A 115,343-nucleotide genomic window follows, 5' to 3' on the forward strand; every position below is an offset into this window, starting at 1 on the left:
TACGAGCCGCTCGGCGCGGCCTTCAGCTATGCGTCGAGGATCAGCGACCCCGCGACGATCCTGGTTGCGGACTTCGGCGGCGGCACCAGCGACTTCTCGGTCGTGCGGATCGAGGCACCGGGCGCGGCGCAGCGTTGCGTGCCGCTCGGCCACGCCGGTGTCGGTATCGCCGGCGACCGCTTCGATGCCCGGATCGTCGATCAGCTGGTCATGCCGCTGCTCGGCAAGGGCGGCAGCTACCGCTCGTTCGACAAGGTGCTGGAGATCCCGAACGGCCACTTCGCCGACTTCGCCGACTGGTCGCGGCTGGCGCTGATGCACAACCGCCGGACGATGGCCGAGCTCGAGGCGCTGCGCCGGTCGGCGCTCGACCCCGACGCCATCGGCCGCCTGATCGCGGTGATCGAGCAGGAACTCGGTTTCCGGCTGTACCAGGCAGTCGACCGCGTGAAGCGCGACCTGTCCGCCGCCGACCGGGCGAGCTTCCGCTTCAGCGGCGCCGGCCTTGCCGTCGAGGCGGAGGTGACGCGCGAGGCCTTCGAAGCGTGGATTGCCCCCGATATCCAGCAGATCGAACTCGCCGTCGACCGCGCGCTGGCGATGGCCGCAACCGACCCCACGGCCATCGACCGGATTTTCCTGACCGGCGGCGCCTCGCTGACCCCGCGCATCGTCCGGTTGTTCACGGAGCGCTTCGGGAGCGAGCGCATCGCGACCGGTGGCGAACTGACCTCGATCGCACACGGCCTCGCCCTGATCGGCGAGCAGGACGACCTGACCGTCTGGTCGGCACTCTAGACGTCGCCGAGCGCCTCGAAATCATCGTCGCCCGCACCGATGTCGACGAACTGCTGGAGCAGCCACGACGCCGCCGGCCCCGGCGGCACGTCGCGCCGCCAGATGCCGGCGAAGCGGTAGATGCCGCCGGGATGATCGGGCATCGCCAGCCGCACCAGCGTCCCGGCGAGCAGGTCGCCCGCGATCATCGGCAACGGCATGTTGCCCCAGCCGACCCCCTCGCGGAGCAGCGCATGCTTGGCCCCGAGATCGGCGAGCCGCCACGTTCGCGGGCTCATCACCGAGAAGTCCCGGCCCTCCGTCAGCGGTGAGCGATCGGTCAGCACGAGCTGGATGTACTCGCGGCCCGCACCCGGCGCGATCCGTTCGAGCCGCGCCAGCGGATGGTCGGGCGCAGCGACCGGTACCAGCGGCAGCGACCCGGCCGACAGGCTCTCGAGTTCCCCGATGCCGGCGATCAACGGCCCGGAGATGCCGAGCACCGCTTTCTGTTCGAGGACAAGCGACGCGACCGCGCCGAGCGCCTCCACGTACAGCCGCAGGCTCACCGTCGGGAACTCGACGTTGAAGCTGCGCAGCACGCTGCCGAGTCGCTCGGCCGGCAGCATCACGTCGACCGCGAGGTTGACCTCCGCCTCGAGCCCTTCGAGCATGCCCTTCACCTTGGCGCGCAGGCCGTCGAAGCCCTCGCCGATCGCCCGCGCCTCGGCCAGCACCGCCTGCCCTGCGACCGTCAGCTTCGGCCGGCGCGTGCTTTCGCGGTCGAACAGCAGCACGCCGAGCTGCGCCTCGAGGTTGGCGATGCCGTAGCTGATCACCGACACGGCCCGGTTGAGCTGGCGGCCCGCGCCCGCGAAACTGCCGCTGTCGACGACCGCAAGGAACGTCCGCAGCTGCTCGTAGGTCGGTGTGCCCGGATTTGCCATTTCAACTTTCTCGAACGGTCAGCCAGACTTTATCGCTCTAATCGCGCAAGTCGAGAGCGCCTATCTCGGTGCCACGGCGCGGTTCGAACCGCCCACAGCAGGAGACAAGACATGATCGAAGTTCGTCCCTTCACCGGCCTCGGCGGCGCGGACCATGGCTGGCTCAACGCCAAGCACCACTTCAGCTTTGCCAGCTTCCACGACCCCAAGCGCATGAACTGGGGCTCGCTGCGCGTCTGGAACGACGACACCATCGCCCCGAAGACCGGCTTCCCGCCCCACCCGCACCGCGACATGGAGATCATCACCTACGTCCGCGAGGGTGCCATCACCCACAAGGACAACCTCGGTAACGAGGGCCGCACCGAAGCGGGCGACGTCCAGGTCATGTCGGCGGGCACCGGGATCACCCACTCCGAGTACAACCAGGAGGACGTGACCACGAAGATCTTCCAGATCTGGATCCAGCCAAGCCGCACCGGCGAGAAGCCGGCGTGGGGTGCCAAGCCCTTCCCCAAGGGCGAGCGCTCGGGCCAGTTCGTGGTGCTGGCCAGCGGCTTCGACAACGACAACGACGCGCTGCCGATCCGCACCGACGCCCGCGTCGTCGGTGCCAGCCTGAAGGCGGGCGAGAGCGCCGAGTATCCGCTCGGTGCGACCCGCCGCGGCTATCTGGTGCCCGCCACCGGCGCGGTGACGATCGACGGCCAGCGCATCGGTGCCCGTGACGGTGCGGCGATTACTGGCGTCGAGACGCTCCGTGTCACCGCACTCGAGGACAGCGAAATCGTCCTCGTCGACGCCGCCTGAACCCGACTCTAGACTGCACTTGAAAAGGACACGCTCATGAAGACTATCGCTATCTCGATCCTCGCCCTCACCGTCGCCAGCCCGCTGCTGGCGCAGGCGACCAAGGACACTGCCACCGTCCAGGCCGGCAGCTACAAGACCGATCCGAACCACGCCCTGGTGCAATTCGAGGTCAACCACCTCGGCTTCACGCAGTTCTTCGGCACCTTCCCCGCCGCGACCGGCACGCTGAGCCTCGATCCGAAGAACATCGGCGCGTCGAAGCTCGACGTCTCGGTGCCGGTCGAGCGGGTCTCGACGACCAACGCCAAGCTCGACGACGAGCTACGCAGTGCCGACTGGTTCGACGCAGCGAAGTATCCGACGATCCGCTTCGTCTCGACCAAGGTCACCCGCACCGGCCCGACGACCGCGAAGATCGCCGGCACGCTGACCCTGCACGGTGTCAGCAAGCCGTTCGTGCTCGACGCCAGCTTCATCGGCGCCGGCCCCAACCCGCTGTCGAAGGCCTATACCGTCGGCTTCAAGGCGACCGGGCAGATCAAGCGCACGGAGTTCGGCGTCAGCAAGTACGCGCCGCTGGTCAGCGACGAGGTCACGATCACCATCGCGGCCCCGTTCGAAAAGGCCAATTAGGGAGAACCGGCCGCCTGCACGTTGCAGGCGGCCGTCCCACTGCGGCAACGGCCTGCCTCTGCGCCAGCCGGCCGACTTGCCACATGCCGGCAACTGGATGCATCCGGCACCACATGAACCCCCTCACCCGCTTCCTGCCGTCCTGGCGCGCGGTTGCCGCCGCGCTCGCGCTGTTCGGCTCCGCCCCCGCCCTCGCGGTGCCCGCGATGTGGCGTGTCCACAGTGGCGCAACCGAGATCATCCTGTTCGGCACCCTCCACGAGCTGCCGCCGGGCGTCCCGTGGTTCAACCGCCGCGTCACCGACCGCGTCGACGCCGCCGATGCGCTGGTGCTCGAGGCCGTGGTTCCCGACGACCCGAGCGTCGTCAGCGGGCTGATCTCCAGGCTCGGCTACTCGCCCAAGGAGCCGAAGCTCGACACACGGGTCGCGCCGTCGAAGCGCGGCAAGCTCGACGCCGCGGTCGCCGCGACGACGCTTTCGATGGACTCGCTCGACCTCATGGAGACGTGGCTGGCGGCGATCGTCGTCGGCGACGCGACATTGGCCAACCTCGGTCTAACAGCGGCCAACGGCGTCGAGGCGACACTGACCGCGAAATTCCGCGCCGCCGGCAAGCCGATCACGCCGCTCGAGACGCTGCAGCAGCAGTTCGGCTATTTCGACACCCTGCCCGAGGCCGACCAGCGCGCCCTGCTCGATGCGACCGTCGACGACATCGCCACCGCCAAGGCCGACACCGACAAGCTGGTGGCCGCGTGGCTGGCGGGCGACACCGAGACCATCGCCGCCGCCTTCAAGGGCGATGCACTTGGCGCGACTCCCGTCGTCGCAAAGGCCCTGATGACCGACCGCAACGCCCGCTGGGCCGACTGGATCAAGGCGCGGCTGCGGGTGCCCGGCAAGCTGTTCGTCGCGGTCGGCGCGGCGCACCTCGCGGGTCCGAATTCGGTGCTGGCGATGCTCAAGGCGCGCGGCATAACCGCCGAGCGGCTGCCCTGAGTTGCGCGCCGTCGCCCGGTCGCCCACTAAGCGAGGCTGAGCAACGGGGGGCGTGATGACGGCACCGACGATCAAGGCGGTCGACGCAGACACGCTCCACGGCCGCCAGCTGCGCTACTACGACTTCCTGATGGCGGCGTTCGTCGCGATCCTGCTGTGCTCCAACCTGATCGGCGCGGCAAAGCAGGCGACATTCCACCTCCCCGTCCTCGGCGACGTGATCTTCGGCGCCGGCATCCTGTTCTTTCCGCTCGGCTATGTGCTCGGCGACGTGATGACCGAGGTCTACGGCTATGCCCGCGCGCGCCGCGTCGTCTGGGTCGGTTTCGCGGCGTCGATCTTCGCGGCCGCGATGGCGTGGGTCGTGGTCGCGATGCCGCCCGCCCCGGGCTGGCCCGACCAGGCCGCCTACCAGACCGCGTTCGGCAACACGCCGCGCATCTTCGCCGCCTCGATCGCGGCGTTCTGGGCGGGGGAGTTCGCCAACTCGTTCGTACTGGCGCGCATGAAAGTGCTGACCAGCGGCCGCTGGCTATGGACCCGGACGATCGGCTCCACGGTCGTCGGCGAGGGCGTTGACAGTATGATCTTCTACCCGCTCGCGTTCCTTGGCGTGTGGAAGACCGCCCTCGTCGTTCAGGTGATGATCACCAACTATCTGCTCAAGGTGCTGTGGGAGGTCGTGCTGACGCCGGTCACCTACCGCATCGTCGCCGCCTTCAAGCGTGCCGAGGGCATCGACGTATTCGACCGCGGCACCGATTTCAGTCCGTTCAGAACGAGGGTTTGAGATGGAGACCGACCTGCCGATCGAAGCCGAGGACAAGCGCCTCAATCGCGGCGTCGCAGCGACCGTGGTGCTGTTCTCGGTGTTCCTCGGCCTGTGCAACATCAAGGACGGCAACATCAACCAGAACATGCAGCAGGCGAAGGCCGATGCGGTCGACACCTGGGGCGAGTATCAGGCCTCGCGCACCAAGCTCCACCTCAGCGAGGGCGAGGCCGACCAATTGGCGGTGCTCGGCCCGCTGGCCAAGGACGGCGCGGCAGTGGCGCGGCAGGAGGCCGTGCTGGCGGCGCGCATCGCCAAGTACAAGACCGAAGGCCCGGCACTGCAGGCCAAGGCCAAGGGCTTCGAAGCTCGGTACGACGAACTGAACTATCACGACGATCAGTTCGACGCGACCGATGCGCTGGTGTCGATCGCGGTGTCGGTGGCGGCGGTGTCGGCGCTGGTCGAAAGCTGGTTGGTGCTGGGCGTGGCGTGGGCGTTCGGCGTCGGCGGGCTGGTGTTCGGGATTGCGGGATTTGCAGGATGGGCGATCCACCCGGATATCCTGTCGCGGTTCCTGGGTTAGCCCGGCCCCGTCGCTGTCATCCCGAACGACTGGCTGTCATCCCCACGCAGGAGGGGACCCATGATCACCGGCTGTCGAGCGTGAGCGGAAACGGCTGAGCTTCACTCGGTGATGCGGTGTTCATGGGTCCCCGCCTGCGCGGGGATGACAGGGATTACGCCGCCCCTACCCCAACGCCGCGACCAGCCCGTCGAACAATCGCCGCCCGTCCGTCCCGCCATGCGCGCCTTCGATCATGCGCTCGGGGTGGGGCATCAGGCCGAGAACGTTGCCCTGGTCGTTGACGATGCCGGCGATGCGCCGGGCGCTGCCGTTGACCTCCTCGGCATAGCGGAACACCACCCGGCCCTCGCCCTCGAGGCGGTCGAGGACGTCGGCATCGGCGGTGTAATTGCCGTCGTGGTGGGCGACGGGGATGCGCAACTGCTCGCCCGCATCGTATTTCGAGGTGAAGCTGGTCTGGCTGTTGGCGACCTCGAGCACGACGTCGCGGCAGACGAAATCGAGGCCGGCGTTGCGCATCAGCGCGCCCGGCAGCAGCCCCGCCTCGGTCAGCACCTGGAAGCCGTTGCAGACGCCGAGCACCGCGACGCCGCGCGACGCCGCCGCGATGACCGCGCGCATCACCGGCGAGCGCGCCGACATCGCGCCTGAGCGCAAATAGTCGCCGTAGGAAAAACCGCCCGGCAGCGCAATCAGGTCGAGGCCATCGGGAAGTTCGGTGTCGCGGTGCCAGACCATCGTCGGCGCGGTGCCGGTGGTTTCGTGCAGCGCGACGGCGAGGTCACGGTCGCAGTTCGATCCGGGGAAGACAACGACGGCGGTCTTCATCCGCCGATCTTCAAAGCTGCCGCGGTCTTCATGCGCCGATCCTCACAAAGTCTCGACGCGGAAGCTTTCGATCACGGTGTTGGCGAGCAATTTGCGCGCCATGTCCTCGATCGTCGCGACGCTGGTGCCGTCGGCGAGGTCGAGCTCGATAACCTTGCCCTGGCGGACTCCGGTAACGCCGTCGAACCCCAGTCCCTCCAGCGCGTGGTGGATGGCGCGGCCCTGCGGGTCGAGGACGCCGGGCTTCAGGGTGACGGTGACTCGGGCCTTCATCCGCGCCCTATGCCCGCCGCGGACCCCAACCTCAAGAGGCGCGCTCTCAATAGGCGTGCTGAGCGATCAGCGCAGCTTCGGTCGCGCACCCCGCTGCATCGGGGGCCTGACCGGCAGCGCGCAGGGCGGCAAGCTCGGCGCGGGCGGCGGCGAAATCGGACTGGTAGTCGAGCGAGGCGCGCACGACGCTGAGGGTGCCGGTCGCGGTCGCGCGCCCGGCCTCGACCGCGCTGGCGTTGTGGACGCCGCAGATCACCCGGCTCTCACCATAGGCCCGCGCACGGGCCTCGATGGCACTGGCACGTTCGGGCATCAGCTCCGCCAGGATCGTCCCCCAGGTCCAGCCCCAGGTCGAGTGGCCCGACGGATAGTCGAAGCTGCCGACCAGTTCCTCAGGCGCCTGGCAGGTCTGGCCGCGGTCGATCTGGTAGGGTCGCAGACGCTTGAAGAAGTCCTTGCCGGTCCCGGAGACGCGCGCCGTATCGCGACCGGCGCGGACGATCAGCAGGGTCAGGCGCGGCGCGGTCTCGCGGGTCAGGACGACGCCCGCGGCGCAGCTGAAGTCGCGCGCCATCGCCGGCACGGTATAGTCGACGTCGCTGGTCGCCAGAGCATAGCGCGCCGTGCCGATCGCCTTGCGGGTCTGCTTGAAGATCTTGCGGTCGGCATCGTAGCGCGGCTCGTGGACGACAGGCGCAGGCTGGATGATCTGCGTGACGTCGACCGCCCCTGCCTTCAGATAGGGTGCCGGCGGCAACGGCGGGGCGACGGTCTGCGAGGCGACCGGGCCGGCGACGATCAACGCGAGCAGGAGGCTTTTCATGGCGTCCGGTCTAGGCCGACCAGACGCCTCTGATCAAGCGGCCGACAAGCCTACTTCCCGCGCGACTTGCGATGCTCGTCGAGGTCGAGAACAGCCCCGACGACACCTTCGGGAAGCAGACCGAGACGACGCGCAACCTCCTGGTAAGCCTCGACTTCGCCGCCGAGGTCGTGGCGGAAGCGGTCCTTGTCCATCTTCTCGTTGGTCTTCATGTCCCACAGGCGGCAGCCGTCTGGGCTGATCTCGTCGGCCAGGATGATGCGGCTGTAGTCGCCCTCGAACAGGCGGCCGAACTCGAGCTTGAAGTCCACCAGCCGGATGCCGACGCCAGCGAACATGCCCGCCATGAAGTCGTTGATGCGGACCGCGAGGTCGGCGATGTCGTGCATCTCCTCCTGCGTCGCCCAGCCGAACGCCGAGATGTGCTCCTCGGTGATCATCGGGTCGCCGAGCGCGTCGTCCTTGTAGTAATATTCGAGGATGGTGCGGGGCAGCGGGGTGCCCTCCTCCATGCCGAGGCGCTTCGCCAGGCTGCCGGCGACAACGTTGCGAACAACGACCTCGACGGGCACGATCTCAACCTGGCGAACGAGTTGCTCGCGCATGTTGAGACGGCGCACGAAGTGGGTCGGGATGCCAATGGTGCCGAGCATCGTGAAAATGTGCTCGGAGATGCGGTTGTTGAGGACGCCCTTGCCGCTGATCGTGCCCTTCTTCTGGGCATTGAACGCAGTGGCATCGTCCTTGAAATACTGGATCAAAGTGCCGGGCTCGGGACCCTCGTAGAGGATCTTGGCCTTGCCCTCGTAGATCTGGCGGCGGCGGGTCATGGGGCGGGAGCCTTCTTCAAATAACAACGCCCCGGCGCGGGCGGGCAGTCGCGCGCGGGCCGGGGCGGGTGGTCCTCCATACATAGCGCGGGGGTGCCCACGTGACAATGTCACGCCACGCTTCGGGACAATGTCACGCCACGGATTGCGCAGGGGCGTTGAACGATGCCCCCCGCCGCTCTATCTGCAGGAGAAGACACGCCCCGAGGAGCCGCATGACTAGCTTCGACAACCGCGAAAAAGCCTTCGAGGACATGTACGCCCATGATGCGGACTTGCGCTTCAAGGTGCTGGCACGGCGCGATAAACTGGTCGGCCTGTGGGCTGCCGGGCAGCTTGGCAAAGGCGAGGCAGACGCGGCCGAGTATGCCAAGACGATCGTCGCCGCCGACCTGATCCACCCCGGCGACGAGGACGTCATCGCCAAGTTGCAGGCCGATCTCGGCAGCCTCGCCACCGACGCCGAGATTCGCGCCCAGCTCCAGACTGCTTTCATCGAGGCCGAGCGCCAGTATCGGGAAGCGGTCTGATGCCTGTTGCCGCAGGTCCGCGCTGATGGCGATGACCGCCGCCGACATTGAGAGCGCGATTCGCGCAGCTCTCCCCGACGCTGTGATCGAGATCACCGATCTGGCGGGCGACGGCGATCATTATGCCGCGCGGGTGGTGTCGACTTCGTTTGCCGGCGTGCCCCGCGTCCGGCAGCACCAGATGGTTTATAATGCGTTGGGTGGACGGATGGGCGGCGTGCTGCACGCACTGCAGCTGACCACCGCAACGCCGGTTTAGGAGTGATGACGATGGCTGGAGTAAGCACGATGGTAGACGACCAGGCCCAGGCGCGGATCGGCGCGCTTGTCGGATCGAACGACGTGGTGCTGTTCATGAAGGGTACGCCGATCTTCCCCCAGTGCGGCTTTTCGTCGACCGCGGTCCAGATCCTCGAGGAGCTGAACGTCGCTTTCGAAGGCGTCGATGTGCTGCGCGATCCGGCCGTCCGCGCCGGCGTGAAGGTTTTCTCGGACTGGCCGACCGTGCCCCAGCTTTACGTCAAGGGCGAGTTCGTCGGCGGCTCCGACATCATGATGGAAATGTACCGCTCGGGTGAGCTCGAGACCCTGATGACCGAGAAGGGCGTGGCCAAGGCCGCCTGAACGGGCGCCGGGGGCAGTCTATGGCAGGTTTGAGCGTCGTGGGCGTCTGGCGGGAGACGCGCGCCGTCGTCGCACGTCATCGCGGTGCGCTGATGACGCTGGGGGCCGCGACCGTGTTCCTGCCCAATGCGGCACTGCGCCTGCTCGCACCCGCGGTTGCCAGCCCGAGCTTCGACCCGGCGCGCCCGGTACAGGTCCCGCAGGGCTTCTGGCTGATGGTGATCATGGTGATCATGCTACAGTTCATCGGGGTCTTCGCGGTCGCCGCGATCACCGCCGACGCTCGCGAAGGCGGCGGCCGGACGCTCGGCCAGACGCTCGCTGCAGCGATACCGGCGCTGGGCAAGTTCCTGGTCGCGCTGCTGGTCTTCTTCGGGGTGTATTTCGTCGGTTCGATCGTCTTCGGCCTGCTCCTCGCGATCATCGTCGCGATTTGGAGCGTCGCCTCGCCGGGCCTGCTGGCGGGGGCCAAGGCCGGTCAACCGCCGCTCGCGCTGGCGGTCCTGATCCTCGCGTTCTTCGTGCCCCTGATGATCTGGCTGTGGGCCCGCCTGGCGCCGCTGGTCGGCGTCTACCTGCGTGAGCCGCTTGGCGTCGTCCCCGGCATCCGGCGCGCCTGGAGGCTGTCGCGGCCCGCCGTGCGGCCCCTCGTGGGGCTGGTTATCACCTACATCGTCGCCGCCTTCGCGATCGGCGCGGTGCAGGTCGGTGCCGCCAGCGACGTCGGCATCGTCAGTATCGTCGTCAACCTGCTGTTCGCCGCGCTCAGCGCCGTGATCTTCGTCTACGGAGCGGCGGGTACGGGCATCGTCTACCGCGAGCTTGCCGGGTAAGGTGCCTTCGGGTCGGGGCGTCGTCCTTGCGCCATCGTTGGGTTTCGGCGCCATCCTAGAGTCGCGCCGTCGGGGCGCACGCCATCGTGGCTCCATTGTCATCCCCGGCCACATTGTCATGCCGGGCCCGATTGTCATCCCGGGCTTGACCCGGGACCCAGCTAACCACTGAGTCCGAGCGCTGGGTGAGCTGGGTCCCAGTTCAAGCCCGGGATGACAATGGGGCCGGTCGCCCTATCCTACATCTCACCGATCTGGTACAATTACCCCGTGCCGAACCTGTCGTCACGCGGTCTTTCTCATCGTCGAAGAGCAGCACGTCGCGCGTCCACCCCTACGCCCGACACCCACGCGACCGAATTCGCAAGACGCGCCAGGGTGTAAACTCTGACAACTCTCGCTCTTGCTCAGTCCCTCGCCGCGCCGCGTAAACTCGCTCCTAATCCCACTTCGCCAGCGGCGGCAGGCTCATCAGGATCGCCTCGGTATTGCCGCCGGTCTTCAGCCCGAAGGTCGTGCCGCGGTCGTAGACGAGGTTGAATTCCGCATAGAGGCCCCGATAGCGCAGCTGGGCGTCGCGTTCGGCTTCGGTGAACGGCGCATGCATGTGCCGCCGGACGATCTCCGGGAACTTCGCCAACAATGTCCGACCCACGTCCTGGGTGAAAGCGAAGTCGGCCTCCCAGTCGTCGCCGAGATAGTCGTAGAAAATTCCGCCGACTCCGCGGTGCTTGTTCCGATGCGGGACCCAGAAATACTCGTCGCACCATTTCGAGAATCGCGCCCAATAGTCGCTGCCGTGGGCATCGCAGGTCGCCTCGAACGCCGCCTTGAAGTCGCGCGTATCGGCCTCGACCGGGAGCGCAGGGTTGAGGTCGGCGCCGCCCCCGAACCAGCGCTTGGTGGTCACCAGGAAGCGCGTGTTCATGTGGACCGCCGGGACGTGCGGATTGGCCATGTGCGCGACCAGGCTGATCCCCGTGGCAAAGAATCGCGGGTCCTCGGTCGCGCCGGGAATCGCCTTGGCGAACTCGGGCGAGAAAGTGCCGTGGACGGTCGAGGTGTTGACCCCGACCTTCTCGAACACGCGGCCCTTCATCACCGACATGACGCCGCCGCCGCCCGGAACACCGCTCGGATCGGGCCGCTCCCAGGCGCTCTGCGCGAATCGCCCGGCCGGTGCGAGGCCGTCGCCCTCGTCCTCGAGCGTCTCGAAGGCCGCGCAGATCTGGTCGCGCAGCGACTGGAACCATGCCTGGGCGCGTAACTGTTGTGCATCGAATTCGGTCATGTCCCGCTCATGCCGGGCGGCGATAAGCTCGGCAACCCGCACCCGCGCCAAAATGCCCGTTGCGCTGCAGCACCTCGGGAGGCTAACAGCCCTGCAACAATTGCGTGAGAGTTCGAACCCGCATGGCCACCCAGCCGCACGACGACAATCTGACGGATACCGGCGAGCGTCGCCGCGACTTCATCTATATCGCGACGGGAGCCTTCGCGGCTGCCGGCGCGGCCGCCGTGGCGTGGCCGCTGGTCAACCAGATGAACCCTTCCGCCGACGTTCTCGCACTGGCCCAGATCGACGTCGACATCTCGTCGATCGTCCCCGGCCAGGCGATCAAGGTTAGCTGGCGCGGCAAGCCGGTGTTCGTGCGCAACCTGACGCCGAAGGAAATCGCCGAGGCGAACGCGGTGAATATCAGCACCCTGCGCGACCCGCAGACGCTGGCGCAGCGCACCAAGGCGGGCCACAACAACTGGCTGATCACGCTGGGCGTCTGCACCCACCTCGGCTGCGTGCCGCTGGGCGCCGGCGAAGGCGAGAACCGCGGTGATTTCGGCGGGTATTTCTGCCCGTGCCACGGCTCGACCTACGACACTGCAGCGCGTATCCGCAAAGGCCCGGCACCGAAGAACCTCGAAGTGCCGGACTACGCCTTCAAGACCCCCACCCAAGTCACCATCGGTTGAGGCACGTAGCATGAGCTTCCCCTGGGCACGCCACTACGAGCCGACCACCGCCTTCGGCAAATACGTCGACAGCCGCCTGCCGCTGCCGCGCCTCGTCTATGACAGCGTCGGCGCGGGCTATCCGGTGCCGAAGAACCTGAATTATTTCTATAACTTCGGCGTTCTCGCCGGGGTCGCGCTGGTGCTGCAGATCATCACCGGCATCGTGCTGGCGATGCATTACGCCGCCAACACCCAGGTCGCTTTCGACAGCGTCGAGCACATCATGCGCGACGTCAACGGCGGCTGGATGATGCGCTACATGCACGCCACCGGCGCCAGTTTCTTCTTCGTCGCGGTCTACATCCACATCTTCCGTGGCCTGTTCTATGGCTCGTACAAGCCGCCGCGCGAGGTGCTGTGGCTGCTCGGCCTCGTCATCTTCCTGTTGATGATGGCGACCGCGTTCATGGGTTATGTGCTGGTCTGGGGGCAGATGAGCTTCTGGGGCGCGACCGTTATCACCAACCTGTTCTCGGCGATCCCGCTGGTCGGTGACGTCATCCACACCTGGCTGCTGGGTGGCTTTTCGCCGGATAACGCGACCCTGAACCGCTTCTTCTCGCTGCACTATCTGCTGCCGTTCGTCATCCTCGGGGTCGTCATCCTGCACGTCTGGGCTCTGCACATCCCGGGCTCGAACAACCCGACCGGCATCGACGTCAAGGGTCCGCAGGACACCGTGCCGTTTCACCCTTATTATACCGCCAAGGACTTCTTCGGCCTGTGCGTCTACCTGACGCTGTTCGCTGCGGTGGTGTTCTTCGCCCCGAACGCGCTCGGCGAGGCCGACAACTACATCCCGGCCAACCCGCTCTCGACCCCGGCGCACATCGTCCCGGAATGGTATTTCTGGCCATTCTACGCGATCCTCCGCGCCTTCACCGTCGACTTCGCTTTCGTGCCCGCCAAGCTGTGGGGCGTGCTGGCGATGTTCTCGGCCATCCTGCTGCTGTTCTTCCTGCCGTGGCTCGACACATCGCCGGTCAAGTCGAACAACTACCGGCCGATGGCCAAGATCGCCTTCTGGATCTTCGTCGTCGACGTCATCATCCTGGGCGTCTGCGGTGGCAAGCCTGCGGAGGAGCCGTGGGTGCGCCTCAGCCAGTTCGCGTCAGCCTATTACTTCGCGCACTTCCTCATCATCCTGCCGATCATCAGCCGGATCGAGACGCCGCTGCCGCTCCCGAATTCGATCTCGGAAGCCGTGCTCAAGCATCACACCAATCTCGGCGCGCCAGCGGCTCAGCAGCTGCCCGGTGCCGGGATCGCCGAGCTGCCGCCCACCGGCCACGCGCAGCCGGCCGAATAAGGGGCAACGACACATGGTCCGCCTGATCGCCGCTTTCGTCGGCATCGTCTTCTGCGCCGCGCTGTTCCTCGCCGCCTTCACCCCGCGTGACGCGGTGACGCCGGACCCGGTGAAGAAATATCATCTGGAACCGAAGGAGGTTTCGTTCAGCTTCGACAACCCGGTGGTCGGCACCTACAACCGGGCACAGCTGCAGCGCGGCTTCCAGGTGTACAAGGAAGTCTGCTCGGCCTGCCACAGCCTCAACCGTATCGCGTTCCGCAATCTCGCGGAGCTCGGCTTCACGGTTCCTGAGGTCAAGGCACTGGCGAAGGGCTATGACATCCCCTCGCTCGACGACAAGACCGGTGAAGCGAACACCCGCAAGGGCCTGCCCAGCGACCACTTCCCGCCGCCGTTCCCGAACGAGATCGCCGCGCGTGCCGCCAACAACAACGCGCTGCCGCCGGACTTCTCGCTGCTGGCCAAGGCGCGTGAGGGCGGTGCACACTACATCCATGCGCTGATTACCGGTTACCGGGACGCACCCGCTGACTGGAAGGTGCCCGACGGCCTGTACTACAACCCGTATTTCCGCAGTCTCAACATCGCGATGCCGCCGCCCCTGGCCGCCGACCAGATCACCTATGCCGACGGCACCAAGGCGACGCTCGACCAGGAAGCCACCGACGTCGCAGCATTCATGATGTGGGCTGCCGAGCCGAAGCTCGAGGCGCGCCACCGCACCGGGCTCGGAGTGATCATCTTCCTGATCGTGCTCACGGGCTTGGCCTACATGACCTACAGCCGGGTCTGGGCGGACGTGAAGGGCAAGAAGACTGCGACCCCCAGCGGAACCGAGCCTGTCCCGCATCATTGATGCAATGGTCGACGGTGCGCCGGTGGACACACGCTGGCGAAAGTGACAGCATCGTCGACGGTTCAACGCCGGAGGGACGCCATGACCCGCACGCTCGCTTTCGCCGCCGCATTCGCCGTCGCGCTCGGGGGCATGTCCGCCCCGGCGATTGCCGCGCCCTGCAAGGACGCCAAGGGCAAGTTCATGAAGTGCCCGCCCGCTCCAGCTGCGCGATGCCGCAAGGACGGCAAGTTCGCCAAGTGCGGCACGCCCGGCGCGGTCCCTGTGGCCGCCAAGAAGTGAGGCGATGAGCGAGGCGGCGGGCGGGACCGCGAACGCCGACCTCGCCGCGCTCATCCGGACGATCCCCGACTATCCCAAGCCCGGGATCCAGTTCCGCGACATCACCACTCTGCTGCTCGATGGCGCAGGCTTCAACGCATCCGTCGAGCGCCTGGCGGCGGCGACCAGCCATCTCCGGCCGACACTGGTCGCCGGTATTGAAGCTCGCGGGTTCGTCTTCGGGGCCGCGCTGGCGCAGCGCCTTGGCTGCGGGCTGCTGCTGATCCGCAAGCAGAACAAGCTGCCGGGCGCGGTGCTCGGGATCAACTACGCGCTCGAATACGGCCACGACCGCATCGAGATGCACGCCGATGCCTGCGCACAAGGTGCGCGCGTCCTTATCGTTGACGACCTGATCGCGACGGGCGGTACCGCGCTGGCGACGGTCGCGCTGCTCAGGCAGGCACAAGCCGAGGTTCTCGGAGCCGCCTTCGTGATCGATCTGCCGGAACTGGGCGGCGCCGAACGGCTGCGCCAGGCCGGGGTCGAGGTCAGTACGCTGGTCTCGTTCGAAGGCGACTGAACCTATTAGCGACGCCGTGCCGCGCGCACGATCTCGGCACTCGACAGCAGCATCGCCGACACCATGGCGCCGATCGCCAGTAGTCCGGCCGGCGTGATCTGGACCCGCACCGAGACCCTCATTGCCCGGCCCAGCCGCCAGTCGACGCGCCCCGTCTGCACGGTGTCCAGCACCCCAGCCCTCGGACTCCGCGGCTTGAGTTCGCGCCCCGTCATACGTTGAATCGGAAGTTCAGGATGTCGCCGTCCGCAACGACATACTCCTTGCCCTCGGAGCGAAAGCGCCCGTGGTCGCGGGCGCCAGCCTCGCCCTTGAACTCGATATAGTCCGCGTAAGCGATCGTCTCGGCGCGGATGAAGCCTTTCTCGAAGTCCGAATGGATCGCACCCGCGGCCTGCGGGGCGCGCGAGCCGGCGGGAACCGTCCAGGCGCGGGTCTCCTTCGGGCCGACGGTGAAGAACGTCAGCAGCCCGAGCAGATCGTATCCGGCGCGGACGACGCGGGCGAGGCCGGTCTCGGTCAGTCCCAGTTCGGCGAGGAAGTCGGGGCGGTCGGCGGGGTCCATCTGGGCGATCTCGCTCTCGATCGCGGCGGAGATAACGACTGCCGCTGCACCCTGAGCCTTGGCCATGGCAGCGACCTTGTCGGACAGCGCGTTGCCCTTGGCCGCCGACGCCTCCTCGACGTTGCAGACATAAAGCACCGGCTTGGCAGTCAGCAGCTGCGCCTGGTCGAGCGCGCGCTGCTCCTCCTCGTCGGTGGGAACCGTCAGGCGCGCCGGCTTGCCGTCGCGGAGCAGGTCGAGCGCGCGTCCAAGCACGGCGGCCGCGATCTTGGCTTCCTTGTCGCCCTGCATCCCCTTCTTGGCGAGCGCCGGCACGCGCTTCTCGAGGCTCTCAAGATCGCTGAGCATGAGCTCGGTGTCGACCGTCTCGGCGTCGGAGATCGGGTCGATCTTGCCTTCGACATGGGTGACGTCGTCGTCGATGAAGCAGCGCAGGACGTGGACGATGGCATCGGTCTCGCGGATATTGCCGAGGAACTGGTTGCCCAGCCCCTCCCCCTTGGACGCGCCGCGCACCAGGCCGGCGATGTCGGTGAAGCCGAGTTGGGTCTCGATGATCTTGGCCGAGCCGGCGATCTTCGCCAGCGGCGCCAGGCGTGGGTCAGGCACCGGCACGTTACCGACGTTGGGCTCGATCGTGCAGAACGGATAGTTAGCCGCCGCCGCCGAGGCTGTCTCGGTCAAAGCGTTGAACAGCGTGGACTTGCCGACGTTCGGCAGCCCGACGATCCCGCAGCGGAAGCCCATGCTCGTTCCTTCTGTCTGCCCCCTCCCCTTCAGGGGAGGGGCGAGAGACGCTGCCCTTGCAGCGGCCCGGGGGTGGGTCTCGCTTATCCGGCGCAGAAGGCCCACCCCCGGGCCGGCTGCGCCGTCTCTCGGACCCTCCCCTGAAGGGGAGGGTAAGTTAGTCGGCCGTCCGCCGCGCGACCTCGTTCATGAACCGCGCATCGTCGCCGGTCACCAGCCACGGCATCTCCGCCGCGACCGCGCCGAGCATGTCGGCCAGCCAGTCCTGCTCGACCTTGGCGAAGTTCGAAAGAACGTGGCCGAGCACCCGGTCCTTGTGCCCCGGGTGGCCGATGCCGAGGCGGACCCGGCGATACTCCGGCCCGACATGCGAGTCGATCGAGCGGATGCCGTTGTGGCCCGCTGCACCGCCGGCGGTCTTGGCCCGGACCTTGCCGGGCGCGAGGTCGAGCTCGTCGTAGAACACCGTGAGTGCGTCCGGCCCGAGCTTGTAGAAGCGTAGCGCTTCACCCACCGACCGACCGCTGTCGTTCATGAAAGTCGCGGGCTTGAGCAGCAGCAATTTCTCGCTGCCGATGCGCCCCTCCGCGACCAGGCCCTGGAAACGCACGCGCCACGGGTCGAAGCGGTACAGGTCGTGGGCCGTGTCGACCGCCATGAAGCCGACGTTGTGCCGGTGCAGCGCGTAGGACGCGCCCGGGTTGCCGAGGCCGGCGAAGATCTGCATCTGCGCCAGCCCCAGAGAACGCTCTACTCGGACTTCTCGGCTTCAGCCTCGGCGGTCGAGGCGGCCGAAGCAGCAGCGGCGATCTCCTCGTCGGCGGCGGCGTCTGCGCTCTGCAGGGCCGACGGCGCAACCACCGTCGCGATGGTGAAGTCGCGGTCGCTGATCACCGGCGTGACGCCGGCCGGCAGGGTGATCGCCGAGATGTGGATCGAATCGCCGATGTCGAGACCGGCCAGCGAGAACTCGAGCTGGTCGGGGATCGAGTCGGACGGGCAGTTGAGCTCGACCTCGTGGCGGACGATGTTGAGCGTGCCGCCGCGCTTCATGCCCGGCGACTTGTCTTCGTCGCTGAAGTGCACGGGCACCTCGACGGCGATCGTCGCACCGGCGGCAAGGCGCAGGAAATCGACGTGGATGGGGCGGTCGCTGACGACGTTGAACTGGACGTCGCGCGGCAGGGTGCGGTGCTTGGCACCGTCCAGCTCGAGCTCGACGACCGAGTTCATGAAGTGCCCAGTGTGGAGGAGCTTGGTCAGCTCCTTCAAGGGCACGTGGATGATGACCGGGGTCTGTTTGTCACCGTAGATGACGGCGGGTACACGACCGGATAGACGCACGGCACGAGAGGCTCCCTTGCCTGCCCGATCGCGCACCACGGCCGCGAGTTGCATCGCTTCGCTCATGTTGCTGCTCCTGAGATACCGTGCGCCTCCAGGGATGCGGGCACGGGAAGCGGGCCTATAGTGGCCGGGAACGCGAAAGGCAACCCGCCGCTCCGTGTTCTCCGAATGTTCTAGCCGTGCTACACAGTCAGTATGGACGAGTCGCCGCCCCTTCGCTGGCTGTATTTCGATCTCAACAGCTATTTCGCGAGTGTCGAGCAGCAGCTCCAGCCCGAACTCCGCGGGCGGCCGATCGCGGTTGCCGCGGTCCACACCGACTCAACTGCGGCGATTGCCGCGAGCTATGAAGCGAAAGCCTTCGGCATCAAGACCGGTACGCCGATCTGGCAGGCCAAGGCGATGTGCCGCGACCTCGTCGTCGTGCCAGCGCGCCACGAGGCGTATGTGCGCTTCCACCACGACATCATCGCCGAGATCCAGACCCATATTCCGGTCACCGCGGTCTGCTCGATCGACGAGGTCGCGTGCCGCCTGATGGACAACGAGAACCGCCGCGACCAGGTCGAAGCCCTCGCCTACCGGATCAAGGCCGGGGTCGCGGCCAACGTCGGGATCTGCCTGAAGTCCTCGATCGGCGTCGCGCCGAACCGCCTGCTCGCCAAGATCGCCAGCGACATGATGAAGCCCGACGGGCTGACCGTGCTCGATGCTGGCAACCGCCACGAGCGGCTGTGCTCGCTCAGCCCGGGCGACATTCCCGGCGTGGGACGCAACATGGAGAAGCGGCTCGCGGCGAAGGGCGTCGTTGACATGGCGCGCATCCTGTCGCTGTCCCCGCGCGAGGCGCACGAGGTCTGGGGCAACGTCTGGGGCGAGCGGCTGTACTGGCTGCTGCGCGGTGCCGACCTGCCCGAGCGCGCCGTCCAGCGCCGCACCATCGGCCACAGCCACGTCCTCGGCCCCGAGAAGCGCAGCCCCGACCGCGCCCGGCTGGTCGCGCGCCGCCTGCTGATGAAGGCCGCGACCCGCCTGCGCCGGATGGAGTGCCGGACCTCGCTGGTCGTGCTCACCGTCAAGGGCGAGGACAAGACCAAGTGGTCGCACGGGCAGCGGCTGGTCGCGGCCCAGGACAGTTTCACCCTGCTCGACGCGCTCGATGGCCTGTGGACCCGGATGCTCGGCGAAATGTCCGAAAACCGCTATCGGCAGGTCTCCGTCACTTTCCTCGAACTGAGCCCCGCCAGCGAGGCACAGCTGTCGCTGTTCGACGCCGGCACCAGCATCAGCGCCGCCACCGAGGCCAAGCGCCTGTCGCTGAGCCGCGCACTCGACAAGGCCAATTCGCGCTGGGGGCGGGATGCGGTGACGGTCGGCCACGATGCCTACGGTGCGACGCGCTCGTCGGGGCCGAAAATCGCTTTCACGCGGATCCCGGAACTGGCGGAGTTCAGCGAGTGAGGGTTCAGGCCATCGCGCGGACGGTGACCTCGAGCTCTCGCCCCGCCACTGTGAGCAAGTTGAACGACGGCCGCGTCGCGCGCGTGCGCTCCGACAGCGTGCCCGCGCCGATCAGGCGGACGGGACGAGCGCCGCCTTCCCACAGCCGGTCGAATGGGTCGTGGACATGGCCGGTGCAGACCGCATCGGCCCCGGCGGCGGCAAGCACCTCGAGCGCTGCCGCTCCACCCCGCGTCCGGCCCGAGCTGCGGGTGCCCTGGTCGATCAGGGGGTGGTGGCAGGTGACGAGCGCGAGCTTCGCCGGGTCGCGTTGCTTCAGCCCCGCCAACGCCGCCGCCAGCGTCGTGCTGCCGACACGCCCGAGCGACCAGTTGCGCCGCAGCTGCACCCGCGCCGTGGTCTTGAGCGACACCAGTGTCACGTCCGACAGTTCGAGGGGCTTGTGATAGCGCGCGATCACGGCCCGCATCCGGGCGTAGGGATCGAGCAGGCGCAGCAGCGGGCGATAGACCGGGAGGTCGTGGTTTCCGGGCTCGACCCGGATCGGCACCAACAGGCTGTCGAGCCAGTCGCAGCAGGCAGCGAACTCGCTGCGGCGGGCGGATGCGGTCAGGTCGCCGGTGAGCAGCACGAGGTCGGGGCGCTCGGCGGCGACGGTGGCAGCGAACCACAACAAGGCGTCGCGGTCCTCGGTGCCGAAATGGACGTCCGAGACGTGGAAGATGCGCGTCATTCGGCGGGGGCCGTGGCAAGAAAGGCGAGACGGGTCTGGCCGTGGCGGATGCAGGCGGGTGTCTCGAGCTTGGCCGGTTCGCCGTCGAAGAGCGCACGCACGAAGCGGTGACCGACGAGCGTCACCTCCGCCCCTTCCGCGACGCTGACGCCGGCGTCGCTCCGCCAGTCGCCGAGCAGCCAGTTCCAGCCGAGGCGGATCGCGTCGCTGACCCCGGCGGTGCTGATCGTCGCATAGTCGAGGCCCTCCGTGCGCGGCGTAACGATGACCGCGCGGTGGTGACCGGGCGCTCCGGCGACGCGGATTGTGCGCCCGAACGAGCGCGCCCAGGCAATGCGCGCGGCCCGGATGGCGCGGGCGAACCGCCCCTTGCGGACACCCTCGCGGGCATGAACCCAAGACGCCGCCGGGCCGAGGATGACGCCGACCAGCGCGGTGCGTCCTTCTGCGTTGGCGGTCGGCGGATGGACGAGTGTCGCGCCTGCGGCAGCCTGCACGATTGCCTCGCGTGCCGCGTCACCGTGGAGCGCTTTGGCGAGCCCGTTCATCGTCCCGCCGGGCAGCACGAGGCACTGACCACCCCAGTCGCCAGTGGCGACGACCGCCGCGTTTATGGTCCCATCACCGGCGCAGATCATCAGCGTGTCTGCCCTGGCGGCATCGAGCCGGGACGCATCTGGCAGCGGCTCGTCGGGAAAGTCGGTCTTGCCGACGACTTCTGCGCCTTGCCCGGCGAGCGCCGCCGCCATCCAGTCCAGTCCATCCGCCTCGGTCGAGCCGGAACCGGCATTGGCCACCAGCCAGGCGCGTCGGATGGGAGCAGCGGCGGTCATTGCGCGGGCAAGCGCTTGGTCACGGGCAGAGTTCCATGACAGATCCGCGACAGCCGTCGCCTCAGACGTTCTCCGCGCTGTCGCCGCCAGTGACCTCGAATGCCGCGCCAGTCGCCATCGCCGAGGCGTCGGACGCAAGAAACACCGCCATCGGGGAGATGTCCTCGGGACGCAACCACGCGACGCGGAGCGGCACCCGCGGCGCACGGTTGTTCCAGGTCTCCGCCTCGGTCGGTTTCTTGGGCGGATTCTCCTGCGTTTCGCCGATGACGTGGCTCCACCGCTCAGGGTAGCGGGTCAGCGCGGTGTCGACGAGGCCGGGCAGGATGCAGTTGACCGTAACGCCGTACTTGCCGAATTCCATCGCCGCCGACTTCATCAGGCCCATGATGCCCCACTTCGATGCCGAATAGCTGCTCGCGCCGGCGGTGCCGTGCTTGCCCTGCAGCGACGACACCAGGATCATCCGCCCCGACTTCTGTGCCACCAGCTTCGGCGCGAAGGCGCGTACCGTGTTGGCGGTGCCGTTCAAATTGTTGTCGATGACGTCGCGCCAGTCGCTGTCCTCCATCTCGAGCAGAGGCTTCCAGCGCTGAATCGCGGCGTTGGCGACGACGATGTCGACTTTCCCGAACTCGCTCTCGGTGCGGTCCGCTGCGCGGCGCAACGCCCCGATGTTGCGGATATCGGCCTCGATCGAAAGCGCCCGGCGGCCAAGCGCCTTCACTTGGCGCTCGGTCTCGGCGAGTTCGCCCGACGTCGCCGGCCGGGCGTTCGAGGCCGGGCTAACCGGCCCGGCAATATCGATCAGGACCACATCTGCGCCGTTCGCCGCAAAGCTCGACCGCGATGGCACGCCCGATGCCGCGCGCCGTTCCGGTGACGACCGCGACCTTGCCCGCCAGCACCGTGTTACGCGACGGCACGATCGGCCCGGCACTGCGCGGGTTCGCCGGGACCTGCGCGGCGGCGGCGCTACCCATCGCGGCCGCAGCAAGCGCGCCCGCGCCGAAGATAACTGCGCGACGATCCGAGCCGGGCAGGCTCACTTACTCTTGTCCAGCTGCGACTTGACGCGGTCGGCCCAGCGCTCGCCGGGATCGCCGCCCCACAACAGCCACGCGACGTAGCCCGGCGACGGGTCGTTGATGTCGCCCCACTTATGGGACTTGGCGTCCTTGTCGACGACGTGGCGCTTGAAATAGCTGCTGATCGCGGTGATGTCGGCGGCCGACACCGGCTTGCGCTCGCTAAGCTGGTGGGCCCGGTTGACCCCAACGTCGGTGCCGCCGCGGTTGAATTTCTCACGCAGCTTGAGGCCCTTGGCGGCCTCGCGCGCTACCCCGGCGGGCGGGGTGAGGTCGATCGGCTTGGGGCGAGCCATCACTTGGCCTTCTTGAGGCCGGAGGGCTTGTGCGCGGCGACGCCGCCGCCCTTGTCTGACTTGACGATGTATTCGGGATTATCCTTCGACGCAGCGACCTTGTGGCCCTTGATCTGCGTTGGGCTGGTGACCTTCTTGACCACCTTGCCGACCGAGTGCCCGCCGCTCGAGTCCCACTCGACCTTGTCGCCGGCTTTCAGGGTTTTCGTCGCCATTGCTCGTCTCCCGCTTATTGGAGCGACAACCGGCTGGCGAAGATAGCGGTTCCGCGTCGGAACGTCGCGCTATCCGACGACGCGGCTCATTGGACGACGCCCTCGGGCTTGTAGCGATTCTCGAGGAACTTGCCCTGGATCAGGAACGCGTCGCGGTCACCGGAGGCGAGGCTTTCCGACGCGCGCGCCAGTTCGCCGTCGACGGTCTTCAGCCCCTCGACCAGCCGCGCCTCGATGCTCGGGCCGCCGTCGGCATCGGGGGCGGTGCGCAGCGACGCCGGCACCTTGGTGTAGCGCTCGACCAGTTCCGGCAGGTGGGTGTTGAGCAGGCGGCTGACGTCCTGCGCCACCGGGTCCATCTCCGGCACCGCGGCGAGTTGCGGCGCGATCTGGTTGAGGTGCGCGGAAATCCGGTCGAGCGTCGGCGCGGCAAGGCGCGGCAGGTCGGCGCGGCGCTGGTCGAGCCACATTTCCGCGCGCTTCGGCAGCTGCGCCGGCGGGGTCTTCTTCAGCATCTCGGGCGCGACGTCGGCGTTCCGCAGCGGCAGCGACGCGGCGATCACGAACAGCAGCGGGATCAGCAGCATCGCCAGGAGGAACCCGACCACCCCGATCGGCCCGATGAACAACGAGTAGGCGAGCAAAGCCAGCAGCTCGACCGCGACCGCGATGACACCGCGCCGCATCCGCCGCCCGGCGTTGGTCACGGTGCGCTGGATGCGCCGCGTGGTGACGCCGCGCCCGATGCCGCCCGGTAGCCGGTCGAGGACCTCGTCGAAGCGGCGGATCGCGTTGTCGACCTCGCGTGACATGTCAGCCCTCGAGCGCCGCGAAGGCCGGCGACGCACCGGCCAGTGCCTTGTTCTGCGCACCCTCGGCACGCGCGATGTAGCCGCGCGACTTCTCGACCTCGGACGTCAGCACGTTCACCGTGGTCTTCATCGACTCCAGCGCCTGGCCCTTGAACGTGTCGATCGCGTCCATGGTCTGGTAGATGTTCTGGAACGCCCGCTGCAGCGTCGCGATCGGGATCGTCGAGGACGCCGCCTGCTGGTGGATAACCGCGGTCTGGGTCTTGAGCAGCTCGCCGGTCGAATCGATCATGCCGGCGGTGGTCGTGTTGAGCGCGGTGATCTGCTCCAGCACCAATTTCTGCGCGGTCAGCGCCTGCGCGACGGTGACGGCGGTGCGCAAAGCGGCGACGGTCGTCGTCGAGGCACGGTCGACGCCCTTGACCAACTCGACGTTGTTCTTCTTGACGAGGTCGAGCGCAAGGTAGCCCTGCACGCTGACCGCCATCTGGGTCAGCAGATCGGTGGTGCGCTGGCGGATGTAGAACAGCGCGCTCTCGCGGATCGCCTTGGCCTTAGCCGGTTCGCTGTAGTCAAGCTCGGCGGCCTTGGCCTCGAGCCGCGAGTCCAGCGTCTTGGAGACGTGGATCATCTGCTCGAGCTTGCCCATGGTCTTCCACAGGTTGGCGCGCTCCAGGTCGACGGCGGCGTTGTCGTGGAGAAGCTCGTCCTTGCCGCTGGCGAGGCGCGACAGGATCGCGCTGATGTTCGACTGCGCCGACTTGTAGCTGTCGAAATACCCGCGCAGCTTGTTGCCGCCGAACGGGATCAACCCGAACAGCTTCTTGCGCGACAGGAGATTGCCGCGCTTGCCGGGGTCGAGGTCCTCGATGGTGGCGCGCAGCTCGGTCAGGTTCGCGCCGATGCCGGTGTCACGGTCCATGGCACGGACCGGGCGGTCGAGGAAGCGGTTCGACTGGCCGGCGGCCTCGGCGATCTCGCGCGCGCCGAGGTTGGTCAACTGGTCGACCTTGGCGCCGAACGCGGGCGACGCGGCGTCCTCGGCGACCAGCTCGGCGATGAACTTGTCGACGTTGGCGTCCAGTTTGGTCCGCGTGCCGTCGTCGACCGGGACCAGCCCCGACGACGCCTCGGGCGCGATCGCCGCGATCGGCGACGGCGGGGTCAGCGTGATCGCCGGCTCCGCGCTCAGCGTCGGGGCGGCAGTCGGTGTCGGGGCCTGGGTGGCCATAAGGCGAAGCTCCGGTAGTTGCTTAGGCGAGGGTTAGCAGATCGGGACGCGGCGCTCTACTGTGTTGCGAGGGTATGTCGGTGGGGGTGGCGGGAGTTCAAGGGGCGCGGGCTTCGCCGCCCACCCGCCTTCTTGTCATCCCGGCGAACGCCGGGACCCAGCTTCTCCACGCTCACCGAGCCTGGGACAAAGCTGGGTCCCGGCGTTCGCCGGGATGACAATGTGGGGGCGGGCCCGCATAGTCCTACTATGGACACTCCCGCCGCCGACCCCCGCGACCTGCCCTTCGGGACGCTGCCCGACCTCGTCCGCGGCCACGCCGCCGCCGAGCCTGGGCGAATCGCCTTTATCGTCGGTGACGAGCGCATCGACTACGGCGCGTTCGATGCACTGATGGACCGCGTCGCGGCCCGGCTGCAGGCGTTCAACATCGCGCCGGGCGAGCGCATAGCGGTCTGTGCCGGGACGTCCATCCCCTATGCCGCGGTTTTTCTCGGAGCCCTTCGCGCCGGCGTCTGCGTCGCGCCGATCGCACCGTCATCGACCCCGCAGCAGATCGCCGCGATGGTCGCGGACAGCGGCGGTCAGGTGTTCTTCAGCGACGGCCCCGTCCTCGCGACGCTGGCGGACGAGACCATCGCGGTGCCCGTCGTCCGCCTCGACCGCCCCGACGAGTTCGAAGCTTGGCTCGGCGATGCGCGCTTCGCCCCCGTCGAGATCGCGCCGACGACGCCGTTCAACATTATCTATTCGAGCGGTACCACCGGCACGCCCAAGGGCATCGTCCACAGCCACGCGATGCGCTGGGGCCATATCGCGGCGGGGGCCAAGCTCGACTACGGCCCGCGCTCGGTGACGTTGCTGTCGACGCCCCTGTACTCGAACACCACGATGGCGAGCTTCCTGCCCGCGGTCGGCGGCGGCAGTACGATCGTGCTGATGCCCAAGTTCGACGCGCTCGAGTATCTCCGCCTCGCCGAGCGGGTCCGCATGACCCACACCATGCTGGTCCCGGTCCAGTACCGCCGCGTCATGGCGCTGCCCGAGTTCGACAGCTTCGACCTGTCGAGCACGGTCATGAAGTTCGCCACCTCGGCGCCCTTCCCGGCTGTGCTCAAGGCGGACGTGCTGGCACGCTGGCCGGGGGGGCTGGTCGAGTATTTCGGCATGACCGAGGGCGGCGGCACCTGCGTGCTGGTCGCGCACAACTTCCCCGACAAGCTGCATACCGTCGGGCGGCCAGCACCCGGCCACGACATGCGGGTGCTCGGCGACGACGGCACCGAGCTTCCGCCCGGCGAGGTCGGCGAGATCGTCGGGCACTCGGCGGCGACGATGCTCGGCTACCACGGCCAGCCCGGCAAGACCCGCGAGGCCCAGTGGGTCGCCCCCGACGGCCGCGTCTTCATGCGTACCGGCGACGTCGGTCGCTTCGACGAGGACGGCTTCCTGACTCTCATGGACCGCAAGAAGGACATGATCATCTCGGGCGGCTTCAACATCTACCCGAGCGACCTCGAGGCCGTGCTCGCCGAACACCCCGACGTTGTCGAGGCGGCGGTGGTCGGCGTGCCGTCGGACACGTGGGGCGAAACCCCGGTGGCATTCGTAGCGCTGCGCGGCGGCGACGGCGCGGCGGTGCGCGAGTGGGTCAACGCCCGGCTTGGAAAGACCCAGCGACTGAGCGCGATCGAGGTCGTCGACGCGCTGCCCCGCAGTGCGATTGGCAAGGTGCTGAAGCGCGAGTTGCGGGATGGCTGGCACGCGACGACCAACGGTTCGTAACGCTAACGTGATGAAGACGTTAACAATTGTCGATTTTGTCCAATCCGCGAGGCGTGATCGAGACTAGGCCAGTAATGAGACGGCTGATCCTGGGAACCGACATGTCGATCCGCGCAATCCTTGCTGCGAGCGTTCTTGTTTCCGGGTTCAGCAGCGCGGCTATGGCCGTGCCGCTGCCGTTCACCTCGCCGCCCTTCACCCAGACCGCGCTTCCCGGAACGACTCTTGACGCCCGCCCGGAGCTTGCCGGCATCGTCCTGGAGGACCGGCTGACCCCTTACCTCGTCACCTCGGGTGGCCAGCAGGCGAGTGGCAGCATACTGGCACGGGTCGTGCGTGAAACCGCCAGCGGCACGCTCGACTTCTATTGGCAGGTCAGGGGCGACGAAATGGGTGCATCGCCCGTCACCATCTTCAGGGTCGACGGTTTCACGACCTATGTCAGCGATGGAGACTGGCGGATCGACAGCAGCGGTAACGAGGGGCCGGAGACCGCCTATAATTTCGGCACTGGCGCCGTCAATTTCGGGTTCGACCGCGGTATCGCCAGTGACGATTATTCTTACCTGTTCTTCCTGCGCACCAGCGCGACCAGCTACGCTGAAACTGGCCGCTACGACATTATTACCGGCGCCGGTTTTAGCGGTCTGTTCTCGACCTTCGCACCATCGACCACGGTGCCCGAACCGGCCCAGTGGGCACTGATGCTGGGCGGGCTGGCGCTGGTTGGCGGTATCGCCCGGCGGCGGCGGGCGGGCAGCACCGCGCTCTACGCCTAGATCTCGACCACGCTGATCCGCATCGCGATCTGCTCGACCGGTCCGCTGGTCGTCAGGAACGCGATGTCGGCGGCGTCGCGACCATGGGCGATGCGGATCAGGCCCGCGACGGGGGCAAGGCCGGTCGGGTCGATCAGCCACCAGCCGTTGCCCAGCCAGACCTCCAGGACCGCGTGGAAGTCGGGTGGATCGAGCGCCAGCGCATAAGCGGCGACAGCGCGGGCCGGGATGCCGGCGGCGCGGCACATTGCGATCGCCAGGTGGCTGAAGTCACGGCACACCCCGGCGCGGTCGACGAAGGTGCGCTCGGCGGTGGTCTCGGCGTTGCTGACGCCGTGGACGTAGTCGACGTGCTCCTGGATCCACGCGATGATCGCCAACACCTTGGCCCCCCCGAAGACCTTGCCGAACTCACGGCCGGTGAATCGCAGGAACTGGTCAGCGGGCGAGAATCGGCTCGGCATCAAGTAGGGCAGGACGTCGGCGGGCAGGTCGCTCCAGGCGTGCTGGATCAAATTCGCGTGGACGTCGACCCGCGGCTCGACGTCGACGACAGCGTGGTAGGCGATCTCGACATCGCCCTGCACGACGCCGCGCAGCAGCCGCCCGTCGGGCAACTCGTCGCTCTTGAGCTTGTGGAACGGCGTCACCGTCAGCCCCTCGCTAACCAATGTCTGCCCCGGCGCGTGCGCGACCTGGACCTTGGCCATGATCTCGGTCGGCATCGCGAAGCGGTTCGCAAGGTGCGATTGGGCGAGCAGGCGCATCGGCATCCTTCGGGTCGAGGCAGAGCGCCCGCTACGGACTATCGGGCAGTAGCGCCAGCAGAGCGAAGCTCGCCAGCCAATGTTCCCCCATATAGTCGCCAGCGACGTGGGGCATCGCGGCGGCGAGGTGGCGCTCGGCGGCACCGTGGACGATATGCCCGAGCGGCAGCCCCCGCCCGAGCGCGCGCCAGCTCCACGCGCGGCTGAGATTGAGCCCGTCGAGGTGCGCGATCTTGCCGTCGCTGCGGTCGCTGACATGGGCGGGCTCGAACAGCACCGCCGGCTCGCCGTCGTTGAGGCGCGGCAGCAGTTCGGCGAACCACGGCTCGAATTCGCCGGGCGGGAGCAGTCGCTGCATGCAGTGCGCCTCGGTCAGCAGCGGCGACAGGAAGGCATCGCCGTCCGGTTCGTGCGGATCGGCGGCGCGGTCACGACCGTACCAGTCGCGCGCCTTCGCGGACAATGCGAGGGCAAGATCGGCGTGATACTCGGACGCCCAGGCATGGGCGTGGATCAGCGCGAACGCGGTGTTGCCGTGCGCACCGCTGCGGATCGGGTAAGTGGCGCGCGGTAGCCAGTCGGCGAACCGAACCGCAAACGCCGCTGCCAGCGGGTCGAGCGCGCGGGCCCACGGCTGGTGATGGCGCGCCGCCTCGGCATGGAGGGTCAGCAGCCAGGCCCAGCCATAGGGCCGCTCGAACCCCGCCGCGCCGGGTCGCGCCAGATACGTTAGCTCGCCCTCGATGTTCTCTCGGGTGAAGGTCGCGATGGCGAGGTCGCGGACGCGCGCCGCCTCCGGCAGGCCGGGGTACAACCGCGCCAGCGTCAGCAGGGTCCACCAGCCGTGGACGCAGCTGTGCCAGTCGAAGCTACCGAAAAACACCGGGTGGAGGTCGCGTGGCGTGCGCGCATCGCCATCCTCGGCGAGCACGTGGTCGAGCTTGTGCGGGTACTCGCGCGCGACGTGGCCGAGCGCGATGCGCATGAAGCGCGCCGCCATTACCGAAGTCAGCTTCACCGGAACGCCAGGAAGTACATCAGCGCGGTGTTGACCACGAGCAGCGGCAGCGCGGTCGGAGCCTGCGCCCGGATCACCCCCATGCGGTCGTCGAGGTCGAGCAAGGTCGCGGGCACGATGTTGTAGTTCGCCGCCATCGGCGTCAGCAGCGTGCCGCAAAATCCCGACAGCATGCCGATGGCACAGATCACCGCCGGGTCGCCGTGCTGCTGGTGGATCAGCAACGGCAGTGCGACCGCCGCGGTCATCACCGGGAATGCCGCGAAGGCGTTGCCCATGATCATCGTGAACAACGCCATGCCGCCGGTGTAGGCGAGGACAGCGGCCAGCCGACTGGCATCGGGGATGACCGCGCTCGCGCCCTGCCCGACCAGCGCGCCTACGCCCGCGACGGCGAATACCGCACCGAGGCTGGCAAGCAACTGCGGCAGCACGCACGCCCAGCCGACCGCGTCGATCAGCCGGCGGCCTTCCTGCAGCGGCGCGAGCAGCGGCGGCCGCAGCCACGCCCCGATTGCGACAAGGGCGATCATCACTCCCGCGGCGAGCGCGATCAGGGTCACCTGCTTGGGGTCGACGAGGCCTGAATCCTTGAGCAACAGCGTCCCGAGCAGGGCCGCGGCGGGGACGATCAGCGCGGGCAGGAACAACCGGTTACCGAGGCGCGCGGCGGTAGCGGTGCGTTCGGCAGGCGTGGTCGTCGCCGGGTCGCTGCGCCTGAGCCCGCCGCCCAGGCCGACCAGGCCAAGCACCAACACGCCATTGCCCGCATCGCCGAGGCGGTCGCCCGCGAGGAAGCTCAGCGCGATCAGCCCGTGGAAGCCGGCATTGAGGGGCCGCTTGTCGAACAGGCCGAGGACCGCGAACGCCGCGAACATCAGGCCCGCAAGAATGTAGGCGAAGGTCAGCGTGATCATGCGGCAGCAGCCCGACGCCGCAGCGTCCGATCCAGCCACAGCAGCCGCCCGCCGTGGATCAGCAGCGCCGCCACCGCCGTCGGGATCGCCCACACCGACAACGCCAGCGGGGCGAGCACGATGCCGTTCGCCTCGAGGAAGGCCTTGATCAGCAGGATCGAGGCGATGGCGAGGAAGATGTCCTCACCGAAGAAGACCCCGATGTTGTCGGTCGCCGCCGCCAGCGCCTTGATACGCTGCCGCCCGGGCTCGTCGCTGACGCCCTGTTGCGCCGCCGCCGCCTCCGCCATCGGAGCGACCAGCGGACGGACGGTCTGCGCATGGCCGGCGATCGCGATCAGGCCGAGTGCCGCGGTGATCTGCCGGAACACCATGTAGACCAGCAGCAGCCGACCCACCGTGGCGCCGCGGATGCCCTCGATCAGGGTTCGCGCCCGCTCCTGCAGCCCGGACCGCTCGAGCAGCCCGATCACTGGCAGCACGACCCACACGAGGGTGACGTAGCGGTTGTCGTTGAACGCCTTGCCGAAGGCGGCCAGCACCGCCAACGGCGACATCCCCGCCCCGAGCCCGCTCGCCGCCGCCGCCAGCGCAACCACCAGCAAAGGGTTCGCCCGTAGCGCGAAGCCCGCGACAATCACCGCAATGCCCGACAACGCCAGCAAACTCGAACCCCTGAACTGCCCTCCGCTCGACCATACAGCGCGCGTTCAGCGCGACAACTGCGGGATGTGGGCGTACCGACACGTACAGTGCGGATTGGAGTTACGGCGATGAGATTGACGACCCTGGCCTCTGCCGTCGCCCTGATCGTTTCGACCGGGATTACCGCGACCAGCGCCACCGCGGCCGCCGAAGCCCCCCGCCGAACGACGACCACGACGGTCTATGGCGACGACGCGTGCCCCACGGCGACCAACGGCGACATCATCGTCTGCGGCCGCCTGCCCGAAGACGAGCGCTACCGCATCCCCAAAAAAATTCGCGAAGCCCAGGCCAAGAAGAAGGAGCGCGTCGAGCAGAACTGGGCGAGCCGCAACGCCACCCTCGACGACCTCGCACGCGCCGAACGTCCGAACAGCTGCTCCGTCGTCGGCCTCGGTGGCCAGACCGGCTGCAGCGAGGCGATGCTCAGGCAGTGGGCGGATGAACGCCGCGCCGAGGGCAAGCAAGTGGGGATACCGTTCTAGGGCCTGCCGTAGCCGCCCCCGCCCGGCGTCTCGATCACGAACACATCCCTCGCCGCGAGTTCGACCGTCGCGGTCGCCCCAAGCTCTTCGACCACCCCGCCCACGCGCTCGACCCGGTTCCGGCCCGGCGCGCCGTCCGCGCCGCCCGCCAGCCCGAACGGCGGCACCAGCCGGCGGTTCGACAGGATACCCGCGGTCAGCGGCTCAAGCGCGCGGACGTGGCGGACGACGCCGTCGCCGCCCTGGCGCGCCCCTGCCCCGCCCGACCCGGCGCGCACGGCGAAGCTCTCGACGCGAACGGGGAACCGGGCCTCGAGCACTTCGGGATCGGTCAGGCGGCTGTTGGTCATATGGGTCTGCACCGCGCTCGCTCCGTCGAAGCCCGGGCCCGCCCCGGCACCGCCCGCGACGGTCTCGTAATACTGGCGCGTAGCATCGCCAAAGGTGAAGTTGTTCATCGTGCCCTGGCTCGCGGCGCAGGCCCCGAGCGCGCCGAACAGACCGTCGGTGACGACCTGGCTGGTTTCGACATTGCCCGCGACCACCGCTGCGTCGCGACCCGGGCTGAGCATCGAGCCTTCGGGGATGATCAATGTCACCGGCCTCAGGCAGCCGTCGTTCAAGGGGATGTCGTCGCCGACGAGGCAGCGGAAAGCATAGAGCACCGCCGCCCGTGTCACCGAGCGCGGCGCGTTGAAATTGTCGTCGCGCTGGCCGGACGTGCCGGTGAAGTCGACCGTCGCGGCACGCGTCTCGCGGTCGATGCGGACCGCGACCCGGACGACCGCCCCATTGTCCATCGGGTAGGCGAAGTCGCCGTCGTCGAGCCGGTCGATGACGCGGCGAACGGCGGCTTCGGCGTTGTCGAGGACATGCGCCATGTACGCATCGATCGTCGCGCGGCCATGCTCGGCGACGGCGGCGGCGAGCTCAGCGGCACCGCGCGCACACGCCGCCACCTGCGCCTTCAGGTCGCCGATGTTCTGGTCAGGATTGCGTGCCGGGTGGGAGCCTTCGCCAAGGCGGGCGCGAATATCCGCCTCGCGGAACACGCCACAGTCGACCAGCCGGACGGTGTCGAACAGCACGCCCTCGTCGGCGAGGCAGCGGCTGCCCGGCGGCATCGAGCCCGGCGTGATGCCGCCGACGTCGGCATGGTGGCCGCGTGCCGCGACGAACCACGCCGGACTAGTTTCATCGCCATCGAACACCGGCATGACAACAGTAATATCAGGTAGATGCGTGCCACCGTTGAAGGGGGCATTGAGCATCCATACGTCGCCGCGCCGAAGGGTGCCGGCACCGTCGACGACGGCGCGGATGCTGTCGCCCATCGAACCGAGATGGACCGGCATGTGCGGCGCGTTGGCGATCAACTGACCACGCGCATCGAATAGCGCGCACGAGAAATCGAGGCGTTCCTTGATGTTCACCGAGTAAGCCGTGGTCTGAAGCGCTACCCCCATCTCCTCTGCCAAGCCCATGAAACGGTTAGCGAACAGCTCGAGGCGAATAGGGTCGACGACCGCGTCTGCAGAAACGGCCGGCGCGACACCTTGGCCCAGGGACAGCACGAGGTTGCCGAGCGAATCGACCTCGACCCGCCAGCCCGGCTCGACGACGGTGGTGCCGCTCGCGTCAACGATGATTGCCGGTCCGCTGGCGACAAACCTAGCGGGCAGCGAGGCGCGGTCGAACACCGGGCCGAAACTCGCCTGCCCGAGGATGCGGGGCGGACCTTCGGGCACGTCGAGCGTGGCCGCCGACCCCAGTGTCTCGCCCACCGCCTCGACGGTCAGTGTTTCGATCACCAGGCCAGCCTCGGCGACGAAGCTGAAGCGCGCGCGGTGGGCGTCAGCGAAGGCCACTCGCATCGCCTCAGGAAGTCCGAGCGGCACCTCGATTGCGCTGTCCGTGCCAGCGTACTTGATCCCGGCGCGTGCCTCGATCCGGACGGCACGCAGGGGCACGCCTTGTGCATCAAGCTCGGCACGCGCGACTTCCTCCAGCCGTTCAACGACGGCGTCCAACCCATTGCAATCAAGCACTGCCTCGATGCTCGCGACCCGCACCGCGCGCACTGCGGCTGCGCCGATCCCGTACGCCGACAGGACGCCGGCGAGCGGGTGGATCAGGATGCGGGTCATGCCGAGCGCCGCCGCGACCCGGCAGGCGTGCTGTCCGCCCGCACCACCGAAGCAGGCGAGGACGTGGGTCGCGATGTCGTGCCCCCTGGCGACCGAGATGCGGCGGATCGCACGCGCCATGTGCTCGACGGCGATGGCGAGAAAGCCCTCCGCCAGTGCCTCGGGAGCGAGGCCGGTGCTCGCCGCGAGCATGTCGAACCCGGTGCGAACCGCAGCGACGTCGAGCGGCTGGCGACCGTCGGACCCGAACAGTGCCGGGAAATAATCAGGGCTGAGCCGCCCCAGCAGGACGTTGCAGTCAGTGACCGTCAGCGGCCCGCCGTTGCCATAGGCCGCCGGTCCCGGCACCGCGCCCGCCGACTCCGGGCCGACGCGCAGGCGCTCGCCATCCAAGCAGCAGATCGAGCCGCCGCCGGCTGCCACCGTGTGGATCGCCAGCATCGGGGCGCGCAGGCGGACGCCCGCCACCTCGGTCTCATGGGTGCGCTCGAAGTGCCCGGAGTAGTGCGAGACATCGGTCGAGGTGCCGCCCATGTCGAAGCCGATCAGCCGGTCGTAGCCCGCGGCGCGCCCGGTCTCGACCATGCCGATGATACCGCCAGCCGGTCCCGACAGGACGGCGTCCTTGCCGCGAAAGCCCGCGGCTCCGGTCAGCCCGCCGTTCGACTGCATGAACAGCAACGGCACATCGCCGAGTTCGCGCGCAACGCCCTCGACGTAGCGGCGCAGCACCGGCGACAAATAGGCGTCGGCGACGGCAGTGTCCCCACGCGGCACGAGCTTGACCAGCGGCGCGACCTCGTGGCTGACCGAGACTTGGGTGAACCCCGCCTCGCGCGCCAGTTCGGCCAATTGCGCCTCGTGTCCGGTGAAGCGCCACCCGTGCATCAGGACGATGGCGACGGCCTCGCAACCGGCGGCGCGGGCGGCGCGCAGCCCTGCCAATGCGGCGGCCTCGTCGAGGGAGCGGACGACCTCACCGCCCTCACCCATCCGCTCGTCGATCTCGACGACATGCTCGTACAGCGGCGTGGGCAACCGGATATCGAGGTCGAACAGCCGGGGCCGGGCCTGGTGTCCGATCCGCAGAGCGTCGCCGAAGCCGCGGGTGATCGCCAGCGCGGTCGGCGCGCCTTGCCGCTCGAGCAGCGCATTGGTCGCGACCGTCGTGCCCATCCGCACGCCCGCAACGAGGCCGGGCGGCAGCGGGGCACCTTCGGCGAGGCCGAGGACAGCACGGATGCCCGCCACCGCGGCGTCCCCCGCACCGCCCGGCGAATTCGACAGCAATTTGTGGGTGACCAGGCGTCCGTCAGGGCGGCGCGCGACGATGTCGGTAAAGGTGCCGCCGCGGTCGATCCAGAACTCCCAGCCGGTCGCAAGCGTGTCAGGCATGCGGCCGACCATGATTGCGGGGTTGCGGCTTGGCAAGCTTGGCCGGTAGGGCGGGCGGATATTATGTCTCCGGCAACCAAGCCGGGGTATCCAAGTTAGCTAGCACGTAGTCGCTCATTCAAAGCCTGGAGATTAGATGGCCGACGACCGCGTATACGCTCCGCCGCGCCGCCGTGCCGTGTCGATCATTGCCGTCCTGCTCGCCATCGCGGGCGGCGTCGCCTTTATCTGGTGGCTCACCCACCGTGCGCCCGCCGACGGCGCTGGCGGCCCGGGCAGCGGTGGTGGCCCTGGCGGTGGACGCCGGCAGCCCTCCACGGTCGGCATCTTCAAGGTCGTCACCGCCGACGTGCCGCTGACCGTCGACGCGCTCGGCACGGTTACCCCGCCGGTCACCGCGACGGTGCGGACCCGCATCTCGGGCACGCTCGACAAGGTGCTGTTCACCGAAGGGCAGGAGGTTCGCGTCGGGCAGTTGCTCGCGCAGGTCGACCCCCGACCCTACAAGCTCGCCCTCACGCAGGCGCAGGGTAACCTGGCGCGCGACCAGGCGCAGGCGAAGTCGGCGCAGGTCGACCTCGACCGCTACAAGACGCTGCTCCAGCAGGATTCGATCGCGCGCCAGCAGGTGGATACCCAGGCGGCGCTGGTCGGCCAGCTGGCGGGTACGATCGCCACCGACCGGGCCGCGGTCGGTACGGCGGAGCTCAACCTCGCCTACACCCGCGTCACCGCGCCGGTGTCGGGCCGGGTCGGGTTGCGGCAGGTCGATGTCGGCAACTATGTGACGCCGGGCGACACCAACGGCGTCGTCATCCTGACCCAGGTCCACCCGATCGACGTCGTCTTCACCCTGCCTGAAGCGCAGCTTGCCCGGGTCGCGGCGGGCGCACGCAAGGGCGGGCTTCCGGTCGCAGCGCTCGACCGCGGCGGGCAGAACGTGCTCGCGCAGGGCCGGTTCGCGACCTTCGACAACCGCGTCGACACGACCACCGGCACGGTCAAGGCCAAGGCCCGCTTCACCAACACCGACAACGCCTTGTTCCCCAACCAGTTCGTCAACGTCCGCGTCACCTACGACGTTCTTCAGGGCGCGACCGTGGTTCCGACCACCGCGATCCGCAACGGGCCGCAGGGCAGCTTCGTCTATGTCGTCAAGGACCGCACCGCCGAGCTTCGTACGGTCAACGTCGGCCCGGCGATCGGCGACCGGGTCGCGGTCATGTCCGGGCTGAAGGTCGGCGAAACCGTTGTCACCGAAGGCGCCGACCGCCTGACCGACGGCGGCAAGGTCGTGTTGCCCGGCGACAAGCCCGCGTTCGGTGCGGCTGGAGCCGGCAAGGGTGCCGCAGGTGCGGGTGGCCGACGGCACCGCCGCAGCGCCGAGTGACCGACGTCGACCAGACGCCGGCCGCCGACCCGGCGGGCGTGACCGGCGGCGTCAACCCGTCCGCGCCGTTCATCCACCGCCCGGTGGCGACGGCGCTGCTGATGGTCGCGATCCTGCTGGCCGGGCTGGTCGGCTTCAACTTCCTGCCGCTGTCGGCGCTGCCCGAGGTCGACTACCCGACGCTGGTCGTGCGCACGAGCTATCCGGGCGCCAGCCCCGAGGTGATGAGTGCCACCGTCACCGGGCCGCTGGAACGCCAGTTCGGCCAGATGGCGGGCCTCAAGCGGATGTCCTCGACCTCGTCGGGCGGCGCCTCGGCGATCACGCTGCAGTTCGGGCTGACCGGCACGCTCGACGTCGCGGAGCAGGAGGTCCAGGCGGCGATCAACGCGGCGCAGTCGTTGCTGCCCGCCGACCTGCCCGCGCCGCCGGTCTATGCCAAGGTCAATCCCGCCGACGCGCCGGTGCTGTCGCTGGGCGTGACCTCCGCGACGCGGCCGCTGACCGAGGTCCAGCGCCTCGTCGACGAGCGCGTCGCCCAGAAACTCAGCCAGGTCGCGGGCGTCGGCCTCGTCACGCTGTCGGGCGGCCAGCGCCCGGCGGTCCGCATCCAGGTCAACGTCGCGCAGCTCGCCTCCTACGGGCTGTCGATGGAGCAGCTTCGCACCACCATCGGCAACGCCAACGCCAACGCCGCCAAGGGCAGCTTCGATGGCCCGACCCGCAGCTATGCGATCAACGCCAACGACCAGTTGTCGACCGCGAAGGACTATGCCGACCTCGTCGTCGCCTACCGGAACGATGCCCCGCTGCGCCTCGCCGACGTCGCGACGATCATCGACGGGGCCGAGAACGTCCGGCTGTCGGCGCTGATGAACAAGACCCCGGCGATCATCGTCGACATCCAGCGCCAGCCGGGCGCCAACGTCATCTCGACCGTCGACCAGATCAAGCTGCGCCTCCCCGACCTCGAGGCGCAGCTGCCCGCCGACGTCAAGATCACGGTCCTCGCCGACCGTACCGAGGGCATCCGCGCCTCGGTCCATGATACCCAGCTCGAACTGCTGTTCGCGGTCGCGCTGGTCGTGCTGGTGATCTTCCTGTTCCTGGGGTCGTGGCAGGCCACGCTGATCGCCGGGCTGTCGGTGCCGCTGTCGATCATCGGCACCTGCGGCGTGATGTACATGCTCGGCTACAGCCTCAACAACCTGACCCTGATGGCGATGACGATCGCGACCGGTTTCGTCGTCGACGACGCCATCGTGGTCATCGAGAACATCAGCCGCTTCCGCGAGGAGGGCAAAAAGCCGTTCGAGGCGGCGCTCGAGGGGGCGAAGCAGATCGGCTTCACGATCATCTCGCTGACCGTGTCGCTGATCGCCGTGCTTATCCCCCTGCTCTTCATGGGCGATGTCGTCGGGCGACTGTTCCGCGAGTTCGCCGTGACCCTCGCGGTGACCATCGTGATCTCGGCGATCGTCGCACTGACCCTGGTGCCGATGATGTCGGCGCGACTGCTGCAGGACCATCACGCGCCGACCGGCAACGGCGTCGTGGCGCGCAGCCAGCGGATCTTCGAGGGGCTGCTCGACCGCTACGACGATGCCCTCGGCTGGGTCCTCGCGCGGCAGGGCCTGACGATGATCGTCGCGCTGGTAACACTGGCGCTGACCGTCGCGCTGTACGTCGTCATCCCCAAAGGGCTGTTCCCGGTGCAGGACACCGGCCAGCTGCAAGGCGTGCTGCGGACCGATCCGGGCGCGTCGTTCGCGCGTGTCGGCGGGGTCCAGGCCAAGGTCGCGAAGGCGCTCCTACGCGACCCCGACGTGGTCTCGCTGTCGGCGTTCATCGGCGTCGACGGCCAGAACGCGACGCTCAACTCGGGCCGCCTGCTGATCAACCTGCGCGACAAGGCCGAGCGCACCGGCGACCAGCCCGCGGTGATGCGCCGCCTGATCCGCCGGGCGCAGGATGTTGCCGGGGCGACGCTGTACCTCCAGCCGGTGCAGGACCTGACCATCGAGTCCGAGACCGGGCCGACCCAGTTCCGCTTCTCGCTGCAGGGCAGCGACCCGGCGCAAATCTCGCAGTGGTCGCAAACGCTCGCGGATCGGCTGGCCAAGCTGCCGCAACTCCAGCATGTCATCGCCGACGGCAATGCCACCGGCCCCGCTCTGACCATCGCCATCGACCGCGCCGCTGCCGCGCGGGTCGGCGTCACGGCGTCGGCGGTCGACGAGGCACTGTACAATGCGTTCGGCCAGCGCATCATCTCGACGATCTTCACCCAGACCAACCAGTACCGCGTCATCCTCGAGGCGACGCCAGGCCTGCTGACGTCCGCCGACACGCTGAGCCGCTTCTACGTGCCGTCGTCGTCGGGATCGCCGGTGCCGCTCGGCACCTTCGCCAGCGTGACGCAGGCGGAGGCACCGCTGCAGGTCGCGCGAGTGGCGCAGTTCCCTGCCGCAACCATCGGCTTCGACCTCGCGCCCGGCGTCTCGCTCGGGGCCGCGGTCGACGCGATCAAGGCCGAGGAAGCCCGCGCTGGCTTGCCTGCAGCGATCACCACCAGCTTCCTCGGTGCCGCCGACGCGTTCAGCGCCGCCGCGTCGAACCAGCTGTGGCTGATCCTGGCGGCGGTGGTCTGCGTCTACATCGTGCTCGGCGTTCTATACGAGAGCTGGGTCCACCCGATCACCATCCTGTCGACATTGCCGTCCGCCGGCCTCGGCGCGCTGCTCGGGCTGTGGCTGACCGGCAATGACCTCGGGGTGATCGGCATCATCGGGCTCGTCCTGCTGATCGGCATCGTCAAGAAGAACGCGATCATGATGATCGACTTCGCCCTCGACGCCGAGCGCAACCACGGCATGGAGCCGGTCAAGGCGATCCGGCAGGCCGCGGTGCTGCGCTTCCGCCCGATCCTGATGACGACGATGGCGGCGATCTTCGGGGCGCTGCCGCTGATGCTCGGCACCGGTGCGGGGTCGGAGCTGCGCCACCCGCTCGGCATCGCCATCGTCGGCGGGCTGATCGTCAGCCAGTTGCTGACCCTGTTCACGACGCCGGTGATCTACCTCGCCTTCGACCGTCTCGGGTCGCGCCTAAAGACCGAGCCGGCGCGCTCTGGATCGACGCTGGCGTGAACATCTCCGCGCCCTTCGTCCGGCGGCCGATCGGCACCATCCTGCTGACCATCGGCATCGTCATCGCGGGCGCGGCGGAGTTCTTCGCGCTGCCGATCTCGCCGCTGCCGCAGGTCGACTTCCCGACCGTCTCGGTCAGCGCCAGCCTGCCCGGCGCCAGCCCCGACACCATGGGCTCCAGCGTCGCGACGCCGCTCGAACGCCGCCTCGGCACCATCGCCGACGTTACCGAGATGACCTCGAACTCGGGCCTCGGCAGCGCCCGCATTACCCTGCAGTTCGCGCTCAACCGCGACATCGACGGCGCGGCGCGCGACGTGCAAGCGGCGATCAATGCGTCGCGGGTCGACCTGCCGGCGACGCTGCGCTCGAACCCGACGTACCGGAAAGTGAACCCCGCCGACGCGCCGATCATGATCCTCGCGCTGACCTCGAAGACGCGTTCGCCGGGGCAGATCTACGATTCCGTCGCGACGGTGCTGTCGCAGCAGCTCCTCCAGGTCGAGGGCGTCGGCGATGTCGAGCTCGGCGGCGGCTCGCTCCCGGCGGTCCGCGTCGACGTCAATCCAGCGCAGCTCGCGTCCTACGGCATCGCGCTCGAGGACGTCCGCGCCGCGATCCAGGCCTCGAACGCCAACCGTCCCAAGGGCGCGGTCGAGGGCAGCGGCGTCCGCCTGCAGATCTACACCAACGACCAGGGCATCACCGCCGCCGACTACCGCAGCCTGCCGATCGCCTACCGCAACGGCGCGCCGGTCCGCCTCGACGACGTCGCCAGCGTCAACGATTCGGTCGAGGACACCCGCACCACCGGATTGTTCAACGGCCATCCGTCGGTCGTCGCGATCATCAGCCGCCAGCCGGGCGCCAACATCATCGCCACCGTCGACGCGGTGAAGGCGCAGCTGCCGATCCTGCGCGGCGCCCTGCCCGGCGACGTCCAGCTTCAGGTCGCCTCGGACCGTACCGTCACCATCCGTGCGTCGCTGCGCGAGGTCGAGGTAACGCTCCTCATCGCGACCCTGCTGGTCGTCGGCGTGGTCAGCGTTTTCCTAGGCTCGTGGCGCGCCACCGTCGTCCCTGCCGTCGCCGTCGTGGTCTCGATCGCGGGCACGCTGGGCGTGATGTGGCTGCTCGGCTTCAGCCTCAACAACCTCTCGCTGATGGCGCTGACCGTCGCCACCGGGTTCGTCGTCGACGACGCCATCGTCGTGCTGGAGAACATCAGCCGCTACGTCGAGCGCGGCATGAAGCCCTTCGAGGCGGCACTGCGCGGGGCCAGGGAAGTCGGCTTCACCGTCATCTCGATCTCGATCAGCCTGGTCGCGGTGTTCATCCCGTTGCTGTTCATGGGCGGTATAGTCGGGCGCCTGTTCCGCGAGTTCGCGATCACGCTTTCGGCCGCGGTGATGATCAGCCTCGTCATCTCGCTGACCGCGACACCGATGCTCGCGGCGCTGCTGCTCAAGCCCGGCGACCCCGATATCGAGCACCGCCCCGGCTGGTTCGGGCGGACCTTCACCCGCATCGAGAACCGCTACGCCCACGCCCTCGACTGGTCGCTCGACCACGTCGCGCTGGTCGTCCTGATCCTCGGCGCGACCCTGGCGTTCAATGTCTGGCTCTACGTCGCCATCCCCAAGGGCTTCTTCCCGCAGCAGGATACCGGCCAGCTCCAGGGCGGCCTGCGCACCGACCAGAGCATCAGTTTCCAGGCGATCCGCGGCAAGCTCAAGCAGATCGTCGACATCGTCCATCATGACCGTGCCGTCGATACCGTGGTCGGCTTCACCGGTGGCAGTCGGGCGGGCGGCGGCTTCATGCTGGTCCAGCTCAAGCCCCGGGACGGGCGCAAGGACGACAGCGCCGCCGTGATCAAGCGGCTGCGGCCGAAGCTGGCGCAAGTGACCGGGGCGTCGACCTTCCTGACCCCCGTGCAGGACGTCCGCATCGGTGGACGCCAGTCGAACTCCGCGTACCAGTACACGCTCAAGAGCGACGACACGGTGCTGCTCGCATCGACCGCCAAGCGCCTGACCGAGGCGCTGAAGGCCGAGCCGACCCTGACCGACATCGATGCCGACCAGCAGCAAAGCGGCGTCGAGGTCTTCGTCGACATCGACCACGACAAGGCGGGGCGGCTCGGCATCACCTCGCGCGACGTCGACAACGCGCTCTACAACGCCTTCGGCCAGCGCCAGGTCTCGACGATCTACCGCGCGCTCAACCAGTATCACGTCGTCATGGGCGTCGCCCCGGCCTTCGCCACCTCGCCTGAGTCGCTCAAGACCGTCTACGTCCCGTCGAAGCCCCAGACAGTGGCCACGGTCGTCGCCACGACCGCCCAGACCCTCGCCTCGACCGATGCATCGGCCGCCAACCCGCTCTCCGCGACCACGTCCGGCCAACCTCAGGCGGTGCCCGGCGGCAACGCGGGCCAGGCCGGGTCCGCGTCGACCGGCAGCACGCTGAGCAACACCGCGACGACGATGGTGCCGTTGTCGGCGATCGCGAAATGGTCGCAGCGCCCGGCCGCGACGAGCGTCAATCACCAGGACGCCTCCCCCGCGACGACGATCAGCTTCAACCTCGCGCCCGGCGTCAGCCTCAGCGACGCCAAGGCCGCGATTCAGGCCGTCAGCAACCGGCTGCAGATCCCGGTCAGCGTCTCGGGCAGCTTCGCCGGCACCGCCAAGGTCTTCGAGGACTCGAACCGCACGACGCCGCTGCTCGTGCTCGCCGCGCTGGTCGTGATCTACATCGTGCTGGGCATGCTGTACGAAAGCCTGATCCACCCGCTGACCGTGCTATCCACCCTCCCCTCGGCGGGCGTCGGCGCGGTCATCGCGCTGATGCTTGCGGGCATGGAGTTCGACATCATCGCGCTGATCGGGATCATCCTGCTCATCGGCATCGTAAAGAAGAACGCCATCCTGATCATCGACTTCGCCATCGACGCCGAGCGCAACCACGGCATGACCCCGCGCGAGGCGATCCGCGAAGCCTCGCTGCGCCGCTTCCGCCCGATCATCATGACGACGCTGGCCGCGTTCTTCGGCGCGGTACCGCTGGCGATCGGCTTCGGCGAGGGCGCGGAACTCCGCCAGCCGCTCGGTGTCGCCATCGTCGGCGGGCTGCTGGTCAGCCAGGTGCTGACGCTGCTGACGACTCCGGCCGTCTATCTCGCGCTCGACCGCTTCCGCCGGCGTGGGCCGGGCGAAGTTCATGCCATGCCGGTGGCTGCCTGATGGAAATGTCCGCAATGCCCCTCTCCCCAGCCCTCTCCCCTCTCCGCTTCGCGGGGGGGCGAGGGAGCAGCAAGGATGGGCCACTTTCTAGCTCCCTCTCCCCCCGGCGCAGCCGAGAGGGGAGAGGGTTGGGGAGAGGGGCACTAGCCCTCCTCCTCACCACCGCCCTCGCCGCCTGCACGGTCGGCCCCAACTACCACCGCCCGCCGACGGTCGGCACGGCACCGCCCGCGAACTGGAAGGCCGCCCCCGGCTGGCAACCCGCCGCGCCTGCCGACGATCACCCCCGCACCGACTGGTGGGCGATGTTCGACGATCCCGTGCTGAGCGACCTCGAGGCCCGCGTGCCCCGCGCCAACCAGGACATCGCGGCCGCCATCGCCGCCTACGACCAGGCGCAGGCGCTGGTCCGCGAGAACCGCGCGGCGCTGTTCCCGACCATCGGGCTGTCGGGCGGCGCGACCCGCAGCGGCGGCGGTGGCGGCGGCGGCAACATCGTCTCGAGCGGCGGTACGACCTCGATCAGCACCGGCGGCGGCGCGCGCAACCGCTTCTCGCTCGGCGCCAACGCCAGCTGGGTGCCCGACCTGTTCGGCCAGGTCCGCCGCGGCATCGAGGGCGCGCGTGCCAGCGCCCAGGCCAGCGCCGCCGACCTGGCGAACGTCACCCTCGCCTCACAGGGCGACCTCGCCACCAACTACATCGCCCTGCGAGGCCTCGACGCCCAGCTCAAGCTCTATGATGCCACCACCGCCGCCTACCAGCGCGCCCTCGAGATCACCCGCAACCGCTACAACGCCGGCGTCTCGGCTCGCGCCGACCTCGTCCAGGCGGAGGCCCAGCTGAAGGGCGCTCAGGCCAACGCGGTCGACCTCGAACGCCAGCGCGCAGTCTACGAGAATGCCATCGCGGTGCTGGCCGGCGAGAATCCGTCGCGCTTCCAGATCGCCGCCGTCGCGTGGCACCCCGTTGTCCCGGCAATCCCGGCACTGCTGCCCTCGACGCTGGCCGAGCGTCGCCCCGACGTCGCCGCCGCCGAGCGCCGCACTGCCGCCGCCAATGCGCAGGTCGGCGTCCAGACAGCGGCCTTCTTCCCGACCGTATCGCTCACCGCCCAAGGCAGCACCTCCGGCAGCGCGGTCGGCCAGTTGTTCTCGGCCGCCTCCAACTTCTGGTCGTTCGGAGCCTCGGTGGCCTACACCTTGCTCGACTTCGGCGCCCGCCGCGCCCGCGTCGACGAAGCCAAGGCCGCCTATGCGCAGACCGTCGCCCAGTACCGCCAGACCGTGCTGACCGCATTCGGCGAGGTCGAGAACAACCTGTCCGCCGCCGACGTGCTGGCCCGCGAGGAGGTGCTGCGCCGCGACGCCTCGGTCGCCGCCGACCGGGCCGAGGCGATCGCTCTCAACCAGTATAAGGCCGGGCTGATCGCTTTCACCGACGTCATCACGCTGCAGGCCCAGGCCCTCAACGCGCGCCTGACTCTCGTCGCCAGCACCCGCGACCGCCAGGCGACGGCGGTGTCGCTGGTGCAGGCGATCGGCGGCGGCTGGGATGCAACGCAGCCCGGCGCGTTCAGCGTGCCCGCTACTGCGAAATCACCCTGATCTTGCCAACCCGGGCGCGGGGCACATCGACCGCAGGCTTCGCCGCACCGGCCCCTTCCGGAGTCCGCAGGACAAGCACAACGCGCATCTTGGCGGCATCGAAGCCGGGCGTCTGGGCCAGTTGCGCGACCTTGCGGGTGATATCGAAGACCCGGCGCGGTGCCATCTCGGCCATTCCGCCGTGCCCGCGCATACCCGTGCGGTCGGCTTTTGTCAGCCCGAACAGCACGAGGTTGCCGGCGTAGCTCGGGTCGGTGAAGTCGAGCGTCTTGCCCTGCGGCGGGTTGAGGTAAATCTCGTAGAACCCTTCCGGATTGACGACGTCGAGGTCGTCGAAGGCGAGGTAGGTGCTCTTGGCAACGGCACCGGCGCTGCGTGGCGGCAGGTTGACCGTGGCCTCGGCAGCGCGGCCGCCGAGCGCCAGCGACGGCGCAGTGTCGACGGCCCCGACCGGCTGGCGGATGCGGGTCGCGAGCTGGTCGCTGATCTGCGTGGCGAGAACCTGCGTGGCCAAGATGAACCTCCGACGCGGATATTGGTAACCGAAGCTGTTGCAGGTGGCGAGCGCCCGGCTCGCCTTGACGGTCCGCTGTGCTCCGGTCTCGTCGAAGAAGCTGAACTCGCGGTTGAGCCAGGCCGCATCGCTCGGGTTGGCACGGCCACCGCCCTGCCCCAGCCAGGTCTCCCACAACCGATCGATATTGCAGTGATGGAGCCAGAAGATCGGGTCCTGCCCGGCGGTGTTGAAGCTCGACATCCAGCCGCCGACCGAGACGTGGACCGAGCCGTGTGGTGAGCCCTCGAGGCTGCCGGTGAAGCCGTTGTAGTTGGTCACCGCCAGCGCCGCGGTCGGTGATACCGCGCTCGCCGGGATCAGCGCGCCGGCGTTGATGCCGTTTGCGCGCTGGCTGACGAACAGCGAATTGCCCGCGGTATTGGCGCGGAACGGGGCCGGCACGGCGCGGTCGGCGGTCCAGTTCCAGAACGGCAGCATAAGCGTCGGCGACCCGCTGGCGGCGCGCAGGATGCGCTCGAAATAATAGAGGTAGAAGCGGTGCCAGCTGAGGAAATGCAGCGAGCCGTGCTCGCAGGTGCCCCACAGCGGCCGCTGCGGGTTGAGGTTACTGCCGTGGATACCGGCCTGGTACAGCCAGCTCGTCGGGTCGTCGAGCTTGCGGGATTGCATGACGGTGATGCCGTGGCGAAGCGCATCGAGCTGCGCCGGCGTCAGGCTGTCGATGTTCGGACGCGTCCGGCACACGCGCTTCAGAATGGCCGGGTTCAGGGTGGCGGTCGGGCTGAGCCGTCCGGTCGCCAGCTGTTCCGATGGCGGCGCGCCCAGCACACGCGTGCCGGCGCCGGCCGCGAGCGCGGTCGCGCCGGCCTTGATGATGAAATCCCTGCGGTCCACGGCTTCGCTCCCCGACCGCGCCGGCCCGCCCGCTTTGGGGCTGCGACGACGCATCTGCATGGGGCACACGGTGTTCCGCACTGCCCGGGTTGCGACCGTATGGCGACACTACATGGACCGGCCGGGTAAGGAACTGGTTAAGTTTGCGGCCGGCGGCCCAGGGTGGAGCTTGACCGCGTGGCATCGCACGCGCCAAACCCTGGACATCTGCACCGCAACATCGATCGGGCGGCAGCGATGAAGGACATCTTCCCAGGGGGTGATCAGGCGGAGCAGCCCAAGCCGGGCCGCAACCTCACGCGGAGTATGCTCGACGTCATCGGACGGGCGATCGTTACCGGTCACTACGGCGAGCTGCCGTTCCCGACCGAGGCCGAGCTGTCGCTTCGACACGGCGTCAGCCGCTCGGTGACCCGCGAGGCCGTCAAGATGCTGACCGCCAAGGGTCTCGTCAGCGCGCGCCCGCGGGCCGGCACGAGGGTCCAGCCGGCGACCGCGTGGAACCTGTTCGATCCCGACGTTCTGCGCTGGTTGCTCGAGCGCCAGTTCTCGGTCGGGCTGCTGCGCTATTTCAACCAGTTGCGCATTGCCATCGAGCCCGAGGCCGCGGCACTGGCGGCACGCTTCGCCGAACCTGCCGACCTCAGGCGCATCGCCGCCGGCCTGTCGCGCATGGCGGCGGCGGAGCGTGGCGAGGACAATACCCTCGAGGCCGACATCGCCTTCCACGTCGCAGTCCTGTCGGCGTCGAAGAACCCCTTCTACGTCCAGTTCCGGGACCTCGTTGCGACCGCGCTCCGGACCTCGATCCTGTACACCGACCGCATCAAGGGCCGCTCGGCGAGCCTTGCCGACCACGCCGCTGTCGAACGCGCGATCGCTGCACACGACCCCGACGCCGCCCGCGCCGCGATGCGCACCCTGATCGGCGACGTCCTCGAGCTGATCGAGTCGAACGAAGCGGACGTCGGCTAGTCGAGAGTCGGAGGATGAGCGGAAGTTGGCTCCGCAGAGGCTGTAACCAGCGCTGTCCTACACATCACCTGCCTGGTACAATCTGCTTCGCGGAAGTCACGGTCGTCTGATCCCTCGTGCTGCTGGAGGCTGATTTACCGTGTTTATCCAGACACTTATGAAACACTACGCCACTTGGTAGCCCAAAAACGACAGAGGCGGCAGGGTGCTAACTCTGACAACTCTCGTTCATGTTCGTCACTCGGCTGCGCCATACTCAGCGCGCTCCGAACTTGTAGACGATGACGTTGCGGTAGGTCTGGCCGGGCTCGAGCCGCGCCGATCCGAACGCCGGCTGGTTGGGTGTATCGGGGAACAGTTGTGGTTCGAAAACCAGTGCGTCACCCTGCCGGTAAAGGTTGCCCGACTTGCCGATGACGGTGCCGTCGAGGAAGTTGCCCGAGTAGAACTGCAGCCCCGGCTGGTTCGACCACAGCGCGAAGCGACGTCCCGACACCGGCTCGCTGACCGTCGCCATCAGGTGGTTGGCGGGCGTCGGCGTCGGTCCGATCACCCAGTTGTGGTCGTAGCCGCGACCGAGGACGATCTGCTGGTCGTGGCCGTCGCGGACCCCATTACCGACAGCACGCGGTGTGCGGAAGTCGAACACGGTGCCGGCAACCGGCTTCAGCTCGCCGGTCGGGATAAGCGTCGCGTCGACGGGCGTGAAGCTGTCGGCGGGGATGGTCACGAGGTGCCCCATCGCGCCGCCGGCCGAGCCCTCGCCGCCGAGGTTCCAGTACGCGTGGCTGGTGATGTTGACGATCGTCGGCCGGTCGGTGGTGGCGCGGTACTCGATGGTCAGCACGCTCGCCTCGTCGAGCGAATAGACTGCGTCCACGGTCAAGGTGCCGGGAAAGCCCTGGTCGCCGTCGCGGCTGACGTGGCGCAAGGTGACCGAGGCGGTCGGGCCCGACGTCACGCCGACGACGTCCCACAACACCTTGTCGAACCCGACCGTGCCGCCGTGAAGCGAGTTCGGGCCGTCGTTGACGGGCGCTTGGTAGCTGGTGCCATCGAGAGTGAACCTGCCCTTGGCGATGCGATTGGCGAAGCGCCCGACGGTCGCGCCGAAGTACGACGGCTTGGCGAGATACCCCGCCATGTCCGCGCAGCCGAGCGCGACATCGGCCCGGCTGCCGTCCCGCCCCGGCAACACCACCGCCTGCAATGTCGCGCCCCAGGCGATCACTGTCACCGCGACGCCCGCCTGGTTGGTCAGCGTCACCGCCGCGACCGGACGTCCGTCGGCCAACGCTCCGAAGGTCGACGTCGACGCGTCCACGCTCCCCACCGCCGAGCCCGCCGACGCCGTACCGACCCGTCCGTCCATCGCTCGCGACACCCTTCCCAACACTCCGACCACTATCGCCCCGATACCGGGCGGAGCAACCGGCCGTAAGCGTGTCATTGCAGCCACCGCGAACCAGTCTTTTTCGCCGCATGTAACGACGGGGTATTCTTCTGCTATGCACCGCACTTGGACGTGGGGGCACGGATGTTTGGTTGGAACGGTGCACGTTCTTCGGCGGGCGCATTGGCGTCCGTGGGCACGTGGGCAACGGACTGGTTGATGCAGGCGGGTCCCGAGAATGGGCCGGCGATCCGGCAACGCATCACCAGCGAACTGCATCAGGCGGTGCCGATCTTCGGCGGCGGCGGCATCAGCACGGTGGCCGTAGCGGTCACGCTGGCGCAGCAACTCGGTCATCCGTTGCTCGTCGCGTGGGCCGCCAGCGAGGCCTTGCTAATGGCGGCGCGACTGGTGCTGACATGGCTAGGACGGCGTCCGGCGCGCACCGGCCTGCCGTGGACGCCGAAAGGCCTGCTGATCCTTGAGATTGCCGGCGCGGCGAGCGTCGGATTTGGCACCACGGCGGCAATCCTGACCGGCCAATGGATGGGTATCGTGATCGGCTGGATGTCGGCCACGGCATTCGCCGGCGAGACCTGTGTCCGCAACCTTGGCACCCTGCGGCTGGTCACGACCATGTTATGCCTCGGCGCGGCTCCGCCGATCGCCGCGTGCCTGTTCACCGGAGTGCCTCTCCTCCAGATCGCGGGGGTGCTGACGGCAGTCTACACCGCCCGGATGATCTTCTCCGCGACGCGGCTGAGCAGCGTGCTGGTGGATACGATGCGCGCCGAGCGCGAGAACGATCATCGCGCCCGCCATGACAAGCTCACCGGCCTGCTCAACCGTGCCGGCCTCGAGCGCGAGATCGAGCTTATGCGCAATGATCACCCGCGGACCAACCTGACCTTGTTCTTCATCGACCTCGACAGCTTCAAACTGGTCAACGACACCCACGGCCACGACACCGGCGACCAGTTACTGCGCGCCGTTGCCGAGCAGTTGCTGGAGCTGGTCGGGGCGCGGGACATCGTCGCACGCATCGGCGGCGACGAATTTGTAGTCGTGACTGCACTGAAACTCGTCGAGCCTACAGAATTCGGGCGCGCGATCCTGTCTGCGATCAACTCCGCTCAACACGAAGTCAGCCTCAGCCGCACGACCGTCACTGCAAGCATCGGAGTAGCTCAAACGACAGTCGATGGCAGCGAGCTCGCCGACTTGATGAAGGCAGCCGACCTGCAGCTGTATCACGCCAAACATGCCGGCGGGTCGCGCTGCATGGTTGCGGACATCGACGCCGCCTGAGGCGTGCACCGCTGTTGGCAACGCGGCTCGAATTACACTCCCGGGATCGCCTGATGCCCAGATCGTGCAGTGCGGCCTGGGCTAGCTAAGACCTCGCTTAGGGACCGCTCCCCGCAAACAACGTCCTCGACTTGCGAAGCCTACACCCGACAGGGGCATCGCGACAAAAAAGCGGCAAGCACACTGATTCGATCCGGCCAGGATCGAGTCTAAAGCACTGCCATCTGGAACCATGTCCAAATAAAAGAACGCACGCAGTTATTGCATGCGCACTACAATGTCCGCCAACACAGCTAGATTGCTCGCTGGCGTACCGATCAACACGGTACGCCAACCACCAGAACAGCTGGCAAGCACGCCAACCCGAATCGCTTACCCGTCGAAACGGCGGTTCGGACACAACGATCCCCCGGAAATCGGGCGAAAATTATGCAATCACAAATAAAGCCACGGTATGCCGCAGAAATAAATGCGCGACAAAACGCTAGAGTTAACTATTGTTAATCATTCGGCCACGGCTTCAGACGTTAGATCAGAACTGAAACGATCAGCTGACCGGACGGATATCGCCACCCGAGTGCGAGTCAGTGGTGAAGCCGAAGAAACGAGCGATAAGATCGAGCATGTAAGCCTCCGCGAGACAACCAAACGTCGTCAGCGGTCGGTTAGCATGCCGAACGCGACCGCGCAAGCGCCCGCACACAGATTTTTGGAATTTTTTTTCGATCCGCTCGTGTCAGAGGCGGATCGGGCACGACGAAATTCCATCACTGCCAGTGCTGGCCAATTGCTGGCTCTCGTTAAAAACAGTCAATCCCGAAGACTAGTTCATCACGGGTCGTCATTTCGCTCCTAAACTTATCAATCCATGATAACTTCACAGCCGCAATCAAACATAATACTTCGAAATATAAACCTAATCATCACGACTAGCTCACGTCGTTTAACTTGGGTTTAGGAAAATCATTTAGCATCGACGTCAGCCGAGACCTTCAAGTCGTTACTTTGTCGATATTGGTCTACAAGTTCAGAGCCACTGTCTAGATTTTCCGGAAACTATTGGTAAGGGAAAATGACTGCAAATATCCGCTTACTGGCAACCTTTGTGAACGCGCTAATTTTACTAGTACAGATGATTCTGGTAATGCCGTCCTTCGCAGAATGGCTGAGCAAATGATTACCTACGCGATCGTGATAACGCTTTGTGGCTTGGCATGGGCCCTGCTGTATCGTCTGGTTCCTGACCGGGGCACGGGGGAGCCGGTGATCAGCTCGCCGTCGGCCGATCAGCGGCGCTTGCTTCGCGACCTGCCGGTGGCCCTCACCAACGGCGAGATTTTCCTCGTCTATCAGCCCAAGTTGCGGCTTCGGAATGGTGAGGTCGATGGGGTCGAAGCGCTGGTGCGCTGGAACCATCCGACGCTGGGCGGCATCGCACGCAAATCGCTGATACCGCTTGCCGAGGAGCGCGGGCGCATTCGCGAACTGACGATCTGGGTGCTGCGCCAGGCACTCGCCGACCAGGCACGTCTAGCTGCGAGCGGCCGCACGATCGCGGTCCACATCAACGTCTCGGCCGGACTGCTGACGGATGCCGATTTCGTGCGCGACGTCTGCACGCTGGTCGGGCCGGCGACCGGCGTTATCGGCCTCGAGATAACCGAGACGGCCTTCATCGAAAATTCGCCGCTGGCGTTGATAAACCTGCAGCGCATGATCAACCAGGGCATCTCGGTATCGATCGACGATTATGGATCGGGAATGTCGTCGCTGGCCTACCTGAAGGAGTTGCCGGCGAAGGAGCTCAAGATCGACAAGATGTTCGTCAGCGGCATGACCATGAGCCACCGGGACCCGCTGATCGTGCGGTCGACGATCGATCTTGCCCATGCGCTCGGCCTCACCGTGGTCGCCGAAGGCGTCGAGAGCCTCGGCGCGCTGGCCCTGCTGCGGGTGATGGGCTGCGACTATGCGCAGGGCTTCCTGATCAGCCCGGCACTCCCGATCGGCGAACTCGAGGTCTATCTCGACGAGGGCTCCCACCGCACCATCCTGTCGGATGCGGCGGCGAGCGTCAGGCCGCCGACGGCGTTCTGGGCGCGCATCGGGCGTGATGACGGGTCCGATACGCCCCACGGCGAGCCGCAGCGGGGCGACAGTCCGACGTCCGCCGCCGTCACCGGTTAGGCGCGATGCGGCGCTCTGCCCGGTGTGCCATACTCGCACTGCTAGTCGTTGCGAGCTCGCCCATCGGTGCGCAGTCGCTACCCGCCGCGAGCCAGACTGAGCCCGCCGACTGGGTGACCGGCCTCAGGAAGGTCGTGCAAACCGACCCTGGGCGTGGCGAGGCGCTCGCCGCCGGCATCGAAGCAAAGGCTCGGAAGCTGCCAGCGACGCCGCAGACGCGGATGACTATCCTGACGGCCCAGTATTTCCGCGCCGAGGCCCTGATCCAGCTCAATCGTTCGGAGGCGGCCGAGCCGATCATAGAAGCGGCGCTTGCCGACCTGCCCGCAACCGCGGCGGACACCAAGCTCCACGGCGACCTGCTGCTCGCCCGCGCGGGCGTCGCCAGCAGCGCGGGCAAGGCCGCCAAGGCGCTCCAGGACTATCAGTCCGCGTACCGGATCTTTGTCCGCGCCAGGGTGCCGCGGAGCCAGGCCATCGCGCTGATGGGGATCGGTTCGATTTACCAGGACGCCGGCGATTTCCAGAACGTGCTCGAATACTACGGGCAAGCCGAGGACGCCTTTCCGGGAGACACTTCGCTCAGCCTGTCGAGCAGTAACAACCAGGCCAACGCGCTGGCCGACCTCCATCAGTATCGTGCCGCCGAGCTCAAGTATCGCGACGCTCTCGGCTACGCCAAGAAGCTCGGGAGTCCGGTCCTCGAAGCTCGCATCCTCAACAATATCGCCGGCACGCAAATCGATACCGGCCAGCTCGATGTTGCCGAGGCGACACTGCAGCGCGGGCTCGGGATTGCCGAGTCCGAGGCCGGGGCGGCCGAATGGCGACCGCTGTTGCTCGGGACCAAGGCCCGGCTGGAGGTTGCACGGCACCGACCGGAGGCCGCAATCCGCTTGATCGAGGAGGCCGTCCGAGGCAAGGCCCCCGCGGACATCGCCGACCAGTCCTACCGCGACCTGCACCGCACCGCGTTCCTTGCCTACAAGGCGGTAGGCGACAGCCGGCAGGCGCTCGATCACTTCGAAGTCTACAGCAAGCTCGACGACGAGGGTCGTTCGCTGGTCACGCAGACCAATGCGTCGCTGCTCGGCGCGCAGTTCAGCTCCGAGCGCCTGAAGGCCCGAATTGCCAATCAAAAGGCCAGTATTGCCAATCAAAAAGCCAGCATATCTGATCTGAAGGCGGACCAGTTGCGCATCCAGGCGCGGCAGAACGCGCTCATCCTCGGCGGCCTGCTCGCCATCGTCAGCATCGTCGTCATCGCGCTGAGTCTGTACCTGCGCAGCCTGCGCCGCAGCCGCAACACGATCCGCGGCGCGAACGAGACGCTGTCCCGCGTGAACGTCGAGCTCGAGCACGCGCTGACCGCCAAGTCGCGCTTCCTCGCGACGACCAGCCACGAGATCCGCACGCCCCTCAACGGCGTCCTCGGCATGACCCAGGTCCTGCTTGCCGACCCGACCGTGCGCAGCGACGTTCGCGAGCGCATCGCGCTGGTCCACGGGGCCGGCGAGTCGATGCGCGCGCTGGTCGACGACATCCTCGAGTTCGCCAAGATCGATGCCGGCAACGTCGATACCGTGAAAGCCGACATGGACCTCCACGCCCTCCTCCACACCGTCGTCGAGTTCTGGCAGGCGCAAGCGACGACCAAGGGGCTGAGCCTGACGCTCGAGCTCGGCGACGAGGTCCCGCGGCATATCGTGGAGGACGAGCGACGGGTCCGGCAGGTGCTGCTCAACCTGCTGTCCAACGCGATCAAGTTCACGCTTGCCGGCAGTGTCGTCGTCAAGGCGAGCGTCGTGACGACTGGCTTGGTCGAAAGCCTCGCGGTCGCGGTCGTCGATACCGGAGTCGGCATTCCGGACGAGGCCTTCGAGACGATTTTCGAGAAGTTCAGCCAGCTCGACACCAGCACGACGCGCAACTTCGGCGGCACCGGCCTCGGCCTCGCGATCTCGCGCAGCATCGCCGAAGCCCTTGGCGGCGACATTGGCGTCAGCAGTACGTCCGGTTCGGGCTCGACCTTCACCCTGACACTGCCGCTGGTCCGCGCCGCACCGCGGGTCGTCGCGGCCCCCAGCGCCGGTAGCCACGCGGCCGCCGGAATGGCGCAGGCCCACGTCATGCTGGTCGGCGGCGGCCTGATCGGCCAGAGCGTCATTCGCAACTTGCTTGGCGGAACAGTTGAGGCCTTCAGCGCCGCTGCAACCCTGGAGGCGGCGCTCGCACACCCGCAGATCGGCGATGCCGACGTCGTCATCGTCGACACGTCGACGGTCGGCAGCGACCTCGACGAGCTGTTTCAGGGCCTTGCAACGGGTAAAGCGCGACCACGGATCGTCGTAATCCTGCCGGCCGGCGACGCCTCCGCGGGTGCCGGGCTTGTCGCAGACGGTGTCGACTGCGTCCTTGCGCGACCGATCGGCGGTGCAGGCCTGATTGCGGCCCTGGAGGAACTATTCCGGGGGCTGGACGAATCCGTCAAGAAAGAACAGGTAAAGGTCGATCACGGAGCCGCGTAACTAACCAAACTAAGGGGCGAAGCGCTGTGCAGATCTTGTTCGTCGAGGACGATGCGATGAACCGCCGGGTGGTGCGGGACATGCTGCGCGTCGGCGGCGTCGAGATGAGCGAGGCAGCCGACGCCGAAACCGGCCTGAAGCTCATCGACGAGGAAGATTATGACCTCGTGCTGATGGACCTGCGCATGCCCGGCGTTGACGGCCTGACCGCGATCCAGCGGATCCGTGCCCGTGGCGACGTCAAGTCGACGATCCCGATCATCGTCGTGACCGCCGATACCGCCGCCAACCTGCGCAGCACCTGCCTGTCCAACGGCGCCGACGACCTGCTGCTCAAGCCGGTGGCGATGGAAGACCTGTTCGAAGCCATCGGCCGGCTGACCGCGTCGCGGTCGAGCGGTTCCACGGTTCCCATCTGAGCCGGGTCGGAGCAGCGGCTACCGAAATCGATCGAATGCTATCGATAACATGCCAACCTGCGGGCATTGCACAATAGTTAAGTACAACTTAGTACAAAGTCTTAACACGAGGCGTGCTAAATTGGCATCGTGACGGAAAGGGATTGCGTTGCCCCTTACCCAGGGGGCGCAATCAAATGGCGATCAACACCAACGCAGGCACGGTCGACCTGACCAACTGCGACATCGAGCCGATCCACATTCCCGGGACAATCCTGCCGCATGGCGCCATGCTGGTGCTGGACCCGGATACGCTGGTCGTGCTGCAGTCGGCGGGTGATACTGCTGCGCTGCTCGGGTGGCCGTCGCACACGCTGACCGGGAAGGCCGTCGATGTCCTGTTCGGCCCGGCGCAGATCGCCTATCTCAGGAAGATCAGTGGTACGTCGGCGCTGGCCAAGCCGCGCCATCTGCTCGACCCGGCGTTGCGCGTAGTCAGCGACCGCCCGCTCGACGCCAGCCTGCATCGCAACGAGGCCGGGCTGGTTCTGGAGTTCGAGTCCCCCGACGTCGATAACCGCTTCGTCGGCGATCCGCTTGCTGCCGTGCAGGAAATGCTCGACGGCCTCGAGGAACAGCCTGCGCTCCAAGGCTTCTGCCAGGCCGGCGCGGAAAGCGTCCGACGGGTGCTCGGCTACGACCGGGTCATGGTCTACCGCTTCATGCCCGACGAGAGCGGCTGGGTGTACGCAGAGAGCCGCCGCGAAGACATCGAGCCGTTCCTCGACCTGCATTATCCCGCCACCGATATTCCGGTGCAGGCACGGGCACTATACCTGAAGTCGTGGCTGCGGCTGATCACCGAGGTCGACTACACGCCCGCGCCGCTGCTGCCGGTGCTCAGCCCGCTGACTGGCGCACCGCTCGACATGAGCCATGCGACGCTGCGCGATGTCTCGCCGGTGCACCGCGAGTATCTGCGCAACATGGGCGTCGGCGCGTCGATGTCGATCTCGATCATCCGGGGCGGCGAATTGTGGGGGCTGATCGCCTGCCATCACTACAGCCCGCGCCGCCTGCCCCGCCACCTGCGTGCCGTCGCCGAGCTGTTCGGCGCGATGTTCTCGCTGCAGCTCGAAGCCCGCCAGCGCACCGAGCAGCTGAACGCGCGACTCGCCAACCGGGCGATCCTCCAGACGCTGATGCAGGACCTCTCGCTCGAGGACGATTACGCCGAGGGCCTGCTGCGCCAGGCACCGTTGCTGCTGAGCTATATCCAAGGCGGCGGGCTGTCGTTGCGCGGCAGCTTGCAGGGCGGCGTCGCGGTGCGGTTCAGCAGCAAGATCAACTCGTTGGGCGCGACTCCCAACGACGCGCAGATTGCCGCGCTGGTCGACTGGCTGACTGTCCGGATGGCCGATCACGACGGTGTCTTCGTCACCGACCGGCTCGGCGAACTCTGGCCGCCGGCGAAGGAATTCGCCGATGTCGGGTCCGGCCTGCTGGCGATCTCGGTGTCGCGGGAGCCCCGTGATTTCATCCTGTGGTTCCGGCCCGAACTGATCGCGACGGTGACCTGGGCGGGCAATCCCGACAAGCCGGTCGAGATCATCCCGGAGGGCGAGCGCCTGACGCCGCGAAAGTCGTTTGCAGCCTGGCAGCAGACGGTGCGCGGGCGTTCCTCGCCGTGGACCGTGCCCGACAGCGATGCCGCGTTCGACCTGCGACTGTCGCTGCTCGAGGTCGTGCTGCGCCGCATCGACGCCGTGGTGCGCGAACGGACCCGGGTCTCGGAGCGCGACCAGTTGCTGATGGCCGAGCTCGATCACCGGGTGAAGAACACGCTCGCCAATATCCAGGCGCTGGTCGTGCAGACGAGCCGGAGCGCCAACTCGCTGACCGGTTTCGTCGAGGACCTCGATGGCCGCATCCGGGCGATGGCCAAGGCGCACAGCCTGCTCACGCAAAGCAACTGGGAGGGTGTCGCGATCGCGACGCTGATCGGCGACGAACTCGACCCGTATGGCCGGGGCGGCGCCGACCTCAGGGTCGATGGTCCGACCGTCATCCTGACGCCCAAGGCCTCGCTGTCGCTGTCGCTCGCGGTGCACGAGCTGGCCACCAACGCCGCCAAATACGGTGCGCTGTCGAGGGCCGGCGGACGGGTCAACGTGTCGTGGCAGAGGCTGGGCGACGGTGAGCTCAGGCTGGTCTGGACCGAGCGCGGCGGACCGCCGGTGGAGGAGCCCAAGCGCCGCGGCTTCGGATCCCGCCTGATCGAGCGCGCGCTCGCCCTCGACACCGCGGGCACCTCGACGATCCGCTTCGAGCCCGCGGGCGTGGTCTGCGAGATCACGCTGCCCGCCGCTGCAGTTTTCCGCCTGACCGATTCCGAACCCGCCCCGCGGGTCATCGAACCAGTGGCGGCGGTGATCGCCGACAACCTGCTGGCGTCGCGACCGCGTATCCTCGTCGTCGAGGATTCGGCGCTGATCGTGATGACGCTCGAAATGATGTTCGAGGATCTTGGCTGGGACCTCGTCGGCCCGGCGATCAGCGTCGCCGAGGCGCTACCGTTGGCGCGGGGCGAACAGCTCGACGCCGCGCTGCTCGACGTCAATCTCGATGGTGAACCCTCGTGGCCGGTGGCCGCAATCCTGCAATCGCGCGGCGTCCCGTTCGCGTTCGCGACGGGTTACGATGCACGGACGGCGCTGCCGGAGGAGTTCAAGGGCGTGTCGGTAATCGGGAAGCCGTTCCGCCTGAACGATATCGCCGAGCAGCTGCGCCAGCTGATGCGGTCTCCCAGGGTCGACACTCTGGAACCTAGCTAGAACGCGAGCCGAGATAGGCCGTCAGCAGCATTTCGGCGGTCTGCACCAGCGTCGATGACGGACCCTGCGACCCGGACGTATGCCGGCTGCTGCTCGCCCCCTCCACCAGCAGCATCAGCCCGTCCGCCAGGCCGTCGGGGTTAGCGATCGGCAGCTGGCGCGTCAGGTCGGTCATGCGCTTGCGCATCGCCGCCTTGGTGATATCGGTGAGTTGCCGCGCCGGGTGGCTGGCCTCCGGGAACTCGACGGCCGCGTTGGTCGAGGCGCAGCCTCGGTAGCTGGGCGCGGCAATCTCGTCGGCGAAATCCTGCATGTGCGCGCTCAATTCGGCGAGCGGATCGTCGCCGAAACGCGCCGCAGTCGCTGCCCAACGCGCGTTGCCGTCGTCGATCTGCTTCTGCAGGCAGACCACGATCAGGTCGTCCTTCGACGCATAACTGCGATACAAAGTCGGCTTGGTGACGCCCGTCTCCATCACGATCTCGTCGACCCCGACGGCCCGAATTCCGCGTGTATAGAAGAGGTTGGTCGCCGTATCGCACAGGCGGTCGGCCGCCGAACGGCGCGCCGTTACGGTCCCTGTATCGGGTCTGTTTTCGACGGCCGCTTTTTGAACTGACATTTTTTCTTTGCCTCGCTCCGCGCTCGAAACCCCAACCGGCGCTTGACTTAATGTAACTGACCGGTACGTAACGTCAAGCACGTACCGGTCAGTTACATTTTGAAGTCAGCGTCCCATATCGGGGACCAGAGCGGGGATAGAAATCATGGCGTATCTGCAATTCAACGAAATCGGCAACGCGAGCAACGCGGTCGGTGTCCGCGCTCCCCGTCCGGTCGAGGTCTACAGCTTTTCCCAGCTGGAATGGACCGTGGTCCGCGTCGCCCGGCTCGACGCATCGCGGTGGAAATTCCACTCCCGGCTGCTAGACCGGCTGCTGCGGATGCTGCTCGGCGACGTCCGCGACGACGGGCTCGCCAACCCCCGTCTCGAGGCACTGCGCCGCACTGCGCTGGCGATCCGACGGCGCGGGGCCCGGGTGCCCGGCGACGTGATCGCTGCCTTCCACGCCGCGGGCTTCACCCGCGAGCAACTCACCACACTCATCCACAGCGTCGAACTCGACATCGTCTCGCGCCGTCAGGGACGCCTCGCATGAACATGACCCAACACTCCGAGTTCGCCCGCGCGATCAAGGCGACGCGGCTTCGGCATCGACGCACCGCGATCGCCGTCGTGCTCGGCTCGGTCGCCCTGATCGGTGTCGGCACGGCAAAGTTCGCCGGTGGTTCGGCCCCCGCCGCCGCGGCACCGCCGCCGCCCGCGGTCACCATCGCGGTGCCGCTGCTGCGCCAGGTCGACGAGTGGGACGACTACATCGGGCGTTTCGCGCCGAGCAAGTCGGTCGAGATCCGCCCCCGCGTCTCGGGCGCGCTGACCGGCATCTTCTTCAAGGACGGCGAGATCGTAAAGCAGGGCCAGCTCCTGTTCCGCATCGATCCGCGCCCGTTCGCCGCCGCCCTCGCCGAGGCCCGCGCCAAGGAAGCCAGCGCCCTGTCGTCGGTCCAACTCGCCCGCAGCGCCCTCGCCCGCGCCACAAGGCTGATCGCCGACGAGGCCGTGTCGGCGGAGGAGATCGATACGCTCCGCGCCAACCTCCGCGCCGCCGAGGCCTCGGTCGGCGCAACCCGCGCCCAGGTCACCGCTCGTGCACTCGACGTCGAGTTCACCGAGGTCCGCTCGCCGATCATCGGTCGCGTGTCGGACCGCCGCGCCGACGTCGGCAACCTTGTCGCGGGCGGCGAAGCCTCGAGCGCGACACTGCTCACCACGGTCTACGCCCTCGACCCGATCTACTTCAGCTTCGACGGTTCGGAGGCGCTCTACCTCAAGGCCCGGCGCGACGGCGACAGCGCCAAGGACCGCGTCGAGATCCAGCTGCAGGACGAGACCGGCTACCGCTGGAAGGGCAAGATCGACTTCAGCGACAACCGCCTCGACCCCGGCGCCGGCACCATCCGTGGCCGCGCCATCGTCGCCAACCCGGGCTATTTCCTCACCCCCGGCATGTTCGGCAACATGCGGCTGGCGAGCGGCGCGACCCGTGCGGCGCTGTTGATCCCCGACACCGCGATCGGCACCGACCAGGCCCGCAAGGTCGTGCAGATCGTCGGCAAGGACAACGTCGTCTCGACCCGCGCGGTCGTGCTCGGGCCGGTCATCGACGGGCTCCGCATCGTCCGCAGTGGGCTCAAGCCCGGCGACCGCGTCATCGTCGAGGGCATGCAGAACGCCGCCCCCGGCGCCCCGGTGACACCGCGTTCGACCACGGCAACCGCCATCGCCAGCGCCGAACCTGTGCAGACCCCCAACTCCGCCGCACCGATCGCGGCGCAGGCGACCTTCTCCGCGACCGCGACCCGCTAGCGCACAAATTTGTCATCCCGGCGAAATCCGGAACCCAGTTGCCCTCCGGGCACGAAGTTCGGTCCACGCAATGCAACTGGCTCCCGGCCTTCGCCGGGATGACAGGACCGACCACTGCACCCCGCTGCGGCCCTTTCCGCAGCGCTAGAACAATTCGCTCCAAGCTCATCGTTTCAGGACGAAATCCATGAACTTCTCCCGCTTCTTCATCACCCGGCCGATCTTCGCCGCGGTGCTGGCCATCGTCATCGTCATCGTCGGGCTGGCGGCCTATTTCCGGCTGCCGATCTCGCAATACCCCGACATCGTGCCGCCGACGGTAACGGTCACGGCGAACTATCCGGGAGCGACCGCGGAGGTTGTCGCGGACACCGTCGCTGCGCCGATCGAGCAGGAGATCAACGGCGTCGACAACATGCTGTACCAGTCGTCGCAGTCGACCGGCGATGGCCGGCTGGTTATCACCGTGACCTTCAAGATCGGCACCAACCTCGATGCCGCGCAGGTGCTGGTGCAGAACCGTGTCGCCATCGCCGAGCCGCGCCTGCCCGAGGACGTCCGCCGCCTCGGCATCGTCACGCAGAAGACCTCGCCCGACTTCCTGATGGTCATCAACCTGATCTCGCCCGACAAGTCGCTCGACCGCAGCTATGTCTCCAACTACGCGCTGACCCAGGTCCGCGACCTGCTGGCGCGCGTCGACGGCGTCGGCGACGTTCGCCTGTTCGGGGCTCGCGACTACGGCATGCGGGTGTGGATCAACCCCGGCAAGGCCGCCTCGCTCGACCTGACCGCCGGCGAGATCGTCGCCGCTCTACGCGCCCAGAACGTCCAGGTGTCCGCCGGCACGCTCGGCCAGCCGCCCTATGACCGCGGCCCCTCTGGACTCAACAACGCCTTCCAGCTCAACGTCGAGACCCAGGGTCGCCTGACCGACCCCGCGCAGTTCGCCAACATCGTCATCCGCACCGATGCCAGCGGCCGCCAGACCCGCGTCTCCGACGTAGCGCGGGTCGAGCTCGGCGCGCAGGACTACGGCACCAACACCTATCTGAGCGGCCAGGAGTCGCTGATCATCGCAGTCTTCCAGCGCCCCGGCTCGAACGCGCTGGCCGCCGCCGACGGCATCAATTCCGAGCTCAAGGCAATGTCGAAGCGCTTCCCCAAGGGCCTGGAGTACCGCGTCATCTACAACCCGACGGCGTTCATCAGCCAGTCGATCGACGCGGTGAAGCACACTTTGGTCGAGGCGATCTTCCTCGTCGTGCTGGTCATCCTGGTGTTCCTGCAGAGCTGGCGCGCCGCGATCATCCCGATCATCGCGATTCCGGTGTCGCTGATCGGCAGCTTCACCATGCTCTCGGTGCTCGGCTACAGCCTCAACAACCTGTCCCTGTTTGGTCTGGTGCTGGCCATCGGCATCGTCGTCGACGACGCCATCGTCGTGGTCGAGAACGTCGAGCGCAATCTCGAGCGTGGGCTGTCCCCGCTCGAGGCCGCACGGACCTCGATGGACGAGGTCGCGGTCGCGCTTGTCGCCATCGTGCTGGTGCTGTGCGCGGTGTTCGTGCCGACGGTGTTCCTGACCGGCATCTCCGGCGAGTTCTACCGCCAGTTCGCGGTCACCATCACCACCGCGACCGTGATCTCGCTGCTGCTGTCGTTGACCCTGTCGCCGGCACTGGCCGCGATGCTGCTGCGCGGCAAGCACGCCGACACGCCGGGCCTGCATGGCTGGCGGCGCATCGGCCACAATGCCGGTGCCCTATTCAACCGCGGCTTCGAGAAACTGAGCGACGCCTACGCCGGCATGACGCGCTTCCTCGTCCAGCACCCGAAGTCGGTGTTTGTGGCTTACTCTGCGCTGATCGCGCTGACCGTCGGTGCCTTCACCTACACCCCGACCGGCTTCATCCCGGCGCAGGACCAGGGCTATTTCCTGACCATCGTCCAGCTGCCGCCGGGCTCGTCGCTGGCGCGTACCGACGCCGTGCTCCGCAAGGTCGCGGCACGGATCATCCCGTTGAAGGGCGTCCTCGGCTCGGTCATGCTCGCGGGCTTCGACGGTCCCTCGCAGACTTCGGCGCCCAATTCAGCCGCGGCCTATATCCCACTGAAATCGTTCGAAGAGCGCGCCAGACTTGGCGTCACTCTGCAGAGCATCATGGCAGAAGCGCAGGCCAAGATCGCCGACATCGACGAAGCCCGCCTGCTGGTCGTGCCACCGCCGCTGATCCAGGGCATCGGCTCGGCGGGAGGCTACCGCGTCATGATCGAGGACCACGGCGGCCACGGCTATGCGGCGCTCGGCAAGGTCTCGTTCGGGCTGATCGGCAAGGCCAATTCGACCAAGGGCTTGAAGCAGGTCTACAGCTTCTTCGACACCAACACTCCCAGCGTCTTCGCCGACATCAACCGCGCCAAGGCCGACCTGCTCGGGGTCCCGCCCGCCCGCGTCTTCGAGGCGCTGCAGGTCTATCTCGGCTCGGCGTTCGTTAACGATTTCAATCTGCTCGGGCGGACTTATCGCGTGACGGCTCAGGCTGATGCGCCGTTCCGCAACACCGTCGCCGACGTCGCGAACCTCAAGACCCGCTCAAACTCCGGCGCCATGGTCCCGCTTGGCGCGGTCGCCAACTTCCACGACAAGACCGGACCGTACCGCGTGACGCGCTACAACCTGTTCCCCGCGGTCGAGGTTGACGGCGACACCGCGCCCGGCTTCTCCTCGGGCCAGTCGCTGGCTGCCATGGAAAACCTCGCCGCGACGACCCTGCCCGCCGACTACACCACCGAGTGGACCGGCATCGCCTTCCAGCAGAAGGCCGCCGGCTCGACTGCGGCACTCGTCTTCGGCCTCGCGGTGGTCTTCGTCTTCCTGGTGCTGGCGGCGCAGTACGAAAGCCTGACCCTGCCGCTGGCGATAATCCTGATCGTGCCGATGTGCCTGCTCGCGGCCATGGTGGGGGTTAACCTACGGGGAATGGACAACAATGTCCTGACGCAGATCGGCCTGGTCGTGTTGATTGCGTTGGCCGCCAAGAACGCCATCCTGATCGTCGAGTTCGCACGGCAGGCCGAGGAGATCGACGGCCTCACCCCGGTCGAGGCCGCGGTCCGGGCCGCTCGCGACCGGCTCCGCCCGATCCTGATGACGTCGTTCGCCTTCATCCTCGGCGCGCTGCCGCTGGTGCTCGCGACCGGGGCCGGCGCCGAGCTGCGCCAGGCGCTCGGCACCGCGGTGTTCTTCGGAATGATCGGCGTCACCGGCTTCGGGCTGCTGTTCACCCCGACCTTCTACGTCGTCTGCCGCGCGCTCTCGGGCTGGCGTCCCATCCCGCGCCCGGCCGAGCCCGCCGCGCTCCAGCCGGCCGAATAGGACCCATGACGATGCACCGTAATCTCAGCCTCGCCCTGCTGCTCGCGCTCGCCGCCTGCAAGGTCGGTCCCGAGTACGTCCACCCGGAGGCGGTCTCCAGCGCCGCACCGCCGTTCCTCGGCAGCACGACATCGGCGGTGTCGAGCACCGAAGGCCCCGACGGCACCTGGTGGCGGCTGTACCAGGACCCGGTCCTCGACGGCCTTGTCGCCGACGCGCTGGCCGCTAACAAGGACATCGCGGTCGCCACCGCCAACCTCGACCGTGCCCGCGCAGCCCTGCGCGCGGTCCGTGGCGACCGCCTGCCCAGCGTCAGCCTCGACGCAAACGGCGGTTACCAGCGCCTGCCGGCGAGCCAGACCCTGCCCGGCACCAGCCGCAGCGGCAGCACCGTCGACGGCGGCTTCAGCGTTGCCTACGAGGTCGACCTGTTCGGGCGCATCTCGCGCGGTGTCGAGGCGGCGCGTGGTGACGTCGCCGCCGCCGATGCCGACCGCGACGCCGTCCGGGTCGCGATCGTCGCCGAGACCGCGCGCGCCTATGCCGACCTGGGTTCGCTCGCCGAACGTATCCGCGTCGCGCGGCGCACCGTCGAGCTCGTCGACCAGAGCGTCCAGATCACCGCCAAGCGCTTCGAGGCCGGGCGCGCCAACCGCCTCGACACCTCGCGCGCCGCGACGCTCCGCGACCAGGTCCGCGCCACCGTGCCACCGCTGGAGGCCGAGCGCGAGGCGGCGCTGTTCAGCCTCGCTACCCTGACCGGCCGCACCCCACGCGACCTGCCACCCGAGATCGGAGCCAACGCCGTCGTCCTGCACCTCGACCGCCCGCTCCCCGTCGGCGACGGCCGCGCGCTCCTCGCGCGCCGCCCCGACGTCCGCGCCGCCGAGCGCCGGCTGGCCGCCGAAACCGCCCGCATCGGCGTCGCCACCGCCGACCTGTACCCGACGATCTCGCTCGGCGGCTCGGTCGGCTCGACCAGCGGCGGCCTTGGCAACGCACTGACCGGCGGCGCCCTGCGCTTCTTCACCGGCGGGCTGCTGTCGTGGAATTTCCTCAACCAGGAGCCGGCGCGAGCTCGCATCGCCGGCGCCCGCGCCGAGACCGCGGCAGCGCTGGCGCGCTTCGACAAGACCATCCTGCAGGCCTTGCAGGAAACCGAGACCGCGCTTTCGGCATTCAACCACGAGCTCGACAGGCGGCAGGCGCTCACCGACGCCCGGACCGAGGCCGCAACTGCGGTCCGCATCGTCCGCGCCCAGCTTCGCGAAGGCCGCGTCGATTCGCTTAGCCTGATCGACGCCGAGCGCGCCTTCTCCGACACCGAGGCCTCGCTTGCCGCCTCGGACGCCCGCGTCGTGACCGCGCAGGTCGACCTGTTCCGGGCACTCGGTGGCGGCTGGCAGGCGGACGTCGTGACAGCGGATGCCACGGTCGCGACATCACCGGCCACCGCGAGCGCTTTGCCCTGAAGGATTAAGCCGCGACCCTAAGTGGCTTGGCAAGTTGGGAATAATGCGCAAAAAGTTCCTCGAAATGGTCGCGCATGGTCCGCGGCTCGACTGGCTGCGGGACTGAAGCCCCAGCCCGCCGGTCCTCGGCGAACGCGACGATCTCGCGCGCCGCAGCGGCTGCCGATGCGGGCGTGAACAGGCGTCCCGGCCGCCCCGCCAGCTGGTCAGCGGCACCACCGGTATCGGGCACGATCAGCTCTAGCCCCGAGGCCAGCGCTTCCGCTGCGACCATGCAGAAGGTCTCCGCCTCGCAGCCGTGGATCAGGGCGTCGGCACTCGCCATCAGACGCGCGAGCTCGGCGCGATTGTTGGTCGGCTTAAGCATTCGGATGTGTGGGTTAGCACCGATTTTTGCGGCGATACGCGAGCGTTCGCGCCCGTCGCCGACGAGGACCAACCCGACCGCCGCGCTGAACTGCGCCGAGGTCACTGCGTCGACGATCATCGGCCAGCGCTTCTCCGGGGCATGGCGACCAACGCCGATCAGCAGCGTTGCTTCCGGCCCAAGCCCGCACATCGCGAGCAAACGGGCGCGCAACGCGAGATCGCGGCGGCGGGGCGAGAACACCCCGGGCTCGACCCCCATGGCGATCGTCGAGACGTGGTGCAGACCGCCCGCCTCGAGCCGCTCGGTCAGGCTGCGGCTAGCGGTGACGACACTATCGAAACCGGCGTCGAGGCGGCGCAGATGCCGCCAGTACCACTCAAAGCCCCGGTCGACCGCCGGCCGGTCCGCCAGCATCTCGAACCAGCGATAAGCATAGGCCGCGAGCGGGTCGGCGTGCATGACCAGTGTCCGGACCGCGGTGCTGCGCCACGCCGCGACCATCGACGCGCTGCGCCACGGCGACGACACCTCGACCACGTCTGGCCGCTCGCTGTCGAGCACGGCATGGAGCACGGCCGCATCGCCGAAATAATGGTAATTCGGGTCGAGCGGGAACTTCGGTGACTTGATCCAGACGATGCGTGCACCCGGGCCGCGGTGCTCGGTCCAGCTCCGCGATCCCGGCGCGATGACGACGATCTCGTGACCGGCGCGCGGGCCCTCGACCAGCTTGCGGTCGATATAGGTCCGGACACCGCCGCCTTTCGGGGCATAGAAAGCGCAGACATCGACGATTTTCACCGGTGCGTGTCTCCAATCGGGCCAAAGCCGAACAGGCCGTGGCGGTAGTTGAGGCGGATCGTCAACGGCGTCAGGCCCGGTCCGGCGACGGCGCGCACGGCACTCGCGGCAGGCGGACCGAGGCGCAGGACTGGATCGCCCGGGAAGCCGAGGCCGTCGGTGGCCAGCGTGAACTTGCGGTTGCTGTCGCGGTCGTGCAGCAGCGAAAGCGCGTAGGTCCCCGGCACGGGCACACGGATGCACAACACTGCCGGTCCGGACGCCGGGACCGGCACCTCGACACGCCGGAAGGTCTTCCCGGCGGCGACGAGGACGTTGTCGTCGGCCAAGAAATCCCCTTGCTCGGGCGGATAGACCTCCAGCCGGAGCTGGCCCTTGCGATCCTTGAGGCCGGCCGCTGTGACCATGAACGCCGGACCGGGCTCGTCCGGACGGCAACGCCCGGCCGCCATGCCGAGTTCGGGCCGCGACGGGATGATCGCCCCGGCCGCGACCGGCAGGGCGAGGGCGATGAGTATTACCCGCTTCACGCCAGCCGCTTCCAGCCGGCAATCTCGGCGACAGCGAGCAATGTGCCGAGCACCAGATGCGTTGCGAAAATCAGGCCGGCCATGAGCGCCATCAGCTCGACGACCTGCTGGTCCTGCCCGACGACAAGGACTGCAATACCCGCGAAGACGACATCCTTGTTGGGGATCAGCGGCAGCCGTGACAGCAGCAGGCGCAGCGTCGCCAGCAGCAGCCAGATGCTCGCCGACACCGCCGGCAGCGCGACATGCCACATCCACGCCGCGAGCAGGGTCGTTGCAGCGATGCGTGCGAAGTGCACCCCGATGACAAAGCGGAGATCCGCCTTTGGCAGGCTGAACAGCCGTCCCCGGAAAAACATCACGATCAGCGAGGTCACCAGCACGACCGCCACTGACAGCGCGAAGGTGCGACGCTCGACGCCGAGGTCGAGCATCCCGAGCAGCGGGTAGGCGACCGCCAGCATTGCCAGCGTGACGCAGTTGCCGACCACCGCCGACAGGATGGCGACGTCCTTGACCGCCCCGAACGGCGCCCCGGTCATCGCCGTGCGCTTGCGAGCCCAGCTGTAGAAATACAGTTCCCCGACATAGCCGAGCAGCAGCTCGTTACCGATCAGCTTCCGGACCAGCGCTGCGAAACCGGCGGCGGGGATCGTCCACAGGCGCCGGAAGATGATCCAGTCGGCGAGCGGCGGGGCGAAATAGCTGACCGCAAACAACAGCCAGAAGCCGGGGTTGGTCGGAACCACCGCGCGGATGCCTGACAGGTTGAAGTGCGACAACTGCGCGACCGCGACGCCGAGTATGGTCAGCGAGATGACCGGGGCCGCGAGACGAGTGAACCACGAGATGCCGGTCTTCAGGACCTCGGGATCGGCGGTCGCGCTGACGTCGGGCCACTCGCCGGAAGGCTGTTCGTCGAAAGTGCCGCTGCTCCGATACACGCTTCATCCCTGCGACAGATACTGGATGTGCTTAAGACGCCGCCACCATGACATTTGCGCATTTCGGCCTGTCGGGCGGCCGGTAGCAGGACATATTCGCCCAGTTCAAGACGTCACCCGGCGCCGGGGAAGACGGCGGCACCTATGTCGGTCAGCCGCTCAGGTCGGCGTAGCGAGCCACAGTCCGACGCGCCGCGAAGTGCGCGAAGGTTGCGTCGATGCTGGCCAGCAGCGCGGGTACGCCGGTGTCGCCGGGATGGACGGCGACCCTTACGGTCGGCAGCACCGCGAGCGCGGTGCGGGCCACGGCCGCGAAGCCGAGCGAGCTGCGGATGCGCCCCGGCGACCGACTCGCCCAGGTTACCACCGGGCCGCGCGCGAGGATGCGGCCGTCGGCGGGCCGCCACACCCGGAAGTGATCCTCGGCAAGCGCGAAGCCCTCGTCGGCCAGCGCCTCGCGGGCCCCGTCGCCGTACAGCCATGCCGGTGCCACGAAGCCCGCCGACGCTCGCCCGATCGCGTCCTCGACGACGGCGCGGCCATCGCGCATCCGTCGCCCGGCCTCCGCACGCGACAAGCCCAGGAACTCGCCCTCGCCCGCGGTCAGGTGCCGGGCGCGGACCTTCGCGAGCGCACCGGCGTGCACGTGATCGTCGCGGTGCCGCCAGCCGTGGACGAACATCTCGACCCCCGCGTCCGACCAGCCGCGCAGCTTGCGCGCGAATGCCGGCGCACGGGACAGCGGGGCCTCGTCCCAGTGGTCGGGTACCACCAGCATGGCAAAGCGCGGACCGCCGAGCAGCCCCGACAGGCGGTCGACGAGTGCGTCAATCTGCACCTCGAACCGCGGCCCGACATCGTGGATCGACGCGAGGAGCAGACGGTCGCTACGCTTGGACGGCATGTCGCGCTTCGTTCTTTCGCGGGCGGCAGGAGACCGCGCTGCACCCTAGACGCCGCGATGGCCGTACGTCAGCAGCCATGGTGCCGCCGGGGTCGAGACGCGGCCCGTCGGGCAGCCGGTCGTCCCGCGTTAGGTCAGCTTGCGGAGCTTTTCGACGTCCTTGGTGGTGACTTTCGACGGCGCCGAGCCGAAGCGCGCGGTGACGTAGTTTGCGACCGCCGCAACCTCCTGGTCGGTGTAGGCGGCGCCGAACGACGACATGAAGACCTGGCCTTTCGGCCCGTTGCGACGGACGCCCGACATCACGACCTGGGCGACATTGACCGCGGTCGGGTCGTTGACGGCGCGAGCCCCGGTCAGCGTCGCCTCGTTGATCAGCGCACCCGAGCCGTCCCAGTTGTGGCAGCTCGCGCAGGCACCCTCGAAGATCGCCTTGCCGCGCGGATCGCCGTTGAAGCCGAGTTTGGCCGTAGCGGGGGCCGGGCCGGCGAGTTGGTCGGGGACGGCGTCGGTGTGGACCGCAGGCACGGTCTGCAAATAGGTGACGATCGCCGCGATGTCGGCCGGGTCGAGGTGGCGCAAGCTCATCTCGACGGCCTCGCCCATCGGGCCCGACGCCGAGCCGCGGCCCTGCGCGTGCCCGGTCGACAGGAAGGAGGCCAACTCGGGCGCGGTCCATGCGCCGACGCCGGTCAAGCGGTCGCCACTGATGTTGTAGGCGTTCCAACCGGCCGCCATCGCGCCCGCGAACTTGCGGCGGTTGTCGAGGCTCTGGAACAGGGTGCGCGGTGTGTGGCACTCGCCGCAATGGCCCGCGGCTTCGACGAGGTAAGCGCCGCGGTTCCACGCCGGGCTCTGCTCGGGCACCGGCTTGAAATTGCCCTCGCGGTTGAACATCGCCGCCCACACCGCCATCAGCGGGCGCTGGTTGAACGGGAAGGCGAGGTCGTTCGCCGGCACGACGTTGCGCACGGGCGGCAGCGAGAACAGGTAGGCCTTGATCGCCAGCACGTCCGCCTCGGCCAGCTTGGCATAGGCGGTGTAAGGGAACGCGGGATACAGCGGCTTACCGCCGCGGCCGACGCCGTGATGGACGGCTTTTACGAACTCGGCGTCGGTATAGCCGCCAATGCCGGTCGCACGATCGGGAGTGATGTTGGGTGCGTACAGCGTCCCGAACGGCAGCTTGAACGGCAGGCCGCCGGCGTACGGCACGCCGCCACCCTTCGCGGTATGGCAGGCAACGCAATCAGCAGCTTGGGCAAGGTATTTGCCACGCGTCACGAGGTCGGCACCGGCGAGCGATGCCGGAACTCCGGTCGGGGATGGCCCAGTGTAGGCGGCGAGTTCGACCGGCGTACCCTTGGCAAAGGCGCTCGCACCGGGGCCGAAGACGGTCCAGCCGGTGAACGCCGCGCCGGCCACCGCGGCGGTGGCTCCGGCGATCAGCAGGATGCGCCAGACCCTCATGCCTTGAGCAATTTGCGGTCGATCGGCATGCGCGTCATCTGCACGCCGGTCGCGGCATAGACGGCATTGGCGACGGCGGGCTGGACGACGACCGTGCCGGGCTCGCCGATGCCGCCGGGTGCCTCGGTGCTGGGGATAATGTGGACCTCGATGCGAGGGGTCTCGTTGATCCTGAGCATGCGGTAGTCGTGGTAATTGCTCTGCTCGACGCGGCCCCTGGCAAGGGTGATGTTGCCGTGGAGTGCCGCCGTCAGGCCGAAAATCATGCCGCCCTGTAACTGCGCCGCGATGGTGTCCGGGTTGACGATGCTGCCGCAGTCGACCGCCACCGTCAGCCGGCTGACACGGACCTCACCGTCCTCGTCGACCGCAACCTCGGCGACGCAGGCGATGAAGCTGCCGAATGCGGACTGCAGGCACACGCCGCGCCCCGACCGTGCCGGCAAAGCTCCGCCCCATCCGGCCTTGGCGGTCACGAGGTCGAGCACGCCGAGCGCACGCGGGCTGTGGCCGAGCAGGCTGCGCCGGAACGCGACCGGGTCGGCACCAGCTTCTTTGGCCAGCCGGTCCATGAAGCATTCGGCCGAGAAGATGTTGCTGTTCGGCCCGACGCCGCGCCAGAAGCAGGTGTCGACGCCGACGGGCTCGTGGCGGACGTAGTCGAGGTGGAAGTTGGGCAGGTCGTAGGGCAGCTCGGTCGCACCATCGACGGCGTCGATGTCGATGCCATCCTTAAACGCCGGCGGCAGGAATCGGGCGATGATCGCCGAACCGACGATGCGCTGGCTCCACGCGACGGGCTTGCCGTTCTCCAGCCGCGCCGACATGCGGTTGTGATACACTGGGCGGTACGTCGAGCGCGCGATGTCCTCCTCCCGGGTCCACACCACCTTGACCGGGCCGTCGACCTTCATCGCGATGCGGACCGCCTTGCCGATGCCGTCGACCTCCAGCCGTCGCCCGAAGCCGCCGCCGATGAGGTGGTTGTTGAGCTTGATCTGGTCGACCCGGAGGCCGGTTTCCTTGGCCGCGATCCGCACCGCGTTGGTCGCGACCTGGGTCCCGACCCAAAGCTCGCAGCCGTCGGGGCGGACGTGGACGGTGCAGTTCATCGGCTCGAGCGCGGCGTGCGCGAGGAAGGGCAGTTCGTAGCGCGCCTCGATGAGGCCGTCGCCGCCGAGCTTCGCCTGGTCGCCGGTCTTCTTGACGGTGACCCCCGGCTTGTCGCCTGCAGCCGCCAATGCCTGCCAGATCCCGTCGGAGTCGACAGCGGCGTTGGCACCTTCGGCCCACTCGATGACGAGGGCGTCGAGGCCCTGCTTCGCTGCCCACATGTGGTCGCCGACGACCGCCACCATGTCGTCGAGCACGACCACCTGCCGCACGCCCTTGACCGCCAGCGCCTGGGTCTGGTCGACGTGCGCGACCTTGCCGCCGAGGACCGGGCTGCAGGCTAATGAGGCGAACTTTACGCTTATCGGCATTGCGTCGATACCGTAGACGGCCTTGCCGTTGACCTTGTCGGCGGTGTCGAGGCGCTTGGCCGGGGTCCCGAGCAGGCGGAAGGCGCTGGCCGGCTTGAGCAGCGGGTTGGCCGGCGGGGTCATGCCGGAGGCGCGGTCGACGAGGCTGCCGTACTCCGCCTTGCGGCCGGAGGCGTCGTGGTACACCACCCCTGCCAAAGTCCTACAGCTTGTAGGATCGACCCCCCAGCCCTTGGCGGCAGCGCCGACCAACAGTGCGCGGGCGCTCGCCCCGGCCTTGCGCATCGGCAGCCACAAAGCACGGATCGAGGTCGAGCCGCCGGTCATCTGGATCTGGAAGATCGGGTTGCCATACTTGGCGTCGTCGGGCGGCGCTTCCTCGAGCCGGACATGGTCCAGCGTCACGTCGAGCTCCTCGGCGATCAGCATCGGGATCGAGGTGTGGGTGCCCTGCCCCATCTCGACCTGCGCCATGACCAGCGTCACGAGCCCGTCGCGTCCGATGCGGATGAAGGCGTCGGGCGCGAACACTCCGGGCGTCCCCGTGCCGGCGGCATCGGCGTGGCCGCGCGGAAAGCTGACCGCGACCAGCAGCCCGCCGCCGACCGCCGCACCGGTCTTGAGCAAGCCGCGCCGCGATAGCCCGCCGGAAAGGCCGCCGGAAAGGATCGCCGGCACCGTCATGACGCTTTGGCCGCCCGCTTGATCGCGTCGCGGATGCGGACGTAGGTGCCGCAGCGGCAGATGTTGCCCGCCATCGCGGCGTCGATGTCGGCGTCGTCGGGCGCGGGGATCGCGGTCAGCAGCGCGGCCGCGGACATGATCTGCCCCGACTGGCAATAACCGCACTGGACCACTTCGAGATCGAGCCACGCGCGCTGCACCTTCGCGCCTGCCGGGGTCGCGCCGACCGCCTCGATGGTGGTGACCTTGCGACCGGCAATCGAGCCGATCGGTAGCAGGCACGACCGTACCGCCTGCCCGTCGAGATGGACCGTGCATGCGCCGCACTGCGCGATGCCGCAGCCGAACTTGGTGCCGGTCAGCCCGAGCACGTCGCGCAGCGCCCACAGCAGCGGCATGTCGTCGGTCGCATCGACCGTCCGCACCTCGCCGTTGATATTGAGCTCAGCCAATGCGGATCCTCACGCGGACACGGGCGCAAATGTTACGCCTGTGTAGCATGTCGGCCCGGCTCCGTTCCGAGTCAATCGGGCGTTCGTATTCGTACAGTCGGTTGGTCGGCCTCGCGAACCTGCTGAGCGCCGCTAGTGACGCGTCGCCTTCGCTGCGCCCTGCAGCGCACCCCGACGACCCGGCGCTTCGACGAGCGCGGTCCTGAAGTTCGCCAGCGCAGCCTGCCGCTGATCCAACTTGAGGTAGAGCTCGCCGAGCTGCTCGCGCGCCGGCACGATCGGGCCAGGCGTCAGCGGCAGCTTCTCCAGCGCATCCTCCTCGTCCGCTGCCACGGTCAGGGCGGCGATCGCCCCGGCACTGTCGCCCGCCGCCGCCGCCCGCCAGCCCTCGGCAGACTTGAGCAAGGCGTCGACCTGCGGCGCCCAATACGCATCGCCTGCGGCGCGGACGGCATCGCTGCACAGCTTGAGCTGCGCAATGTCGGAGTCGGCGGAGACCGGGTTCGGCCCGCGCAGGCGGCCGAGCGCCCGGGCCCACCAGACCAGGGCGGCGACTTGCGGGGCCGATCCGGGCAGCGGCGTGAGCTCGGCCGCGGTCTGCCAGTCGCGGCTCTCGACCGCCAGCCGCACCGTCATGGCGTTGCCCGCGTAGCCCACCTTGAACACCTTCGCCGGGAGCGGCCCGAGGCGCGCCAGGCTGGCGACGACCTGCCTGGCATCGCTGGTACGACCGAGCTGGAGATAAGCGTAGACCAGGTAATCCATCGCGTGGAGTTCCTCGCCGACATCGCCCTCGGCGTGTGCGGCGGCGCGGGAGGCGAGGTTCGAGGTCACCGAATCCTGCCACAGGCCGAGCCGGGTGAAGATGTGCGACGGCATGTGCAGCGCGTGCGGTGCCGATGGCGCGATCGTCGCGTACAGACGCGCCGCCGCAAGCCCGCGCGGTGCCAGTTCGGCGCTGTCGTAGGCGTGGATGAGGTAGTGCGGGACGCCGGGATGCTGCGGCTGGCGCTTCCAGATCGGCTCGAGGATGTCGGCGGCGCGCTTTTGCCGGGCGTGGCTATGGTCGCCCGGAGATGCCGTGGCGATCAGCGACAGCGCGTAGAATACCTGCACCTCGTCGTCGGCCGGGTTGTCCCGCGCCACCGCCGCCATCGCGTCCGAGTAGCGCATCGCACGTAGCGCAGGGGCGACCCGGTCCGCTTCGGCATAATACTGCCCGAGCGCGGCGATCAACGCGCGCTCCCGAACTGTGCCGCTCGGGCTAGCCTCTGCCTTGCCGATCTCGGCCGCGCCCGCCGCGAGCTCGGTGCCGGCGGTCACCTCCCAAAGCTGGTGATAATGGCTCATGGCGCGCCCCCAGTCGGCCATCGCGCAGCCCGGATCGCGCGCCGCGACGTCGGCGAACGCCTTGTCGGCGGCGGCGTAGGCGAACGAGTGCAGCAACGCCACTGCCCGGTCGAACGCCGGCGCGACGCCGGCCGCGCAACTCGTCGCGAAATGCACCGCGCCGAGCCGCTCGGGCACCGGGTGGTTGTGGTGCTCCTCCTGACCGGCGGCGGGAGTGGCGGCGATCAATACGGCCCAGGCTGCGGCTTGCCATTTCGCCATCGTCGATCCCCTCGGTGCGATACGCCGCAGGGTCCTCCCGGTCCCATCCCAAGTCAACGGGCCGGGCATCGTTTCGCCCCTGACACTTGTCGCCTTGTCGATGACGTGGCTCAGTCACGGCATGCCCATCCAGATCAATCGACCGATAGCTTCCGAAGCCTCCTGCCACGCTTCAGCGGGTTTGCGGTCGTGACGCCGCGGCTCCTCTGGGGGGTCGTCGTACCGCTCCTCGTCGCCGCTGCGCCGGGGCTAGCGGCAGGCCCGGTGCAGACCCTGATCGGCGCGGTCAGGGTGGACAGCGGCGGCGGCCCGGTCGCGGTCGATGTCCTCTATCTGAACACCGGAGCCACTGCGCTGCGGTTCGAGGCACCGGGGCTGCTGACCGCGAAGCTCGCGGTGGCGGGCGAACGCTCCACGATCACGCTGGAGCGTGCAGACCCCGCGTCACCCGTCGCGATCCCTGCCGGTGGCTTTCAACGGATCACCTACCGCGTGACCCTCTCGGCACAGGGTCCCGGCGAGGCGACGCTATCGCTGCCGGACGGTCCCGGCTTCACGCTGGCGCTGCCGGAGACCGTCGTCGCCACCGCTGCACCGCCCGCCACCCCGACGACCAACCCCGCCGTCGTCGAGGAAAGCCTGAACTCGCCGAACGCCGACACCGGCAACGCCTTTCTCGGCAGCCTGTCGGCCGACCAGCCGATCTATGCGGTCTACGGCCCGGGCACCAACACCGACGCCAAGATCCAGATCAGCTTCAAATACCAGTTGTTCGGCAACGGCGGTGCAATCGGACCGGGCTGGTCGCTGCTCAACGGCCTGCATTTTGCCTATACGCAGCGTCTTTACTGGGACCTTGGCGCGGAGTCGTCGCCGTTCCGCAACATCGATTACATGCCCGAGCTCGCCTATATCGTGCCCGCCGCGGTCAGGCCGAGCGGAGTCGCGTTCGGCGGTCGGCTCGGGATCGCCCACGAGTCCAATGGCCGCGACGGCACCGCCTCGCGCAGCGCCAACAGCGTCTATGTGCAGCCGGTCGCGGCCCTGCCGCTCGGCCGCTACAAGCTCTCTGTCGGACCGCGCATCTGGGGCTATTTCGGCGACTTGAGCGACAATCCCGACATCAGGCATTTCCGCGGCAACACCGGCTTGTTCCTCGAGCTCGGCGAAGACAACGGGCTCCGCGTCACCACCAACAGCCGCCTCAACTTCGGCAGCGGCAAGGGCGCGATCGACGTCATGGCGTCGTACCCGCTGACCCGGGTGATCGCGAAGAACTTCAACCTGTACGTCTTCGGGCAGGCGTTCACCGGCTACGGCGAGAATCTGCTCGATTACGACAAGCACCAGACCCGGCTGCGCTTCGGGCTCGGCTTCGTCAGGTAAGCGCCGGCACCCGATCCCGACGACGCTGGACAGCGTGCCGCCTGCCAACGACAAGCGTCGCCATGACCTTCCCCATCGACGCCGTCCGCGCCCGCTTCCCCGCTCTCGCCGTCACCGATGCCGGCATCCCGCGGACCTATTTCGACGCGCCCGGCGGCACCCAGGTTTGCGCTGCCGCGATCCAGGGCATGGTCGCCCACCTCGAGAGCGGCACCGCCAATGCCGGCGGGCATTTCGCCACCTCGGTCGCCACCTCGGTCGCCACCGACGCGCTGAGCGCCGACGCGCACGCGGCGATGGCCGACCTGCTCGGCGGCAATCCGGCCGAGATCGCCTTTGGTCCGAACATGACCTCGCTGACCTTCCAGGTGTCGCGGACCCTGGCGCAGCAGTGGCAGCCTGGCGACGAGATCGTGCTGAGCCGGCTCGACCACGACGCCAACGTGACGCCGTGGGTGCTGGCGGCACGCGACCGCGAGGTGACGGTGCGCTGGCTCGACTTCGACCCCGCTACCTGCGTGCTTCGCCTCGACGAGCTGCCGGCGCTGTTGAACGAGCGCACGCGGCTGGTCGCGGTCGGGGGTGCGAGCAACGCGCTCGGCACGCTCAACGACATCGGCGCGGTCGTGCGCTGCGTGCGGGCGAACGCCAAGGCGCTGGTCTTCGTCGACGGGGTCCAGTCGGTGCCGCATGTGCCGACCGACGTCGTGGCGCTCGGCTGCGACCTGCTGGTGTGCTCGCCGTACAAGATGTTTGGGCCGCACCAGGGCGTACTGTGGGCAAGGCCGGGCGTGTTCGACGGCGTCGCCCCGTACAAGCTGCGGCCGTCACCGGTGGAGCCGCCCGCCGCCCGCCTCGAGACCGGGACGCCGTCGTTCGAGGCGCAGGGCGGCGTGCTCGGCATGGTCGACTATCTCGAATGGCTCGGGCGCGAGGTCGACCCGGCCGCCAACTCGCGCCGCGCCCGGCTCCTCGCGGCCTTCGCGGCCTGCGTCGATTATGAGCGCGAACTCGGCACCCGGCTGCTCGATGGTCTCAAGCAGGTGCCGGGCCTTCACCTCTACGGCGCTCCGACGATGGCGGGGCGCGTGCCGACCTTCGCCTTCACGCTCGCCGGGTCGACCCCGGCGGCGGTGGTCAAGCACCTTGCGGCGCACGGCATCTTCGCGTGGTCGGGCAACTTCTACGCGGTCGAGCCAGTCGCCCGGCTCGGGCTGGCGGACGCGGGCGGCCTCGTTCGGATCGGGCTCTGTCACTACAGCACCGCAGCCGAGGTCGACCGGCTGATCGAGGTTCTCCTCGCCCTCGACCGGGGCTAGTCGGCCAGCAAGTCCAGCTGGTCCGTCGTCTCGGCCCCCTCCTCCCCCAGCCCCGACAGGGTCAGGCCGAGCAGGCGGATGCCGGTGTCGACGGGGAACAGCGCCACCAGCAGCGCCCTGCCGACCTCGGCGACATGCTCGCGCGCCGCGATCCGGCCGACCCGGCTCTGCGCCCGGGTGATCAGCCGGAAGTCGGCGAACTTGACCTTGAGGGTCAGAGTCCGGCCCGCGACGCCGGCCCGCTCGATGCGCCGCCACGCCGCGTCGATCACCGGCTCCAACGCCGTGAGCAGCTCATCACGCTCGCTAAGGTCGCGGTCGAAGGTGCGCTCGGCCCCGACCGACTTCAGCGGGCGGTCGCTGCGCACCGGGCGGTCGTCGTCACCGTGGGCGGCGCGGTGGAAATAGCCGGCGCTGCTGCCGAACCAGCGGGTCAGTTCGTCGAGCGTTCGGGCCTTGAGGTCCGCACCGGTCAGGATGCCCAGCGACTCCATCTTCGCCGCGGTCACCGGCCCGACGCCGTGGAAGCGCTTGACCGGCAGCGCCGCGACGAACGCCGGGCCCTGCGCCGGCCTGATCACGCACAGGCCGTCGGGCTTGTTCTGGTCGGACGCGAGCTTGGCGATGAACTTGTTGTACGACACCCCCGCCGACGCGGTCAGGCCGGTGACCTCGCGGATACGCGCCCGGATCTCGGCAGCAATTGCCGTCGCCGAGCCGATGCCCTTGCGGTCTTCGGTGACGTCGAGATAGGCCTCGTCGAGCGACAACGGCTCGATCAGGTCGGTGTAGTCGGCGAAGATCGCGCGGATCTGCTCGGAAACGGCGCGATACACGTCGAAGCGCGGTGGCACGAACACCAGCGCCGGGCAGCGCCTGAGCGCCGTTACCGAGGCCATCGCCGAGCGCACCCCGAAGGTCCGCGCCTCATAGCTCGCCGCCGCGACGACGCCGCGCGCCTGCGCACTGCCGACCGCGACCGGGCGTCCGCGCAAGGCCGGGTCGTCGCGCTGCTCGACCGACGCATAGAAGGCGTCCATGTCGATGTGGATGATCTTGCGGGTCGTCATGCTGGCGGCGCGGTCACTCGGACTTGATCACGGTTCGTTCTGCACTATTGCGCGTCCCGGCACGAGGCAAGTCAGCGTCGCAGCGAGAACCGGACCTTGCGGCGGCGGAAGTCGAGCGACACCCGACGGAACGCCTGCAGCAGGTCGGTCCCGAGCAACAGCGCCGGCTGCCGCGACAGGCCAAACAAGGCGAACGGCGGCGCATCCACGAAGGCGACCTGGACGTTCATCGCCGTTACTCCGCCGACCCGCAGTTCAGGCACCGCCATCAAGTCCGCCACCAGCGTCTGCCCGGTAACGCTGATCAGGGTCACCTTGCCCTCCGGCTTGCGGCGGTTGCGGGTAAGCGCCTTGAACAGGGCCATGTTCCCGACCGTGACGTCGGCACCGGTATCGATGACGGCGTAAAGCGGCTGGCCGGCGATCGACACCTGCGTCAGGATGAGTTGACCGCGCTTGCGCCGTGCCGTGACGACGATGTCGCCGTCTTCGGCCGTCGACTCCCGGCGCGAGTCCTGCACGGTCACGGTCTTGGCGACGAAATCGAGCATCAGCCGCTGGTCGGCGAGCGCGTCGATGCCGATCACGCCCTGTGCACCGAGGTCCTTGTCGCTCAGGACCGGCGCCCGGATGCTCCGCATCTCGCTACTGCCGATACCGAAGCGGTCGACGTCGACAAGCTGGACCTCGCTCGTCCCCGCCATGCCGCGCAGTGTGCCGGTGCCGATGGCCGGGAGTTGCAGGCGGTCCGCGACGCTCCGGGCGACCACCGATCGATCGGCACCGCTGTCGACCAGAAAGCGGAACGGCCCCTCCCGATTGATACGGACGTCGAGCAGCATCCGGCTCTCGCGCATCTGCGCGGCGAGGTCCTCGCCGCTGACTTCAAGGCTGTCGTCGAGCGTCGCTGGCGGGATCGTCGGCTCGGCGGAAGGCTGGGAAACCGCGCCCGGCTCGATGGCCTTGGCCGGCCAGTTCCCCAGCACCGCCGGAAAAGTAACCGCCAATGCCAGCGCGGCAATGCGTGGGAACGGCGTCACAGTCCTGATGCGGTCGCGAGCACGATAACGACGATGATAGCCGATCCGCGGTCTGATCGCGAATGAAGCTGGTCGTGAGCTGGTGCCCGATGCCAAGCCTCCCTGTCATTCCGGCGAACGCCAGAACCCAGCTATTCTCAGCGCTCCAAGTTTCGAGCGTTTAAAGCGACTGGGTTCAGGCGTTCGCCGGAACGACAATGGGGGGTGCGAGCTATCTTCACCCGCTCGCGCTGACGCTCTGCTCCATCTCGTCGACCTCGTCGGTGTGGACGTCGAAGCGGGTCAGCCACGCCGAGCCAAAGCTGGTGGTCAACGCGGTGTCCGTCGCGTCGCGCCCCCGCGCCATCAGGATGCGCCCGATGCGGGGGCGGTTGTGGCGCGCGTCGAAGGTGTACCACTGGCCGCCGAGATAGGCGTCGAACCACGCGGAGAAGTCCATCGGGGCGTCGACCGGCGGGATGCCGATGTCACCGAGGTAGCCGGTGCAATAGCGCGCCGGGATGTTCATGCAGCGGCAGAGCGTGACCGCGAGATGCGCGAAATCGCGGCAGACGCCGGCGCCCTCCTGATAGGCGTCCCACGCGGTCTTCGTGGCGCGGGCATGGTGGTAGCCAAACTCGATGTGGTTGTGCGCATAGTCGACTATTGCCTGCACGCGAGCCCAGCCCGGCTCGATGCTGCCGAACAAGGACCACGCTACGTCGGAGAGCCGGTCGGTCTCGCAGTAGCGGCTGCCGAGCAGGTAGACGAGGATGTCGTCGGGCAGGTCCTCGATCTCGGCTTGGGGCGCGCCAGGGGCCTGGATGTCGGGCAGGCCCGAGTCCTCGATGGTGAAGTCGCACGACAGCGACAGGCCGCCCGGCGGCACGGTGACCCGGGTGCAGGTGTTCCCGAACGCGTCGAGGTAGTCGTAGATCGGCACGTGCGGCGTGGTGACGATGCGGTGCGCGGTCTGCAGGTCCCGATTCCGCGACGGATGGATACTCAGCATCGCCATCATCGGCGTCGCCCTCGGGCTCTCGAAGCGGATGTCATAGCCGGCGCGGATCAACATGAGGAAAACTCTCCTTCCGAAGGGCTTAACGCATCAGCTTCGAGATTGACCTCGACGGAAACAACCATGCCGGCATCGGTTCCCGGAAAGCCCGACCAGGTGCCCGACAGCGGCACCGCCTGGTATGGATCGCGGGCGACGCCGACGCGGATCAGGCCACGATTGCCGACGATGCCGTTGGTCGGGTCGAACTCGACCCAGCCCGATCCCGGCAGGAAGACGCGAACCCAGGCATGGGTGTTGCCGCCGCCGATCCGGCGCTCGCGCTTCGACGGGCTGTACACGTAGCCGGAGACGAAACGGGCAGCGAGGCCGAGGGCGCGCGCCGCCTCGATCATCAACACGGCGAAGTCCCGGCACGTGCCCTGCCGCTTGGTGATGGTCTCGACCGGCGTCTGCGTCCCCATCGCGGCGCGCGAGACGTAGAGGAAGTCGCGCCGGATCGTCGTGGTCATCGCGCTGAGGACCGCCATCGTCTCGATCCGGCCCGGGGACACGAAGGCGCGCGCCCAGCGGTCGATGATGCGGTCGGGGTCGTGATGCTGGCGCTCGATCGAGCGGGCGAGGTCGGGCATGTCCTCCGACGAGTAGGTGAACGGGAAGCCGCGTGCATAGTCCTCGACCTGGACCTGTTCGGCGGAAAGCGGACGGTGCTCGACGCGGGCGGTGCTGCGGAAGCTGAGCGAGGACGCACGGGTGTTGAAGCGGGCGATCGCCACCGAGTTGCCGAAAACGTCTTGGACCCAGCGGAGTTCGCTGGGCGCCGGTTCGATCGCCAGCGTCGAGGCGAGCAGGCGCTGGTAGTGACTCTCGCGCGGCCGGGTCATGATCCGGTGCTCGCCGAACGCTACCGGCTGCCGGTACCGGTAGGTAGTCAGGTGATCTATGGTGAGCACGACCATCCGGAAAGTTTCGACAAGTGCTCGACGATTCGCAACGACTATTACATTCCAATGACTTGCCGCCGGTCGAGATCGTCAACCCGGACGGCGGTGGCCGATTCCTGCTGACCGGGGACCATGCCGGCAAGCTGGTACCGTCGGCGCTGGGGACGCTGGGCGTCGCGGCGGAGGACATGGCGCGTCATATCGGCTGGGACATCGGGGTCGAGGCACTGGGCCGGAACCTCGCGGCGCGGCTCGATGCAATTTTCGTGCGGCAGCGCTACTCGCGGCTGGTCATCGACTGCAACCGCGATCCAGGGTCGGCCGAAGCGATGCCGGTGGTCAGCGACGGCACTCCGATACTGGGCAACGTCGGGCTGAGCGCAGCCGACCGGCACCGGCGGGTCGCGGAAATCCACGAGCCGTACCAGGCAGCGGTCGCGGCTGCATTCGAGGCTCGTCCCGCGGCCGTTCTGGTCGCGCTGCACAGCTTCACCCCCGCGATGGCCGGCGTGGCGCGGCCGTGGCACATCGGGGTCCTGCACGACGGTCGCAACGACGCCTTCGCCCGGCGGCTGCTCGACTGGCTGGAACGCCACGCCGGGCTGCCGATCGGCGACAACGACCCGTACCGGATGGACGCGACCGACTACACCGTGCCGCACCATGCCTTTGCGGCCGGCCGGCCGTACGTGGAGCTCGAGGTACGGCAGGACCTGGTCGGCGATGCTGCCGGCGTCGACCGGATCGCGGCGCTTCTCGCGGCGGGGCTGAACGAGTCAGCCTAGTCCGGCAGGGTCAGCTCATCGCGAATCCTTCGGCCGGGCGCGCCCATAATCGCGAATGATCAAACTAATTAATTATCCTCAATACTATCTGACAAAATGTCTACGCAATAATCAATAATGTAACTTAGCAGTATCGAATAAATGATTTCTAGATAGACTTTACCGAACAGAACTTAAAATCTCAACGATCAGTTTATGATAGAGAATGCCTGTAAACTACTCACCTAGACAAACTAGAACTTATGATATGCATTAATCTAATCTTGAACGGTTGCCCTTAGCCCAAGTTACACGCTGAGTTTGCGTCGGGTGTAGATTTCCAGTGAGAAGTGACCCGGGAGCGGCATAAGTTTTCACTGAGATTTGACCCATGTTTGGACCTGCCTCTGGCTGACCGGCCGGAGGTATTAGGAGTGATCAACATGGATTTACTGAGCGTAGTACGTCGCTGGCGTTTCCGGCAGAAGCTCGCACTTCGGGAGATCGAGCGGCGCAGCGGCTTGTCGCGCAACACGATCCGCAAGTACCTGCGCGCTGAGACGGTTGAGCCGCAGTTCAAGGTTCCCGACCGGCCGAGCAAGCTGGACCCATTTGCCGAGAAGCTGTCGGGCTGGCTGGTGATCAATGCCGGCAAGTCGCGCAAGCAGAAGCGCACGGCCAAGCAGATGCACGCCGATCTGGTCGTCTTGGGCTACGATGGATCTTACGGCCGTGTCGCGTCATATGTGCGGGCGTGGAAGGCTGATCGACAGATTGAACAGCAGACCAGCGGCCGCGGCACCTTCGTGCCGCTGGTGTTCCAGCCAGGCGAGGCCTTCCAGTTCGACTGGAGCGAAGACTGGGCCATTATAGGCGGCGAGCGCGTCAAGCTGCAGGCGGCGCACACGAAGCTGTCACACAGCAAGGCCTTCATTGTACGGGCCTATCCGCTCCAGACCCACGAGATGCTGTTCGACGCGATGACCCAGGCGTTCCGGGTTCTGGGCGGCGTTCCGCAGCGCGGGATCTTCGACAACATGAAGACCGCCGTCGACCGGATCGGTACCGGCAAAGCCCGGCAGGTCAACGCCCGCTTTGCCGCGATGGCCAGCCATTACCTGTTCGAGCCCGAGTTCTGCAACCCGGCGTCGGGGTGGGAGAAGGGCCAGGTCGAGAAGAACGTGCAGGATGCGCGGCGCCGCCTATGGCAGCAACTGCCGAGCTTCCCGGATATCGATGCGCTCAATGTCTGGCTCGAGGAACAATGCATCGCGCAGTGGAGCGAGATCCAGCACGGCAGCTTGCCCGGCACTGTCGCTGATGTGCATGCGCAAGAGGTCGGCAATCTGATGCCGCTGGGTCGGCCCTTCGACGGCTTCGTCGAGCACACCAAGCGGGTCTCGCCGATCTGCCTCCTGCATTTTGAGCGCAACCGTTACAGCGTGCCGGCCTCGTTCGCCAACCGCCCGGTCAGCGTCAGGATCTATCCCGAGCGGATCGTCGTGGCGGCCGAGGGGCTGATCCTGTGCGAGCATGCCCGCATCATCGAGCGGTCTCATCACCTGCCCGGGCGGACCATCTATGACTGGCGGCACTATCTGGCGGTGATCCAGCGCAAGCCTGGGGCGCTGCGGAATGGCGCGCCGTTCACGCAACTGCCCGATGCGTTCAAGCAGCTGCAAAGTCAGTTACTGCGCCGCGCCGGCGGCGATCGCGAGATGGCCGAGATCCTGGCGCTCGTGCTGCAGCATGACGAACAGGCGGTTCTTTGCGCGGTCGAACTGGCACTGGAGGCTGGCGTCGCGACCAAGACCCACGTCCTCAACGTTCTGCACCGGCTCACCGATGGTAAGGCTACGCCAGCCTCCCCGATCGACGCCCCGCAGGCGCTGCGCCTTGCGCAAGAGCCGCTCGCCGATGTCGGGCGATATGACGGTCTTCGCGATGGAGGGCTGCGCCATGCGTCATGATCCCGCCAGCGCCGCAGTGGTCGTCATGCTCAAGGCGCTCAAGATGTACGGCATGGCCCAGGCGGTCGGCGACCTTATCGAGCAAGGCGCCCCGGCGTTCGAGGCGGCAGTGCCGATCATCTCCCAGCTGCTCAAGGCAGAGATGGCCGAGCGGGAGGTCCGCTCGATCGCCTACCAGATCAAGGCTGCCCGGTTCCCGGCCTACAAGGATCTAGCCGGGTTCGACTTCGCTTCCAGCGAAGTGAACGAGGCAATGGTCCGCCAACTGCACCGCGGTGACTTTATCGACGGCGGCGACAACGTCGTACTGATCGGCGGTCCCGGCACCGGAAAATCCCACGTCGCCACCGCGCTGGGCGTCCAGGCTGTCGAACATCACCGCAAGAAGGTCCGGTTCTTTGCCACGGTCGATCTGGTCAATGCGCTTGAACAGGAAAAGGCAATGAACAAAGCCGGCCAGCTTGCCGAGCGCCTGCTGCGCCTTGACCTCATTATCCTCGATGAACTGGGCTACCTGCCGTTCAGCCCGTCAGGCGGGGCGTTGTTGTTCCATCTGCTCAGCAAACTCTATGAGCGTACCAGCGTCATCATCACCACCAACCTCAGCTTCAGCGAATGGGCCGAGGTGTTCGGTGATGCCAAGATGACCACCGCCCTGCTCGACAGGCTTACCCACCACTGCCACATTCTCGAAACCGGCAACGACAGCTTCCGGTTCAGGGCAAGCGCTGCTGCGCCCAAAACACGGAAGGAGAAATCATCAACTTGACCCACACCCCGCATCGCGGGACATAACTTCACCCGGGTCAAATCTCGATGAAAACCCCGGGTCACTTCTCAGTGGAAATCTACAGCCGTAGCCGCCATAACTGCCATAGCCACCGTAACCGAGACCCGACAGCCGGACGTCGTACATGGTCAACAGGCCGCCGAGGATCTGCGCGTCGGCACCCTCGAGACGCGCGATCGCACGACGCGCCGCGAGCCTCCGGGTCCCGGCCTCGATGGTGAACACCGTGCCCTCGGCGAGCGACGACAGCAGCGGCGAGTCAGCCAGTCCGAGCACGGGGGGGCCATCGAGGATGATCATGTCGAACATGTCCTGGAGCATGGCGATCGTCTCCGCCGTCCGCGGGCTGGCGAGCAGTTCGGCGGGGTTTGGCGGGACGGGCCCGGACGGCAGTACCCACAGGTTCTCGGTGCTCGTCGTGAACACCGCGCTCTTGAAGTCGTTCGAGCCGGCCAGCAGGTTCGACAGGCCGAAATGCTCGTCGCGCGTGACGGTCATCGACGGCTGCCGCATGTCGGCGTCAACCAGGAGCACGCGGCGTCCGGTTCGCGCGAAGGCGATGGCGAGGGCGAAGGCGGTCGTCGACTTGCCCTCGCTCTCGCCGGTACTCGCGATGAGCAGAGTTCGCGGCGCGCCGGTGGAGGTGCCGAACTCGATCGAGGTCCGCACCGACAGATAGGCTTCGACGATCGCGCCCTTGCCGGTGGTGATCTTGTCGACGATGCGCTCGCCGGTCGCCACCTTGGGGATCGCCCCGAGCAGCGGCAGGCGGAGCTTGTGCGAGACATCGTCGGGCGTCTTGATCGAGTCGTCCATGAACTCGCAGATGAAGGCCGCAAGCAATCCGATCACGAGACCGAGGATCAGTCCCGCGCCGAGGTTGAACGCGACGTTGGGCCGGACCAGCGGCGCGCCCTTGGCCTCGTCGACGAGCGAGACGTTGCTGGTCTCGATGCCCTCGGCGACATCGACCTGCTTGAAGCGCTGGAGCAGCGCATCATAGAACTGCCGGTTCGTGTCGACGTCGCGGCGCAGGATATTGTAGCGGATGCTCCGGTCGTTGATGTCGAGGACCGAGTTCTTGAGCCCCTTCACGTTCTGCGCGAGGACGTGCTCGCGGGCCACGGCCGCGAGATAATCGGCCTGCAGCGAGCTGCGGACCCGCGCCCGCTCGGCGGCCAGCGACTTGTCGACATCGGCGATCCGGGCGCGCAGCTGCGACATCTGCGGGAAGACATCGCGGTACAGGCCGCCCATGTCGCTGTACTGGGCGCTGAGCCCGGCGCGGGTCTGCTGCAGCGCCTGGATCGTCGGGTTGGTCAGCTCCTGGGTCGTCGTCAGCCCGACCTGCCGGTATTTCTGCTCGGCATCGATGCGGTCGCGCTGCGCATCGGACAGCGCCGCATTGACCTGGACCAGCGAGGCCGACGTCAGGGACGTCTCGCCACCGGTCGCGCCGTTCGAGGCCGACGGCTGGACGTTGATGATATCGGCTTCACGCGCATACTCGGTTGCCGCGCGGTCCGAAGCTTCGAGGCGCTGCTGGGCAATCAGCAGGCGCTTGCCGAGAAGCTGGCGCGCCAGCACCGTCGAACTCATCTTGCGCTCGAGATTCGAGGCAATGAAGCTCGACGCATAGGCATTGGTGATGCGTTCGGCCATCGCGGCGTCCGGGGCCTCGAAGGAAATCGTGACGAGGCGGCTGTCGGGCACCGGCGTCGCCTTGAACCCGTCGACGAGCACCTTGGCGGCGTGAGCCGTCGCGGTCTCGAGATTACGGTCGGGCTCGTCGCCGGCATCGAAACCATAACCCGGCACCGTCGCCAGACTGAGCGTACGCGCGACCCGTTCGGCAAGTGACCGGCTCGCCAGCAAACCGTACTGGGTTCGCAGGTAGTCGTTGCGCGCCATCGACACCGAGGCGGTCTCGGTCTCGTCGGTGTTGATGACCTTGAAGTCCTCGGCGGAAATCTCGAGGGTGGCGGAGGCACGGTAGATCTTGGTCGTGAGGACCGATACTGCGCCCGCGATGGCCAGGCAGATGGCGACGGAGGCCGGAACCACCCAACGCCACTTCTGCAGGACGAGCCAGAGGTCGGCATAGGCCGAGCGATCGAGGTCGTGGCCGAGATGGTCGTACGCGATCGCGACCTCGCCGCGGTCGATGGTTCGCAAGGCGCGTCGGTGGCCGCCCTCCAGACCACGGTCGGCGGGGACGAAAGCGTCGGGGCTATGATCGTTCAATGGGCTATCCGTCGCAAAGGTCAGAAGGGACGGAAGACGGCGAGCAGCGGCACCGCCGAGAGGAAATCGCGGAACGCCTGGCGCGTCGCCGACCCGTCGACGACGATGACGTCGTTGTCGTAGATCGTCGGATCGACCTCCTTGCCGGCGCGGATCGTGCTGAGGTCGAAGGCCGCCGCCTGCCGCTGGCCGTCGATCTGCCGGAAAACCACGACGCGCTTGACGTTCGCGCCGGTATCCGTGCCCCGAGCGAGTGCGACCGCCTGAATCAGCGTCACGTCACCAGCGATCTGGTAGACCCCGGCCTGCTTGACCGAGCCGTCGACCGTCACCGACCGCACCTGCATCGCCTTGAGCAGGACTTCGACGCGCGGCGACTTCAGGTAGGTCGCATCGAGCTTGGTCGCCAGGTTCGCGGCGAGTTGCTTGACCGTATGACCCTGCGCCGCCACGGCGCCGATCAACGGGATCTGGATCTGGCCGCTAAGGTCGACCTGGCGGTCGCCCGACAGTGAATCGACCTGGAAGACATTGACGCTGACCACGTCGCCGGGCTGGAGCAAATGCTCGTCGGCGCTCGTCGTCAGGCGTGGCAGGTCGGGAGCGACGAAGTCGGTGCGGTTGTACGCAACATGGCCACCGCGGCTGCCCGCGCAACCGCCGAGACAAAGCAGCACGCCGCCCAATACGGCCAATCGACGTCCGCCATGCCGCCAGCCACGCTGGCGCAAACCGCTACCGTTCGACATCACTACCCCTCGCGAGAAGCCCTCGGGAGCAAGAGATAGCGTGAGCGCATTACCAACCCATAAAGATATCCGGCACGATGAAAGTATTCATTAGGACAAGTTCTGGTTAAGACGCGCTAATGCTCTTAATGTAATGGGTAGCGATTGTTACTAAAGTCCAAATATCTGGTATCAAGACGCCAGGTTTTTTTGATTTCATAGTTCTGGAGCCCCATTTTATACATGGTGGCGTCTTGTTCAACTGGATGGGAAATGATAGTTGGTCCGGAAGATCACGTAAGCAGGGTTGGAAATATGGTAGCCAGAAAGATTATCGCTTCGGCAGCGCTGGCGGCGCTGGTGGTGGCACCGTTGCCGTCACTCGCCCAGGGAGCGCCCGGCGCGGCGGCACCGCGACTGCCCCCGCCCGGCATTTCCGGCGCAGCTCCGGGCGTCGGTGCCGGTGCCGGTGCCGGCCTCGGAGCGGTCGGTGGTCTTACGCTGCAGGAGACGATCTTGCTGAGCGTCCTGGCGCTGAGCAGCGTCGCGGTGGGCGGCGTGCTCGTCGCCGATGCGGTCAAGACGGATGCGCCCGTCAGCCCCTAGACGCGCAGACTGGATGAAGTACGAAGCTGAAAGAGGGCCGGCTGGGAAACCAGCCGGCCCGAACCTTGTCGACCGACAACTAGTCGAACGGTCGATAATGCCGGTTGTCGGATGAGCGGCGTCGCGCACGCAGCGGCGCCATGACCATGCAGACACCAGCCAGCGCCACCAGGAATGTCGAGAAGTCCGGCATCCACCCGCCGTGTGGTTCTACCTGCAGCGATGGGCTTGTGATCACGGCGACGAGGCCGAGTGCAGCCAGCACGACGATCACCGCAAGCGACGACAACGAGATTCGCGACCGTCGCAGCCGCGAACCCGCGGAATTCGCTTCACGGCCCGAACCCGAGTGCATATCCGACATCGATTGTTCCAACTCAACAGACACAAGCAACGAGAACCAGTCGTTCTGACCGCTTCGCAATCGCCGGAGCCACTCAGTTGCCATGTCCGACATGATAACAATGCGATCGTCGTAATGCTCGAGTCTATACGCGAGTAAGAGCATCGTGTGAATACAGTAATTGCCCGCGAATGGATATCTATATATCAGACATTCTCTTACAAACCGAAACATGTGTGTATCCGAAATCAATCTTTCTTTCGTGTATGGTTAATCATAGTTTTGTCTAATACCGTACGGATAGGACGTATTTATTTGAAGCCGCGTCATCTCGGACCAGCGGCGACGTCGGGCGCTTCGGTGCATTCGGAGCGCACAACTGTTTGATTGGGCGAAGCGCCCTACTCCCGTCCAGTTGGATATTTCAGCAAAATCTCGCGACGATCCACCGCGCCGGGAAGGTTGGTCGCGATCGCCGACCGCACAATTCCCCACAATGAATGGGTATTGAGATATTGGAGTCTTTACTGAACTTAGATGTTTTGTGCCTAATTTAGCTCATGATCTCTATTCGATACGTGCCTGATGAAGCTCATGTCGGAATGCGTGTAATGTTCTATTAAGAACTATCTCACCCATGACGGCTGGACAGGCTGTTAACGATGTTTGGCATTCTTGCCACGATACGTACCAGCGCGGGGGCAACTTGATGCGTCAGGATATTAAGGTTTTGCTGGGGCGCATCGGCGAGGAAACGTTTAACTATTACGATTTCGAAACTCCTTCGCATGAGATCGATGTCTGGCCGATATTCGAGGCGCTGCTCCTCGATGAGCGCGTCGTGGGCAGGATCGATGCCAAAACCCTGGTCCGTGTCGCAGCCGAGGTGCCCGAGGAGCCGCGCGCGATCACGCAGGTCCCGCTGAGCCGCCCGGCAGCGGTGCCCGAGCCGGTCCGCGTGGAGGCCCGCGCAATGTTCGGCAATTATGGCAGCAGCCCGTCGGAGCCGCGCGACGAGAGTGTCCGCGACGTCCTTGCCCGGCTGGCTAGCAACGCCGAATGACCTTGATCCTGGTCCACTCGCCCAAGGGCGGCGTCGGCACTACCTTCATCGCGGCACAACTGGCGCTCCGGCTGGCGCAGCACGGACAGGAAGTCGCCGCGATCGACTGCACCTACCAGGAGTCGCTCAAGCTCCACTTCGGCCTGCGCCCGGCGCAGTCGCTCGCCAATGTCGGGGATGATTATGCCGGCGCGCTGGTGGTGTCCGGCGTGGCCCTGATGAATGGCTACAAATTGAGCCGCCAGAACGACTTCCGCGACGACCCCGCCAGCGTCGTGGCAACGCTGTTCCCGCAAGAGCGCGTCACCGTCGTCGATGTCGCGGCGGGTGACCGCGAGCTCAAGGACCGGCTGATGCCGTTCGCGACGCTGCACGTGTGCGTGCTGACCCCGACGCCGGCTGCGCTGTCGGTACTGCCACGGATCGAACCCGGCACGCCGACGGTGGCGCTGACCAAGACCGGCTTCGTGCTCAACCAGATCGACGACCGGCTGCGCTTGTCGCGCCACTCGACGACGTTCTTCCGCAAGCTTATCGGCGAGATGCTGATCGGCATGGTCCGGCGCGACGAGGCGGTCAACGAGGCGCTCGGCATGTTCGAAGGGATACCCCGGCTGGCACCCGCCAGCGTCGTCCTCCCCGATCTTGCCGAACTGACGACGGCAATCGAACATCGTTGCGGCCTTTCGGTCGCCGTCGCGGAAACCGCCGGTGCCGCGCAGTGAACGACACCACGATCGCTGCACCGTTCGCCGGATCGCCGCTGCTCACCCGCCTCGGCACCTGGGCCACGGGGATCGGGGTCGTCGTGCTCGCCGTGCTGGTCATCACGGTGCCGCTCGACCTGACCTCGCAGTGGCTGTTCGCCGGCGCGACGATGATCGGCACGGTCCTGCTCGGCCGCGCCGACAACCGCCGGACGACACTCGTCATCGCCGTGCTGTCGGTGCTGGTCTCGACCCGATACATGGTGTGGCGGACGACGCACACGCTCGAGTTCCAGTCGATCCCGGAGTTCGTCCTCGGCGGCGGGCTGTACCTTGCCGAGATCTACGCCTGGATCATCCTGATACTCGGCGTGCTCCAGACCGGCTGGCCGCTGCACCGCCCGATCGTCGAGATCACCGGCATCCCCAAGACCTGGCCGCTCGTCGACGTCTATGTCCCGACCTACAACGAGAGCCTCGATATCGTCCGCAACACGGTGTTCGCGGCGCAGGACATGGACTACCCCAGCGACCGCTTCCGGGTGTTCATCCTCGATGATGGCCGCCGTCCGGAGTTTCGCGCCTTTGCCCGCTCGGCCGGCTGCGGTTACCTGACCCGCGCCGACAACCTCCACGCCAAGGCCGGCAACCTCAACGCCGCGATGAAGAAGACCGAGGGCGAGCTGATCGCCATCTTCGACTGCGATCACGTCCCGACGCGCAGCTTCCTGCAGATGACCGTCGGCTGGTTCCAGAAGGACCTCAAGCTCGCGGTGCTGCAGACGCCGCACCATTTTTACTCGTCCGACCCGGTCCAGCGCAACCTCAACCGGGTCAGCGACATGCCCGGCGAAGGCGAGCTGTTCTACAACTCCGTGCAAAGCGGCAACGACCTGTGGAACGCGACTTTCTTCTGCGGCAGCTGCGCGATCATCCGCCGCGAAGCACTGATGCAGACCAACGGCTTTGCCGGCGAGACCGTGACCGAGGACGCCCATACCGCGCTCAAGCTGCAGCGCATGGGGTGGAACACCGCCTACATCAACATCCGGCTGTCGGCGGGCCTCGCGACCGAGCGGCTGATCCTCCACATCGGCCAGCGCATCCGCTGGGCGCGGGGCATGACGCAGATCTTCCGGGTCGACAATCCGCTGCTCGGGCGCGGGCTGAAGTGGCAGCAGCGGCTTTGCTACTTGAACGCGATGCTGCACTTCCAGTTTCCACTGCCGCGCATCGTCTTCCTGACCTCGCCGCTGGCCTATCTGATCGCCGGGCAGAACATCATCCACGCCTCCGCGTCGCTGATCTTCGCCTACGCGCTGCCCCACCTGTTCGTCTCGATGGCGTCGAGCACGCGCATCCAGGGCGGTGACCGGCGGCCGTTCTGGGGCGAGATCTACGAGACCCTGCTCGCCTTCCACCTCGTCAAGCCGACGCTCTACACGCTGCTCGACCCGCACAAGGGCAAGTTCAACGTCACCGACAAGGGCAGCTTGCTCGACAAGAACTACTTCGACTTCGCGACGGTCAAGCCGCACCTGATCGTGCTCGGGCTGCTGGCCGGCGGCATCGCGCTCGCGGTCGGCAAGAGCTTCTTCCCGGCGACGTTCGGCGTCCACTACGACACCCTGCTGCTCAATACCTTGTGGGCGAGCTTCAGCATGATCATTCTGCTGGCCTCGATCGCCGTCGCACGCGAACGCCGCCAGATCCGCTCCGACATCCGCATCGAGGTCGAGATGCCGGTCAGCGTTTACTTCACTGACGGCTACGTCGCCGACGGCCGCACCATCGACGTCTCGATGGGCGGCATGTCGCTGTTGCTGCCACCGGGCTCCACCATCCACGCACAAGGGATCACCGACATTTCCATGCCGATGGGCGACGAGACGCTGACCTTGCCGGCCTCGATGATCCGGATCGACGGACTGGTCGGCCGCATCACCTTCCAGCCGCTCGAGCCGTACCAGGTGCGCCAACTGGTCCGCGCAGTGATGGGCCGGGCGGATGCGTGGCAACAGGCGCACGAGCACCCGACGGTCTCCGGCTTCAGCTCGGTGCGCGACATCGCCAGCGTCGCGGGCACGACACTCGCCGCCATCATCGCCGCGATCTTTACCCGGCGGCCCCGGGCAAAGACCATAGCTGCGGCGGCGGCCGTCGCCGCGCTGCTCCTCGGCGTCCATCCGGCCCCGGCCAGTGCACAACCGGCAGCCAAGGCCGCGACACCGGTCGCGGCACCAGTCGCAACCCCGGCAGTTCCGACCGGCGGCCAGGCCCTGCGCCTGTCGTTCAAGGACCTGCAGGTCAAAAGCCCGATCCGGCTGGCGGGCACCCGCGGCGAGGTCGGCATCCCCTTCGGCATGCGCCGCGACACCGTCGTTACCGGCGCGACACTGACCCTGAATTTCGCTTACTCACCCGCCCTGCTCGGCGACCTGAGCCAGCTCGTGGTCATCCTCAACGGCGAGGTCGTCCGCATCCTGGCGCTGCGGTCGGACGGTGCCGGCGGTCAGGTCGTGACCATCCCGGTCAACCCGGCGCTGTTCCTCGTCGGCGACAACCAGCTCAACATCCGCATGGTCGGCCACTACAGTCGCGACTGCGAGGACCCGTTCAGCTCCACCTTGTGGGCGAGCATCAGCAACGTCCGCTCGTTCCTCGACCTGACCCTGCAGCCGCTGTCGCTGACCCCCGACCTGGCCCGGCTGCCGGCGCCGTTCTTCGACCGGTTCGCGCCCGGCTCGCTCAAGCTGCCGTTCGTCTTCGCCGGCTCGCCGACCAACGGCGAGCTGGAAGCGGCGGCAAGCCTGGCGTCATGGTTCGGCAGCCAGGCGAGCTACCGCAAGTTCACCTTCCGGCCCTACTACAACCAGCTTCCCAAGGGTGACGCAGTAGTCTTCGTGACCCGCTCGCGGCCGGTCGCGGGCGTCACGGTCGACGTCGACGGGTCATCGATCGCGGTCATGCCGAACCCGACCGACCCGACCAGCCAGCTTCTCGTCGTCATCGGCCGCGACGACCGCGAGCTGAAGCTCGCAGCCGCCGCGCTGGCAACCGGGCGCGGGCTGTTCGCCGGCGCAAAGGTCTCGACCGCCGATGCCCGTATCCCCTCCTACGGCCCCTACGGCGCGCGCCGCTGGCTGCGCACCGACCGGCCGGTCAAGCTCGGCGAGCTCGTCGACCCCTTCACGCTGCAGGGCATGGGGCTGCCGCCGGGCCCGCTGACCACCGCCTTCCGCTCGGCCCCCGACCTGTTCTTCTGGCCGAGCCAGGGCGGCACGCTCAACCTGCACTACCGCTATCCGGGTGCCCGGTGGCTCGACAAGCAGGCGTCGCGGCTCGATGTCTCGATCAACGGCCAGTATCTGCGCACGCTCGGTTTTACCGGCGCGCCGTGGTGGAGCCGCTGGACCGGCCAGACCGAGACGGTATCCACGACCTCGCAGGCCGAGGTCCTGATCCCCGAATACAACCTGTTCGGCCAGAACGAGCTGACCTTCGACTACAACCTCGTGCTGGCGAACCAGAAGCGCTGCTCCGGCACTTTGCCCGAAAATGTCCGCAGCAGCGTCCTGCCCGACAGCAGCATCGACCTGACCAACACGTATCACGCCGCGCACATGCCGAACCTCGCGACATTCGCCGGTGCGGGCTTCCCATTCACGATCTACCCCGACCTCGCGCAGACCGCGGTCATCGTCCAGCCGAACGCCGGACCCGACGTCGTCGAGGCCTTCCTCGAGATCATGGGCCGGTTCGGCGATTCGACCGGAACGCCGGCGACCGCGGTCACCGTCACGCGAACCGTCGACAGCGACCAGCTGGCGGGGAAGGAAATCCTCGCCATCGGAACGGTCGATCTGACGCGCGCCAACTCGCTCTTCGCCAGCGCCCCGGTGCGCTTTGCTGATGGTCGCTTTCAAGTCAGGGAGCGGTCGTACGTCCGGCGTGCCTTCGACACCGTGTCGCCGTACGAACGCGACCCGGTTTCGACGGTCAACGGGTTTCTCTACAGCGCCGCCGCCTTCACCGGCATCACCAGCTTCGAATCGCCGTTCAGCCCGGGCCGGACCGTCGTCGCCATTCTCGCCACCGACCCGGTGACGCTGCCGCAGATGGTCGCCGGCTTCAGCGAGGTCCGGATCAACGCACTGGTGCAGGGCGACCTGTCGGTCGTCGTCGGCGACGGCATGTCGAGCTTTGCGGTCGGCGACGGCTATTGGATCGGCTCGCTGCCGCCGTGGCTCAAGATCGCCTACTGGTTCAGCCAGTACCCGTTGCTGCTGGCACTGTCGGCCATCCTGGTCGCGGTGCTGTTGTCCTATCCGATCTTCCGGATGCTCAGGCGGCAGGAACGCGATCGACTGCGGGCGGCGGACAAGTGATGCGGTCCCGCTTCCTCGCCGCGACCGCGCTCGCACTGCTCGTCGTGCCCGGCATCGCCGCGGCCGAAGTCGCGGGCGTTTCGGCGCTGCTCAATCAGGCGACCTATTGGCAGGGCAAGGGCCGTCAGGACCTCGCCAACCAGGCCTATCGGCGAGTGCTGGCGATCGATCCGGCCAACGCCGCTGCCCGGCGCGGACTGGCGGGGCCGCTGCCGGTCCCGGTCAAGACCGTGGTCCGGCCCGCGCCGGTCCCGATCAAGACGGTGCCCGCGCCGCGCCCGGTCGTCGCCGCCAAGCCGGTGGCAGCCCCGGTCGCCGTTTCCCGCCCGGCACCGTCCGCCGACGTTGCGGGCGACAGCCGCGCGGCGGGGTTCAAGGAGCTCAACTCGGGCAGCCTCGGGGACGCAGACCGCGACTTCCGCAAGGCGTTGGCGCTGCGCCCGAACGACCCCGACGCACTCGGCGGCATGGGCATTGTCCGGCTGCGGCAGAAGCGCTTTGCCGAGGCGCGCGACTATCTGATGCGCGCATCGTCGCGCGGCCCGGCGGCGAAGTGGGCGGAGGCACTCACCTCCGCACGCTTCTATGCCGGGCTCGACGAGGCGCGGGCGGCACAGGCCGCGGGCCGCATCGACGAAGCGCAGAAGATCGCCGAGGAGCTGTCCAACTCGGACTCGCCGCAGCGCGGGCCGGCCCTCGAACTGCTCGCCGGAATCTACGAGACCAAGGGCCATTTCGCCGAAGCCGCTGCGCTGTACCAGACCGCCGCCAAGCTTGGGGGAACCGCACCCGCCGCGGTCGCCGGCAACGAGCGCCGCGCGACCCGGGCGCAGGCGATGCAGGCCGCAGCCGCGCGCAACGACACCGAAGCCGAGCGGCTGTTCCAGCGCGGTCTGGTCGAGAGCCCGACCGACCCGTGGATCCGCTACGACTATGCGCGCTTCCTCGACCAGCGCGGGCGGCGCGGCGAGGTCATGGCGATCATTGCCGCTTTGCCCCAGCTGCAAGGCCCCGAGGCCCTGTACGCGGCCGCGCTGCTCGACAGCCAGATCGGGCAGGATGCCGCCGCCGATACGCTTATCTCGCGCATCCCGGAGGCGCAGCGCACGGCCGAGATGCGTGGCTTCGCCGCCGGCCTCAAGATCGACGCCGCGATCGCGCGCAGCAAGCTGCTGGCCGGGCGCGGCGAAGTGGCCGAGGCAGTCGCGGCCCTGCGCGAGATCGTCCGCACCCCCGGGCTGACGATGGCCAAGCAGGGCCAGATCGCCGGGGCGCTGTACCAGCTCGGCGACAAGTCCGGGGCGTCGGCGCTGGCGCAGCAGGCGCTCGACGCGGGCTCCTCGAACGCCGCCGACTATGAGGGCATCGTCCGCGTCCTCGCCCAGACCGGGCAGGACGGGCTGGCGGCCGCAGCGGTGCAGAAGGCCGCGACCGCAGCCGGCACGCTCGGCGGCGGGGAACAGGTCGTCGCACGTCTCAATGGCATCGTCGTCGTCGCCCAGGCCGACCGGATGCGCACCGACGGCCAGTACGCCCCCGCCTTCGATCTCCTACAGGGGGCCTGGCAGGCCTCTCCGGGCAACACCGACATCCTCGGTGCCCTCGCCCGCCTCTATCAATCGGGTGGAATGTCTCCACAGGCGTCCCAAACCTACCAGTTGGTCCTGCGCACGTCACCAAACGACAAGGGCGCACTGATCGGATTGATCGACACCGCCGGCAGCACCGGCGACTATGCGCTCGCCCGCAGCGCCCTCGACCGCGCCGTCCGGCTCGACCCGAGCGACTACTCGACCTACCTCGCCGCCGCCCGGATGGAGCGCGCGCGCGGCGACGAGGGTCTGTCCGCGCGCTACCTCAAGCGTGCCCGCGAGCTCTACACGCGCCAGTCCCAGGTCACCGGCGGTGGCTTCGCGTCGACCAACCCCTTCGCGGCCTCGACGGGCGACGCGGTCGCCGCCAGCGGCCCGGTCAACCCCTTCGACCTCGGGCGCAGCGGCTCCGGCGGCCAGGCGCGACTGCCCGAGAGTCGCGCGCGCCGGCCCGGCTCCGACGCCGCCAGCGGCGACCGCCTCGCCGACCTGCTCGGCACCCTGCCCCGCGACGGCGACGCCCGGCCACGGGACAGCGACGGCGACCAGCCGCGGCGGCGCGCCCGCAGCGGCGACCCGATCCTGCAGTCGATGGACGACGACATCGAGGCGCTCGCCTCCAACAGCGGCACGCGCGCCGACGTCCGGACCGAATACCGCCAGCGCAGCGGCGAGGTCGGGCTCAGCAAGTCGCAGCAGGTCAGCGGCAGCGCCGAGCTGTCGACCGGACTGGCCGGCGGCCGCGTCTCGGCCAGGGTCAACGCGCTGTCGATCGATGCCGGGCGTCCGACGGGTTCGGGACTGGCGCGCTTCGGCCGCAACGGCACGCTGGAGGCTCAGGGCATCGTCGCGGCGCTGCCCTCCGCGCTCGTCGCCGCCGACACCCAGCAGGCGTCCGGCGTAGCGGTTTCGGCTGCCTACTCGAGCAACCTCGTCAAGGCCGATGTCGGCACCACGCCGATGGGATTCGGCAAGACCACCATCGTCGGCGGCGTCACCGTATCGCCGCGCCTGTCACCGTCGGTCACCGCCAAAATCTGGGCCGAGCGCCGCCCGGTCGAGGACAGCGTCGTCGCTTATGCCGGCACCAACGATCCGGTCAGCGGCACCTTCTGGGGCGCGGTCCGGCGCGCCGGCGGCGGTGCCTCGGTGTCGTACGATGTCGCCGGCACCGGGGTCTACGCCGACGGATCCTACTACCGCTATAACGGCACCAACGTCCGCTCGAACCACGGCATCCAGGCCAACATCGGCGGCTACACCCGCATCCTGAAGGGCCGCTACTCGACCCTGAGCATCGGCATCAACGGCAATTACCAGAACTACGACAACGACCAGAACTACTTCAGCTTCGGCCAAGGCGGCTACTTCAGCCCGCAGAGCTTCCTCAGCGTCAGCTTCCCGATCCACTACCAGCTGCGCCAGCCGGGCGGCATCGAGGTCGACCTGAATGCCGCGCCCGGCTACCAGAGCTACAACCAGAAGGCGACGCCGCTGTACCCGACCGACCCGGCGGCGCAGGCGGCGCTCGATGCGCTGAAAGCGCTCGATGACGACGTTCGCGCGCAGTTCGACAGCATCAGCCAGACCGGTTTCGGCCTGTCGGCGGGCGGCTCGGCCTACTACCCGATCAACCCTCGCATGAAGATCGGCGGAGAACTGAACTACAACACCTTCGGCGCATACAACGAGTTCCGGGGTTCGGTCGGCATCAAGCAGGTGCTCGGAGGGCAGTGATGGGTCTGGCAATGGTAAGATCGAGCGCCGACGCCGCGCAGCAGCCGCCGCCGGGTGGTGGCCTTCAGTCCGCGATGATCGACGAGATTTTCGCCAACGCCACCGAAGACCAGGCGCTCAGCTTCTTCGTCGCGGTCGGCACCCGGCTGGCGGCGTCGCACCCCTTGCCGGAGAACGACGGGGTCTCGGGGCTGGAGCAGGCAATCAACGAGATCTGGGGGCAGCTCGGTCTCGGGCAGGTGACGCTGGCGATCGCATCCGATGGCATCGCGATCGATCACCACGGCTATACCGCCAGCGAGGCGGCACTCTCCCCGTCATGGCCTGGCGCGGCGCGGGCCCTGCTGCGCGGCGCGTACGGGGCCTGGTTCGCCTCGATCGGTGGCGAGACCAAACTCTACGCCCGGCTCGTTCGGCAGACCAGCGAGCAGATATTGCTGCACTATGGACTTTGATCGCCGCACCCTGCTGGTGGCGACCTCGCTGCTGCTGACATCGGCGTGTGCCAAGGCAAGCGGCGATGCGCCGAAACCCCCGGCAAGCGGCAAAGGCAGCGGGAAGGGAAACAATCGCACCGCCATGCCCGCCGCTGCATCCCGCCTCGCACCGGAAGACTGGAAGCGGTTCAAGGCAGCCTTCCTGCACAGCGACGGCCGGATCGTCGACACTGGCAACGGCGGCATCAGCCACAGCGAGGGCCAGGGCTATGGCATGCTGCTCGCCGAGACTGCGGCCGACCAGGAGGCGTTCAACAGCCTGTTCGGCTGGACCGAGCAGGTGCTCGCCCGCAAGGATGTCGCGCTTTATTCGTGGCGTTACGTGCCGAAGGATGCGGTGCCGGTCGCGGATACCAACAATGCAACCGACGGCGATATCCTGATCGCCTGGGCCCTGATGCGCGCCTACGACCGCTGGCATCGCCCCGAATACCGCGACCGCGCACACCAGATCCGCTCGGCGATCCGGACCCGGCTGGTGAGCGCGCAGGACGGACGAACGCTGCTGCTGCCGGCGCTGGTCGGTTTCACGGCCCCCGACCGCACGACCGTCAACCCGTCTTACTATATCTGGCCGGCGCTCGACCTGTTTGCCCGGGCCGATGGCGCGGACGGCGGCTGGAGCGCACTGATCGCCGACGGCGAGCGCCTTGCCGGCGAGGCGAGGTTCGGGCCGTCGCGACTGCCGACCGACTGGGTCGACGTGACCAGCGGCGGCGTCGCTCCCGCGGCCGGCAAGCCGCCGCGCTTCGGCTTCGACGCGGTCCGCGTGCCGCTCTACCAGTTGATGGGCGGCCGCCGCGCTCTGACCAGTGACGTCGCAGCCTATTGGAGCGGTTTCGCGGGCCGCGGCGCCCGCATCCCGGCGTGGGTCGACGTCGTGACCGGCGAGGTCGCCGAATACGGATTGTCGGAGGGCGGGCTGGCGGTCGTCCATCGGCTGGTCGGTGCCGCCGGGACCGGTCCGCCACCCGGTGCAAGCCGCGATTACTACTCCGACGTGCTGGCGCTGCTGACGCAAATCTAGGTGACGCTCAAGGGCCGCGAACCGTACCGGTGCATGTGCGAAAGCTCACGCATCCAGCGTGGCGTCGCCCGACGCGAGATGCACCAGCCGCACGAGGGCGGGCACATCGACGATCGTCGACCGCCGACGCTTCTGGCGCGTCTCGTACGTGACTGTCTCGAAGGCATCGATGAAATCGCGTTTGACAGGCGCCGCGACGATGAGATCGCCGATCCCATCGAGGTGCTTGGCAACGATCGCTTCAGGCATTGGACACCCCGTTCCCAGCCTTGTTATCTGCAAGGTACGGTCTGTGTCGAAGCCGGCGGATGCGATCGCCCGGCTCATCGAGGAGGACGTTAACGAACTTTCACACTTTCGATGTGCCAATAGCGCCGTTGCCCACGTGAGATTCCGCACATCGATGGCGAGCAAGATCGAACTGTGGCCCGCCGTATACGCCTAGCAAGACTACTGCGCGCGACGCACCCGAAGTTTCGCGACAAGCTGGTGACTGAGCCGCACGGCTTGCCGCTCGGGACCATCGCCGCGACCGCCGGACACCCACAGCAGCCAGGTCGTCGTGCCATAAGTGATCACACAGGCGGCAGCGAGCACGACCAATGTGCCGAGCATGCGCCACGTCGATCCGGTCGTGCCGATCGCGTCGCGCAGCAGCCAGACGACGATCGCCATCACAGTGACGCTCGCCAGCGCACGCCGGTTGGCAAAGATCTGCGCGCGGACCGGGATGCTGATGAGCATCCGGACCATCAGCATGTTGATGAAGATCGAGATGCTGCCGGTGAGCGCGCGGGCAAAGACGATGCCCGCCAGTCCGCCGAAATACAGGCCGGCAGCAATCGTCGGCAGCCGGATGGCGAGATTGAGGACATCGCGCCGGAACATCTGCTTGGTCTTGCCGGTAGCGAGGGCGAGCGGTTGGACGACCGAGCTCAACGTCTGCAGCCCGAATACGCAGGACAGAACCTGGATGACGATCACCGCCGGCAGCCATTTATCGCCAATGGTCAGTCGGACGATCAGGTCGGCGAGCAGCGCGCAGCCGACCGCCGCGGGCAAGGCGACGGCGCTGACCAGCGACTGTGCCGATTGGTAGGCGTGCCGCAGTCGGTCGGGCTGGTCGCGCAACTGCGTGAACGCCGGAAATAGCGTCTGCGTGAGCGGCGCAGTCGCTTCGCGCGTCGCGATCGACGCGAGGTTGTCGCCGACGGTGTAGATGCCCAGCGGGATGCGCCCGAGGAAAGTGCCGATCAGCAACTGGTCAGACTTCCAGTTGAGCGTGTTGACTGCCTGGCTCAGCGTCAGCCAGATCGAGAACGACCACAGGTCACGGCTATGGCGCCAGGTCGGACGCGGCCGATACGGCATGAACCAGTAGGACATCGAGATATAGACGAACTGAGTCGCGACCGAGCCGATGACGAGCGCCCAGTAGCTGCGATAGACGAACGCCACCGTCAGGGCCGCGATCAGTCCGGCGAGCTTCGATGAAACGTTGAGCGCGACGTCCTGGCGAAACTGGAGCCGCCGCTGGAACACTACCAGCTTGGGGTTGGCCGCGCCGTTGACCATCGTCAGCAAGCCGAGGACGATCATCACGGAGGCGAGCCGCGGGTCCTTGTAGGCCTGCGCGACCGGCAGGGCCGCGGCACAGAAGGCCATTCCAACGAACACCGCACGCGTAACGTTCAGCGTCCAGGCGGTGTGAAAATGCTCCTCGGTCGGTGCCGCGTGATGGATCAACGCCGAGGCGAGCGACATCTCGGTTACCGCGCTGATGACGGCGAGCATCGTGGTCGCCAGCGCGACCAAGCCGAAGTCGGCGGGCGTCAGGATCCGCGCCAACACCAGCGTGCTGACGAAGGCGATGAGATTGGTCAGCGCACGGGCTACCGTCAGCCACGCAGCACCGCCCGCGAGCTTCGATCTCAGGCCGTCCACGCCGGCAATCCTGTAGCCTGCCGGTCACCAGCACCGGTCATGGCACGGCAAAACCTTAACAGAAATAGAGACATGATAGGAACGATGTTGCCTTCGTGTGCGCCGCAAACTACGCATATGCTGCGCCGCACAAACCGTCGAGCGCCTTTTCGGGTGCAGCCGAAGAGTTGATAATAGCCATTGCTTGCCGGACCGGATCGCCGAGAGAAAGTCGATGATGACCATCCACTGTGCGTTTTCGTCCGACGACAATTACTTCCAGCATCTGGCTGTCGCGATCACCTCGCTGCTCGAGAACAATCGGCACCACGAGTTCGTGCTCCACGTCGTTCATGGCGAAGTCAGCGAAACGAAGCGCGCGATGCTCTCGACGCAGGTGGCTCGCTACCCCAATGCGACGCTGCACCTCTACGAATTCGACGACGCGCCATATCGGCATTTCCGCCTGGATTCACATATTACCCTGGCGTCGTATTTTCGGCTGTTTCTGACGGAGATCCTGCCTCCCGAAATCGACCGGGTCCTGTATCTCGATGCCGATATCGTCGTGCTCGGCGATGTCGCACCGCTTTGGGAGACCGCATTCGACAATTGCCTGATCGCTGCCGCACCGAACATCTTTTCGCAGAACAACGAACGGCTCGGATTGCCCCGCGACTATTGTTATTTCAACGCTGGTATCCTGGTCGTCGACCTGGCGGGGTGGCGGCGCGAGGGCCTGCTCCGGCGCTTCGTCGACTATGTTGAGCGCAACCACATGATCCTGCGCTGGCACGACCAGGATGCGCTCAACGCGGTGCTCCACGACCGCGTCCGGTATGTCGACTACGGCTGGAATTTTCAAGCGCGGACCCAGCCGACCGACGCGGCCGCGCTGTCGCTCGATGCGAGCGCATTTCGCCGCCTCCGCAAGCAGCCGCAAATCGTCCACTTCACGACCGAGAAGAAGCCCTGGCTATATGCCTACAGGGTGCCGTTCGAGGCGGAATACCACCGCTACCTGAAGCTGACGCCCTGGCGGTCGTACGTTCCGCCCGACAAGTCGTTCAAGAGCTGGACCAAACGTAACTTCCCGCGCGCGCCGCACTATTTCTGGGAGTTGAAGCGGCGCGCTTCACTCCTGCGCGCGCGATCCTGACGATTTCCGGAGACCAATTTTGCAAATCTTGACGGTTTTGGACACCAGCGTCCCGAGCAACAACCTCGGCGACGAGATCATCATGGACGCGGTCTATGACGTCGTCCACGAGGTGCTGCCCAACGCCTATATCAACCGTGTCGGCACCCATGATTATCTCGGCGAATATAGCCGCAAGCTGATCGCGGCGAGCGATTTTTCGATCTTCGGCGGCACCAACATGCTTGATCCGGATATGCTGTCGAAGGGCGCGCTGTGGAAGCTCCGCCTGTCGGATGTCGGCAAGATCAGCCCGGTGGTCCTGCTCGGCGTCGGCTGGCGACGCTACGGCGAGGCCGCGAGCTGGTCATCGCGTCGATTGCTCAATTCGGTTCTCAGCACCGACTTCGTCCATTCGGTCCGCGACAGCTACACGCTGGATCGCCTCGCCGGCATCAAGCCGAAGGCTAGCAACACCGCTTGCATGACGATGTGGCGCCTCGATGCAGCAGCCACCGCGAAGCTGCCGCGTACCAAGGCGACGCGGGTGGTGACGACGCTGACCTTCTACAGCAAAGACGAAGCCGCGGACCGGCGCATGCTCGAACTGCTCAAGGGGAATTACGCGACGGTCGCGATCTGGTCGCAGCAGGCTCCCGACCTGGCGTACCTCGAAAGCCTGGGCGTCCCGGGTATCGAGGTCATCCCGCCGACACTGCGCGCCTATAATTCTTATCTCGACAACGAGGACATCGACTTCATCGGCACCCGCCTCCACGGCGGCGTCCGGGCGATGCAGAAAGGGCACCGCGCGCTGATCATCGGCATCGACAACCGCGCCACCGAGATCGCCCGCGACACCGGCCTTCCGGTCGTCCCGCGCGGTAGCGACGAGGCGATCTCCGCGTGGATACACGCCGGTTGCGCGACCACGATCACCCTGCCGACAGAGGCGATCGCGCAGTGGAAAGCACAGTTCTGAGGCCGGCTAAATCACCTTCTCGGCGAATTGGGGCTGCTGCCCCGGATGTGCGAGATATCGTCCGATCGCTAACCTAGCGTAGCGGCACCTCGCCGCCAAATCCGCCGATGCGCCGCGCCCACGCTAAGAAAAGCTCGGGCCATGCGGCGGCGGGGACGGAGGACGGCAGGGTCACGCCGAAGCCGTGCTTGCCTTCCTGGAACAGGTGCAGCTCGCACGGTACCTGGGCAGTGCGCAGCGCGGCCAGCGCGATCAGCGCGTTCTGGGGATCGACGACATCATCATCGAGCGCCTGTGCGACGAAGGTCGGACAGATGCCGGGGCGGATGTTGGTCTCGACCGAAAGGGCGTTCGCGAGCGCCTCGTGGCCGTTGCCTTCTCCAACCAGAGCGCGCCGCGAACCGGTGTGCGTGTAGGGTGGCTTGAGCGTGATCACCGGATAGAGCAGGCCCGCGTACGCCGGTCGCGCCGAGTGCCTGTCGCCGGCGTCGATCGGAGCGTAGGCTGGCCGGCCGAACTCGGTCAGCAAACGCCCCGCCAAGTGACCGCCGGCCGAGAACCCGAGCACCCCGACATCCGCCGGATCACGACCGTGCGTTGCTGCGTCGTCACGGATCAGGCGCATCGCGCGCTGCGCGTCCGCCAAGGGAGCATCCGCCTCGTTGGCCCACCCAAGCCGGTCACCCGGCAGCCGGTAGGCGAGGACATAAACCGTGATGCCGGTCGGGAGCAGCCGCTGGGCGATGCTGGTGCCCTCATTGTCCCACGAGACGAAATGATAACCGCCCCCAGGCAGAATCAGCAGCGAACCGCCGCTGGCATGCTGGGGTCGCCAGACGGCGAGCACTGGACGCGCATAGCCGTGCAGGTCACCGGCGAGAACCGGACGTGGCGGCGGCGTGGGACTACTCCAAGCCGGGACCCGCTCGCCCCCGGGCGGGCGGCCCGGCCACACATCCCATACGTCCTGCGGCGGAGCTCCGGGTCGCACCGGCTCGCGCGTCAGCGGTTGCGTCGCGGGCGAGCGAGCCAACGCGCCGGCCGGCCGGAAGGCCGCGGGCACGAGCGTGGCGGCTGTCAGCAGCCAGCGGCGGGAAAGGGACATGGCGATGGTCCTCGATGAATTTTCGGGTCCACCACGTTAGTCGGGCGATGCGAGACCGGCCACCCGCCCGACACAGGGCAGGTTACCGGGAAAGAGAGCCGCTTTGACTCCAGAGCCCCGGATCGGCGATGTGGCCGGCAACTGTTCCTGGCATACCGCTGACATTCCCCGCGAGACCGCATGCACCTCAACCATTTCGATGTCGGCGTATTCCTGCGCGACTACTGGCAGAAGCAGCCGCTGCTGATCCGGAGTCCGTGGGCGTCCTGGAGCAACCCGCTCGAGCCGAATGAACTGGCAGGTCTCGCCTGTGAGGACGGCATTGAATCCCGCCTGATCGTGCAGAAGCGCGACACCTGGAAAGTCGAGCACGGTCCTTTCCCGGGATCGCGTTTCGCCAAGCCCGGCAAGAAGCCGTGGACGCTGCTCGTGCAGGCGGTCGACCATATCGTGCCGGACGTCGCCGCACTCATCGAGCCGTTCCGATTTATCCCGAACTGGCGCATCGACGACGTCATGGTCAGCTACGCGACCGACAAGGGTGGCGTCGGTCCGCACTTCGACCAGTACGACGTCTTCCTGATCCAGGGACTGGGCAAGCGCCGCTGGCAAGTCGGCGGCCTGTGCGATCACGCGACCGAACTGTTGCCGCACGACGATCTGCGGCTGCTCGCGAAATTCGAACCCACCGACGAGTGGATTCTCGAGCCCGGCGACATCCTCTATGTGCCGCCCCGCATTGCCCACAACGGTGTCGCGGTCGGCGACGACTGCATGACCTACTCGATCGGTTTTCGAGCGCCGTCGCGGAGCGAACTGACGGCGCACTGGTGCGATCACCTGCTCGAGGCGATGCAGGAAGACGACCGCTACGTCGATGCGGGTTTGGCGGCGCAGGACAATCCGGGCGAGATCTCTTTGGAAGCGATCGCCCGGCTGCATGCGATGGTCACCGAGAAAATGCTCGACCGCGACGCGTTCGCGCGCTGGTTCGGCGAATACAGCAGCACGCCGAAAAACCCCGATGCCGATTTTGAACCCGAGCCGCCCATTCGCGCCGGCAAGCTCCGCCAGCAGATCGCCGACGGCAGTACGCTGCGCCGCAGCCCGGCAAGCCGCTTTTCGTTCATTCGGCAAGACGCGAACTCACTAATCCTGTTCGTCGATGGCGAAAGCTTCTCATGCGCCGAGGAGAGCGCGGCGTTTGCCGAATTACTCTGTGCCCGCGACCGCGTGCCGATCGCCCCGGCATTGCTGGAATCATCCTCGGCGATCGCCTTGATCGCAAGCCTCCTCGATCAAGGCAGCGTCACCTTCGACCCTGAAGCCTGAGCGACCGGCAGTTCCCGCCACTCCCCGGGGCGAATCCCTTCGATCGTCCAGTCGCCGACGCTCCACCGCACCAGCCTGAGCGTTGGATGACCGATCGCTGCCGTCATCCGGCGCACCTGCCGGTTCCGTCCCTCGCGGATCGTCAGCCTGAGCCAGCAGTCGGGCACGGTCTTGCGAAAACGCACCGGTGGGTCGCGCGGCCAGAGCTCCGGCGCCGCAATGCGCTCTGCCTCAGCCGGACGGGTCGGGCCGTCCTTCAGCACGACACCCCGACGCAGCGCCGCGAGGCTCGCCTCCTCAGGCTCACCCTCGACCTGGACCAGATACGACTTCGCCATCTTGAACCTGGGGTCGGCGATCCGCGCCTGCAGCCTGCCGTCGTCGGTGAGCAGGAGCAGCCCCTCGCTATCGAGGTCGAGACGCCCCGCGGGGTAGACGCCTGGCACCTCGATGAAGCTCGACAGCGTTGGCCGGGCCGAAACCGCGCCGCGATCGGTGAATTGCGGCAGAACGCCGTACGGCTTGTTGAACAGGATCAGTCGCGGCATCGCCCCTCGCAAGCCAAGGCGAGGCGTCGCTCGCCACGCGCGTCTACGGCCAGAAGCGCCGCGACGCTATCGCCGCGCCCTCCGCCAGCACTCCCATCTTGGCCCAGACTACGTCCGGATCGACACCGCCCGAGCCGGCGTGGATCGAGAAGCCGCAGTCGACGCCCGCCATGACACGGTCGCGCCCGACCAGGTGCGCATAGCGTCCGATGCGCTGGGCGATCAACTCCGGATGCTCGATATAGCCCGACTGGCACTCGACGACGCCGGGGATGAGCACCTTGCCGTCCGGCAGGCCGACCTCCTCGAACAGCGCGAATTCGTGGGCGTGACGCGGGTTGGCGGCCTCGAACTGGATTGCATGCGGGCGCGCCGTCCAGACCAGGTCGAGGATATCGCGCAGCGGCACGTCGCAGTGGTGTGGCCCCGGGTAGTTACCCCAGCACAGGTGCATCCGCATGCGCTCCGGCGCGATGTTGCGGGTGGCATGGTTGAGCGCCGCGACGTTGAGCGCGATGCGGTCGCGGAAGGCGCTCAGGTCGAGGTCGCGGAACTGGGTGTGGCGGCCCATCGCGAGGTCGGGGCAATCGACCTGGAGGGTCAGGCCGGCGGCGACGATTGCCTCGTACTCGTGACGCAGTCCCTCGGCGAGCGCGAACAGATAGTCCTCGTCGCTGGCGTAATAGGCGTTGGCGAAGAACAGCGCCGTCACCCCCGGCGAGGCCGCGGACATGAAACCTAGGGTGCCCGGATGGCGGCTCAGTGCATCGCCGAGGTTGGCGGCGTCGACGTGGACCGCGTCCATGTCCTTAACGGTGATCGGCGCGTTGCACGCCGGCGTCTTGCGGTGCTTGCGCCCGGCATCGCCGAAGATGCGCTGCTTGACCCCGGGGAAGTCCTCGACGTCCTGGAAGACGTAGGAGTTGCCCTCGCCGCTGAAGCCGTGGAGGCGGTCCTTGATGTAGGTCGCATAGCTCGGCTTCGACTGCTCGCCGTCGTTGACGACATCGAGGCCGGCGCGGGCCTGCGCATCGACGACATCGCCGACGGCAAGCTCGACCCGCGCCGCCAGCGCCGCGGCATCGACCGTGGCGCCCTCCTCCTTGGCGAAGATCATTGCGATCAGGTCGTCGGCGCGCGGCAGGCTGCCGACGTGGGTGGTGAGGAAGCGCCCGGCGGTCACGACCGACCCTCCACTTCGGCACGCACGATCGCAGCTCCCGCGGCCATCGCCTGCATCTTGCCGAAGGCAACGGCGCGCGGCAGGTATTTCATCCCGCAATCGGGTGCGACGATGACCTTGTCGGCATCGACATGCGGTAGCGCCCGGCGGATCCTCGCGGCAACGGTCTCGGCGGTCTCGATGTCGTGGGTCGACAGGTCGATGACGCCCAGGATGATCGACTTGCCGCGCAGTTCCTCGAGCACCGTCGTGTCGAGGTTCGACTGCGCCGTCTCCAGCGACACCTGCCGCACCGGCGACCCCGCCAGCTCGGGCAGGAAGCTGTAGCCGGTCGGCCGCTCGTGGATGATCGCCGCATAGCCGAAGCAGATGTGCAGCGCCGTCTGCCCGGTGATGCCGTCGAGCGCGGCGTTGACCGCCTCCAGCCCGTATTCGCGCGCGGCATCGGGGCGGGCCTGCATGTACGGCTCGTCGATCTGGACGATGTCCGCCCCGGCCGCGAACAGGTCGCGGATCTCGGCGTTGACGGCCTCGGCATAGTCGAGCGCCATCTCGCGCAGGCTCGGGTAAAAGTCGTTCTGCGCCTGCTGGGCCATGGTGAACGGCCCGGGCACGGTGATCTTGATGCGCCGGTCGGTGTTGGCGCGCAGAAACGCCACGTCGGCGGCCTCGACGGCATGGCGGCGGCGGATGCGCCCGGTGACGCGCGGCACCGGGTTGGCGTGGCCCGAGCGGTCGAGGGCCGAACCGGGATTGTCGAGGTCGACGCCATCGAGCGCGGTGGCGAAGCGGTTGGAATAGCTTTCGCGGCGCATCTCGCCGTCGGTGATGATGTCGAGCCCGGCGCGCTCCTGGTCGCGGATTGCGATCAGCGTGGCATCGTCCTGGGCCTGGGCGAGATACTCGGGCGCGACCCGCCACAGCTCACGCGCGCGGACCCGCGGCGGAAAGCGACCCGCAAGCTTCTCGCGGTCGATCAGCCAGTCGGGCTGGGGGTAGGAGCCGACCAGCGACGTTGGAAACAGCATGAAACCTCCTCAGGGGCGTCGTTTATTCAGGGCCGTCGTAGGAAATCGCCGCCGCGGCAGCACCGGACAGGATGAAGCCGATCGGACGCTCCGACTCTTCCTGCAGGTGCGCGATCAGGCTGGCGGTGCGCGCCAGAAGCGAAATGCCCTTCAACGCCGCCAGCGGGAAGCCGACATCGAGCATGACGGCCGGAATTGCGCCGTTGACGTTGACCGGCAGGGACCGGCCGATGACGCCCGGCAGGCACTCGCCGATCGCCCGAAGCGCGGCGATGTGCGGGCCCTCGATGCGGTGCTCGGCGGCAAGCTTGAGCAACAGATTGGCGCGTGGATCACCGCCACTGTGCTGGGGGTGGCCGAAGCCCGGGATCGCCTTCTTGTCGGCTCGCAGCGCGCGCACCGAAGTTTCCGCGTCACCGCCGGCAACGACCTCGGCAAGGAACCGTCCAGCGACCTCGGCGCTGCCGAGCACCACCGATCCGCACCCCAGCAGGCCCGCCGCGACGGCACCGTGAAAGGCCTCCGGAGCGGCAGCGAAAGTCATGCGGGTGGCGACGACGCTCGGGACCAGGCCGTGCTCGGCGATTGCCGCGAGAACCGCGTCGGCGAAAAATTTCTGCACCGGCGACGGCGGGGTGCCGGTCACCAGCAGCCAGAAATAGCTGGTGAAATCCATCTTGCCGATGATCTCGCCGCAGAGGTCGTGGCCGCGCACTGTGATATGCTCGGCGTCGGAGGTGCAGATCGCCGTATAAGGCGCATCCTGCTTGCCGATCCGCATGCTCGCCTCCAATTACTTCGAAATTCGAACTTGTTTTCGTTATGCGAAAACTATACTGGGCGTCAAGCGTACACGGTGGCAGTGGATTGCCAAACAGGCTGCGGCGGGTATTCGCTCGAAGTCGAGGAGAGACTGATGGCCTTGCCGCTCGCCGGTATCCAGGTGCTCGAGATGGGCACTTTCATCACCGGGCCCGCGGCGGGGATGATGCTCGCCGATCTCGGGGCGGAGGTCATCAAGGTCGAGCAGCCGGTCACCGGAGATCCCTTCCGCTCGTTCCGCGGTGGGCTGTATGCGCCGCACTTCCAGACCTGGAACCGCAACAAGAAGAGCATCACGCTTGAAACCCGCACCCCCGCCGGCCGCACCGCACTGAACGGCCTGGTCGCCGGCGCCGATGTCTTCATCCAGAACTTCCGGCCCGGCGTCGCGGCCAAACTCGGCGTCGATGCCGAGCGGCTGCAGCGAATCAATCCGCGCCTCGTCTATTGCTCGATCTCGGGATTCGGCAGCACCGGCCCCGACCGTGACCGCCCGGCCTTCGACACCGTCGCCCAGGCCGCGAGCGGCTTTCTGCGGCTACTGCTAAACCCCGGCAAGCCGCGCGTCGTCGGCCCCGCCATCGCCGACGTGATGACCGGCTTCTACGCGGCGCAGGGCATCCTCGCGGCGCTCCACGACCGCCACGCCACCGGTCGCGGGCGCCTCGTCGAGACGTCGATGTTCGAGGCGATGTGCCACTTCAATCTCGACGATTTCACCCACCTGCTGTCGGACGGCCAGCTGATGGGCCCGTACAGCCGCCCGCACGTCAGCCAGTCCTATGTCTTCCAGTGCAGCGACGGCCAGTGGCTGGCGCTGCACATGTCGTCGCCGCCGAAGTTCTGGGAGAACCTCGCGGTTGCCGTCGACCAGCCCGGCATGCTGGCCCTGCCCGCCTTCGCCAGCCGCGAGGCCCGCATCGCCCACTATGAGGACGTCCTCGCCTTTCTCGCGCCGATCTTCGCGACACGGAGCCGTGCCGAATGGTGCGCCCGCCTGACCGAGCTCGAGGTGCCGAACGCGGCGGTCGCGACCTCGGCGGAAGTGCTGGCGTCACCGCAAGCGCGCCACCTGCAGCTGGAGATCGCCGCACCCGGCCCGATGGGCGAGTTCCGCACCATTCGCTCGCCGCTCAGTTTCGACGGCGAGCGAGCGCTGTCCGTCACCGCACCGCCGCTGCTCGGGGCCGACAACGACGCCATCCTTGGACCCCAGGACCGCGCCGCTGCCCGGTAGCGGCCTTGCATCATGACGCCCCGGCCAATAGCGCTAGGCGATATGGTCGAGCGCGAACCCAAGGATCCCGAATATCTGTCGACCCTCGAGCGGGGTCTCAGCGTGCTGCGCGCCTTCGACCAGGCCCATCCCGAGATGGCGCTGTCGGAGGTCGCGGCGATCACCAACCTGTCGCCTGCGGTGGCACGGCGCTGCCTCAACACTCTGGTCGCGCTCGGCTATGTCGCGCAGGTCGGGCGGCGCTTCCTGCTTCGGCCCGAGGTGCTGACCTTCGGCTCCGCCTATCTCTCCTCGATGAACATCGAGCAGGTCGCGGTGCCGCCGCTGCAGGCTCTCCGGGACCAGACTGGCGACAGCGCCTCGATGGCGGTCCGCTCGGGGCGTGATATCCTCTATGTCTGCCACATCCCGACCAACCGACGCATCCGGCTCGGGGCAAGCGTCGGCACGCGCTTTCCGCTCCACGCAACGTCGATGGGCAAGGTGCTGCTCGCCTTCCAGGGCGAGGTCGCGATCGCCGCATTCCTCGACGAGGCACCGCTTGCCCGCCTGACCGAGCGCACGGTCACCGACGTCGCCGCGTTCCGCCAGCGGCTGGAGGGCGTGCGCACCAACCGTTACGATTCCGCGCTCGATGAGCTCGACTACGGCATCGTATCGGTGGCGGTGCCGGTACTCGGGCCGGACGAGCGGGTCATTGCAGCGATCAATTGCTCGACCTCGACGACGCGCATTTCGCAGGATGAACTGGTTCGCACCAGGTTGCCGATGCTGCGGGAGGCGGCCCAGAAAATCGAAGAGCAGCTACGGCGTTGGCCGACGCTGGTGCGGTCGCTGACAACAAATTAAGCGCAGTCACCGGAGCAAAGCGCGGGCCGTCATTGCGTTGAAACTTCGATTATCGAACTTGACTTCGCAATGCGAAGCTTCCATTAGGGCGGCTTACGCCGCCACAGAAGCGGTACGTGGCACGTGTTTTTTGGGGGAAATGGGATGTCGAAGCTTGGAACGTTGCTGAGGCTGCAGGCGTGTTCGGCATGCTTCCTCGCAACCGGTGCCATCGCTCAGGACGCCGCGCCAGCCCCAGCTGCAACGCCGGCAGCAAACGCTTCACTGGCTACGCCCTCGACGACGGTCGACAATGACGACATCGTGGTTACGGCCCTCGGTCGCGCTGAAGCGCTTCAGAACACCCCCGCGTCGATTACCGCCTTCAACGCCAAGACGATCGAGGCCGCCGGCATCGAGCGCCCCGCGGACTTCATCGCGCTGACCTCCAACGTCAACCTCGTGCAGACCCAGAACGCCGGCAGCAGCTTCGTCATCATCCGCGGCATCACGCAGGCACGCAACAGCGAGCCCTCGGTCGCGGTCGTCGTTGACGGCGTCCTGCAGGTCAACGCCGCGCAGTTCAACCAGGAGCTCGTCGACATCGAGCAGATCGAGGTGCTGAAAGGCCCCCAGGGTGGCCTCTACGGCCGCAACGCCATCGGCGGCGCGATCATCATCACCTCGAAGGCCCCGACCGACGAGTTGCAGGGCAAGTTCACCGGCGGCGTCGACAACGGCTTCGGCTATTTTGCCCGCGGCAGCCTGTCCGGCCCGCTCGCCGAGAACCTGAAGTTCCGACTGGCAAGCACCTGGTATCACACCAACGGCTTCATCCCGAACACCTTCCTCGGCAAGGACGCCGACCCGTTCCAGGAGTTCAACGTGCGCGGCAATTTGCTGTGGACGCCGACGCCGGAGCTAACGATCGACGTCCGCGGTGCCGTCGGCAAGCTGCGCACCCAGGCGTTCTACTACAACATCGTCACCGACGTGAACGACACCTCGCTGCCGGTCCGCGTCAACAATGCCGGCAAGGACGACCGGGACATCTACAACGGGACGATCCGAATCAGTTACGAAGGCGATGCCGGCAGGGTCATCTCGACGACGTCCTACGACAAGGTCACCGAGATCCTGACCGGCGATGCCTTCAACTTCCTGCCGATCCCGGACTCGTTCTTCAACTCGATCTTCGGCTTCGACCTCAACCAGAGCCAGTACCTGAACGTCCGGGCGTGGAGCCAGGAGGTCCGGTACGAATCGCCATCGGACAAGCCGCTGCAGATCATCGGGGGTGCCTACGCCATCGGCACCAAGCGCTTCATCTCGACCGGCAACATGATCGACCTGGGCAAGGGCGTGTTTCCGGTTTTCCACTCTCCGAGCACCAATCCTAACAATCCGCAGTTCTCGTTCCTCTCGGATGACCAGGACAATTTCGCCTGGGCGGTGTTCGGCAACGCGGTGTGGAAGATCAACGACCAGTTCCGGGTCGACGGCTCGCTGCGCTATGACCACGACCGCCGCAAGAACACGACGCTGACGCCGACGCAGTATCTGCCCAACATCCCCGGCTTTCCGGCGGGCGCGACCGGCGACGTGCGCCGCAAGTCGTTCTCGGCGTGGCAGCCCAAGCTGACCCTGACCTGGCGTCCGCTCGACGAGGTGACATTGTTCGGTGGCTATTCGAAGGGCTTCCGGTCGGGCGGCTTCAACCAGACCGGCGTCGGCGGCGTCGCGGCTTCGAACGGCATCGTCGGCGTCGGCGACACCTTCGAAGCCGAGGTCGCGGAGACCTTTGAGATCGGCGTCAAGGCGCAGACCGACGACCACAAGCTGACCTTCAACGCGAGCGCCTTCACGACCAAGTCGAAGAACAGCTATTTCTTCGTCTTCCTCGCCGCCAACTCGACCCAGAACCTCGGCAACGTACCGGAAACCCGCCTGAAGGGCTTCGAGATCGACACGACGTGGCGCGCCCTGCCCGGCCTCGATCTGATCGCCGGCTTTGGCTACACCGACAGTGCGATCAAGAAGTTCCCGGATCCGGCTTTCATCGGCAACCAGGCCCCGCTGATCTCGCGCTACACGCTCAACCTGACCGGCAACTACCGCGCTCCGATCACCGATACGCTCGATCTGACGGCGCGGGTCGATTACCGCCGCACCGGTCGGACCTGGTTCGACGTTGAGAACTCGACCTCGCGCGACCCGATCGACCTCGTCGATGCGCGCCTCGGTATCGCCGCCAAGGCCTGGTCGCTGACCGCCTTCAGCTCCAACCTGTTCAACAAGAAGTACAACGCCGAGTTCTCGCCCGGCGGCTTCGTCTTCAAGGCCAGACCACGCCGCTACGGCGTCGAGGCAAGCTACTCGTTCTAGGGCCGGCTGGTGGCGCGGACCGCCGTCCTCGACTATTTTGACCGCGCGCTTTGACCCGCACAGGAGCCGCCCCGATGAACCTCAGCCGCCGTCCCAGCCGCCTGCACCACACCGCCTATGTCTCGAAGGACCTGGAGGCGACACGCGCCTTTTATGAGGACGTCATCGGCCTGCCGCTTATCGCCACCTACACGGAAAAGGACGAGCTGTTCGGGCGTGAGCGTATTTATTGCCACTGCTTCTTCGAGCTTTCAGACGGCTCGGCGCTGGCATTCTTCCAGTTCGCTGACCCCGCCGACCAGGCCGAGTTCGGCCCTGACCTGCCGGAGTCCCCGTTCATACATGTCGCGCTACTGGTCGACGCGGCAACCCAGGCGGACATCGAGGCGCGCATCGCTGCCGCCGGCATCGTCGAGCCGGACACCTACATCCTCGAGCACGGCTATTGCCGCTCGGTCTACGTCAAGGATCCCAACGGCATGATCCTGGAATTCACCCAGGACGCTGCCGATTCCGCGCAGGGCGATGCCGAGCGCCGGGCAACCGCCCGCGCCGAACTGGCGCGTTGGCTGGCCGGCGACCGCCACAACAACAATCCCTATCGCCACGCTGCCTGACCCGACCCGCTTTTACGCGGCACCGCACTGGCCGGGCGGTCGTGTCCAACGCGTGGCAGTTCCGGGTGGCACCGTCCCGGTCGAGACGCTGGGGACCGGGCCACCGCTGATCCTGCTGCACGGGTGGACACTCGACCGCCGCATGTGGCTGCCGCAGCTTCCCCTGGCAGACCAGTTCGCCCTGATCGGCATCGACCGGCGCGGCTTTGGACAAGCGACGGCCCCACCCGACCTCGCCGCCGAGCCCGATGATGTTCTGCGTGTCGCCGATGCGCTAGGGCTCAGGCGCTTTCATGTGCTCGGCATGTCGCAGGGTGGTCGCGTCGCGCTGGCGCTGGCCGACCGCGCCGGTAGCCGGCTGCTGTCCTTGACACTGGCGTGCACTGCGCTCGACGGCGTAGCGGCTCCTGACGAGGAGGTCCCGATCGCCGCGATGACGGACGCGGCGCGGCGCGGCGATCTCGGTGCGATGCGGACGCTGTGGCAGCGCCACCGGCTGATGCGCCCGGCGGGACAGGCCGGCCGCGCCCTCGTCGCGGCAATGCTGGCAGATTACACCGCCCGCGACCTGGTGGTCGCACGACACGAGCTGCCCGCCATTGCCGGCATGATCGCGGCGCTGAACGTGCCCGTGACGGCAATCGTCGGTGCGGATGACACCCCGCAGCGCTTGGCCAACGCGGCAGCACTTTTGAAGGCCGGGGCCGGACTGGTGACGCTCGCGGGCGGTCACCTGTGTAACATCGATGATCCGCACGGGTTCAACCTGGTCATGCGAACCCTTGTGGCAACGGCAGGGTTGGGAGCGGCTAGATCAACAGCCTGATCAACGCTCCGCCATCGGGCCCGACGTCGACGTTGGCCGATCCGCCGTGCGCGACCACGACCTGCCGCGCGAAGCTGAGGCCGACGCCGGTACCTTCGCTTCGGGTCGTGTAGAACGGCAGGAAAACGTCGTCGCGACGTTCGGGCGGGATACCGGGGCCATTGTCCGAAACCTCGATCAGGAGCCGGCGGTCCTGCGTTGCGATGATGGCGAAGCGGGTTCGGCGGGGCTGGGTACCATGCTCCGCCAGACCGGCGTTGCGGATGAGGTTGAGCACGACCTGGGCGAGCAGGTCGGGGTCTGCGTCGGCGACCAATTCCGGCGGTGTCACCTCGACGCTCAGGCCGGCCTTCGCGCCCGCCGGATCCGCCCGCGCCAATCGGGCAATCTCCTCTGCCCATGCGGCGACCGCAAACCGCCGGCGGCGGAGGGTCAGCGACTGGGCGAATTGCCGGTAGCTACCGACGAAGCGCAGGATCCCGTCCGCGCGGCTGGCGAGCGTCTCCACCGCCAGCAGCGCATCGCCTAGGCCGGGGTCTCGTTGCACCGCCTCCGCGACCAGGTCCGACGTGGTACGCGCCAACGAGGTCACCGGC

100 protein-coding genes and 1 pseudogene (2 of these 101 running past the window's edge) are annotated in these 115,343 nt (G+C 67.4%); 53 read left to right on the plus strand and 48 right to left on the minus strand.

Annotated elements, in window-relative coordinates; all coding sequences use genetic code 11:
- On the plus strand, nt 1-798 hold the 3' portion of the coding sequence (locus KX816_11900) for an Hsp70 family protein (GenBank protein ID QXQ04991.1). Its footprint begins 498 nt before the window's first position; only the last 798 of its 1,296 coding nucleotides appear in the window; the start codon falls outside the window, past its left edge; its stop codon occupies nt 796-798.
- Here the strand turns inward: KX816_11900 and KX816_11905 are convergent.
- Nucleotides 795-1,724 carry a LysR family transcriptional regulator gene (locus tag KX816_11905; protein ID QXQ04992.1) on the minus strand — a complete coding sequence of 310 codons (930 nt, stop codon included), beginning with the start codon at nt 1,722-1,724 and terminating at the stop codon, nt 795-797. The two genes, KX816_11900 and KX816_11905, sit on opposite strands and share 4 nt — an antisense overlap.
- 111 nt (nt 1,725-1,835) lie before the next feature.
- On the opposite strand from KX816_11905, the gene KX816_11910 reads away from it, so the two are divergent.
- The 5 genes from KX816_11910 (at nt 1,836) to KX816_11930 (ending at nt 5,529) form a co-directional block, all read left to right on the plus strand.
- Entirely contained in the window at nt 1,836-2,534 is a 699-nt protein-coding gene (locus KX816_11910; GenBank protein ID QXQ04993.1) for a pirin family protein, read from the plus strand.
- A 36-nt stretch (nt 2,535-2,570) separates the two neighbouring features.
- The gene (locus KX816_11915) at nt 2,571-3,170 is read left to right on the plus strand and encodes a YceI family protein (protein ID QXQ04994.1); all 600 of its coding nucleotides are present in this window, start codon (nt 2,571-2,573) and stop codon (nt 3,168-3,170) included.
- Between the two features lie 113 nt (nt 3,171-3,283).
- Nucleotides 3,284-4,171 (plus strand): TraB/GumN family protein, encoded by an 888-nt coding sequence (locus tag KX816_11920; protein ID QXQ04995.1) that lies wholly within the window; start codon nt 3,284-3,286, stop codon nt 4,169-4,171.
- A gap of 55 nt (nt 4,172-4,226) precedes the next feature.
- On the plus strand, nt 4,227-4,961 hold the full coding sequence (locus tag KX816_11925) for a queuosine precursor transporter (protein ID QXQ04996.1): 735 nt from the start codon (nt 4,227-4,229) through the stop codon (nt 4,959-4,961).
- A gap of 1 nt (nt 4,962) precedes the next feature.
- Entirely contained in the window at nt 4,963-5,529 is a 567-nt protein-coding gene (locus KX816_11930; GenBank protein ID QXQ04997.1) for a DUF4337 domain-containing protein, read from the plus strand.
- Between the two features lie 165 nt (nt 5,530-5,694).
- Here KX816_11930 and purQ read toward each other — a convergent pair whose 3' ends face one another.
- Genes purQ through KX816_11950 form a run of 4 tightly spaced genes read right to left on the minus strand, consistent with a single transcriptional unit; the run spans nt 5,695 to nt 8,286 of the window.
- Complete coding sequence (gene purQ, locus KX816_11935) at nt 5,695-6,360, minus strand: phosphoribosylformylglycinamidine synthase subunit PurQ (GenBank protein ID QXQ04998.1); 666 nt, start codon at nt 6,358-6,360, stop codon at nt 5,695-5,697.
- 42 nt (nt 6,361-6,402) lie between these two features.
- Nucleotides 6,403-6,633, minus strand: coding sequence for a phosphoribosylformylglycinamidine synthase subunit PurS (gene purS / locus KX816_11940; protein QXQ04999.1), 231 nt, complete (start codon nt 6,631-6,633; stop codon nt 6,403-6,405).
- Nucleotides 6,634-6,679: 46 nt separating this feature from the next.
- Nucleotides 6,680-7,456 carry a phosphatase PAP2 family protein gene (locus KX816_11945; protein QXQ05000.1) on the minus strand — a complete coding sequence of 259 codons (777 nt, stop codon included), beginning with the start codon at nt 7,454-7,456 and terminating at the stop codon, nt 6,680-6,682.
- Between the two features lie 50 nt (nt 7,457-7,506).
- Nucleotides 7,507-8,286: a phosphoribosylaminoimidazolesuccinocarboxamide synthase gene (locus KX816_11950; protein ID QXQ05001.1), complete on the minus strand. Its 780-nt coding sequence runs from the start codon at nt 8,284-8,286 to the stop codon at nt 7,507-7,509.
- Nucleotides 8,287-8,501: 215 nt separating this feature from the next.
- Here KX816_11950 and KX816_11955 point away from each other — a divergent pair, with 215 nt between their 5' ends.
- The 4 genes from KX816_11955 to KX816_11970 are packed head-to-tail and all read left to right on the plus strand — an operon-like array spanning nt 8,502 to nt 10,273.
- Nucleotides 8,502-8,816, plus strand: coding sequence for a DUF1476 domain-containing protein (locus tag KX816_11955; GenBank protein QXQ05002.1), 315 nt, complete (start codon nt 8,502-8,504; stop codon nt 8,814-8,816).
- A gap of 25 nt (nt 8,817-8,841) precedes the next feature.
- On the plus strand, nt 8,842-9,075 hold the full coding sequence (locus KX816_11960; GenBank protein ID QXQ05003.1) for a BolA family transcriptional regulator: 234 nt from the start codon (nt 8,842-8,844) through the stop codon (nt 9,073-9,075).
- Nucleotides 9,076-9,104: 29 nt separating this feature from the next.
- Nucleotides 9,105-9,440 carry a Grx4 family monothiol glutaredoxin gene (gene grxD / locus KX816_11965; protein ID QXQ05004.1) on the plus strand — a complete coding sequence of 112 codons (336 nt, stop codon included), beginning with the start codon at nt 9,105-9,107 and terminating at the stop codon, nt 9,438-9,440.
- Nucleotides 9,441-9,460: 20 nt separating this feature from the next.
- Nucleotides 9,461-10,273, plus strand: coding sequence for a hypothetical protein (locus KX816_11970; GenBank protein ID QXQ05005.1), 813 nt, complete (start codon nt 9,461-9,463; stop codon nt 10,271-10,273).
- 439 nt (nt 10,274-10,712) lie between these two features.
- Here KX816_11970 and hemF read toward each other — a convergent pair whose 3' ends face one another.
- Nucleotides 10,713-11,564, minus strand: a complete 852-nt coding sequence (gene hemF / locus KX816_11975; GenBank protein QXQ05006.1) for an oxygen-dependent coproporphyrinogen oxidase — start codon at nt 11,562-11,564, stop codon at nt 10,713-10,715.
- 122 nt (nt 11,565-11,686) lie between these two features.
- On the opposite strand from hemF, the gene petA reads away from it, so the two are divergent.
- The 5 genes from petA (at nt 11,687) to KX816_12000 (ending at nt 15,298) form a co-directional block, all read left to right on the plus strand.
- Nucleotides 11,687-12,244, plus strand: a complete 558-nt coding sequence (petA, locus tag KX816_11980) for a ubiquinol-cytochrome c reductase iron-sulfur subunit (GenBank protein QXQ05007.1) — start codon at nt 11,687-11,689, stop codon at nt 12,242-12,244.
- A gap of 10 nt (nt 12,245-12,254) precedes the next feature.
- Nucleotides 12,255-13,595 (plus strand): cytochrome b/b6, encoded by a 1,341-nt coding sequence (locus KX816_11985; GenBank protein QXQ05008.1) that lies wholly within the window; start codon nt 12,255-12,257, stop codon nt 13,593-13,595.
- A 13-nt stretch (nt 13,596-13,608) separates the two neighbouring features.
- Nucleotides 13,609-14,454 carry a cytochrome c1 gene (locus KX816_11990; protein ID QXQ05009.1) on the plus strand — a complete coding sequence of 282 codons (846 nt, stop codon included), beginning with the start codon at nt 13,609-13,611 and terminating at the stop codon, nt 14,452-14,454.
- Nucleotides 14,455-14,535: 81 nt separating this feature from the next.
- On the plus strand, nt 14,536-14,736 hold the full coding sequence (locus KX816_11995) for a hypothetical protein (GenBank protein QXQ05010.1): 201 nt from the start codon (nt 14,536-14,538) through the stop codon (nt 14,734-14,736).
- Between the two features lie 4 nt (nt 14,737-14,740).
- A complete protein-coding gene (locus KX816_12000; protein ID QXQ05011.1) occupies nt 14,741-15,298 on the plus strand; it encodes an adenine phosphoribosyltransferase in 558 nt (185 codons plus the stop codon).
- 5 nt (nt 15,299-15,303) lie between these two features.
- Here the strand turns inward: KX816_12000 and KX816_12005 are convergent, their stop codons facing one another.
- The 4 genes from KX816_12005 to KX816_12020 all read right to left on the minus strand — a co-directional run bounded on the left by KX816_12005 (nt 15,304) and on the right by KX816_12020 (nt 18,020).
- Nucleotides 15,304-15,459: a hypothetical protein gene (locus tag KX816_12005; protein ID QXQ08718.1), complete on the minus strand. Its 156-nt coding sequence runs from the start codon at nt 15,457-15,459 to the stop codon at nt 15,304-15,306.
- Between the two features lie 50 nt (nt 15,460-15,509).
- Nucleotides 15,510-16,610 (minus strand): redox-regulated ATPase YchF, encoded by a 1,101-nt coding sequence (ychF, locus tag KX816_12010; protein ID QXQ05012.1) that lies wholly within the window; start codon nt 16,608-16,610, stop codon nt 15,510-15,512.
- 157 nt (nt 16,611-16,767) lie between these two features.
- A complete protein-coding gene (gene pth / locus KX816_12015) occupies nt 16,768-17,337 on the minus strand; it encodes an aminoacyl-tRNA hydrolase (GenBank protein ID QXQ05013.1) in 570 nt (189 codons plus the stop codon).
- 23 nt (nt 17,338-17,360) lie between these two features.
- Complete coding sequence (locus KX816_12020; protein ID QXQ05014.1) at nt 17,361-18,020, minus strand: 50S ribosomal protein L25/general stress protein Ctc; 660 nt, start codon at nt 18,018-18,020, stop codon at nt 17,361-17,363.
- Nucleotides 18,021-18,152: 132 nt separating this feature from the next.
- Between KX816_12020 and KX816_12025 the strand changes: the two genes are divergently transcribed.
- On the plus strand, nt 18,153-19,418 hold the full coding sequence (locus KX816_12025; protein QXQ05015.1) for a type VI secretion protein ImpB: 1,266 nt from the start codon (nt 18,153-18,155) through the stop codon (nt 19,416-19,418).
- 4 nt (nt 19,419-19,422) lie between these two features.
- Here the strand turns inward: KX816_12025 and KX816_12030 are convergent, their stop codons facing one another.
- From KX816_12030 to KX816_12060, 7 genes and pseudogenes are all read right to left on the minus strand, one after another.
- Nucleotides 19,423-20,151, minus strand: a complete 729-nt coding sequence (locus tag KX816_12030; GenBank protein QXQ05016.1) for a metallophosphoesterase — start codon at nt 20,149-20,151, stop codon at nt 19,423-19,425.
- Nucleotides 20,148-20,984, minus strand: a complete 837-nt coding sequence (locus tag KX816_12035) for an acylglycerol kinase family protein (protein QXQ05017.1) — start codon at nt 20,982-20,984, stop codon at nt 20,148-20,150. The genes KX816_12030 and KX816_12035 overlap by 4 nt, the downstream gene beginning before the upstream one ends.
- Before the next feature lie 61 nt (nt 20,985-21,045).
- Nucleotides 21,046-21,967 (minus strand): annotated as a pseudogene (locus KX816_12040) (SDR family oxidoreductase).
- Nucleotides 21,968-22,029: 62 nt separating this feature from the next.
- Complete coding sequence (locus KX816_12045; protein ID QXQ05018.1) at nt 22,030-22,368, minus strand: hypothetical protein; 339 nt, start codon at nt 22,366-22,368, stop codon at nt 22,030-22,032.
- Nucleotides 22,368-22,583, minus strand: coding sequence for a DUF2945 domain-containing protein (locus KX816_12050; protein ID QXQ05019.1), 216 nt, complete (start codon nt 22,581-22,583; stop codon nt 22,368-22,370). The genes KX816_12045 and KX816_12050 overlap by 1 nt, the downstream gene beginning before the upstream one ends.
- Before the next feature lie 86 nt (nt 22,584-22,669).
- The gene (locus KX816_12055; protein QXQ05020.1) at nt 22,670-23,395 is read right to left on the minus strand and encodes a hypothetical protein; all 726 of its coding nucleotides are present in this window, start codon (nt 23,393-23,395) and stop codon (nt 22,670-22,672) included.
- Between the two features lies 1 nt (nt 23,396).
- The gene (locus tag KX816_12060; GenBank protein QXQ05021.1) at nt 23,397-24,626 is read right to left on the minus strand and encodes a toxic anion resistance protein; all 1,230 of its coding nucleotides are present in this window, start codon (nt 24,624-24,626) and stop codon (nt 23,397-23,399) included.
- 249 nt (nt 24,627-24,875) lie between these two features.
- Here KX816_12060 and KX816_12065 point away from each other — a divergent pair, with 249 nt between their 5' ends.
- Together KX816_12065 and KX816_12070 are read left to right on the plus strand one after the other, a co-directional pair.
- Entirely contained in the window at nt 24,876-26,411 is a 1,536-nt protein-coding gene (locus tag KX816_12065) for an acyl--CoA ligase (GenBank protein ID QXQ05022.1), read from the plus strand.
- A gap of 74 nt (nt 26,412-26,485) precedes the next feature.
- The gene (locus KX816_12070; protein ID QXQ05023.1) at nt 26,486-27,190 is read left to right on the plus strand and encodes a PEPxxWA-CTERM sorting domain-containing protein; all 705 of its coding nucleotides are present in this window, start codon (nt 26,486-26,488) and stop codon (nt 27,188-27,190) included.
- On the opposite strand, the gene KX816_12075 is transcribed toward KX816_12070, so the two are convergent.
- The 4 genes from KX816_12075 to KX816_12090 are packed head-to-tail and all read right to left on the minus strand — an operon-like array spanning nt 27,187 to nt 30,557.
- Nucleotides 27,187-27,957, minus strand: coding sequence for a transglutaminase family protein (locus KX816_12075; protein QXQ05024.1), 771 nt, complete (start codon nt 27,955-27,957; stop codon nt 27,187-27,189). The genes KX816_12070 and KX816_12075 overlap by 4 nt on opposite strands.
- A 31-nt stretch (nt 27,958-27,988) precedes the next feature.
- Nucleotides 27,989-28,957, minus strand: coding sequence for a DUF2891 domain-containing protein (locus tag KX816_12080; GenBank protein ID QXQ08538.1), 969 nt, complete (start codon nt 28,955-28,957; stop codon nt 27,989-27,991).
- Between the two features lie 14 nt (nt 28,958-28,971).
- Entirely contained in the window at nt 28,972-29,892 is a 921-nt protein-coding gene (locus KX816_12085; GenBank protein QXQ05025.1) for a DUF979 domain-containing protein, read from the minus strand.
- Nucleotides 29,889-30,557: a DUF969 domain-containing protein gene (locus tag KX816_12090; GenBank protein ID QXQ05026.1), complete on the minus strand. Its 669-nt coding sequence runs from the start codon at nt 30,555-30,557 to the stop codon at nt 29,889-29,891. Before KX816_12090 ends, KX816_12085 begins: the two co-directional genes overlap by 4 nt.
- 108 nt (nt 30,558-30,665) lie before the next feature.
- Here KX816_12090 and KX816_12095 point away from each other — a divergent pair, with 108 nt between their 5' ends.
- Nucleotides 30,666-31,082, plus strand: a complete 417-nt coding sequence (locus KX816_12095; GenBank protein ID QXQ05027.1) for a hypothetical protein — start codon at nt 30,666-30,668, stop codon at nt 31,080-31,082.
- Here KX816_12095 and KX816_12100 read toward each other — a convergent pair.
- Nucleotides 31,079-34,624: a hydantoinase B/oxoprolinase family protein gene (locus tag KX816_12100; GenBank protein QXQ05028.1), complete on the minus strand. Its 3,546-nt coding sequence runs from the start codon at nt 34,622-34,624 to the stop codon at nt 31,079-31,081. The two genes, KX816_12095 and KX816_12100, sit on opposite strands and share 4 nt — an antisense overlap.
- A gap of 136 nt (nt 34,625-34,760) precedes the next feature.
- Between KX816_12100 and KX816_12105 the strand changes: the two genes are divergently transcribed.
- From KX816_12105 to KX816_12120, 4 genes are all read left to right on the plus strand, one after another.
- A complete protein-coding gene (locus KX816_12105) occupies nt 34,761-36,014 on the plus strand; it encodes an MdtA/MuxA family multidrug efflux RND transporter periplasmic adaptor subunit (GenBank protein QXQ05029.1) in 1,254 nt (417 codons plus the stop codon).
- A 101-nt stretch (nt 36,015-36,115) separates the two neighbouring features.
- Nucleotides 36,116-39,163, plus strand: a complete 3,048-nt coding sequence (locus KX816_12110; GenBank protein QXQ08539.1) for an efflux RND transporter permease subunit — start codon at nt 36,116-36,118, stop codon at nt 39,161-39,163.
- A complete protein-coding gene (locus KX816_12115) occupies nt 39,160-42,411 on the plus strand; it encodes an efflux RND transporter permease subunit (GenBank protein ID QXQ05030.1) in 3,252 nt (1,083 codons plus the stop codon). Before KX816_12110 ends, KX816_12115 begins: the two co-directional genes overlap by 4 nt.
- A 14-nt stretch (nt 42,412-42,425) precedes the next feature.
- Complete coding sequence (locus tag KX816_12120; GenBank protein ID QXQ05031.1) at nt 42,426-44,018, plus strand: efflux transporter outer membrane subunit; 1,593 nt, start codon at nt 42,426-42,428, stop codon at nt 44,016-44,018.
- On the opposite strand, the gene KX816_12125 is transcribed toward KX816_12120, so the two are convergent.
- Nucleotides 43,999-45,429 (minus strand): tyrosinase family protein, encoded by a 1,431-nt coding sequence (locus KX816_12125; GenBank protein QXQ05032.1) that lies wholly within the window; start codon nt 45,427-45,429, stop codon nt 43,999-44,001. The two genes, KX816_12120 and KX816_12125, sit on opposite strands and share 20 nt — an antisense overlap.
- A gap of 237 nt (nt 45,430-45,666) precedes the next feature.
- Here KX816_12125 and KX816_12130 point away from each other — a divergent pair, with 237 nt between their 5' ends.
- On the plus strand, nt 45,667-46,404 hold the full coding sequence (locus tag KX816_12130) for a FadR family transcriptional regulator (GenBank protein QXQ05033.1): 738 nt from the start codon (nt 45,667-45,669) through the stop codon (nt 46,402-46,404).
- Between the two features lie 256 nt (nt 46,405-46,660).
- Here the strand turns inward: KX816_12130 and KX816_12135 are convergent, their stop codons facing one another.
- The gene (locus tag KX816_12135; GenBank protein ID QXQ05034.1) at nt 46,661-47,776 is read right to left on the minus strand and encodes a galactose mutarotase; all 1,116 of its coding nucleotides are present in this window, start codon (nt 47,774-47,776) and stop codon (nt 46,661-46,663) included.
- 240 nt (nt 47,777-48,016) lie between these two features.
- Between KX816_12135 and KX816_12140 the strand changes: the two genes are divergently transcribed.
- From KX816_12140 to KX816_12160, 5 genes are all read left to right on the plus strand, one after another.
- A complete protein-coding gene (locus tag KX816_12140) occupies nt 48,017-49,105 on the plus strand; it encodes a GGDEF domain-containing protein (protein QXQ05035.1) in 1,089 nt (362 codons plus the stop codon).
- Between the two features lie 1,263 nt (nt 49,106-50,368).
- Nucleotides 50,369-51,292 carry an EAL domain-containing protein gene (locus tag KX816_12145; GenBank protein QXQ05036.1) on the plus strand — a complete coding sequence of 308 codons (924 nt, stop codon included), beginning with the start codon at nt 50,369-50,371 and terminating at the stop codon, nt 51,290-51,292.
- A gap of 134 nt (nt 51,293-51,426) precedes the next feature.
- Nucleotides 51,427-53,820, plus strand: a complete 2,394-nt coding sequence (locus KX816_12150) for a hypothetical protein (GenBank protein QXQ05037.1) — start codon at nt 51,427-51,429, stop codon at nt 53,818-53,820.
- A gap of 26 nt (nt 53,821-53,846) precedes the next feature.
- Complete coding sequence (locus tag KX816_12155; protein QXQ05038.1) at nt 53,847-54,239, plus strand: response regulator; 393 nt, start codon at nt 53,847-53,849, stop codon at nt 54,237-54,239.
- A 176-nt stretch (nt 54,240-54,415) separates the two neighbouring features.
- Nucleotides 54,416-57,052, plus strand: a complete 2,637-nt coding sequence (locus KX816_12160; protein ID QXQ05039.1) for a GAF domain-containing protein — start codon at nt 54,416-54,418, stop codon at nt 57,050-57,052.
- On the opposite strand, the gene KX816_12165 is transcribed toward KX816_12160, so the two are convergent.
- Nucleotides 57,045-57,755 carry a TetR/AcrR family transcriptional regulator gene (locus tag KX816_12165; GenBank protein ID QXQ05040.1) on the minus strand — a complete coding sequence of 237 codons (711 nt, stop codon included), beginning with the start codon at nt 57,753-57,755 and terminating at the stop codon, nt 57,045-57,047. The two genes, KX816_12160 and KX816_12165, sit on opposite strands and share 8 nt — an antisense overlap.
- A 64-nt stretch (nt 57,756-57,819) precedes the next feature.
- On the opposite strand from KX816_12165, the gene KX816_12170 reads away from it, so the two are divergent.
- From KX816_12170 to KX816_12185, 4 genes are all read left to right on the plus strand, one after another.
- Entirely contained in the window at nt 57,820-58,212 is a 393-nt protein-coding gene (locus KX816_12170) for a hypothetical protein (GenBank protein ID QXQ05041.1), read from the plus strand.
- Nucleotides 58,209-59,480: an efflux RND transporter periplasmic adaptor subunit gene (locus KX816_12175; GenBank protein ID QXQ05042.1), complete on the plus strand. Its 1,272-nt coding sequence runs from the start codon at nt 58,209-58,211 to the stop codon at nt 59,478-59,480. The genes KX816_12170 and KX816_12175 overlap by 4 nt, the downstream gene beginning before the upstream one ends.
- Before the next feature lie 187 nt (nt 59,481-59,667).
- Nucleotides 59,668-62,859 (plus strand): efflux RND transporter permease subunit, encoded by a 3,192-nt coding sequence (locus KX816_12180; protein ID QXQ05043.1) that lies wholly within the window; start codon nt 59,668-59,670, stop codon nt 62,857-62,859.
- A gap of 11 nt (nt 62,860-62,870) precedes the next feature.
- Nucleotides 62,871-64,331: a TolC family protein gene (locus KX816_12185; protein ID QXQ05044.1), complete on the plus strand. Its 1,461-nt coding sequence runs from the start codon at nt 62,871-62,873 to the stop codon at nt 64,329-64,331.
- Between the two features lie 4 nt (nt 64,332-64,335).
- Here KX816_12185 and KX816_12190 read toward each other — a convergent pair whose 3' ends face one another.
- The 8 genes from KX816_12190 to KX816_12225 all read right to left on the minus strand — a co-directional run bounded on the left by KX816_12190 (nt 64,336) and on the right by KX816_12225 (nt 73,581).
- Nucleotides 64,336-65,502 carry a glycosyltransferase gene (locus tag KX816_12190; protein QXQ05045.1) on the minus strand — a complete coding sequence of 389 codons (1,167 nt, stop codon included), beginning with the start codon at nt 65,500-65,502 and terminating at the stop codon, nt 64,336-64,338.
- Nucleotides 65,499-65,954 carry a DUF2141 domain-containing protein gene (locus KX816_12195; GenBank protein QXQ08540.1) on the minus strand — a complete coding sequence of 152 codons (456 nt, stop codon included), beginning with the start codon at nt 65,952-65,954 and terminating at the stop codon, nt 65,499-65,501. Before KX816_12195 ends, KX816_12190 begins: the two co-directional genes overlap by 4 nt.
- A gap of 74 nt (nt 65,955-66,028) precedes the next feature.
- On the minus strand, nt 66,029-66,976 hold the full coding sequence (locus KX816_12200; protein ID QXQ05046.1) for a hypothetical protein: 948 nt from the start codon (nt 66,974-66,976) through the stop codon (nt 66,029-66,031).
- Nucleotides 66,977-67,127: 151 nt separating this feature from the next.
- Nucleotides 67,128-67,880, minus strand: a complete 753-nt coding sequence (locus KX816_12205; protein QXQ05047.1) for a polysaccharide deacetylase family protein — start codon at nt 67,878-67,880, stop codon at nt 67,128-67,130.
- A gap of 129 nt (nt 67,881-68,009) precedes the next feature.
- Nucleotides 68,010-69,350, minus strand: a complete 1,341-nt coding sequence (locus KX816_12210; GenBank protein QXQ05048.1) for a cytochrome c — start codon at nt 69,348-69,350, stop codon at nt 68,010-68,012.
- Nucleotides 69,347-71,518, minus strand: a complete 2,172-nt coding sequence (locus KX816_12215) for a molybdopterin-dependent oxidoreductase (protein ID QXQ05049.1) — start codon at nt 71,516-71,518, stop codon at nt 69,347-69,349. Before KX816_12215 ends, KX816_12210 begins: the two co-directional genes overlap by 4 nt.
- On the minus strand, nt 71,515-71,970 hold the full coding sequence (locus KX816_12220) for a (2Fe-2S)-binding protein (protein QXQ05050.1): 456 nt from the start codon (nt 71,968-71,970) through the stop codon (nt 71,515-71,517). The genes KX816_12215 and KX816_12220 overlap by 4 nt, the downstream gene beginning before the upstream one ends.
- Before the next feature lie 132 nt (nt 71,971-72,102).
- Nucleotides 72,103-73,581: a hypothetical protein gene (locus KX816_12225; protein QXQ08719.1), complete on the minus strand. Its 1,479-nt coding sequence runs from the start codon at nt 73,579-73,581 to the stop codon at nt 72,103-72,105.
- On the opposite strand from KX816_12225, the gene KX816_12230 reads away from it, so the two are divergent.
- Together KX816_12230 and KX816_12235 are read left to right on the plus strand one after the other, a co-directional pair.
- The gene (locus KX816_12230; protein QXQ05051.1) at nt 73,471-74,967 is read left to right on the plus strand and encodes a phospholipase A; all 1,497 of its coding nucleotides are present in this window, start codon (nt 73,471-73,473) and stop codon (nt 74,965-74,967) included. The genes KX816_12225 and KX816_12230 overlap by 111 nt on opposite strands.
- Before the next feature lie 62 nt (nt 74,968-75,029).
- Nucleotides 75,030-76,286 carry a cysteine desulfurase-like protein gene (locus KX816_12235; protein QXQ05052.1) on the plus strand — a complete coding sequence of 419 codons (1,257 nt, stop codon included), beginning with the start codon at nt 75,030-75,032 and terminating at the stop codon, nt 76,284-76,286.
- Here KX816_12235 and dinB read toward each other — a convergent pair.
- From dinB to KX816_12255, 4 genes are all read right to left on the minus strand, one after another.
- Nucleotides 76,283-77,356 (minus strand): DNA polymerase IV, encoded by a 1,074-nt coding sequence (dinB, locus tag KX816_12240; protein ID QXQ05053.1) that lies wholly within the window; start codon nt 77,354-77,356, stop codon nt 76,283-76,285. The genes KX816_12235 and dinB overlap by 4 nt on opposite strands.
- Nucleotides 77,357-77,427: 71 nt before the next feature.
- Nucleotides 77,428-78,396, minus strand: coding sequence for an aspartyl protease family protein (locus tag KX816_12245; protein QXQ05054.1), 969 nt, complete (start codon nt 78,394-78,396; stop codon nt 77,428-77,430).
- Between the two features lie 217 nt (nt 78,397-78,613).
- Entirely contained in the window at nt 78,614-79,450 is an 837-nt protein-coding gene (locus KX816_12250; protein QXQ05055.1) for a transglutaminase family protein, read from the minus strand.
- A complete protein-coding gene (locus KX816_12255; GenBank protein ID QXQ05056.1) occupies nt 79,444-80,352 on the minus strand; it encodes a transglutaminase family protein in 909 nt (302 codons plus the stop codon). The genes KX816_12250 and KX816_12255 overlap by 7 nt, the downstream gene beginning before the upstream one ends.
- A 56-nt stretch (nt 80,353-80,408) precedes the next feature.
- On the opposite strand from KX816_12255, the gene KX816_12260 reads away from it, so the two are divergent.
- The 3 genes from KX816_12260 (at nt 80,409) to istB (ending at nt 83,840) form a co-directional block, all read left to right on the plus strand.
- Nucleotides 80,409-81,122, plus strand: coding sequence for an N-formylglutamate amidohydrolase (locus KX816_12260; GenBank protein QXQ05057.1), 714 nt, complete (start codon nt 80,409-80,411; stop codon nt 81,120-81,122).
- Between the two features lie 422 nt (nt 81,123-81,544).
- On the plus strand, nt 81,545-83,071 hold the full coding sequence (gene istA, locus KX816_12265; GenBank protein ID QXQ05058.1) for an IS21 family transposase: 1,527 nt from the start codon (nt 81,545-81,547) through the stop codon (nt 83,069-83,071).
- Nucleotides 83,061-83,840 carry an IS21-like element helper ATPase IstB gene (gene istB / locus KX816_12270; protein QXQ08541.1) on the plus strand — a complete coding sequence of 260 codons (780 nt, stop codon included), beginning with the start codon at nt 83,061-83,063 and terminating at the stop codon, nt 83,838-83,840. Before istA ends, istB begins: the two co-directional genes overlap by 11 nt.
- Here istB and KX816_12275 read toward each other — a convergent pair.
- Together KX816_12275 and KX816_12280 are read right to left on the minus strand one after the other, a co-directional pair.
- Nucleotides 83,832-86,105 carry a polysaccharide biosynthesis tyrosine autokinase gene (locus KX816_12275; GenBank protein ID QXQ05059.1) on the minus strand — a complete coding sequence of 758 codons (2,274 nt, stop codon included), beginning with the start codon at nt 86,103-86,105 and terminating at the stop codon, nt 83,832-83,834. The genes istB and KX816_12275 overlap by 9 nt on opposite strands.
- A gap of 20 nt (nt 86,106-86,125) precedes the next feature.
- The gene (locus KX816_12280; GenBank protein QXQ05060.1) at nt 86,126-86,854 is read right to left on the minus strand and encodes a polysaccharide export protein; all 729 of its coding nucleotides are present in this window, start codon (nt 86,852-86,854) and stop codon (nt 86,126-86,128) included.
- A gap of 294 nt (nt 86,855-87,148) precedes the next feature.
- Between KX816_12280 and KX816_12285 the strand changes: the two genes are divergently transcribed.
- Complete coding sequence (locus KX816_12285) at nt 87,149-87,439, plus strand: hypothetical protein (protein QXQ05061.1); 291 nt, start codon at nt 87,149-87,151, stop codon at nt 87,437-87,439.
- Between the two features lie 79 nt (nt 87,440-87,518).
- On the opposite strand, the gene KX816_12290 is transcribed toward KX816_12285, so the two are convergent.
- A complete protein-coding gene (locus tag KX816_12290) occupies nt 87,519-87,887 on the minus strand; it encodes a hypothetical protein (protein ID QXQ05062.1) in 369 nt (122 codons plus the stop codon).
- Between the two features lie 601 nt (nt 87,888-88,488).
- On the opposite strand from KX816_12290, the gene KX816_12295 reads away from it, so the two are divergent.
- From KX816_12295 to KX816_12320, 6 genes are read left to right on the plus strand one after another with little or no spacing between them, the layout of a single operon-like run.
- Nucleotides 88,489-88,845: a hypothetical protein gene (locus KX816_12295; GenBank protein ID QXQ05063.1), complete on the plus strand. Its 357-nt coding sequence runs from the start codon at nt 88,489-88,491 to the stop codon at nt 88,843-88,845.
- Nucleotides 88,842-89,570: an ATPase gene (locus KX816_12300; protein ID QXQ05064.1), complete on the plus strand. Its 729-nt coding sequence runs from the start codon at nt 88,842-88,844 to the stop codon at nt 89,568-89,570. The genes KX816_12295 and KX816_12300 overlap by 4 nt, the downstream gene beginning before the upstream one ends.
- Entirely contained in the window at nt 89,567-93,940 is a 4,374-nt protein-coding gene (gene bcsA, locus KX816_12305) for a UDP-forming cellulose synthase catalytic subunit (GenBank protein ID QXQ05065.1), read from the plus strand. Before KX816_12300 ends, bcsA begins: the two co-directional genes overlap by 4 nt.
- Nucleotides 93,940-97,269 carry a BCSC C-terminal domain-containing protein gene (locus KX816_12310; GenBank protein QXQ05066.1) on the plus strand — a complete coding sequence of 1,110 codons (3,330 nt, stop codon included), beginning with the start codon at nt 93,940-93,942 and terminating at the stop codon, nt 97,267-97,269. The genes bcsA and KX816_12310 overlap by 1 nt, the downstream gene beginning before the upstream one ends.
- Before the next feature lie 11 nt (nt 97,270-97,280).
- Nucleotides 97,281-97,724 (plus strand): hypothetical protein, encoded by a 444-nt coding sequence (locus KX816_12315; protein QXQ05067.1) that lies wholly within the window; start codon nt 97,281-97,283, stop codon nt 97,722-97,724.
- Nucleotides 97,714-98,793 (plus strand): endoglucanase, encoded by a 1,080-nt coding sequence (locus tag KX816_12320; protein ID QXQ05068.1) that lies wholly within the window; start codon nt 97,714-97,716, stop codon nt 98,791-98,793. Before KX816_12315 ends, KX816_12320 begins: the two co-directional genes overlap by 11 nt.
- Before the next feature lie 45 nt (nt 98,794-98,838).
- Here KX816_12320 and KX816_12325 read toward each other — a convergent pair whose 3' ends face one another.
- Together KX816_12325 and KX816_12330 are read right to left on the minus strand one after the other, a co-directional pair.
- Nucleotides 98,839-99,042, minus strand: a complete 204-nt coding sequence (locus KX816_12325) for a hypothetical protein (protein QXQ05069.1) — start codon at nt 99,040-99,042, stop codon at nt 98,839-98,841.
- Nucleotides 99,043-99,243: 201 nt separating this feature from the next.
- Nucleotides 99,244-100,737, minus strand: a complete 1,494-nt coding sequence (locus KX816_12330; protein ID QXQ05070.1) for a lipopolysaccharide biosynthesis protein — start codon at nt 100,735-100,737, stop codon at nt 99,244-99,246.
- Nucleotides 100,738-100,951: 214 nt separating this feature from the next.
- Between KX816_12330 and KX816_12335 the strand changes: the two genes are divergently transcribed.
- Both KX816_12335 and KX816_12340 read left to right on the plus strand, forming a co-directional pair.
- Entirely contained in the window at nt 100,952-101,875 is a 924-nt protein-coding gene (locus KX816_12335; protein QXQ05071.1) for a glycosyltransferase family 8 protein, read from the plus strand.
- Between the two features lie 28 nt (nt 101,876-101,903).
- Complete coding sequence (locus KX816_12340) at nt 101,904-102,836, plus strand: polysaccharide pyruvyl transferase family protein (GenBank protein QXQ05072.1); 933 nt, start codon at nt 101,904-101,906, stop codon at nt 102,834-102,836.
- A 73-nt stretch (nt 102,837-102,909) separates the two neighbouring features.
- Here the strand turns inward: KX816_12340 and KX816_12345 are convergent, their stop codons facing one another.
- Complete coding sequence (locus KX816_12345) at nt 102,910-103,947, minus strand: alpha/beta hydrolase (GenBank protein QXQ08542.1); 1,038 nt, start codon at nt 103,945-103,947, stop codon at nt 102,910-102,912.
- A gap of 174 nt (nt 103,948-104,121) precedes the next feature.
- Here KX816_12345 and KX816_12350 point away from each other — a divergent pair, with 174 nt between their 5' ends.
- A complete protein-coding gene (locus KX816_12350; GenBank protein ID QXQ05073.1) occupies nt 104,122-105,273 on the plus strand; it encodes a cupin domain-containing protein in 1,152 nt (383 codons plus the stop codon).
- Here KX816_12350 and KX816_12355 read toward each other — a convergent pair.
- From KX816_12355 to KX816_12370, 4 genes are read right to left on the minus strand one after another with little or no spacing between them, the layout of a single operon-like run.
- Entirely contained in the window at nt 105,240-105,821 is a 582-nt protein-coding gene (locus KX816_12355) for a pseudouridine synthase (protein ID QXQ05074.1), read from the minus strand. The genes KX816_12350 and KX816_12355 overlap by 34 nt on opposite strands.
- Nucleotides 105,822-105,864: 43 nt before the next feature.
- A complete protein-coding gene (locus tag KX816_12360) occupies nt 105,865-107,004 on the minus strand; it encodes a cobalamin-independent methionine synthase II family protein (GenBank protein ID QXQ05075.1) in 1,140 nt (379 codons plus the stop codon).
- On the minus strand, nt 107,001-108,032 hold the full coding sequence (locus tag KX816_12365) for a 5-methyltetrahydropteroyltriglutamate--homocysteine methyltransferase (protein QXQ05076.1): 1,032 nt from the start codon (nt 108,030-108,032) through the stop codon (nt 107,001-107,003). The genes KX816_12360 and KX816_12365 overlap by 4 nt, the downstream gene beginning before the upstream one ends.
- 22 nt (nt 108,033-108,054) lie before the next feature.
- Entirely contained in the window at nt 108,055-108,813 is a 759-nt protein-coding gene (locus tag KX816_12370; GenBank protein QXQ05077.1) for a citryl-CoA lyase, read from the minus strand.
- A gap of 135 nt (nt 108,814-108,948) precedes the next feature.
- Between KX816_12370 and KX816_12375 the strand changes: the two genes are divergently transcribed.
- The 5 genes from KX816_12375 to KX816_12395 all read left to right on the plus strand — a co-directional run bounded on the left by KX816_12375 (nt 108,949) and on the right by KX816_12395 (nt 114,747).
- Entirely contained in the window at nt 108,949-110,091 is a 1,143-nt protein-coding gene (locus tag KX816_12375; protein ID QXQ05078.1) for a CoA transferase, read from the plus strand.
- A gap of 42 nt (nt 110,092-110,133) precedes the next feature.
- Complete coding sequence (locus KX816_12380; protein QXQ05079.1) at nt 110,134-110,940, plus strand: helix-turn-helix domain-containing protein; 807 nt, start codon at nt 110,134-110,136, stop codon at nt 110,938-110,940.
- Nucleotides 110,941-111,084: 144 nt separating this feature from the next.
- Nucleotides 111,085-113,304 (plus strand): TonB-dependent receptor, encoded by a 2,220-nt coding sequence (locus tag KX816_12385; GenBank protein ID QXQ05080.1) that lies wholly within the window; start codon nt 111,085-111,087, stop codon nt 113,302-113,304.
- 74 nt (nt 113,305-113,378) lie between these two features.
- The gene (locus KX816_12390) at nt 113,379-113,921 is read left to right on the plus strand and encodes a VOC family protein (protein QXQ05081.1); all 543 of its coding nucleotides are present in this window, start codon (nt 113,379-113,381) and stop codon (nt 113,919-113,921) included.
- Between the two features lie 52 nt (nt 113,922-113,973).
- Nucleotides 113,974-114,747 carry an alpha/beta hydrolase gene (locus KX816_12395; GenBank protein QXQ05082.1) on the plus strand — a complete coding sequence of 258 codons (774 nt, stop codon included), beginning with the start codon at nt 113,974-113,976 and terminating at the stop codon, nt 114,745-114,747.
- Here the strand turns inward: KX816_12395 and KX816_12400 are convergent.
- Nucleotides 114,731-115,343, minus strand: the 3' portion of a protein-coding gene (locus KX816_12400; protein QXQ05083.1) for a sensor histidine kinase. It continues 716 nt past the right edge of the window; the window shows 613 of its 1,329 coding nt (coding positions 717-1,329); its start codon lies off the right edge, out of view; it ends in the stop codon at nt 114,731-114,733. The two genes, KX816_12395 and KX816_12400, sit on opposite strands and share 17 nt — an antisense overlap.

The sequence above is a fragment of the Sphingosinicellaceae bacterium genome, from assembly GCA_019285715.1.
In the GTDB taxonomy this organism is placed as follows: domain Bacteria; phylum Pseudomonadota; class Alphaproteobacteria; order Sphingomonadales; family Sphingomonadaceae; genus Glacieibacterium.

What these genes read in the sequence shown, in the direction of transcription:
- KX816_12035 (QXQ05017.1), bottom strand. Translation starts at nt 20,984, where the DNA reads ATGACCGCCGCTGCTCCCATCCGACGCGCCTGGCTGGTGGCCAATGCC.
- KX816_12180 (QXQ05043.1), top strand. Translation starts at nt 59,668, where the DNA reads ATGAACTTCTCCCGCTTCTTCATCACCCGGCCGATCTTCGCCGCGGTG.
- grxD (QXQ05004.1), top strand. Translation starts at nt 9,105, where the DNA reads ATGGTAGACGACCAGGCCCAGGCGCGGATCGGCGCGCTTGTCGGATCG.
- KX816_12215 (QXQ05049.1), bottom strand. Translation starts at nt 71,518, where the DNA reads ATGACGGTGCCGGCGATCCTTTCCGGCGGCCTTTCCGGCGGGCTATCG.
- KX816_11920 (QXQ04995.1), top strand. Translation starts at nt 3,284, where the DNA reads ATGAACCCCCTCACCCGCTTCCTGCCGTCCTGGCGCGCGGTTGCCGCC.
- KX816_12070 (QXQ05023.1), top strand. Translation starts at nt 26,486, where the DNA reads ATGAGACGGCTGATCCTGGGAACCGACATGTCGATCCGCGCAATCCTT.
- KX816_12375 (QXQ05078.1), top strand. Translation starts at nt 108,949, where the DNA reads ATGGCCTTGCCGCTCGCCGGTATCCAGGTGCTCGAGATGGGCACTTTC.
- KX816_12080 (QXQ08538.1), bottom strand. Translation starts at nt 28,957, where the DNA reads ATGGCGGCGCGCTTCATGCGCATCGCGCTCGGCCACGTCGCGCGCGAG.
- KX816_12365 (QXQ05076.1), bottom strand. Translation starts at nt 108,032, where the DNA reads ATGCTGTTTCCAACGTCGCTGGTCGGCTCCTACCCCCAGCCCGACTGG.
- KX816_12100 (QXQ05028.1), bottom strand. Translation starts at nt 34,624, where the DNA reads ATGCCTGACACGCTTGCGACCGGCTGGGAGTTCTGGATCGACCGCGGC.
- pth (QXQ05013.1), bottom strand. Translation starts at nt 17,337, where the DNA reads ATGCAGATCTTCGCCGGCCTCGGCAACCCGGGCGCGTCCTACGCGCTG.
- KX816_12055 (QXQ05020.1), bottom strand. Translation starts at nt 23,395, where the DNA reads ATGTCACGCGAGGTCGACAACGCGATCCGCCGCTTCGACGAGGTCCTC.
- KX816_12350 (QXQ05073.1), top strand. Translation starts at nt 104,122, where the DNA reads ATGCACCTCAACCATTTCGATGTCGGCGTATTCCTGCGCGACTACTGG.
- KX816_12175 (QXQ05042.1), top strand. Translation starts at nt 58,209, where the DNA reads ATGAACATGACCCAACACTCCGAGTTCGCCCGCGCGATCAAGGCGACG.
- KX816_12135 (QXQ05034.1), bottom strand. Translation starts at nt 47,776, where the DNA reads ATGGACGGACGGGTCGGTACGGCGTCGGCGGGCTCGGCGGTGGGGAGC.
- KX816_12085 (QXQ05025.1), bottom strand. Translation starts at nt 29,892, where the DNA reads ATGATCACGCTGACCTTCGCCTACATTCTTGCGGGCCTGATGTTCGCG.
- purS (QXQ04999.1), bottom strand. Translation starts at nt 6,633, where the DNA reads ATGAAGGCCCGAGTCACCGTCACCCTGAAGCCCGGCGTCCTCGACCCG.
- KX816_11950 (QXQ05001.1), bottom strand. Translation starts at nt 8,286, where the DNA reads ATGACCCGCCGCCGCCAGATCTACGAGGGCAAGGCCAAGATCCTCTAC.
- KX816_12235 (QXQ05052.1), top strand. Translation starts at nt 75,030, where the DNA reads ATGACCTTCCCCATCGACGCCGTCCGCGCCCGCTTCCCCGCTCTCGCC.
- KX816_12210 (QXQ05048.1), bottom strand. Translation starts at nt 69,350, where the DNA reads ATGAGGGTCTGGCGCATCCTGCTGATCGCCGGAGCCACCGCCGCGGTG.
- KX816_12110 (QXQ08539.1), top strand. Translation starts at nt 36,116, where the DNA reads ATGGTCGCGATCCTGCTGGCCGGGCTGGTCGGCTTCAACTTCCTGCCG.
- KX816_12370 (QXQ05077.1), bottom strand. Translation starts at nt 108,813, where the DNA reads ATGCGGATCGGCAAGCAGGATGCGCCTTATACGGCGATCTGCACCTCC.
- KX816_12310 (QXQ05066.1), top strand. Translation starts at nt 93,940, where the DNA reads ATGCGGTCCCGCTTCCTCGCCGCGACCGCGCTCGCACTGCTCGTCGTG.
- purQ (QXQ04998.1), bottom strand. Translation starts at nt 6,360, where the DNA reads ATGAAGACCGCCGTCGTTGTCTTCCCCGGATCGAACTGCGACCGTGAC.
- KX816_12170 (QXQ05041.1), top strand. Translation starts at nt 57,820, where the DNA reads ATGGCGTATCTGCAATTCAACGAAATCGGCAACGCGAGCAACGCGGTC.
- KX816_11995 (QXQ05010.1), top strand. Translation starts at nt 14,536, where the DNA reads ATGACCCGCACGCTCGCTTTCGCCGCCGCATTCGCCGTCGCGCTCGGG.
- KX816_12075 (QXQ05024.1), bottom strand. Translation starts at nt 27,957, where the DNA reads ATGCGCCTGCTCGCCCAATCGCACCTTGCGAACCGCTTCGCGATGCCG.
- KX816_12030 (QXQ05016.1), bottom strand. Translation starts at nt 20,151, where the DNA reads ATGACGCGCATCTTCCACGTCTCGGACGTCCATTTCGGCACCGAGGAC.
- KX816_12205 (QXQ05047.1), bottom strand. Translation starts at nt 67,880, where the DNA reads ATGCCGTCCAAGCGTAGCGACCGTCTGCTCCTCGCGTCGATCCACGAT.
- KX816_11910 (QXQ04993.1), top strand. Translation starts at nt 1,836, where the DNA reads ATGATCGAAGTTCGTCCCTTCACCGGCCTCGGCGGCGCGGACCATGGC.
- KX816_12355 (QXQ05074.1), bottom strand. Translation starts at nt 105,821, where the DNA reads ATGCCGCGACTGATCCTGTTCAACAAGCCGTACGGCGTTCTGCCGCAA.
- istB (QXQ08541.1), top strand. Translation starts at nt 83,061, where the DNA reads ATGCGTCATGATCCCGCCAGCGCCGCAGTGGTCGTCATGCTCAAGGCG.
- KX816_11905 (QXQ04992.1), bottom strand. Translation starts at nt 1,724, where the DNA reads ATGGCAAATCCGGGCACACCGACCTACGAGCAGCTGCGGACGTTCCTT.
- KX816_12380 (QXQ05079.1), top strand. Translation starts at nt 110,134, where the DNA reads ATGGTCGAGCGCGAACCCAAGGATCCCGAATATCTGTCGACCCTCGAG.
- KX816_12140 (QXQ05035.1), top strand. Translation starts at nt 48,017, where the DNA reads ATGCAGGCGGGTCCCGAGAATGGGCCGGCGATCCGGCAACGCATCACC.
- hemF (QXQ05006.1), bottom strand. Translation starts at nt 11,564, where the DNA reads ATGACCGAATTCGATGCACAACAGTTACGCGCCCAGGCATGGTTCCAG.
- KX816_12185 (QXQ05044.1), top strand. Translation starts at nt 62,871, where the DNA reads ATGCACCGTAATCTCAGCCTCGCCCTGCTGCTCGCGCTCGCCGCCTGC.
- KX816_12065 (QXQ05022.1), top strand. Translation starts at nt 24,876, where the DNA reads ATGGACACTCCCGCCGCCGACCCCCGCGACCTGCCCTTCGGGACGCTG.
- KX816_12290 (QXQ05062.1), bottom strand. Translation starts at nt 87,887, where the DNA reads ATGGCAACTGAGTGGCTCCGGCGATTGCGAAGCGGTCAGAACGACTGG.
- KX816_12315 (QXQ05067.1), top strand. Translation starts at nt 97,281, where the DNA reads ATGGTAAGATCGAGCGCCGACGCCGCGCAGCAGCCGCCGCCGGGTGGT.
- KX816_12335 (QXQ05071.1), top strand. Translation starts at nt 100,952, where the DNA reads ATGATGACCATCCACTGTGCGTTTTCGTCCGACGACAATTACTTCCAG.
- KX816_11945 (QXQ05000.1), bottom strand. Translation starts at nt 7,456, where the DNA reads ATGAAAAGCCTCCTGCTCGCGTTGATCGTCGCCGGCCCGGTCGCCTCG.
- KX816_12300 (QXQ05064.1), top strand. Translation starts at nt 88,842, where the DNA reads ATGACCTTGATCCTGGTCCACTCGCCCAAGGGCGGCGTCGGCACTACC.
- KX816_12105 (QXQ05029.1), top strand. Translation starts at nt 34,761, where the DNA reads ATGGCCGACGACCGCGTATACGCTCCGCCGCGCCGCCGTGCCGTGTCG.
- KX816_11970 (QXQ05005.1), top strand. Translation starts at nt 9,461, where the DNA reads ATGGCAGGTTTGAGCGTCGTGGGCGTCTGGCGGGAGACGCGCGCCGTC.
- istA (QXQ05058.1), top strand. Translation starts at nt 81,545, where the DNA reads ATGGATTTACTGAGCGTAGTACGTCGCTGGCGTTTCCGGCAGAAGCTC.
- KX816_12250 (QXQ05055.1), bottom strand. Translation starts at nt 79,450, where the DNA reads ATGTTGATCCGCGCCGGCTATGACATCCGCTTCGAGAGCCCGAGGGCG.
- KX816_12160 (QXQ05039.1), top strand. Translation starts at nt 54,416, where the DNA reads ATGGCGATCAACACCAACGCAGGCACGGTCGACCTGACCAACTGCGAC.
- KX816_11955 (QXQ05002.1), top strand. Translation starts at nt 8,502, where the DNA reads ATGACTAGCTTCGACAACCGCGAAAAAGCCTTCGAGGACATGTACGCC.
- KX816_12285 (QXQ05061.1), top strand. Translation starts at nt 87,149, where the DNA reads ATGGTAGCCAGAAAGATTATCGCTTCGGCAGCGCTGGCGGCGCTGGTG.
- KX816_12045 (QXQ05018.1), bottom strand. Translation starts at nt 22,368, where the DNA reads ATGGCTCGCCCCAAGCCGATCGACCTCACCCCGCCCGCCGGGGTAGCG.
- KX816_12280 (QXQ05060.1), bottom strand. Translation starts at nt 86,854, where the DNA reads ATGTCGAACGGTAGCGGTTTGCGCCAGCGTGGCTGGCGGCATGGCGGA.
- KX816_12385 (QXQ05080.1), top strand. Translation starts at nt 111,085, where the DNA reads ATGTCGAAGCTTGGAACGTTGCTGAGGCTGCAGGCGTGTTCGGCATGC.
- KX816_11960 (QXQ05003.1), top strand. Translation starts at nt 8,842, where the DNA reads ATGGCGATGACCGCCGCCGACATTGAGAGCGCGATTCGCGCAGCTCTC.
- KX816_12060 (QXQ05021.1), bottom strand. Translation starts at nt 24,626, where the DNA reads ATGGCCACCCAGGCCCCGACACCGACTGCCGCCCCGACGCTGAGCGCG.
- KX816_12025 (QXQ05015.1), top strand. Translation starts at nt 18,153, where the DNA reads ATGGACGAGTCGCCGCCCCTTCGCTGGCTGTATTTCGATCTCAACAGC.
- KX816_12255 (QXQ05056.1), bottom strand. Translation starts at nt 80,352, where the DNA reads ATGGTCGTGCTCACCATAGATCACCTGACTACCTACCGGTACCGGCAG.
- KX816_12020 (QXQ05014.1), bottom strand. Translation starts at nt 18,020, where the DNA reads ATGAGCGAAGCGATGCAACTCGCGGCCGTGGTGCGCGATCGGGCAGGC.
- KX816_11930 (QXQ04997.1), top strand. Translation starts at nt 4,963, where the DNA reads ATGGAGACCGACCTGCCGATCGAAGCCGAGGACAAGCGCCTCAATCGC.
- ychF (QXQ05012.1), bottom strand. Translation starts at nt 16,610, where the DNA reads ATGGGCTTCCGCTGCGGGATCGTCGGGCTGCCGAACGTCGGCAAGTCC.
- KX816_12390 (QXQ05081.1), top strand. Translation starts at nt 113,379, where the DNA reads ATGAACCTCAGCCGCCGTCCCAGCCGCCTGCACCACACCGCCTATGTC.
- petA (QXQ05007.1), top strand. Translation starts at nt 11,687, where the DNA reads ATGGCCACCCAGCCGCACGACGACAATCTGACGGATACCGGCGAGCGT.
- KX816_12230 (QXQ05051.1), top strand. Translation starts at nt 73,471, where the DNA reads ATGCACCGCGCCGAGCCGCTCGGGCACCGGGTGGTTGTGGTGCTCCTC.
- KX816_12225 (QXQ08719.1), bottom strand. Translation starts at nt 73,581, where the DNA reads ATGGCGAAATGGCAAGCCGCAGCCTGGGCCGTATTGATCGCCGCCACT.
- dinB (QXQ05053.1), bottom strand. Translation starts at nt 77,356, where the DNA reads ATGACGACCCGCAAGATCATCCACATCGACATGGACGCCTTCTATGCG.
- KX816_11985 (QXQ05008.1), top strand. Translation starts at nt 12,255, where the DNA reads ATGAGCTTCCCCTGGGCACGCCACTACGAGCCGACCACCGCCTTCGGC.
- KX816_11925 (QXQ04996.1), top strand. Translation starts at nt 4,227, where the DNA reads ATGACGGCACCGACGATCAAGGCGGTCGACGCAGACACGCTCCACGGC.
- KX816_12120 (QXQ05031.1), top strand. Translation starts at nt 42,426, where the DNA reads ATGCCCCTCTCCCCAGCCCTCTCCCCTCTCCGCTTCGCGGGGGGGCGA.
- KX816_12000 (QXQ05011.1), top strand. Translation starts at nt 14,741, where the DNA reads ATGAGCGAGGCGGCGGGCGGGACCGCGAACGCCGACCTCGCCGCGCTC.
- KX816_12320 (QXQ05068.1), top strand. Translation starts at nt 97,714, where the DNA reads ATGGACTTTGATCGCCGCACCCTGCTGGTGGCGACCTCGCTGCTGCTG.
- KX816_12130 (QXQ05033.1), top strand. Translation starts at nt 45,667, where the DNA reads ATGAAGGACATCTTCCCAGGGGGTGATCAGGCGGAGCAGCCCAAGCCG.
- KX816_12050 (QXQ05019.1), bottom strand. Translation starts at nt 22,583, where the DNA reads ATGGCGACGAAAACCCTGAAAGCCGGCGACAAGGTCGAGTGGGACTCG.
- KX816_11990 (QXQ05009.1), top strand. Translation starts at nt 13,609, where the DNA reads ATGGTCCGCCTGATCGCCGCTTTCGTCGGCATCGTCTTCTGCGCCGCG.
- KX816_11915 (QXQ04994.1), top strand. Translation starts at nt 2,571, where the DNA reads ATGAAGACTATCGCTATCTCGATCCTCGCCCTCACCGTCGCCAGCCCG.
- KX816_12195 (QXQ08540.1), bottom strand. Translation starts at nt 65,954, where the DNA reads ATGGCGGCCGGGCGTTGCCGTCCGGACGAGCCCGGTCCGGCGTTCATG.
- KX816_12325 (QXQ05069.1), bottom strand. Translation starts at nt 99,042, where the DNA reads ATGCCTGAAGCGATCGTTGCCAAGCACCTCGATGGGATCGGCGATCTC.
- KX816_12095 (QXQ05027.1), top strand. Translation starts at nt 30,666, where the DNA reads ATGAGATTGACGACCCTGGCCTCTGCCGTCGCCCTGATCGTTTCGACC.